This window comes from Blastococcus sp. SYSU D00695, from assembly GCF_054050555.1.
Genome location: NZ_JBJGZP010000004.1, coordinates 1 through 115343 on the forward strand (window position 1 = coordinate 1; position 115343 = coordinate 115343).

Genomic DNA, 115343 nt, shown 5'->3' on the forward strand with positions numbered 1-115343 from the left:
CGTGAACGCGCGCCGGCCCGGCCCGCCGCGCGGGCGCGCCCGCCGCCCCCCCGGCCCCCCCCCCCCGCCCCCGCCCCCCCCCCCCCCCGGGACCGGCGGGCCCCCGGTCAGACCAGCAGCTGGGCCGCCGCGAGCTCGCGGTAGAGCGGGCTGGCGTCCAGCAGCTCGTCGTGGGTGCCGGCGGCGACGACCCGCCCGCCGTCGAGGACGACGATCCGGTCGCTGTCGAGCACGGTCGACAGGCGGTGCGCGACGACCAGCAGCGCGCGGTCGGCGGCGGCCGCGGCGAGCGTGCCCCGCAGCAGCTCCTCGTTGCGGGCGTCGAGGCTGGCGGTGGGCTCGTCCAGCAGCAGCAGCGCCGGGCGGGCCAGCAGCGACCGGGCGATGGCCAGCCGCTGGCGTTCCCCGCCGGACAGCAGCACGCCGTCGTCGCCGACCGGCACGTCCAGGCCCCGGGGGGAGCGCTGCACCACGCCGGTGAGGCCGACGTCGGCGAGCACCGCCCACAGCTCCGGCTCGGTCGCGGCGGGCGCGGCCAGCAGCAGGTTCTCGCGCAGGGTGCCGGCCAGCACCGGCGCCTCCTGCTCGACGTAGCCCAGCCGGGCGCGCAGCGCGGCGCGCGGCAGGTCCCGGACGTCCGTGCCGGCCCACCGGATCGCCCCGCCGCTCAGCGGGTAGAAGCCCTCGACGAGCGCCAGCACCGTGGACTTGCCCGCCCCCGACGGACCGACCAGCGCCACCCGGGCGCCGGCCGGCACGCTGAGGGAGACCCGGTCGAGCACCGGCGTCCCGTCGGGATAGGCGAACGAGACCTCGTCCAGCTCCAGCAGCGGCGTCGTCGGCTCCGCCGGCGCCCGGGGGACCGCGACCACCGCGCCGCCCCGCTCGGCGCGGCCGTCGTCCTCCGGGTCGAGCGCCAGCACCTCCTGGATGCGGGCGAGGGCCCCGAGCCCGGTCTGCAGCTGCGTGTAGGCGGAGATGGCCTGCCCCAGCGGCATGACCAGCAGGAACAGGTAGAGCACGAACGCCACGAGGTCGCCGACGGCGATGGAGCCGGAGGCGACGCGGTACCCGCCGAGGCCCAGCACCGCGAGGAAGGCGCCCTGGACGGCGACCGAGGCGGCCGGCTCGACCATCGCCTGCAGCCGCGCGACCGCGACGCCGGCCCGGTAGGCGCGGGTGGCGCTGGCGTCGACCACCGCCACCTCGCGGGCGGTCGCGCCGCTGGCCCGGATGGTCCGCACCGCCGACAGCGCCCGCTCGACGGCGGCGCTCATGGCGCCGACCTCCTCCTGCGCCTGGCGGGAGAGCCGGCGGACCCGGCGGCTGGAGGCCACCACGACCGCGAGGCCGATCGACACCGCGACCACCGTGACCAGCAGCAGCCAGACGTCGACCACGGCCATGGCGACCAGCGCCCCGACGCCCACCACCGCCGAGCCGGCGACCTCGACGATGCCGGAGGTGACCGTGGCCCGCAGCAGCGTCGTGTCGGCGCCGACCCGCGACATGAGGTCGCCGGTGCGGCGCCGGTCGTACTCGGCGACCGGCAGCCGCAGCAGCCGGTCGGCCAGGGTCCGGCGGGTGGTGAGGACGACGCCCTCCGCGGCGCGCTGCAGCACGAAGGACTGCACCGCGCCGAGCACCGCCGCGCCCACCAGGACCAGCACGAGCGCGCCGACCACCGGCAGCAGCGCCTCGCCGGCGCCGACCGCCGAGATCACCCGGTTGACCAGCGCCGGCTGCGCCAGCGACGCGGCCGCGCCGAGCAGCGACAGCACCGCGGCCAGCGCGAGCGCGCGCCGGTGCGGCCCCAGCAGCGGCAGCAACTGGCGCAGCCCCACCCGCGGACCCGCACCGGGGAGACCGGTCGCGGTCTCCGCCGGACCGGCCCCCGACGCGGCCGCCCGCTCCGACGCCGCGGTCTCCCGACCCACGGGCGCCTAGCTCGCGACGGCGAGCGCGCCGACGACCGCGGCCAGCAGCCGGGCGTGGTGCTCGATCAGCTCGGGGCGGTGCCCGTCGGGCCGGATCGCGGCGACGTAGCCGCCGGACAGGCCGCCGGCGCCGGCCGACCAGAACTCGTCGCCGTCGTCGCTGTTCAGCAGCAGGCCCCGGACCGTCGCGTCCTCGACGAGCCGGCGCACGACCGGGGTGTCCTCGCTGCTCAGCAGCACCCAGCGGTCGTCGAACTCGGCGTCCCCGCTGGGGACCGGCTGCAGCCCGCCGGTGCGGTGCTTCCAGAACCGGGTCGGCGACAGCCGCAGCGGGGGCAGCGTGGCCAGCACCGGCGCGGCGGTGATCGCGTACTCGGGGACCAGGCGGCGCCGGTCGGCGTAGACGACGTCGAAGGCCACCAGGTCCAGCGGGCCGTAGCGGCCGCGCATCACGCCGGCCGGGCGGTGGTCGCGGGTGAGCCGCGTCGGCGCGGTGGACAGCAGCAGCGCCAGGGCGGCGTCGGCCGGGCCGGTGCCGTCGGAGATCTCCCAGCCGTGCTGCAGGGCCCAGCCCTGGGCGCCGACCGTGTCGCCCTGGTAGGCGAACACCTTCTCGACCTCGCCCGGCTGCCGCGGCCCGCGCGGGCCGAAGAGCCCGCCGCCGCGCGCCGGCTGCTGCTGCTGCTGCTGCTGCTGCTGCTGAGCCTGGCCGGCGGCGCCGTCCGACCACGGCTCGTAGCCGCCGTCCTGCCGGGCGGGGGCCGGGGCGGCCGGCGGCAGGTCCCAGCCCGGCGGGCGCCAGCCGGGGTCGGCGGCGGGGCGGTCGGTGGCGGGGCGGTCGGTGCCGCCGGGCGGGGTGTCCCCGGTCCCGCCCGGCGCCGGCCCGTCGTGGGGGGTCCCGTCCCGCGGGGCGCCACCCTGCGGGTCACCGCCCAGGTGGGCGGGCTCCTGCCAGCCGCTGCCGTCGCGCTCGTCGAAGCGGTCGCGGTCCTGCGGGCCGCTCACCGGGGGTCCCTCGTCGTCTCGCCCGTCATCTCGCCGTCCTCCCGCCCGCCCCCTCCGGGGGCCGGCCTATCCGTACGTGTCGCGCGGGCCCCGCCCGCGGACCGACCGCGGGCCCTTCTTCCAGCTGGGGGCCGTCGGTCCGACAACGCGCAAGCGGCTCACGACGTCCCCGCCCACCCCGGCGCGCAGCTTCCCGAGGATCGTCGGGGCCAGCAGGCGCAGCTGCGTGGCCCACGCGGTGGACTCCGCGACGACCAGCAGCTCGCCCTCGGTCAGCGACTGGGGCCGGCAGTGCGCGGCGATGTCGGCGCCGACCAGGGCGTCCCACCGGCCGAACACCGTGCCGACGCGGGTGTGCGCCGTCCAGTCCTGGTCGCTGACCAGCGAGTCGACCAGCCGGCCCAGCGGCTGCGGGTCGTCGGCGCTCGGCCCGGCCGCCGTCCAGCGGCGCCGCGGGCCGGCGATGCGCCGGCGGGTGGGCTGGGGCCGGGCGGCCGCCGCCGCGCGCGCGGCCTCCAGCGCCGCGCGGGCGACGTCGCTGGGCCGGCCGGGCCGCTCCTCGGTCACGGGACCCCCTCCGGGCTGACCTCGCTGTGGTCGACGACGAACGCCGCGCCCCCGGCGACCTGCACGCGCGTGCCCCGCAGCTCGGGGGGCACGTCGTCCAGCACGGCCGCGGTGATGAGCGTCTGCTCGGCCGAGCGCGCCACCGCCGCCAGCGCCGCCCGCCGGTCGGTGTCCAGGGTCGCGAAGACGTCGTCCAGCACCAGGATCGGCTCCTCGCCGTCGGCCCGGAAGAGGGCCAGGCAGCCCAGCTTCAGCGCCAGCGCCAGCGACCAGGACTCGCCGTGGCTGGCGAAGCCCTTGGCCGGGACCGGGCCCAGCGCGATGACCAGGTCGTCGCGGTGCGGGCCGACCAGCGTCATGCCGCGGTCGACCTCGTCCTGCCGGCGCTCGGCGACCCGCTCGCGCAGGGCGTTGGCCAGCTCGGCGACGTCGGGCAGCGGCCCCCCGGCGGTCATCGGGGTGCCGTCGCCGGCCAGCGGGACGGTGCTCGTGTAGCCGAGCCCGGCGACCGGGGCGTCGGGCCCGGCGACCCGCGCGTGCGCGGCGGCGACGTGCGGCACGAGGTCGGCGACCAGCCGCAGCCGCGCGGCCAGCAGCTGGCTGCCGAGGTCGACCAGGTGCCCGTCCCAGACGTCGAGCGTGGCCAGGGCCCCGCCGCGGGCCAGCCGCGCGGTCTTGAGCAGCGCGTTGCGCTGCTTGAGCACCCGCTCGTAGTCGCTGCGCACCCCGGCCAGCCGCGGGGTGCGGCTGACCAGCAGGTCGTCGAGGAACCGCCGGCGGTCCGAGGGGTCGCCGCGGACCAGCACGAGGTCCTCCGGGGCGAACAGGACGGTCTTCACCAGGCCCAGCAGCTCGCGCGGGCGCGGCAGCGGCGCCCGGTTGACCCGCACCCGGTTGGCGCGGCCGGGGTTCACCTCGATCTCTACGAGCAGCTCGCGGTCGTCGCGGCGCAGCGCCGCCCGGACCACGGCCTGCTCGGCGCCGTGCCGCACCAGCGGCGCGTCGGAGCTGACCCGGTGGCTGCTCATGCTCGCCAGGTAGCCCACCGCCTCGACGAGGTTGGTCTTGCCCTCCCCGTTGCGGCCGACGAACACGGTCGGCCCGGGACCGAGTGCGAGGTCGACCCGCTCCCAGTTGCGGAACGACCCGAGCTGCAGGTGCCGGACGTACATCAGGCCTCGGTGCGGGCGCTGGGACGGCCCCCCTGCAGGGCCCCGCCGCGAGCCTGCGAGTGGTGGGGGTGGTGACGCGCTGGAACGGCCTCGGTGTAGGGGCCCGCGCCGAGCGCCAGCGAGGCGTGGGGGGCACCGAGGTCCTTCTTCATGCGGGGCGCTCGGCCTCCTGCTCGCGCACCGCCTGCACCGCGTGGCCGCCGAACTGGTTGCGCAGCGCCGCGACGGCCTTCATCGTCGGCGAGTCCTCCTGGCGGGAGGAGAAGCGGGCGAACAGCGACGCGGCGATCGTCGGCATGGGGACGGCGTTCTCGATCGCCTGCTCGACGGTCCAGCGGCCCTCGCCGGAGTCCTCGGCGTAGCCACGGATGCGGTCCAGGCGCGGGTCCTCGTCGAGCGCGCGGACCAGCAGATCCAGCAGCCACGAGCGGATGACGGTGCCCTGGGTCCAGGACTTGATGACGCCGGGCACGTCCTCGACCAGGTCGACGGCCTCGAGCAGCTCGTAGCCCTCGCCGTAGGCCTGCATCAGCGCGTACTCGATGCCGTTGTGCACCATCTTCGAGAAGTGGCCCGCGCCCACCGGCCCGGCGTGCACGAACCCGGCGCCGGCCTCGCCCGCGGTCTCCTCCTCGGTGGTCCGCGGCGGCTTGAGCGCGTCGAAGACCGGCTGGACCTTGGCGACGTCCTCCTTCGTGCCACCGACCATCAGCGCGTAGCCGTTCTCCAGGCCCCACACCCCGCCCGAGACGCCGGCGTCGACGTAGCCGATGCCCTTCTCGCGGCACATGACGTCGTGCACCTGGTCGTCGGTGTACTTGGAGTTGCCGCCGTCGACGATCACGTCACCGGGCTCGAGCAGGCCGGCGAGCTCCTTCACCGTGGCGCGGGTCGGCTCCCCGGACGGCACCATGACCCAGACGACGCGGGGCGCCTGCAGCGCACCGACCAGCCCCTCGAGGCTGTCGACGTCGCGCTTGCCCGGCGAGTGGTCGTAGCCGACGACCTCGTGACCGGCCCGGCGGATGCGCTCCGCCATGTTGCCGCCCATCTTGCCCAGTCCCACCAGTCCCAGCTGCACGACCGCAGTCCTCTCTGTCGTCCATCGCCCGACGTCCCCCGGAGCTCCCGCGACGGTGCGGCGCCCGCACGTGCCGTGCCCGGGGAGAGGTCCCCGGACACCTCACCACACGGCCGGTCCACCGGCCGGCGTCCTGGTCCTCCGGGGCACCGGCCTGCGGGCGGACTCAGCCGGGGAGCCGCACCGGCATGATCAGGTACCGGTAGTCGGGCCCGTGCTCGACCGGCTTCCCCTGGCCCTCCTCGTCGGCGGCCGGCTCGGGGACCCCGGAGAGGACGGCCGGCTTGAGCGGGCTGGTGAAGTCCATGCGGGCGCGCGGGGTGTGCACCGCGGCCAGGCCGTCGAGCAGGAACGACGGGTTGAAGCCGATGGTGAGCGGGTCGCCGTCGAACTCGACGTCGCAGCGCTCCTCCGCCTGCCCCTCGTCGTCGGTGCCGCCGGCCCGCAGGGTGACCTGCCCGGACGTGAACTCGCAGCGCAGCGGCGTGCCGCGCTCGGCGACCAGGGCGACGCGCTTGGCGGCGTCGGTGAACAGCCCGACCGGCAGCGTCGCGTGCGCGAGGGACTCCGCCGGCATGATCGCGCGGTACTTGACGAACTCGGCGTCCAGCAGCCGGGTGGTGGTCTGCCGGTCCTTGCCCGACAGGCCGAGGATCCCCTCGCCGGCGCCGCTGGAGGACAGCGACAGCGTGATCTCCGGGCCGCTGGTCAGCGTCTTGGCGGCGTCGGCCAGCGTGCGCGCGGGCACCAGCACCGCGGCGGACAGGCCCGGGGTCTCCGGCCGCCAGGCGAACTCCCGCACGGCCAGGCGGTACCGGTCGGTCGCGGCGAGGGTCACGCGGTCGTCGTCGATCTCCAGCCGGACACCGGTCAGCATCGGCAGCGTGTCGTCCCGGCCGGCGGCCACGGCCACCTGCCCGACGGCCTCGGCGAAGACGTCGCTCTCCACGACGCCGGCGGCCGAGGGCATCGACGGCAGCGACGGGTAGTCCTCGACCGGCAGCGTCGGCAGGCTGAAGCGGGCGTTGCCGCAGGTGATCGCCAGCCGCGGGCCCTCGACGCGGATGTCCACCGGGTGCGGCGGCAGCGCGCGGGTGATCTCGGCCAGCAGCCGGCCGGGCACGAGCACGCGACCGCCCTCGCTGGCCTGCACGTCGACCTCGGCGCGGGCGGAGACCTCGTAGTCGAAGCCCGACACCGACAGCTGACTGCCGTCCACCTCCAGCAGGATCCCGGCGAGCACCGGCACCGACGGACGCGGCGGCAGGCTGCGCGCCGTCCACGCGACGGCATCGGAGAGGACCTCTCGCGCCACCCGGAACTCCATGACCCTGATCCACCCCTGCTCGTCGTCCACTGCGGTGCCACCGCGCGTGCTCGGCGGTGGCCGGACTGCGGTGCGGTCCCCCATCGTGCCGTGCGCACCGGGCTGGGGGGAAACCGCTGTCCCGCGAACGGGGTCCGACGGGGAACTGTCGGACCCTCCTGTTCTGCTGCTCGGTGCGGCCCGCGAGGCCCTGCCAGCGGGCCGTCCCCACCCAGAGTGTGGTTCGAGAACTCCTCGGAATAACTCCCTCATCCTCGTCATCACTGGTGTGGAAGCTGGGGATCGAGGTCGTCCGCGCAGGTCAGCGCCCGAGTCGACATGTGGGTGCGCTGTGCGTGGTGACCGCGTCTCCCGTGTCGACACGTGGACAACCGCCCGGTTGTCAACCGGTCCCCCCGTTCGTCCACGACCTGTCCCACCCCGTGCCCACGGTCCGTCCCCAGGCGGTCCCCACGACGGCCGGCGTGACGTGGCGGACACCCGTCGGACAGGTTGCGGGCGGATGACGAAGGCGCTGGTCAACAGGCTTATCCACCCCGGTGGACAGCGGGGACGACGGCGAGGGTCCGCGTCCCCCACCCGGGTGTACGCACACCGCCCCGGACCGGGATTCCCCAACCTGTGCACATCCCTGGGGACAACTGATCGACGTGTCGACCGAGGTCACCGCCTCGCGGGCGCCGATGACCGTCTTCCCGGCGGTCGATGACCACACAGGCCGGTCCCCATCCTGTGGACGGAGTCGTGCCGTCGGCGTCGTCGTGTTCTCGGCGTCCCGGGGCCAGCGGGGGCCGCCGTCCCGTCGCCGCCGTCCCGCCATCCCTGCCCCCCTGGGTGATGTGCACCTGGGGCGCGTTCCGGGGCGGGAACGCGCCACGACCGCACATCACCCGGCCAGCGGCGGGCGGAGGATCGGTGGGCAGCTCGTCGCCGGCGCTGCGGGCAGCGACGCGGCCCGCGCCCGAGGCCGCGCGGGGCGATGTGCACCTAGGGCGCGTTCTGGGGGCGGGAACGCGCCCCAACCGCACATCACCCGGTCAGAAAGCGCGCGCAGCGGGCACGGCAGGGAGCGCCCCCCGGGTCAGCGGGGCGCGTGGGCGGGCCGGCTCAGCTGCGGGCGCGGCTCTTGATGCGGGCGGTCAGCTCGGTGACCTGCGTGTACGTCGCCCGCCGCTCGCTCATCAGGTTGGTGATCTTCTTGACCGCGTGCATGACCGTGGTGTGGTCCTTGCCGCCGAAGGAGGCCCCGATCCGCGGCAGGGACAGCTCGGTCAGCTCGCGGCACAGGTACATCGCGATCTGGCGGGCGTTGACCAGGGTGCGGCTGCGGTTGGCGCCCTGCAGCTCCTCCATCGTCACGGAGAAGTACTCGGCGGTGGCGGCCATGATGATCGCCGCGGTGATCTGCGGGCCCTGCTCGTCGCTGATCAGGTCCTTAAGCACCAGCTCGGCCAGCGGGAGGTCGACCTGCTGCTTGTTGAGGCTGGCGAACGCGGTCACCCGGATCAGCGCGCCCTCGAGCTCGCGGATGTTGGTCTGCACCTTGCTGGCGATGAACTCCAGCACCTGGTCGGGCGCCTGCAGCCGCTCGCCGTGCGCCTTCTTCCGCAGGATCGCGATGCGGGTCTCCAGGTCCGGCGCCTGGACGTCGGTGATGAGACCCCACTCGAAGCGGGTCCGCAGCCGGTCCTCCAGCGTCGTCAGCTTCTTCGGCGCCCGGTCGGAGGTGATGACGATCTGCTTGCTGGCGTTGTGCAGCGTGTTGAAGGTGTGGAAGAACTCCTCCTGCGTCCGCTCGGCCCGCTCCAGGAACTGGATGTCGTCGATCAGCAGGAAGTCGATGTCGCGGAAGCGCCGGCGGAACTCCTCGGCCCGCCCGGAGTGCACCAGGTTGATGAACTCGTTGGTGAACTCCTCGGTGCTCACGTACCGGACCCGGACGTTGGGGAACATCCGCGCCGCGTAGTGGCCGATCGCGTGCAGCAGGTGGGTCTTGCCCAGGCCGGAGTCCCCGTAGATGAACAGCGGGTTGTAGGCGCGGGCCGGCGCCTCGGCCACCGCGACGGCCGCGGCGTGGGCGAACCGGTTGCTGTTGCCGATGACGAAACTGTCGAAGACGTACTTGGGGTTCAGCCCCGGGTCCGATCCCCCGCTGCGCCGGTCACCACCGAACAGCGCCACGGTCTCGCCGCCCCCGCGGGCCGCCCGGCGGCCACGGCCGCCCTCGTCCTCGCCCGCCTCGGCCGGGGCGTCGGCGGGCTCGTCGAACTCGAACGGGAGGACGCCGGCCTCGTCGCCGCCGCCCCAGTCACGCTCGGCCGCGCGGCGGCGGCGGGGAGGAGGCGGACCGGCCGGGACCTCGGGAGCCGGGGGCGCCGGGTCGCGTTCCCAGGCCGGGGCCGGTGCATCGTCGCGCTCCCAGGCCGGCGGCGCGTCGGCACGGACGCCGAACGCGCTGCGCCCGTCGTCGGCCCGGTCCCGGGTCTCGCGGTCCTCCTCCAGGCGGGAGGCCTCGGCGGCCGACCACGGACGGCGGACCGGCACCTCCTCGGTCTCCGGCTCCCGCGCCGGCTCGGCCGGGGCGTCCTCCAGCTGGACGGCGACGCGGATGTCGCGGCCGAGCTGCTCGGAGAGGGCCTCGGCGAGGACCCGGCGCATCCGGGACTCGAGCACCGCCTGCGTGAACCCGTTCGGCGCGGCCAGCACCATCGTGTCCTCGAACAGCCCCAGCGGGCGGGTGAGGTTCAGCATCGCGTTCTGCTGGGGGGAGAGGCTGGCGGCCAGCCGCTCGCGGATCTGGTCCCAGACCGTGGCCAGGTCCACCGTGGCATCGGCCATGGTCCGTGTCCTCCTCCAGCATCGTGTCCGGCAGTCGCCGCCGCGGGCCCGCGGTCGGGTCCTCCCCCACGCCCGGGCGAGGTCCCTCCGGGTGCGGGGGGACCCGCGCGTGTGGACATCCGGACACAACGGTTCCACACCGGTGTCCACAGGCTGTGCACGACCGGCAGCGGACGGCGACCGGACCCGCGGCTGCGGGGCGGACGACAGACGTTCTCGCTGGTCAGAGGCTGGACGAGGGTCGGGCGAACGGGTGCGGCGATCGGCGGGCCGGTCGATCGGCCCGCGCAGCCGGACCGGTGGGACCGGGCCGGAGCGACGGCGACGCTAACAGCCCCGTCCACAGGCGGGCAACGACGGGAGGGGAGGGAACCGGCGCGTCGCCTGGCGTGTCGTGCACCGTGCGGCGGCGCGTCGTCGCCCGGCACGACGAGCCGAGGGTCACCATGGTGAGTCGGGGTCCGACCGGCCCCCCGGCCGGTCGCCGTCCTCGGCTATGCTGGTCGGAGTCCGTGGCACGTCCGCGGCATCTCGTCGCGCGCTCGTGCGGCAGGTGCACCGTGGGCCACCGCGGTCGACCAGCTTCCGGGGTCATCCGGGGCGGCAGCCGCCGCACCGGGGCTGGCCCCGCGCGTGCCCGCCCGCCGGCGGGTGTGCACCGTCGATGTCGTGTAGTGGGAGTACTCCGTGAGCAAGCGCACCTTCCAGCCGAACAACCGCCGTCGGTCCAAGACCCACGGCTTCCGGCTGCGTATGCGCACCCGCGCGGGCCGGGCGATCATCGCCGGCCGTCGGCGCAAGGGTCGCGAGAAGCTCTCCGCCTGACGTGCTGCCCGCGCAGGCCCGCCTGCGCCGGCGTCCGGAGTTCACCGCGGTCGTCCGGTCCGGCCGGCGCGCCGGGAGGCCGACCATGGTGCTCCACCTCCTCCCCGAACGCCCGGGGCCCAGGTCCGAGGGGACCGGGCCGCGGGCGGGCTTCGTCGTGGGCAGGGCGGTCGGCAGCTCGGTGGTCCGCCACCGGGTGACGCGGCGGCTGCGCGCGGTGGTCCGCGCGGAGCTGTCCCGGTTGCCCGACGAGGCCGACCTCGTGGTGCGCGCGCGGCCGGAGGCGGCCGAGGCCACCTCCGAGCGGCTGCGCGCCGACCTGGTCGCGGGCCTGGACCGGGTCCTCGGCGCGCGGGTGCGCCCCCGGTGACCGCCCCCCGGCGCGGCGTCGTCGCCCGCGGCCTGCTGGCCGCGGTCGGCTTCTACTCCCGGGCGATCAGCCCGGCGTTGCCGCCGCGCTGCCGCTTCGCCCCGACGTGCAGCGCCTACGCCGCCGAGGCGATCGCCGTGCACGGCGCGGGGCGGGGGACCTGGCTGGCACTGCGGCGCCTGCTCAAGTGCGCGCCGTGGCACCCGGGCGGCCACGACCCGGTGCCCCCGCGACGCGGTGCGACCCCGCCCGGCGGCGCTGCCGCCGCGGCCGACGGGCCGGCACCGCACCACCCGGCGACCCGGGGCCCGGCGGTCCACGCGGCCCCGGACCCGGACCGGCACGAATCGACGTCCTCGCCGGCTCCCCGCCGGTCAGCGCAGCAGGAGGCTCGCGTTGCTTGACTGGCTGTACACCGCCATCGCGTGGGTGATGAAGCAGTGGCACGCACTGTTCTCCACCTTCCTGGACCCGGCCGCCGGCATCACGTGGGCGCTGTCGATCGTGATGCTCGTCGTCACGATCCGGCTGCTGCTGTTCCGCCTGTTCATCAAGCAGGTGAAGAGCCAGCGGGCGATGCAGGAGATCCAGCCGGAGATCCAGAAGCTGCGCAAGCAGTACGGCTCGGACCGGCAGGGCTTCAGCGAGGCCATGATGAAGCTCCAGAAGGAGCGCGGGGTCAACCCGCTGGCCGGCTGCCTGCCGATCCTCCCGCAGATCCCGGTCTTCATCGCGCTGCTGCACGTCCTGCGCCGCCTGAAGCCGGGCGCCGAAGGCCTCTACTCCTGGTCCAACGAGCTCACCGACCAGGCCGCCAAGGCCAAGCTGTTCGGGGCGCCGATCTCCGCCTCGTTCAACATGTCGGGGACCAAGGAGTCGGAGATCCTCGAGCTGGTCGGGGGCAGCTACACCCCGATCCGCATCGTCACGATGACGCTGATGGTGGTCATGTGCGCCACCACCTTCTTCACGCAGAAGCAGATCATGCGGCGCTCCGGCCCGGTCGAGGGCCAGGCCGCGATGGTCCAGAAGCTGATGCTCTACGGCATGCCGATCAGCCTGTTCATCACGGGCTTCTTCTTCCCGATCGGCGTCCTGCTGTACTGGCTCGTCAACAACCTGTGGACGCTGGGCCAGCAGTTCTACATCCTGCGCAAGCTGCCCCCGCCGAACTCGCCCGCCGCGCTGGCGAAGAAGGCCGCCGAGAAGCCGGCCGTCGACCCGAAGGCGCTGGCGCCCAGGCCCGGTGCCAAGCCGGTGCGCGGCAAGGGCGGCCGCCCCGTCCCGACCGCCGGACCGGCGGCCCCGGCCGGTCAGCCGGCAGCCGACGGGACGGCGCCGCCGGCGTCGGCGAACGGCGGAGGCAGCAGCACCGGCGGCACGACCGGCGGCGGGGCCTCCGGTCCCGCGGCCGCAAGCGGAGCCAGCCCGGCGAACCGCGGCAAGCGCAAGCGCCGCTGACGGCGGGCGCCACGCCGCCGCACCCAGCAGACCACCGGGCCCGCCCCGGCCGCCGCACCCACACGAGGAGACCCTCATGAGCGCTCCGCACCCCTCGGCCACGGACGCCGCCCGCTCCGACGCCGACCTGCCCGACACCGAGCTGCCCGACGGCGGCGACCAGGACGCCGACGCGGTGGTCGAGGACGCCGTCGTCGAGGACGCCCCCGCCGGTGGCAAGGCCACCACGGGCGCCACCTCCGGGGGCGGTGACGACCTGCTCGTCCGCGAGGGCGACGTCGCCGGCGACTACCTGGAGCGGCTGCTCGACATCCTCGACGTCGACGGGGACATCGACCTCGACGTCGAGGGGGACCGCGCGTCGGTGGCCATCGTCGGTGGCCAGCTCGACGACCTGATCGGCGCCGACGGGGCCGTCCTCGAGGCGCTGCAGGAGCTGACCCGCCTGGCCGTGGCCCAGTCGACGGGCGTGCGCAGCCGGCTGATGCTCGACGTCGGCGGGTACCGCGCGAAGCGCCGCGCCGACCTGACCAGCCTGGCCGCGGACACGGCCGCCCGCGTGGCGCAGAGCCGCCAGCCCGAGCGCATGTCGCCGATGAACCCCTTCGAGCGCAAGGTCGTGCACGACGTGGTGGCCGGCGTCGCGGGCGTGCACAGCGAGTCGGAGGGCGAGGAGCCCAACCGCCGGGTCGTGGTCCTGCCCGACCGGTGAGCGAGCTGCCGGAGGCCGCCGGGGCGGCCACTCCAGCCCCGGGCGACACACCCGCCCCGGACGGCACGCCCCCGCCGGCGCCGGCGCTGGCGGCCGAGGTCTTCGGGGACGCGCTGCCGCGGGCGAGGGCCTACGTGGCCCGGCTGGCCGGCGACGGCGTGACCCGCGGGCTGATCGGCCCGCGGGAGGTGCCGCGGCTGTGGGAGCGGCACGTGCTCAACAGCGCGGCGGTCGCCCAGGCCGTCCCGGTGGGTGCCCGCGTGGTCGACGTCGGCAGCGGGGCCGGCCTGCCGGGCATCCCGCTCGGGCTCGCCCGGCCGGACGTCGCGCTGACCCTCGTGGAGCCCATGGCACGGCGGGTGGACTTCCTGACCGAGGCCGTCGCCGAGCTCGAGGCCGGCTGGCGGGTGGTCCGGGGCCGGGCGGAGGAGCGGTCGGTCGTCGCCGCCGTCGGCCCGGTCGACGTGGTCACCGCGCGGGCGGTCGCCCCCCTGCCCCGCCTGGTCGGGTGGTGCCGCGGGCTGCTCCGCCCGGGGGCGATGCTCGTCGCCCTGGTGGGTGCGCGGGCGCTGGAGGAGCTGCCCGGGATGCTCCCCGAGCTCGAGGCCGCGGGGATGCGGGACATCCACCCTCGGGCCGTCGGTGCGGAGTGGGGGGACGCTGCCACTACCGTGGTGGTGATGACGCGTGGACGCCGGTGACGCGTCCGCACCGGACACACCGTTCCACGTGGAACGCGCAGGGTGAGGACCCGCGTGTTCCACGTGGAACGCCACGCAGGAAGGACCCGTGATGAGTGACCCGGGCCAGCGGCTGCGGAGCAGCCTCGCCGCGGACAAGGCGGCGATGGCCCAGTTCTCCGCATCGGGCGAGGAGTTCGACAGCCCGATCGCCATGGAGGCCCTACGGGCCACCCGCGTCCTCCACGCGGCGAACCAGGAGCCCTTCCCCCGGCCCGGACGGATCCGGGTCATCACCATCGCCAACCAGAAGGGCGGCGTCGGGAAGACCACGTCCACGGTCAACCTCGGCGTGGCCCTGGCGTTGTACGGCCTGCGGGTCCTCGTCATCGACCTCGACCCGCAGGGCAACGCGAGCACCGCGCTGGGTGTCGACCACAACGTCGGCACGCCGTCGATCTACGACGCCCTCGTCGGGGACCGGGACCTCGCCGAGGTCGTGCACCCGACGTCGGCCAGCCCGAAGCTGCGCTGCGTCCCCGCGACGATCGACCTCGCCGGTGCGGAGATCGAACTGGTCTCCGTCGTCGCCCGCGAGTACCGGCTGCGCCGGGCGATCGAGGGCTACCTGCAGGCCATGCCCGAGGACGAGCGGCCGGACTACGTCCTGGTCGACTGCCCGCCGTCCCTGGGTCTGCTCACCCTCAACGCGCTCGTCGCCGGCGACGAGGTGCTCATCCCCATCCAGTGCGAGTACTACGCGCTGGAGGGCCTCGGGCAGCTGCTCAACAACATCGAGCTCGTCCGCGCGCACCTCAACCCGGGCATCTCCGTCCGCACGATCCTCCTGACGATGTACGACGCGCGCACCAAGCTCGCCGACCAGGTCGCCGACGAGGTCCGCAACCACTTCGGGGACCTCGTCCTCACCACCGTCATCCCCCGCAACGTGCGTGTCAGCGAGGCGCCCGGCTACGGGCAGTCGGTGCTGACCTACGACCCCGGGTCCCGGGGGTCCACCAGCTACGTGGACGCCGCGCGGGAGCTGGCGCACCGGGGCGTCGCCATGACCCCGCAAGTCGACGGGCGTCCCACCGGATCGCGCGCGACCTACCCGCCACCGCTCCCCCCGCGCGCCTTCCCCGACAGCGATGCGGCCACCGTCGACGTCGGCACCGCGCCGGCCCCGTCCTCCGAGGAGTCCACCCGATGAACAAGCGTGGCGGTCTGGGCCGGGGGCTCGCGGCGCTCATCCCCACGAGCGCACCGCCGGTGGAGCCGTCGCCGGCGCCCGCCGCCGACCACGCGGCGGTCGGCCCGGCCGTCGAGGTGCCGCCGGTGCAGCTGCTCCCCCAGGCCGCGCAGGTCGCCGACCACGTCGCCGAGACCGTCGCCCGGCAGGTGGAGGAGACCGTCGGGGTGCCGGGTGCGCAGCTGCGCGAGGTCGCCGTCGCCGACGTCGTCCCCAACCCCAAGCAGCCCCGGCAGGTGTTCGACGACGAGGCGCTGGAGGAGCTCACCTACTCCGTGCGCGAGTTCGGCCTGCTCCAGCCGATCGTCGTCCGCGAGCGCACCCTCGACGACGGCCGGACCGGCTACGAGCTCATCATGGGCGAGAGGCGGCTGCGCGCCGCCCGCGCCGCCGAGCTGGAGGCCGTGCCGGCCATCGTCCGGGACACCGAGGACGACGCGCTGCTGCGCGACGCCCTGCTGGAGAACATCCACCGCGTCCAGCTCAACCCGCTGGAGGAGGCGGCCGCCTACCAGCAGCTGCTGGAGGAGTTCGGCGCGACCCACGAGGAGCTGGCGCAGCGGATCGGGCGCAGCCGCTCGCAGGTCACCAACACCATCAGGCTGCTCAAGCTGCCGGTGAAGGTGCAGACGCGCGTGGCCGCCGGCGTCATCTCGGCGGGGCACGCCCGGGCGCTGCTGGGGCTGGCCGACCCGGAGGCCCAGGAGGCGCTGGCGACCCGGATCGTCGCCGAGGGCATGTCGGTGCGGGCCACCGAGGAGGCGGTCGCGCTGGCCGCCGCCGAGCAGCCCGCGGCCACCCGCCGGCCGCGGCGGATCGTGGCCCCCGGCGTCGAGGACCTCGCCGGCCGGCTGTCGGACGCCTTCGAGACCAAGGTGAAGATCCAGATCGGTCGCGCCAAGGGCCGGATCGTCGTCGAGTTCGGCTCGGTCGACGATCTGCAGCGGATCATCGGCCAGATGGCGCCCGACATCACCGGCCGCCGGACCGACGGCTGACCGGACGCACTTCCGTCACAACGTAAAGGGCCCCCGCTCCGACCGGAGCGGGGGCCCTCTGCGTCGGGCGTCAGGAGGCGGCGTGCGCCCGGCGGCTCAGCAGGGCGGCGAGCAGCTCGCCGAGGTCGTGTCCGGCCGCCTCGGCGGCCATGGGGAACATCGAGGTCTCGGTGAGCCCCGGGGAGACGTTCACCTCGAGGAAGTGCACCGCGCCGTCGGCGTCGACGATCGCGTCGGTCCGGGACAGGTCGGCCAGGCCCAGCTCCCGGTGCACGGTGACGGCCAGCTCCGCAGCCCGCTGCGCGACGTCGTCCGGGATGCGGGCCGGGGTGTGGTACTCGGTGAGGCCGGGCGTGTAGCGGGCGGTGTAGTCGAAGACCCCCGAGGCCGGTGCCAGCTCGACCGCGGGCAGCGCCTGCGGGCCGTCGCCGAGGTCGACGACGGAGATCGCGAGCTCGGTGCCCTCGACGAAGCGCTCCACCATCACGGTGTCGCCGTAGGCGAAGCAGCTGACCATCGCCGCGGGCAGGTCCTCCACCCGGGTCACCTTCTGCACGCCGAGCGACGAGCCTCCCGACGCGGGCTTGACCATCAGCGGCAGGCCGAGGCGGGCCACGATGAGGTCGAGGACGGCGCCGGCGCCCAGCTCGCGGAAGGTGCTGTGGGGCAGCGCGACCCAGTCCGGCGTCGTCGCCCCCGCCCCGCGCACCACGGACTTGGCCGCCGGCTTGTCCCACGCCAGCCGGCAGGCGGCGGCCGGGGAGCCGACGTAGGGGACGCCGGCCAGGTCGAGGACCGCCCGCAGCGAGCCGTCCTCCCCCGTGGCGCCGTGCAGCGCGATGAACACCGCGTCGGCGGGCGCGGCGGCCAGGCCGGGCAGCAGCTCGGCGTCGGCGTCGCGCAGCTCGGCGTCCACCCCGGCGCGGGTCAGCTCCTCGGCGACCTGCGTGCCCGAGGAGAGGCTGACCTCCCGCTCGAACGTCAGCCCGCCGGCGAGCACGACGACCCGCAGCGGGTCGGGGCTCTCGGCGGTGCCGGCGGCGGGGGCTGCAGCGGACTCGGTCATGCGCGGCCGTCCTCGAAGCTGTTGCCGTTGGCGAGCCCGACGATGTTCTCGGCCTCGTGGGTGGGGACCGCGCGGCCCACGGCGCGGAAGGTGCCGGTGTCGACGGAGCCGAAGGTGGAGTGCAGGTCCATCTCGGCCTCGATGACGCGGGCCAGCCGACGGACGCCCTCCCGGATCTGGTCGGGCTCGGGGTAGCAGTAGGACAGCCGCATGTACTCGCGGCCGCTGCCGTCGGCGTAGAAGCCGATGCCCGGGACGTAGGCGACGTGCGCGTTGACCGCGCGCGGCTGCATGAGCTTGCTGTCCAGCCCGTGCGGCAGCTTGAGCCAGACGTAGAAGCCGCCGTCGGGCCGGGTCCACGTCGTCCCGGCCGGCATGAGCGCGTCCAGGGACTCCAGCGTGGCGTCGCGGCGCTCGCGGTAGAGCTCGGTGAACAGCTTGATCTGCTCCCGCCACGGCTGGGTGTCCAGGTAGCGGGCGACCGCGTACTGGGTGAGCGACGGCGGGCAGAGCACCTGCGCCTCGGTGGCCAGGACGAGCTTCTCGCGGACGGCGAGCGGCGCCAGGACCCAGCCGACGCGCAGGCCCGGGGAGAACGTCTTGGAGAACGAGCCGAGGTAGACCACCCGCTGCGCGTTGCGGGCCCGCAGCGCCCGCATCGGTTCGCGGTCGAAGCCGAGCAGCCCGTAGGGGTTGTCCTCGATGATCAGCAGGTCGTAGCGGTCGGCGATCGCCATGATCTGCTCGCGGCGCGGCTCGGAGAGCGTCACGCCGCCGGGGTTGTGGTAGTTCGGCACGGTGTAGAGGAACTTCACCCGGTCGCCGTTGGCGCGGCACTCGAGCAGCGCCTGCTCCAGCGCCTCGGGGATCAGCCCGTCGTCGTCCATCGGGACGTGCCGCACGCGCGCCTCGGCGGCCTGGAAGACGCCGAGCGCGCCCACGTACGACGGGCCCTCGGCGAGGACGACGTCGCCGGGGTCGCAGAAGACGCGGGTGACCAGGTCCAGGCCCTGCTGGGAGCCGACGGTCACCACGACCTCGCTGGGCGAGGCGTCGGTGATGCCCTCCAGCGCCATGACGTCGCAGATCCGCTCGCGCAGCCGCGGGTCACCCTGCCCGGAGCCGTACTGCAGGGTCTGCGCGCCCATGCCGCTGACGAGCTCGCCGATCATGGAGCCGACGGCGTCGAGCGGGAGGGCGGTCACCGCGGGCATGCCGCCGGCGAGGGAGACGACCTCCGGCCGGCTGACGACGGAGAAGAGTGCCCGGATCTCCGAGGTCTTCATGCCGTGGGTGCGTGCCGCGTACCGGTCGGCGAGGGGATCCAGCCGCGGGTGACGGGGGACGACCGGGTGCGGGTGCGCGTTCGCGCCGGGGCCCGGGGGCACACCGGGCGGGAGAGTGGCCACCCGTCGAGTGTAGGGACGCCGTCCCGCGGGTTTCCGCGACACGGCGGGGGTGTGACGGAAGGGTCCTCCGGCGACCCGGTTCCCCCGCGATCACGGGCCTGTTGCCGTCGACACGCCGGGACACGCCGCGACGGCCGGCCACTCGCCCGTGATCGCGGACGGCGGCGGGGCTCAGGCGCGGGCGGGCAGCACGAAGGTCCCGGTGGGTGGGTCGGCCTCCGCGGGCAGGAACAGCCGCTGGACGGCGGCCAGGACGGCGGAGGCGACGGTCCCGCGCAGCTTCGCGTCGAGCAGCAGCAGCCGGTCGACCGGGTGGGAGAGGTAGCCGCAGTCCAGCCGGACGGCGGGCATCCGCGACATCCGCAGCAGGTCCCACGTCTTGGGGTAGCCGCCGAGGTCGATGAGCCCGGTGCGGGCCACGACCTCCCGGCGGACCAGGTGCGCGAACTGCTCCCCCACCGTCGACGACGCCCCGGAGCCGGTGCCGTAGTAGTAGCTGGCCACGCCGCGGGCGTGCTCGGAGCCGTGCGCGTCCATGTGCAGGGAGAGGAACAGGTCGGCGCGGGCGTCGTTGGCGAACGCCGTCCGCTCGGCGGCGGTGGGGTTCTGCTCGCGCCCGCGGGTGAGGTACACCCGGGCGCCGGCGGCGGCCAGCCTCCCCTCGATGCGGGAGGCGAGGTCGAGCACGAGGTCGGCCTCGGTGGTCTCGCCGGCGGTGAAGCCCGTCTCGTCGCCGCCGTGGCCGGGGTCGACGACGATGACGCGACCGATCAGGTGCGGGCCGCTCTCCACCATCGAGGCGCTCTGCCGCAGCAGCTGGGGGCGGCCGCCGGTGACCTTGCGGCCCAGTTGGCGCAGCGCGCGCAGCGTGGCCGGCCCGCAGGTGCCGTCGGCGGTGAGGCCGTAGTCGCGCTGGAACGCGCGCAGGCCGGCCTCGGTCTCGGGGCCGAGGATGCCGTCGGCCCGCCCGGCGTCGTAGCCGAGCTCCAGCAGCCGCTCCTGCAGGTTGGTGACGTCGTCGCCGCGCATCGGCCGCACCGGGTCGTGGTGCAGCAGCCGGTCACCCAGCGACCAGCGGGCCTCCGACAGCGCCCGGTAGGTCTCCTCGCCCACCTGGCCGTCGACGGTCAGCCCGCGGACCTGCTGGAAGTGGCGGACGGCCAGCTCGGTGGCCTCGTCGTACACGGCGTCGGTGCCCGGCTCCGCGTCCTCCGGGTCGTCGGGCTGCAGCAGCGCGAGGCTGCGCAGCGCCGCCCGGACGTCGGCGACCGCGGCGCCGCGGTCCCCGGGGAGGAGGGGGTACATGCCGTCGTTCGTCGCCATCGTGGGTCCGATTGTCGCTCTGCCCGCTGCCGCGGGCCCGTCGGGGGGCGGTCCGGGAGCCGGGACGCGCCAGGGCCCACCCGGCCGGGTGGCCGGGTGGGCCCTGGATCACGCTGCGCCGAGGCTCCCCGGGGGGACCGGCTCAGATGTAGTCGGACAGGTCCGACAGGATTGCGCCCTTCGGCTTGGCGCCGATGATGCTCTTGACCGGCTTGCCGCCCTGGAACACGGTCATGGTCGGGATCGACATGACCTGGTAGTCCCGGGCGATCTGCGGGTTCTCGTCGATGTTGAGCTTGGCGATCGTGAGCTTGTCGCCGTGCTCGGCGGCGATCTCCTCCAGCACGGGGGCGACCATCTTGCACGGGCCGCACCACTCCGCCCAGAAGTCGACGAGCACGGGCTTGTCGCTGCCCAGGACCTCGTCGGCGAAGCTCGCGTCGGTGACCGTCACGGTGTTGCCTGCCATCTGGATCGCTCCCTTGGATCGTGGGGTGGTGGATGGAACGGCCTCGTCCAGAGGCCCGTCCCGAGATTGCGAGGGATGAGGAGGACGAGGTCCTTCTCAGCGCTCGTCGAAGGTCTCGGCGAGCCAGCGCTCGGCGTCGATGGCCGCCGCCGCGCCGGTGCCGGCCGAGGTGATGGCCTGGCGGTAGATGTGGTCGACGACGTCGCCGCAGGCGAAGACGCCGTCGATGTTGGTGCGGGTCGTCGGGTGCTCGACCTGCACGTAGCCCTCCTCGTCCAGCTTGAGCTGGCCGGCGAACAGCTCGCTGCGCGGGTCGTGCCCGATGGCGACGAACATGCCCGACACGGGCAGCTCCTCGGTGGCGCCGCTCTCCACGTCGGCCAGCCGCACGCCGGAGACCGTGTCCTCGCCCAGCACGTCGGCGACCTGCTTGCCCAGCGCCCAGCGGATCTTCTCGTTGTCCTGCGCGCGCTTGACCATGATCTTCGACGCGCGCAGCTCCTGCCGGCGGTGGACGACGGTCACGCTCTTGGCGAAGCGGGTGAGGAACGTGGCCTCCTCCATCGCGGAGTCACCGCCACCGACCACGACGATGTCCTGGTCGCGGAAGAAGAAGCCGTCGCAGGTGGCACACGCGGAGACGCCGCGGCCGAGCAGCCGGGTCTCGTTGTCCAGGCCGAGGTAGCGGTACTTGGAACCCGTGGCGACGATGACGGCGTGGGCGCGGTGCACCTCATCGCCGACCTCGACGATCTTCGGGCTGGCCGTCAGGTCGACCCGGGTGACGTCGCGGGCCACCAGCTCGGCGCCGAAGCGCTCGGCCTGAGTGCGCATGTCGTCCATCAGCTGCGGACCCTGGATCCCCTCGGCGAAGCCGGGGAAGTTCTCCACCTCGGTGGTCGTCATCAGCGCGCCGCCGAACTGCGAGCCCTCGAAGACGAGCGGGTGCAGGTTGGCCCGCGCGGCGTAGATCGCCGCGGTGTACCCGGCGGGACCGGAGCCGATGATGATCAGGTCGCGGACCCCGTCGTGCTCGGCCGGGGGGATCACCGGGTCGTGCACCTCGGTGGTCACCGCGGGACCGGGCGTGGGCTGGTGGTCGTTCGTCACGGGCGGCACAACCAGGATCGTAGGGTCCGCATTCCCCGCGTGAGCACCCCGAACGGGCGGGGGCGCCCCCCGGGGGGTCAGCCGGCGGGCTGGAGCGCGACCTCGGCCACGCTGCCGGCGAAGCCGTCCTCGACCGGGACGAGCGCGGTCAGCCACACCAGGAGGTGGGTGGTGGTGACCGGCTCCTCGAAGGTGAGCTCGGTCGTGCCGTCGACGGCGCCCTCGGCGACCACGCCGTAGGAGTCCAGCGGGCCCTCGGGGAGGTCACCGGCGCGCACCTGCACCCGGACGCCCGGGGTCGTCGTGGTGAGGGTGACGCCCGCGAGGGTCTGCTCGCCGCCGAGGTCGTAGACGACGCCCATGCCGTCCTTGAGCCCGCCGAAGCCGGCCGACCCGCGGTAGGTGACGGTCGACCACGCGGTGCCCGGGTCGCCGTCGAAGGTCAGCGGGACGTCGTCGGGGTTCTCCGGTTCCCCGTCGCCCTGCGGGTCGTACAGCGTCGCGGCGGCGATCGTGGCGGCCGGGGTCTCCGCGGGCGGCGGGGTCGCCTCGCCCGAGGGGTCCTGCGGCGCCGAGGAGGACGGCGTCGAGCCCTCGGGGGTGTCGACCGACCCGGCGACGGAGAGCACGTTCGCGCCGAACCACCAGGCGAGCAGGACGACGACGACCAGCGCGACGAGGGGCAGGCCCACCACCAGCAGCCGGCGCCGGCCGGGCCGCTCGTCGGCGGCGGGGTGGCCGTCGTCGTAGCCGTGGCCGTCGTCGTGCCCGTGGTCGTAGCCGTACCCGTGGTCGTCGCCGTCCTCGTGGCGGGCGGCCGCGTCGTCGGGGTCGTCGTCGTGGCCGAAGGCCGCGTCGAGGCGGAGGTCGTCCTCGCCGCGGTGGGCGGGCGCGGGGGGCAGCCCGCCGACGCCGAGGCGCTGCGGGCCGTCGTCGTCGACGTAGTCGTCCTGGGCGTGCCGCTCCCGCAGCCGGCGCAGCCAGCCGCTGTCGCTCTCGTCCGGGTCGCGGACGAGGTGCGCGGTCTGACTGGGGCGGGGCGGCTGGGCCAGCAGCGCGGCCATCGCGGCGGCGCTGGACAGGCCGGCGCCCGGCTCGGTGGAGCGGGCGCGGCGGACCAGCGCGGCGAGGTCGGGCTGCGGGATGACCGGGGGCCGCGCCGGGTCGCCGTCGGGCCGGCCGGTGGTGCCGGTCAGGCAGCACTCCAGCAGCGTGCCCAGGGCCGCGATGTCGCCCTGCACGGTGGCGGTGGCCGCCGGGACCGAGCGCAGCCCGACCAGGCCGTTGGGGCGGATGACGACGGTCTCGGGCGTGATGCCGCCGACGGCCAGGCCGACGCGGTGCGCCTCGGCGACGCCCTCGGCCAGCCGGCGCAGCACGGTGCGCGCCTCGCGCTCGGGAACCGGACCCTCGGTGAGCCGCTCGGCGAGCGTGCGGCCCTCGATCCACTCGTTGACGACGTAGGCGGCCCCGCCGGGTGCCGCCGGGTCGCCGCTGCCCTCGGCGGCGTCGTAGACCATCGCCAGGGCCGGGGTGGCCAGGCCGCCGGCGGTGAGGGACCGGGCGATCCAGGCGCGCGCCGCCGGGCCGCCGGGGGTGTGCACCCGGATGGCGACGTCGCGGTTGAGCACGCGGTCCTTGGCCCGCCAGCAGCGGATGACGCCGGTGGGCGTCGCCTCCTCGGGACCGATCTCGTCCAGCGGGCGGTACCGGTCGGGGAGACCGGTGACGGTGGACGTCATCGCCTCGGCCCCCCGTCGACTCGTCGCCCGCGGGGCGCTCGCCCCGCTGCGGGGTTCGCCGCCCGGACCGCCGGTCACCCGCGGCCCCGGCGGGCCAGGACCGCGGAGAGCGGTCCGGTCACCTCGGGCACCCGGGCGATCAGCATGCCGACGACGGCTGCGACCCCGATCGCCACGGTACCGATGAGGAGGGTGCCGAGCGAACCCGCTACGGAGGGTCCGAGCGTGCTCCGAGACACGATCGTGACCCCCCACCCCACGAGCGCTGCCCCGAGCGACGCGGCGGTCACGCGCAGTACCGGAACCAGGGTGGATCCGGTGTCGAGCGCCCCGAGCCGCCGGGTGAGCGCCACGTGCCCGAGGACCCAGCCCGCCACGTAGGTGACGCTGGTGACGAGCATCAGCCCGGCGACCACGTGCTCGGGGTCCACGACGGCCGGGACGGCGAGCAGCAGCGGCACGCGGACGGCGACCATCCCCACCTGGATGAGCGTCGGCGTGCGGGCGTCCTTCATGGCGTAGAACACCCGCAGCTGCAGCAGGGTCACCGCCATCGGCAGCAGCCCGAAGGCACCGATCGCCAGCGCGACGCCGATCGCGTGCGCGTCGTCGACGGTCGTCTTGCCGCGGGCGAAGGCGACCGTGGCGAGCGCCGGGCCGAGCACGGTCAGCGCCGCCGTCACCGGCAGCAGGCCCAGGGCCGACAGGCGGGTGCCCAGGGAGAGGTCGCGCACGACGCCCCCGACGTCGGAGCGGGCGGCGGCCCGGCTCATCCGCGGCAGCAGCGCCGTCAGCAGCGCGACGCCGATGATCCCGTAGGGCATCTGGAACAGCAGGCTCGCGATGGCGAACGCGCTGGAGCCGAGCCCGCCGTCGCGCTGGGCCTCGTTGGCGATGCGGGTCGCGACGGCGACGCCGATGGCGCTGACCGCCGAGTACCCGACCACCCACAGGCCGAGGGACCCCGCCTCGCGCAGGCCGGTCTGCCGCAGGTTCCACCGGGGGCGCAGCGGCACCCCCACCCGGCGCAGCAGCGGCAGCAGGACGAGGGCCTGGACCGCGATGCCCAGCGTCGTGCCGCCCCCGAGCAGCCAGACCATGCCGGCGGACAGGTCGCCGGGCTCGAGCTGCCCGGAGCCGCTCGCGGAGATGAACAGGACGCCGGTGGCAATGACCACCAGGTTGTTGAGCACCGGCGCCCAGGCCGGCGGCCCGAACACCCCGCGCGTGTTGAGGACCGCCTGCGCCAGCGCACCGACGCCGTAGAAGACGACCTCCAGCAGGAGGATCCGGGCCAGCCAGTTGGCGAGGCGGACCTGGTCGGGGTCGCCGGTGATCCCGTAGAGGGAGGTCAGCGCGGGGGCGGCCAGCACGGCCAGCAGCGTGACGACGGTCAGGCCCACCACCGCCACCGTCGACAGGCGCTGCACGTAGCCGACGCCGCCGTCCCGGTCGCGTTCCTGGGCGTGCACGAACAGGGGCACGATGACCGACGTCAGGACGCCGCCCAGCAGCAGCTCGTAGACGATGTTGGGCAGGGTGTTGGCCGTGTTGTAGGCGTCGTTGACCGCGCCGACGCCGAGGGCGGCCGCCAGCACCATCGTGCGCAGCAGCCCGGTGATCCGGGAGACCAGCGTGGCCACGGCCATCGTGCCGGCGGCGCGGAGGATGCCGCGGCTGGCGCCCGGGGCGCCCTCGCGGGCGGTCGCCTCCTCCTCGGTCTCGTCGGCCGGTGAGGGCACCGCCGGCAGGACCGGGATGAGCTGGGTCTCCTCGGGCCCCGGGACGAACCGCCGGCGCGGCGGCGGCACGGGGGGCAGCGGCCGGTCGAGGGGGACGGGCCGCTGCTCGCGGCTCACCGGCGGCGGCACCGGGCGCAGCGGCGCGGACGGCGGCCCGGGCAGCGGCGCCGGCCGCCCGCCGTCCCCGGCGGGGGGCTGCCCCGGGCCGGCGACGGGGTCGGGGACGACCGGGTAGGGCGGCGGCGGCAACGGGCGGGCCGCGGGCCGGGGACGGGCGCCCTCGCCGGACGGGCGGCGCGGGGCGGGCGGCGGCACCGGTGGCAGCGGGAGCCGGTCGCGCTCCCCGACCGGCTGGTCGCCGCTCACACCGGGCTCCGGGTGGGCGGCAGCGCGACGGCGGCGCCCTCCGGGGCCCCGCCCAGGTCGTCGTCACCCCGGTCGCCGCCGGCGCGGCGGCGGAGGAGGAACACGACCAGGCGGCGCAGGAACAGCAGGCCGAGCAGGACCGCGGCGCCGATGGTGATGGTCAGCGAGATGACCCCGTAGGCGGTGCTGGTGACCTGCAGCTCCACGGGGCTGCCCAGCGGCGCGCCGTCGGGGGTGGTGAGGCGCGCGGTCACGGTGAACCGGCCGGACTGGCCGACCTCGGTCGGCACCTGCAGCGTCGTGCGCTCCCCCGGGGCCAGCTGCTGGACGCCGACGTCGCCCACCGAGAGGCCGACGCCGCTGCGGGTGCGCACCTGCAGCCGCACCTGGACGGCGAACGGCAGGTCGTTCTGCACGGTCAGCACGAGCGGGGCGTTGCTGGAGGCGAGGCTGTAGGTGCCGTCGGCCGGGGAGAGCAGCGTGACGTCGTCCAGGACCTCGTCCAGGGCGTCGCGGAGCCCGGCGGCCTCCTGCCGGGCGCGGTCGGGGTCGTCGCGGTACCCCACCGCGGCCGTGCGGGCGGCCGCGGCGTCGTAGGGCGCCAGCGCGGCCGCCGGGTCACCGAGGACGGCGCCCGCGACGTCGTCGCGCACGGCGAGGGCGGTCTGCAGGTCGGCGAGGACGCCGGGGTCCAGCCCGCCGCCGGAGGGCGGCGTGAGCCCGCCGGCCTCGGCGCGCGGGCCGGTCACGAGCTCGTCCAGCCCCGCCGTGCGCGCGCCCGGCACCTGCCCGGTGGCGGCGATCATCGCGGCGAGCCCGTCGGGGTCGGGGTCGATCCCCCGGCCCGGCGCGACCAGCAGGCTGCGCGGGGCGGCCGGGTCCCCGCCGGCCTGGCGGGTCAGCAGCGCCAGCTCGGCCACGTAGCGCTGCGTCGCGACCGGCACGCCCCCCTCCACCTGGTCGGCGCCGGTGGCCAGGCCGCTGAGCTCGTCGTCGGCGACCAGCCCGGTGCTCCCGTCGGCGAGCGCGGTGGTCGCGGCCGCCCCGGCCCGGCCCAGCCCGACCGCCTCCGCGCCGTCGGCGAGGGCGCCGGAGGAGACGACGACGGTCGAGATCCCGCCCTCGCGCAGCAGCCCCAGCGTCTGCCCGTGCAGCGTGCCACCGGCGGCCCAGAGGAGGTCGGCGGTGGGGGTCGCGCCGAGCAGGTCGCCGACGATGCGGGCGCCGGCACCCTGCTGGTCGACGGGCGGGCCGGCGTCCTCCGCGAGGGCGGGGACGGCGGCGGCGGTCCCGCTGCCCGGGAGCGCGCGGGCGGCGACCGCGGGGAGCCCGGCCGTGGTCAGCGCGTCGACGTCGGCGTCGCCGTAGGGCAGTGCCACCACCGGGTGGACGGCGGCCGCGGCGCGCAGCCGGTCCAGGAAGGCGGCGGCCGCCTCGGTGCCGGTGCCGGGCGAGGCCGTGCCGGCGAGGTCGTAGGGCCCCTCGGCCATCACCGCCAGCGCCTCGACCAGCGCCGGGTCCACCGCCAGGGTCACCCCCGCGACGGGCCGGCCGCCCCCGGGGGAGGTCTCCGGGATCCGCTCGACCGCGGCGAGGGCCCGGTCCAGGCGCCCGCCGGTCGCGACGGCGGCCGCCAGGTCGTCGTCGAGGAAGCGCCCGGCGGCGTCCCGGTGGGTCGGCTCGACCAGCGGCCACAGCCAGCCCACGGCCGTCGTCCCGGCCGGCGGGCCGGACAGCTGCACGACGAAGCTGGTCACCTGACCGATCCGGCGCTGCTCGCCGTCGGGGTCGGCGCCGTTGAGGTTGAGCAGCACGGGGTACACGCCGTCCTCGCCGAGCTGCAGGTCGGCGGTCGTGGTCGTGTAGGTGAACTGCCGGGGGACGCCGGGGTCCAGCGTGCCGGCGATCGGCAGGAAGGCGGCGGCCACGGCGGTCGCCGGGTCCGGGTCGGCGTCGGCGTCGAGCAGGTCGGCGCGCGAGCGCAGCGCCTCGCCGCGCTGCAGGCGGACGGTCAGGCCCGACAGGCTCTCCTCGCCGGTGTTGGTCATGGTGAACGTCAGCGAGATCGTCCCGCCGGGGGCCACGGTGGCCGGGTCGATGCGGGCCACGTCGACGCGGACCGGGCGCCCGGCGTCGTCGTCCGCCGGGGCCGCGACGGCCGGGGACGCCGCGGGACCACCGGTGAGCACGAGCAGCGGCAGGGCCAGCAGCGCCGCGAGGACGACCCGGGCCAGCACCGAGCGGGAGCGGGGGCAGGTCCCCCGGCGTCCGGTGCCGTGCCCGTGCGCAGTGGTGGGGCCGCGGCTCACGCGCTGTCGGCGAGCAGCGCCGGCGCGCGCTCGACCAGGGCCCGCTCGTCGGCGTAGGCCAGTCGTTCGCTCAGCTCCCCGAGCGGGACCCAGGCCACCTCGGTGACCTCCACGTCGGCGTCGGAGAGGGCCCCGCCGATCGCGCGGAGCAGGAAGTGGTGCACGGTCTTGTGCACCCGGCGCCCGTCGGCGACGAACCAGAAGTCGATGATGCCCAGCGGGGCGAGCACCTCGCCGATGATGCCGGTCTCCTCGGCGACCTCCCGGACGGCGGTGTCCTCGGGCGTCTCGCCCTCCTCGATGTGTCCCTTGGGCAGCGACCAGAGCAGGCGGCCGCGGCGGTCGGTGCGGCCGATCAGGGCCGCGCGGGGACCGGTGACCCCGTCGTCGGCCACCACCAGGCCCCCGGCGGAGGTCTCGTCGACCCGGCGCAGCCGGCGGCCGGGGCGTCCACGTGCGCCCGTCCCAGCCATGCCAGGAGGGTAGCGCGGCGCGGGCGCCCACCCCCGGAGCAGCGCGGCGGGCGAGGGCCCACCACTACCCTGGCTCGTCGTGTCCAGCCAGCTCCCGAGCCCCCCGCCGGGTCCGCCCGCCGGCGGGCAGGTGCCCGCCGCCGTCCAGCAGACCGTGCGGGAGCTCGTCGACGTCTCCCCCGTGCTCGCCGAGCTGGGTGAGCGCTTCGCCGCGGCCGGGCACCAGGCGCACCTGGTCGGCGGGTCGGTGCGTGACGCGCTGCTGGCCGCCGGGTCGGCCGGCGGGCAGGCGGCCGGCGGGGTCCCCGGCGACCTCGACGTCACCACCGACGCGCGGCCGGAGCAGACGCTGCAGCTGCTGCGTGGGTGGGCGGGTTCCACGTGGAACCAGGGCATCGCCTTCGGGACGGTGGGCGCCGAGGTCCGCGGCGTCCGGCTGGAGATCACGACCTTCCGGGCCGACCGCTACGACCGCGAGTCCCGCAACCCGGAGGTCGCCTGGGGCAGCTCGCTGGTCGACGACCTTGCCCGCCGGGACTTCACGGTCAACGCGATGGCCGTCTCGCTCGCGGCGGACCGGACCGTCACCGACCCCTTCGGCGGGCTGGGGGACCTGCTGGCGCGCCGCCTGCGCACGCCCGGTGCCGCCGTCGACTCCTTCGCCGACGACCCGCTGCGGATGCTGCGGGCCGTGCGCTTCGTCGCGCAGCTGGGCCTGACCCCCGACGACGAGGTCGTGGCGGCGATGACCGCGATGGCCGGCGAGCTGGGGCGGATCACGCCGGAGCGGGTGAACGCGGAGCTGTCGAAGACGCTGCTGCAGGAGGCGCCCCGGGCCGCGCTCGAGCTCCTCGTCGGGACCGGCCTGGCCGACGTCGTCCTCCCCGAGCTCGGCGCGCTGCGGATGGAGATCGACGAGCACCACCAGCACAAGGACGTCTACACGCACTCGCTGACGGTGCTCGACCAGGCGATCGCGCGGGAGCGGGAGCTGGCCGCCGCCGGCGCGCCCGGCGTGGAGAGCCCCGACCTCGTGCTGCGCCTGGCGGCGCTGCTGCACGACATCGGCAAGCCCGCGACCCGCCGGCACGAGGCCCGCGGCCGCGTCTCCTTCCACCACCACGAGGTGGTCGGCGCGAAGCTGGTGCGCAAGCGGCTGACGGCGCTGCGCTACCCCAAGGACGTCGTCGAGGCCGTCGCCCGGCTGACCTTCCTGCACCTGCGCTTCCACGGCTACGGCCGCGGCGAGTGGACCGACTCCGCGGTGCGCCGCTACGTCACCGACGCCGGCGACCTGCTCCCCCGCCTGCACACGCTGGTGCGGTCGGACTGCACGACCCGCAACAAGCGGCGGGCGGCGGCCCTGGCGGCCACCTACGACTCCCTCGAACAGCGGATCGCCGAGCTGTCGGCGGCCGAGGACCTGGCGCGGGTGCGGCCGGACCTCGACGGCAACGCGATCATGGAGCTGCTCGGCATCGGTCCCGGCCGGGAGGTCGGCGAGGCCTGGCGGCACCTCAAGGAGCTGCGACTGGAGCGTGGCCCGCTGGACCGGGACGAGGCCGAGGCCGAGCTGCTGCGCTGGTGGGCCGCCCGGGACCGCTGAGCCAGGGGCCGCCCGGCCGGGCGACCCGGTAGGCCAGGGCGGTGAGCAGGTACAGCGCGCCGATCGTCAGGACGACGGCGACGGACACCCCCGAGGGCGGCAGCCAGAACGCGGCGGCCACCACCGCGGCGACGAAGCTGACGTTGAACAGCGTGTCGTAGACGGAGAACACCCGGCCGCGGTGCACGTCGTCGACGGTGGCCTGCAGGGTCGTGTCGACGCAGATCTTCACGCCCTGCCCGACCAGGCCGAGCACGAAGCCGGCCCCGACGGTCGCCGGCGGCACGAACGCCAGCCCGAGCGCGACCTGCCCGACCGCGCCGACGACGAGCAGCACGGTCACCCACCGGTGGGCGCCCCAGCGGCGCACCAGCCGCGGGGTGAGGGCGGCCGCCAGCAGCGCCCCGGCCGCGCCGGCCGCCAGCACCTGCCCCACCCCGGCCAGCCCGGTCGGCAGCAGCGGGCCCCACGCGTCGAAGGTGTTGCGGTACAGCAGCAGGGTCATCAGCGTGGCCAGGCCGAAGCAGACCCGGTGCGCGGCGATGACCGCCAGCGCGGCGGCCGCCGGCCGGATGGCCAGCACGTGGCGGGCGCCGGCGACCATGCCGCGGGCGACGTCGGCGGCCGACAGCCGGCCCCGGCCGGGGACGTCGCCGGGGACGTCGTCGGGCCCCAGGTGGGCCCGGGTGAACCCGGCCGCCACCACCGCGGCGGCGAGGTAGGGCAGCGCGGACGCCGCCGCCACCGCGGCGTAGGACGCGTCCCCCGACCCGGCCAGCGTGGCCACGCCCACGGCCGCCCCACCGCCGACGACGGACGCCGCCGTCCCCGCGGTCGTGGTGAAGGCGTTGGCCGTCACCAGCCAGCGGTCCTCGATGGTGTGCGGCAGCGCGGCCGACAGGGCCGCGAGCAGGAAGCGGTTGACGGCGAACACCAGCAGGCCGGCCACGTAGAAGGGCCCGCCGGCCACCCCGGCGCCGATGAGGACGGCGACGACGAGCACGAGCAGGCTGCGCACCGCGTTGGCCCGCACCAGCACCTGGCGGCGGCTCCACCGGTCCAGCCACACCCCGGCGAACGGCCCGACCAGCGAGTAGGGCAGCAGCAGGACGGCGAACCCGGCGGCGACGGCGGCGGGGTCGGCCGCCCGCTGCGGGTTGAAGAGCACGGTCCCGGCGAGCGCGGCCTGGAACACGCCGTCGCCGAACTGGGACAGCAGGCGGGTCGCCAGCAGCCGGCGGAAGTCGGCCCGGCCGAACAGCCGCCGGACCCGGCTGGGCGCCTGCTGCACGAGGTCACCCTAGGTCGGGTCCCGTACCCGTCAGTGACCGCCGGGCCGGGGTCGCCGCACCGCGTCCCTCGCCCGGTCGCGGCGCCTCCGGTTGGGGCACACTGGGCGGCGATGAGCTCCCTGCCCGACCCCGACTCCGGGCTGCCCGCGCGCCCGACCACCGGACGACGCCGTCCCGGTGCGGTGCCGCAGCTGTCCACCGGTTCGGTGGACGACGTCCGGCCGGGGTCGCTGCTGGTGGCGATGCCCTCGCTGACCGACCCGACGTTCGCCGGGACGGTGGTCTACGTGCTCGACCACAACGACACCGGCACGCTCGGCGTCGTCCTCGGCCGCCCCAGCCAGGTGGAGATCCGCGACGTGCTGCCCGGCTGGTGCGACCTCGCCGTCGACCCCGACGTCTTCCACGTCGGCGGGCCGTGCGAGACCGACACCGCGCTGTGCCTGGCCACCACGCCGCTGGGCCCCCTCGACGAGGAGTCCGGCCTGCGTCGCGTGGCCGGCGAGGTCTGCCTGGTCGACCTGGACGCCGACCCGGCCGGGCTCGAGGACGAGGTGACCGGGCTCCGGGTGTTCGCCGGGTACGCGGGGTGGTCGCCCGGGCAGCTGGCCGACGAGGTCGCCGAGGGGGCCTGGGCCTGCGTGGCCGGCACCGCGGAGGACGTGCTGAGCGAGCTCGCCGGGCCGCAGCTGTGGCGGCGCGTGATGGGCCGGCAGACCGGCCGCCTCGCCGTCCTGTCGACGGCGACGCCGGACCCCACCGCCAACTGACCGCGCTCCGGCCGGCGCGGGGCGTCGCGATCTGGTAGGAATGCACCCGGGAAGGGGCGGTCTGGGGAAGAGGCCGCCCCTTCCCGCACGTCCGGGCCCGGTCGCGGCTACAGCCCGACGCCCGTGAGCAGCTCCGGGTACGCCGCGCCGTCCGCGGTCTCCTCCGGCGCCGGCGGCGTCACCTCGCGCGGACCGTGGTCGTCGAGGGTCACCGTGACCGGCGAGTCCAGCCCCGGCAGCGGCGTGACGTACTGCAGCAGCAGGTCCGAGGAGCTGTCGACGGTCACCGTCCAGCCGGCCGCCGAGCCGAAGACGGTGCTCAGCCGCCCGTCGACCGACCGCTGCCCCTCCCACGTGTGCTCCCCGCCGCGGAACGCCGCGGGGTCGTCGGCGTCGGCGGTGGCCAGGCCCAGCACCAGCCGGACGAGGACGTCGGTGAGCGGCGCCTCGGCCGCGCCGTCGGCGAGGGCGGCGGCCGGCCGGTGCACGTACCCCGCGGCGGGCAGGCCGGCGGCGGCCAGCGACGCCTCGAGGCCGGGGACCTCGCCGAACCAGAGCTCGTCGGCGGTGAAGAAGACGGTGCGGGTCTGCTCGGGGCCGCCGTCCCCGGGACTGGTCACCGCCTGCGCCCGCCCCACCGCGCCGGCGTAGTCCACCTCGCCGGTGAGGGTCAGCAGCGCGTCCTCGCCGTAGGGGGCGGTGACGACGAAGTCCGCGCCGCCCTCCTCGGCGTTGCGGGCCAGCAGGCCGGCCAGGACCCCGGCCTCGGCCTGGGTGACGGGGTCGCCGGGCTGCCGCTCGTCGTCCCCGCTCGAGCAGCCGGCCAGCAGGGCCAGGACCGTGCCCACGGCGACGCCGGCGGACCGGCGCCGGACCGTCAGCGGACGGCGGGGGCTCGGCATGCGGGCCAGCGTAGGCAGGCCGGGCCGCCGGGACGGGCCCCCACGCGGGCGGGGACGAGACAGGCCCGCCCCCCGGGTGGGGGACGGGCCTGTCTCGTCAGCGGGAGCGGGGGGTCAGCGCTCGACCTCGCCGCGGATGAAGGCCTCCACGGCGTCGTGGGCCTCGCTGTCGCTGTACTGCACCGGCGGCGACTTCATGAAGTACGACGACGCGGACAGGATCGGGCCACCGATGCCGCGGTCCTTGGCGATCTTGGCGGCGCGGACGGCGTCGATGATGATGCCGGCCGAGTTCGGGGAGTCCCAGACCTCGAGCTTGTACTCCAGGTTCAGCGGGACGTCGCCGAACGCGCGGCCCTCGAGCCGCACGTAGGCCCACTTGCGGTCGGAGAGCCACGGCACGTGGTCCGACGGGCCGATGTGCACGTTGTCCTTGCCCATGTCCCGGTCGACCTGGCTGGTGACGGCCTGGGTCTTGGAGATCTTCTTGGACTCCAGGCGCTCGCGCTCGAGCATGTTCTTGAAGTCCATGTTGCCGCCGACGTTGAGCTGCATGGTGCGGTCCAGCTGCACGCCGCGGTCCTCGAAGAGCTTGGCGAGCACCCGGTGGGTGATGGTCGCGCCGACCTGGCTCTTGATGTCGTCGCCGACGATCGGGACACCGGCGGCGGTGAACTTGTCCGCCCACTCCTTGGTGCCGGCGATGAAGACCGGGAGGGCGTTCACGAAGGCGACGCCGGCGTCCAGGGCGGCCTGGGCGTAGAACTCGGCGGCCTGCTGCGAGCCGACCGGCAGGTAGCAGACGAGCACGTCGGCGCCGGACTCGCGCAGGGCGGCGACCACGTCGACCGGCTGCTCGTCGGACTCCTCGATGGTCTCCCGGTAGTACTTGCCGAGGCCGTCGAGGGTGGTGCCGCGCTGGACGGGGACGCCGAGCGGCGGCACGTCGCAGATCTTGATGGTGTTGTTCTCGCTGGCGACGATCGCCTCGGACAGGTCGCGACCGACCTTCTTGGCGTCGACGTCGAACGCGGCGACGAACTGCACGTCGGAGACGTGGTACTCGCCGAACCGGACGTGCATCAGGCCGGGGACCGAGCCGGTCTCGTCGGCGTCCCGGTAGTAGTGCACGCCCTGCACCAGCGACGCGGCGCAGTTGCCGACGCCGACGATGGCGACCTTGACGGCTCCCATGGGTTTCCTCTCTCCGTTGGACCCGCAGGTCCGTCGTTGTGCGGGGCGGCCGGGCCGCCCCCGAGCCCCGGTCAGGGCGTGCGACCGTCGTCTCCGGTCGCGGCCTCCCGGGGCTCTGTGTCTGTCAGCTCGCGGTCGATCAGCTCCGACAGCCAGCGGACCTCGCGGTCCACCGACTCGAGCCCGTGCCGCTGTAGTTCGAGCGTGTACCGGTCGACCCGTTCCCGGGTCCGCGCCAGCGAGGCCCGCAGCCCCTCGCGCTGCCGCTCGACCGTGCGCCTGCGTCCCTCGAGGATCCGCAGCCGCACGTCCCGGGCGGTGTGGCGGAAGAAGGCCAGGTGGACGCCGAAGTGGCCTCCGTCGTCGTACGCCTCGGGTCCGGCCTGGCTGACCAGCTCCCCGAAGCGCTCCTTGCCCTCCGCGGTGATCGTGTAGACCACCTTCCCGCGACGGCCGGTGAGCGGCGGTGCGTCCGCCGGCAGCAGCTCTCCGGGACCGGGTTCGGCGATGGCGACGAGCCCGGCCGCGTGGAGCCGCTTCAACGCGGGGTACAGCGAGCCGTAGGAGATGCTGCGCAGCCCGCCGAGCACCTGTGCGAGCTGCTTGCGCAGCTCGTACCCGTGCATCGGCGACTGTTGCAGCAGGCCGAGGATGGCGAACTCGAGCACTCCACCCCCAGGCCCTCCGCCGGTCGATGTATCGAGACGATACATCGACCCGTGAACTCCTGGGCAACGGCACGTCACCCCGCGGTGGCGGGCGGGTCGCCGTGCGCGCGGGCCGCGGCGGGGCCCCGGAACGCCTCCGCGGCCACCCCCCGGGAGGCGCCCGCGTGCGTACCCTGGCCCGGTGCCCGGACGACGGTCGGTCGTGGACTACTCGCTGAAGCGGCGAGCCGTCCTGGCGGCGGTGCAGGCCGGGCGCACGAGCCCGTACGAGGTCTGCGACGCCGGTCCCTACCTCACCCGGGCCGCCCGCTACCACGGCGACGCCACCGAGCAGCCCTGCCCGCTGTGCCGCGCGCACCGGCTGACGACGGTGAGCTACGTCTACGGCGACGGGCTCGGGCACGTCTCGGGCCAGGCCAAGACGCACGCCGAGCTCGCGCGGATGGACTCCATGCAGGAGGAGTTCTCCGTGTACGAGGTCGAGGTCTGCCGCGGCTGCGGGTGGAACCACCTGGACTGCTCGTACGTGCTCGGACAGGAGCCGGGGCAGCGCCGCCGCGGCCGCCGGCGCGCGGCCACCGAGTAGCCGCTCCCGGTCCTCCCAGCGCCGTCGCCGGGGCCGTTCCCGCACGTCGGCGTGCGGGGAGGCTGGTCACAGCACCCGCGGGTCCTGCACCGCACTCACAGCAGCATCCGTCACCCTGGGGAGCGGGACGTACCCGTCCCGTCCCACTCGATTGTCAGGAAGGGGCTCGCGCGTGCCCTCCCACGACGAGACGTCACCGGTCGGCCCGGGGGCCGGCTCGGTCCGCCGCCCACCCCCCGCCCGGTCCGGCGGGGGCGGGCGTGGCCGCACGACGGCGTCGCGCGGCGGCTCGTCGGGCGCCCGCCCGGCCGGCGGCGGGTCCGGCGGTGGCCGCCCGCCCGGCTCCGGTGGCCGTCCGCCCGGCTCCGGCAGCGGCGGCCGGAGCCGCGGCGGCAAGGGCAAGCCGGTCCGCACGAAGAAGCAGCGCCGCCGCCGCAGGCTGAAGATCGCCGCGGGCGTCCTGGCGGGCATGTTCGTGCTGCTGGCCGTCTTCGTCGGCGTCGTCTACGCGACGACGGAGGTGCCCGACCCCAGCAGCGTGCAGAACGCCCAGACGACGGTCGTGTACTACTCCGACGGCACCACGGAGATGGCCCGCCTCGGCGACGAGAACCGCACGAACGTCTCGCTGGACCAGGTGTCGGAGCCGGCCCGCAACGCGATCCTCGCCGCGGAGAACCGCGACTTCTACTCCGACCCGGGCATCTCGTTCACCGGCATCCTCCGGGCGGCGTGGAACAACGTCACCGGCGGCTCGACGCAGGGTGGGTCGACGATCACCCAGCAGTACGTGAAGAACGCGTTCCTGACGCACGAGCAGACGTTCAGCCGCAAGTTCCAGGAGCTCTTCCTGGCGATCAAGCTGGACAACAACTACTCGAAGGACGAGATCTTCGAGAACTACCTGAACACCATCTACTTCGGCCGCGGCGCCTACGGCATCGAGGCGGCGGCCAACACCTTCTTCGGCGTCCCGGCCAGCGACCTGACCGCCGAGCAGGGCGCGGTGCTCGCCGTCCTCATCCGCAACCCCTCCAACAACGACCCCGAGGCCGACCCCGAGGGCGCACAGACCCGCTGGGGCCGGGTGCTGGACGCGATGGTGGAGGAGGACTGGCTCACCGCCGAGCAGCGGGACGCGGCCGTCTACCCGCCCGTGCTGCCGCGCACCGGCTCCAGCCTGGGCATCCCCAGCGGCCCCGAGGGGCTGGTCGTGCAGCAGGCGCTCGCCGAGCTGCGCGCGAAGGGCTACACCGACCAGCAGATCTCCGCCGGCGGCCTGCGGATCACCACCACGGTCGACAAGCCCACGCAGGACGCGGCGCTGGCCGCGGTCACCGACGTCCTCCAGGGCGAGCCGGACAACCTGCGGCAGGCGCTCGTGGCGATCGACCCGCGCACGGGCGCGGTCCGCGCCTACTACGGCGGACCGAGCGGCACCGCGTTCGACTACGCGCAGGCGCTGCGCCAGCCCGGCTCCTCGATGAAGCCCTACGTGCTGGCCACGGCGCTGGAGCAGGGCATCGGCGTGGAGTCCCGACGGGACGGTTCCTCCCCGCAGACCTTCCCCGACCGCGACGCGCCGGTGCGCAACTCCGGCGGCGCCTCGTGCGGGAACTGCACGCTGGTCGAGGCGATGACCCGGTCGCTGAACACCACCTTCTACGGCCTCGCCCTCGAGGTCGGGCCGGAGAACGTGCGCGCCACCGCCCTGGCGGCCGCGGGCCTGCCCGAGAGCTGGGACAACGGCGCCACGACGCTGGCCAACGGGGACGGCGGGACCGGCGCCTCCATCGGCATCGGCGAGTACGAGATGCGCCCGATCGACCAGGCGCACGGCTTCGCGACCCTCGCCGCCGGTGGCGTCGAGCGCGCGCCGTACTTCGTCTCCCGCGTGACCGACAGCTCCGGCGCGGTGCTGCTGGAGTTCGGCGGCGACCCCGGCGAGCAGGTCATCCCGGCCGACGTCGCCGCCGACACGACGTTCGCCATGGAGGGCGTCGCGGACTACTCGCGGCGCTCGCTGGACGGGAACCGTCCGGTGGCCAGCAAGACCGGTACGCAGGGCCTCAACAGCGAGGACAACTCCGACGCCTGGATGGTCGGCTTCACGCCGTCGCTGTCGACGGCGGTGTGGATGGGCACCGACGGCCGTGACCCGATCGTGAACGCGCAGGGGCGGATCATCTACGGCTCCGGGCTGCCCGGCGCCATCTGGCAGCAGTTCATGGACGCCGTCCTCGCGGGGACGCCGGAGGAGCCGCTGCCCGACGAGCCGATCATCGACGCCGACCGCAACGGCCCGCCGGCGACCGAGACCGCGCCCCCGACGTCCGAGGCCCCCGCGCCGCCGACGACGCAGGCGCCGCCGGCGACGCCGACCGAGACGGCGACCGAGGTCCCCGACCCGAACGCGCCGGACCCGAACGCCCCGGACCCGAACGTCCCGGACCCCAACGCCCCCGACCCGAACGCACCGGGGCCCCAGAACCCGCAGAACCCGCAAGGGCCCCAGCCCGGGACCACGGCACCGCCCGCCGGTGGCGCTGGGGCCGGCGCGACCGCGACCGCCACTCCCGGCCGGGGCGGCTGAGCCCGGCAGACTGGGGGCGTGACCGGCGCCCCGCACCCCACGGACCCCTCGGACAGCACTGCTGCCGGGGGGTCCGTGCCGTCCCGGGGGTCCTCCCCGCGGCCGGTGCGGGTGCTCCCCGAGGGGCCCGACCGCGTCGTCCCCACCTGGACCGACCCGATCGTCGCGCAGGCCAGCGAGGCCGTCGGCGGCCCGTGGGGTCGGCACGCCGTCGTCGGGCGGGCGCTGTTCTGGACGCCGCTGCGGGTCTGCCTGCTCCTCGCCTCGGCGGTGCTCGCCCTGGCGTGGGTGAAGCAGGCTCCCTGCTCGTCCGGTGACTGGACGGGGCACGTCCAGTACACGCACTTCTGCTACAACGACGCGGTCCCGCTCTTCGGCGTCCACGGCCTGGACCACGGCGCGGTCCCCTACCTCGACTCGGCCGTCGAGTACCCGGTGCTGACCGGCGGGCTGATGGCGCTCGCGGCCACGGTGGCCCGCGCGTACGGCGACGTCTCCGGGCCCTCGAGCCTGCTGCCGACCATCCCCGACGTGCAGGCCTTCTACGTCGTCACCTGCCTGCTGCTGGCGCTGCTGGCGCTCGTCGTCGTCCGCACGGTGGTCGCGCTGTCGGGGCGCCGGCCGTGGGACACCGCGATGGTCGCCCTGTCGCCGCTGCTGCTGGTGCACGCCTTCACCAACTGGGACCTGCTGGCCGTCGCGCTGACCGGGCTGGGGCTGTGGGCGTGGGCCCGCGAGCGGCAGGCGCTGGCCGGGGTCCTGCTGGGGCTCGCGGTGGCGGCGAAGTTCTACCCGCTGCTGGTGCTCGGCGCGCTGCTGCTGCTGTGCCTGCGCGCCGGGCGGTGGCGGGCGTGGCTGCGCACCGCGGCGGCCGCCGCCGTCGCCTGGCTCGTCGTGAACGTGCCGGTCGCCCTGCTGGCGTTCGACAACTGGGCCACGTTCTTCACGTTCAGCCGCAGCCGCCCGGCCAACCCCGAGACGCTGTGGAACCTCGTGATCACGCTCTCGGACGGGAGGGCCTTCGACGGCCCGCTCGCCGAGGGGCAGACCCCGTCGGTCCTCAACGCGGTCGTCGCGGTCGTGCTCCTGGCCTACGGCCTCGGCGTCGCCTGGCTGACGCTCGCCGCCCCGGTGCGGCCCCGGGTCGCCCAGGTCGCGTTCCTGCTCGTCGCCGGGTTCCTGCTGCTGAACAAGGTGTGGAGCCCGCAGTTCTCGCTGTGGCTGCTGCCGCTGGCGCTGCTCGCCCGCCCGCGGTGGCGCTCGCTGCTGCTGTGGCAGGTGGTCGAGGCCCTGGTGTGGGTGGTGACGATGCTCTGGTACCTCGGCACGCCGAACCGGGGCATCGACGAGGAGTGGTTCTGGATGGTCGTCGTCGCCCGCGACGTGGCGGTGGTGCTGCTCATCGGCCTGGTCGTGTACGAGGTGCTGCGCCCGGACGCCGACGTCGTCCGCACCAGCTGGCCGGGCGTCGACGACCCGGCCGGCGGCGTCCTGGACCACGCCCCCGACCGGTTCACCCTGCCGGGGCCGGGGCGGCGCGAGCCGGTCAGCGCAGCGCCGACCGCACCAGGCTGACCTCCCCGGCGTGCGCCGCCGCGTCGCCGGGGGTCTCCAGCACGATCGGCGCGTCGGCGGCGCGGGCCACGCCCAGCAGCAGCTCGGTCGGGATCTCGCCGTCGGCCAGGGGCGCGTGCCGGTCCCGGCTGGAGCCGGCCGGGTCGCGGCTGTTGTTGAGGTGGACGACGTCGATGCGGCCGGTGATCGCCCGGACGTCGTCCACGGCCGTCTCCAGGTCCCACCCGGCGGCCCAGGCGTGGCAGGTGTCGAGCACGAAGCCGGCGCCGAACTCCCCGACGGCCTCCCACAGCCGGGCCAGCGCGTCGAGGTCGCGGGCCATGGCGTTGCCGCCGCCGGCGGTGTTCTCGATCAGCAGCGGCACGGGGAAGCCCCCGGCCTCCGCCTGGCGCGAGAAGGTCTTGCGCCAGTTGTCCACCCCGGCGGCCGGGTCGTCCTTCGCCAGCACGTGACCGCCGTGCACCACCAGCCCGAGCGCGCCGACGGCGGCCGCGGCCTGCGCGTGCTGGCCCAGCAGCTTGCGGCTGGGGATCCGGATGCGGTTGTTCGTGGTCGCCACGTTGAGCACGTAGGGGGCGTGCACGACCACCGCGATCCCGCGCAGGGCGTCGGCGTCGGGCCGCGGCTGCGGCGCCTTCCAGTCCTGCGGGTCGGCGAGGAAGACCTGGACGGCGTCGGCGTCCATCTCCGCGGCGCGCGCGGCGGGGCCGCCGTCCAGCAGCTCGCCCTCGTCGCTCAGGCCGGGGCCGACGTGTACGCCGATCGGGTGGGTCGCCACGGCCGCGACAGTAGTTCGCGGGTCCGACGGGACCCCGGCCGTGCGCTCGGCGGCGGTGCCCGGCTGTGGACGGCGGGGGGCGCCCGGTGCGGCGCTGGTAGCCTGTGCGGTGGCGCGTTCGCCTCCCGGTCTCCGGGCGGAGGGCGCGCGACGCATGTACGACCCTCCTGCTGCAGAAGCACTGCAGCCGCCGAGACCAGAGGAGGTGGGGTTTCTCCATGCGCAACTACGAACTGATGGTCATCCTCGACCCCGAGCTGGAGGAGCGCACGATCGCTCCCTCCCTCGACCGGTTCCTGACCGTCGTCACCAACTCCGGTGGCACGGTGGGCAAGGTCGACATCTGGGGTCGTCGTCGGCTCGCCTACGAGATCAAGAAGCAGATCGAGGGCATCTACGCCGTCATCGACATCAACGCCGAGCCCGCGGCCGTGGCCGAGCTCGACCGGCAGCTGAACCTCAACGAGTCGGTCCTGCGCACCAAGCTGATGCGGCCCGAGGTCCACTGACCATGGCCGGCGAGACCGTCATCACCGTCATCGGAAACCTGACCTCCGACCCGGAGCTGCGGTTCACGCCGTCGGGCGCGGCCGTCGCCAACTTCACCGTCGCCTCCACCCCGCGGACGTTCGACCGTCAGTCGCAGGAGTGGAAGGACGGCGAGGCGCTCTTCCTGCGCTGCAACGTGTGGCGGCAGGCGGCGGAGAACGTCGCCGAGTCCCTCACGCGCGGCTCGCGGGTGATCGTCTCCGGCCGCCTCAAGCAGCGCTCCTTCGAGACGAAGGAGGGCGAGAAGCGCACCGTCGTCGAGCTCGAGGTCGACGAGGTCGGCCCCTCGCTGCGCTACGCCACCGCGAAGGTCACCAAGGCCCAGCGCGGTGAGGGTGGCGGCGGCTTCGGCGGCGGCGGCGGTGGCGGCTTCGGTGGTGGCGGTGGCGGCGGCGCGAGCGACCCGTGGTCGACGCCCGCCGGTCCGTCGGACGAGCCCCCCTTCTGAGGAAGGACCCCTCGGAGGACCCCCTCGCCCCGCTCCGCGCGGCGCGGGTCCCTGCGAGGGGGCCGCGGTTCCCGGCCGGGAACCCTCATCTGCACTTTTCCTGAACCACGTCGTACCTGGAGAACCCAGTGCCCAAGCCCCCTGTGCGCAAGCCCAAGAAGAAGGTCTGCCAGTTCTGCAAGGACAAGGCGACCTACGTCGACTACAAGGACACGACCCTGCTGCGGAAGTTCATCTCCGACCGCGGCAAGATCCGTGCCCGCCGCGTCAGCGGCAACTGCAGCCAGCACCAGCGTGACGTCGCCACGGCCGTGAAGAACAGCCGTGAGATGGCGCTGCTGCCCTACACCTCCACGGCGCGCTGATCATGAGCACGATGAAGCTGATCCTGACGCAGGAGGTCACCGGTCTCGGGTCCTCCGGCGACACCGTCGAGGTCAAGGGCGGCTACGGCCGCAACTTCCTCCTGCCCCGCGGGCTGGCCATCGTCGCCACCCGGGGTGCCGAGAAGCAGGTCGCGTCGCTGCGCCGGGCGCGTGCCGCCCGCGACGTGCGCAGCCTCGAGGAGGCGCAGGCCGTGGCCGGCCGCCTCACGGGGATGACCGTCCGCGTGCCGGCTCGCGCCGGTGAGGGTGGCCGCCTGTTCGGTCGCGTCACCACCGCCGACGTCGTCGCCGCGGTGACCGCCGCCGGTGGCCCGGAGCTGGACCGCCGCCGGATCGAGCTGCCCAGCAGCATCAAGACGACCGGCCACCACAAGGTGACCGTGCGCATCCACCCCGAGGTGAGCAGCGAGCTGACGATCGACGTCGTCGCCGCCTGATCCACCTGCACCGCCCACGAGGGGCGTCGGACTCCGGTCCGGCGCCCCTCGTGGCGTCTGCGGCCCCTGACGGGCTCCCGCCCCCTGACGGTGCTCCGACGCCGGTCGATGTGCGCTCAGGCCGCCTCCTGGGCCCGGGAACGCGGCCTGGGCGCACACCGTCGTCGGGTGCCGCGTCCCCGGCGCGACGGCGGGTCAGGGGCGGCCGTGTGACGGCTGGGACACCTGCGGCGCGCGGGCGACACGCCGGGGGACGACACGGCGAGTTCCCCCGGATTTCTCCCGTCCACACCCCGTGCGTCGTCCCGGCGCTGGTCAGGAGCGGGATACGCCGGGATCCCCCGCGCCGTCCCCCGCCGTCTCCACATGTCGACACGCCTGTGTCCACCGACTTGTCCACAAGTTGTGCAGAACGCCGCCCACACCGGTGTTGGACGGACCGGTCCGCCGTTCCTAACGTCGTCCCCGCCTGCCCGCCCGACCAGGACTGTCGGTGCCCTCCGGTAGGAACGTCTCGAACGCACGTTCGAGACAGGTGACGAACGTCTGGTGCTCCCCCACCGGGCCGCGGCCGATGGCCGGGGTCTGTGGCGGGGTGCGCCGGGGAGTGGATGGAGGACCGACGTGGCGGTGGCCGACGACTTCAGCCGGCCGCAGGCGACGGCGCCGGAGTACGACCGGCAGCCGCCGCAGGACGTCCAGGCGGAGCAGTCGGTGCTCGGCGGGATGCTGCTGAGCAAGGACGCGATCGCCGACGTCGTCGAGCAGCTGCACAGCGCCGACTTCTACCGGCCGGCGCACGCCATCATCTTCGACTGCATCCTCGACCTCTACGGCCGCGGTGAGCCGGCCGACGCCATCACCGTGGCCGCCGAGCTCAACCGCACCGACCAGCTGTCGAAGATGGGCGGCGCGGTCTACCTGCACACGCTCATCGCCTCGACGCCGACGGCGGCCAACGCCGGCTACTACGCGGCCATCGTCGCCGAGCAGGCCGTGCTCCGGCGCCTGGTGGAGGCCGGCACCCGCGTGGTCCAGCTGGGCTACGGCGCGGCCGGCGGGAAGGGCGACGTCGACGACATCGTCGACCGCGCCCAGCAGGAGATCTACGACGTCACCGAGAAGCGGATGAGCGAGGACTACTCGCGGCTGGAGGACATCCTCCAGCCGACGATGGACGAGCTCGACGCCATCGCCAGCCGCGGCGGGGTCAGCCGCGGCGTGCCGACCGGGATCCGCGACCTCGACGAGCTCACCAACGGCCTGCAGGCCGGCCAGATGGTCGTCATCGCGGCCCGGCCCGGCGTGGGCAAGTCGACCCTCGGGCTCGACATCGCGCGGTCAGCGGCGATCAAGAACCACATGGCGACGGTCATCTTCTCGCTGGAGATGAGCAAGCACGAGATCACGATGCGTCTGTTGTCGGCCGAGGCGAAGGTGCCGCTGCACCACATGCGCGCCGGCACGCTGTCGGACGAGGACTGGTCGAAGCTCGCCCGGCGGATGGGCGAGGTCGCCGACGCCCCGCTCTACATCGACGACTCCCCGAACATGACGATGATGGAGATCCGGGCCAAGGCGCGGCGTCTCCGGCAGCGGAACGACCTCAAGCTCGTGGTCATCGACTACCTGCAGCTCATGACGTCGGGCAAGCGGGTCGAGAGCCGCCAGCAGGAGGTCTCGGAGTTCTCCCGAGCGCTCAAGCTCCTCGCCAAGGAGATCGAGTGCCCGGTGATCGCGATGTCGCAGCTCAACCGTGGCTCCGAGCAGCGTCAGGACAAGAAGCCGATGCTGTCGGACCTCCGCGAGTCCGGCTCGATCGAGCAGGACGCCGACATGGTCATGATGATCCACCGCGAGGACATGTACGAGAAGGAGTCCCCGCGGGCCGGCGAGGCCGACATCATGCTGGTCAAGCACCGCAACGGCCCGACCGCGAACGTCACGGTGGCCTTCCAGGGTCACTACAGCCGCTTCGTGGACATGGCCAACTGACCTGCGCCGTCGGGCAGCGAGCCCCCGGGCCCGTCCCCGGTCGCCCTCCAGGCGGCCGGGACGGGCCTGGGTGCGTCCCGGTCTCCCGGGTGGCGTAATCCGGTTGGCCGCCGCCCACCGCGTCACCTAGCGTCTCCTCGTGCTCACCCCGCAGTACCTCTGAGGTCCTCCCGAACGGCCCGCCCCTCGCGATCGCGAGCCCGCGGGTCGTCCTGACCTGCCATCGACCGCTCGGCGGTCGCATCAGCGCGAAGCGCACCCCGGCCGTGAGCGGCCGGAGGGTGCCTCCGTTCGGAGGATCCGAGATGAGCCCCCTGACCCTGCCCGCGCGTGCGCGGGCGCAACTGACCGTCGACCAGGTCGGCGTCCGGCGTGGCGGTCGCACCGTCCTCGACGGCGTCTCCCTCGCCGTGACCCCCGGCTCCCGGTGGGGCGTCGTCGGCGAGAACGGCCGCGGCAAGTCGACGCTGCTGCACGTCCTGGCCGGAACGCTCGTCCCCGACGCCGGGCAGGTGCAGCGCGTCGGCACGCTGGGCGTGGCCGAGCAGGAGATGGTTGGCGACGACGGCGCCACGGTGTCCGACGCGGTGGAGCTCGAGCTGGGGCCCGCCCGCGCGGCGCTGCGAGCCCTCGACGCGGGGGTCGCCGCCCTCGCCGAGGGCCGGCCGCACGCAGCGGAGGACTACGCCGCGGCGCTGGACGCCGTGGAGGCGCTCGACGCGTGGGATGCCGAGCGGCGGGTCGACGTCGCGCTGGCCGCCCTGGGCGCGGTGACCGACCGGTCGCGACGGCTGGCCACCCTGTCGGTCGGTCAGCGCTACCGCGTCCGGCTGGCCTGCCTGCTCGGCGCCGGGCACGACTTCCTGCTGCTCGACGAGCCGACCAACCACCTGGACGCCGCCGGCCTGGCCTTCCTGACCGACGCGCTGCGCGGCTCCCCCGGCGGCGTCGTCGTGGTCAGCCACGACCGGGCGTTGCTGACCGACGTGGCCACCGCGATCGTCGACCTCGATCCCAGCCGCGACGGCCGCCCGCGCGTGTACGGCGACGGCTACCAGGGATACCGGGCCGGCCGCCGCGTCGAGCTCGCCCGCTGGGCGGCGGAGCACGAGCAGCAGGTCGCCGAGGCCGCCCGGCTGCACCAGGACCTCTCCGCGGCGCAGAACCGGCTGGTCACCGGCTGGCGACCGGACAAGGGGACCGGCAAGCACCAGCGCGCCACCCGCGCCCCGGGGCTGGTCCGGGCGGTGCACCGCCGGCAGGAGGAGCTGCGCCGGCACGAGATCGACGCGCCGGAGCCGCCGCTGCGGTTCCGGGCGCCGGAGCTGCCGGGGCGTCCGGGGGCCACCCTCGTGGCGGCGCGCGAGGTCGCCGTCCCCGGCCGGCTGGACCGGCCGGTCTCCGTGGCCGTCGACTCCGGGACCCGGCTGGTCGTCCGCGGTCCCAACGGCGCCGGGAAGTCGACGCTGCTGGCGGTCCTCGCCGGGCAGCTGCCGCCCACCGGCGGCCGGGTGCACCGGGCGCCGGGCGTGCGCGTGCACCTGTTGCGCCAGCAGTCCCCGCGGGCCGAACGGCGGCCGGTGGCGGAGGTGTTCGACGCGGCGGTCCGGGGGCTCACGGCCGAGGGGGACGGCGCCGCGGAGGGCGCGGTCGCGCTGACCGCGCTCGGACTGTTCCGCTCCGCGGACCTGCGCCGGGCCGTGCGGGAGCTGTCCACGGGGCAGCAGCGGCGGCTGGACCTGGCCATCGCCCTGGCCGCCCGCCCCCACGCACTGCTGCTCGACGAGCCGACGAACCACCTCTCGATCGCGCTCGTGGACGAGCTGACCGCGGCGCTCCAGGTCACCGCCGCCGCCGTCGTCGTCGCCACGCACGACCGGCAGATGCAGCAGGACCTGGCGGGCTGGCCCCGGCTGGACCTGGACGGGGACGGCGCGGCATAGGCCGGTGGTCCCCGTGCGGCCGGCGGCCGCTCAGTTCTCCGCGCGGAGCAGCGGCGGGTGCAGGACGCTCGCCGGACCGCGCCGGTAGAGCTGCGCGGGCCGGCCGCCGTCCCGGGTGGTGGACTCCCCCGTCGGCTCCAGGAAGCCGGGCGCGCTGGTCACCTTGCGGTGGAAGTTCCGCGGGTCCAGCGGCCGCCCCCACACCGCCTCGTAGACCCGCCGCAGCTCGGCCACGGTGAACGCCGGCCCGCAGAAGGACGCGGCCAGCGCGGTGTACTCGAGCTTCGCCCGCGCCCGCGCCACGCCGTCGGCCAGCACCGCGTCGTGGTCGAACGCCAGGCCCGGGGACACCTCCGCCACCGGCGCCCAGCGGGCCCCGGCCGCGTCGCTGCCGGGTCGCGGCTCCGGCGGGTCGGCGACCAGGGCCAGGTGGGCCACCGTGACCACCCGCATCCGCGGGTCCCGGTCGGGCGCCCCGTAGGACGCCAGCTGCTCCAGGTGTGCCGCCCCGGGCGTCAGGCCGGTCTCCTCCGCCAGCTCGCGGGCCGCGGCGGCGAGCAGGTCCTCGTCGGGGCGCACGAACCCGCCGGGCAGCGCCTCCCGGCCGGCGAACGGCTCCGGTCCGCGCCGGACCACCAGCACGCACAGCCGGCCGCCCCGGACCGTGAGGACGACGAGGTCCACCGTCACGGCCACCGGCGGGAACGCCCGCGGGTCGTAGTCCGTCACGCGCCCACCATAGCGTCAGATTGACGACAAGGCCGTCAGTTGCTTATCGTCAGGACGACGACAAACCGAGCAGGAGGCACCTCGATGGCCGACATCACCCGCTACCCCTTCGTCCGCCACCTGCGGAGCACGGCGACCGCGCACGTCCTCCGCGTCCGCAACGGGCGCGTCGTCCAGGCGGCCACCGGCGCGAGCTTCTGGTTCCGCCCGCTCTCGGCGGTCCTCTCGGAGATCCCGGTCGACGACCGCGAGCTGCCGCTGCTCTTCCACGCCCGGACGGCGGACTTCCAGGACGTCACGGTGCAGATGACGCTCACGTTCCGCGTCACCGACCCGGCGCTGGCCGCGGCGCGGGTGGACTTCTCGATCGACCCGGCCACGGGCCGGTGGCTGGGCACCCCGCTGGAGCAGGTGGCCGGCCTGCTCACCGAGTCGGCGCAGCAGCACGCGCTGGACCTGCTGACCACGATCGACCTCGCCACGGCGCTGACCCGCGGCGTCGCCCCCGTCCGCGACACCGTCGAGCGCGGCCTGGCCGCCGACCCGCGGCTGGCCGAGACCGGCATCGCCGTCATCGGGGTGCGCGTGGTCGCCGTCCGCCCGGAGGCCGACGTCGAGCGCGCCCTGCAGACCCCGACGCGGGAGCGCGTCCAGCAGGAGGCCGATCGGGCCACCTACGAGCGGCGGGCGATGGCCGTCGAGCGGGAGCGGGCGATCAGCGAGAACGAGCTGGCCAACCAGATCGAGCTGGCCCGCCGCGAGGAGGAGCTCGTCGGTCAGCGCGGCGTGAACGCCCGCCGGGAGGCCGAGCAGGCGGCGGCCGCGGCCGAGGTCGCCAGCGAGGCGCAGGCCCGCCGGGACCAGCGCTCGGCCCAGGTCCGGGCCGACACCGAACGGCTGCTGGGCGCGGCGCGGGCCGAGGCCACCGCCGCCGAGCTCGCCGCGCACGCCCAGGTCCCCGCGGAGGTGCTGTTCGCCCTGGCCGCCAAGGAGCTCGCGGCGCACCTGCCGCAGATCGACAGCCTGGTGCTCACCCCCGACCTGCTCGCCCCGGTGCTGGCCAAGCTCGGCGGTGCCCGGTGACGCCGGCCCCGCGGGTGGTCGTCGTCTCCCGCGCCACCGAGCTGCGCGAGCTCGTCGCCCGGCACGGCACCGCGGCGCAGGCGACGTTCTTCCTCGCCACCCGCGGCCGCGACATCGCCGAGGTGGCCGAGCGGGACGCCGCGCAGGCCCGCGCCCTGGCGACGGCGACCGCGGCGATCCCGGTCGACTGGCGCCGCGGCAGCGTGGACCGCGCCGACCTCCCCCGGTTCCTGTTCGCCCCCGACGACGTCGTCCTGGTGGTGGGGCAGGACGGGCTGGTCGCCAACGTCGCCAAGTACCTCGACGGCCAGCCGGTGGTCGGCGTCGATCCCGAGCCGGGCCGCAACCCCGGCGTGCTGGTCCGGCACCGGCCGGCCGACGTCGGCGGCCTGCTGCGGGACCGGCCGGCGCCGACCCCGCGCACGATGGTGCAGGCGACGACGGACGACGGGCAGGTGCTGCGTGCGCTCAACGAGGTCTACGTCGGCCAGCCGACCCACCAGACCGCCCGCTACCGGCTGACCGCCCCCGGTGCCGGCGCCGAGCGGCAGGCCTCCTCCGGCGTCCTCGTGTCGACCGGCACGGGCGCCACCGGCTGGTGCCGGTCGGTCTCCCGGGAGCGGTCGGACCCGCTGCCGCTGCCCGCGCCGGGGGACCCGCGGCTGGCCTGGTTCGTGCGCGAGGCCTGGCCGTCGCCGGCGACGGGGACCGGCTGCACCGCGGGCCTGCTCGGGGCGGACGACGTCCTGACCGTCGACGCGGAGTCCGACGGGCTCGTCGTGTTCGGCGACGGGCTGGAGGCCGACCGGCTGACCCTCTCCTGGGGTCAGCGGGTCACCGTCGGCCGCGCCGACCGCAGCCTCCAGCTGGTCTGAGCCGCGGTGTTCCACGTGGATCCGGAGCGTGGATCCGTTCCACGTGGAGTCGGGGCGTGGAGCCGGACGGTCGGGTGGCGCCGTCCTCACAGCAGCGAGCGCACCCACGGCTCCAGGTGCGGGTTGCGCGGCTCGTACCGCGGCCGTCCGGTCCCCCACCGGCGCAGCACGCCGCCGTCCAGCGTCTCGGCGATCGCCTCGCGGACCGGGCGCAGCAGCGGGCGGTTGAACGGCAGCAGCCCGGTGAGGCGGCCCAGCAGGGTCCTCGACCAGTCGTCGATCCGCCCCTGCCACTCCTGGCCGGTGGGCGGCGGCTCCGGCGGGTCGACCACCAGCCCGGCCTCGACGGCCCGGTCGACGACCCACTCGCGGGTGAGGACCGACAGCGGGTTGCGCCGCTCCGGCTCCGCCGTCCCACCGCCGCCCACGTTGGTGTGCCCGCCGACGAACCAGCGCTGCTCGACCGCGGTGGGGTGCCCGGGGATCGGGATGGGCACGCTGGTCCACATCGTCGGCACGAACAGCCCGCGGTGCTCGTCGACCGCGACCGCGTGGCAGGCGACGTCGACCAGCCCGCTCAGGTTCGTGTCGTGGAACTCGTAGCGGCGGCGGTTCACCCAGCGCCCCAGCCCGCCGGGGATGCCCAGGGCGCCCACGGTGTCGAAGACGCCGACGAATCGGATCCGGACCAGCCGCGAGTGCGCCAGGACCAGCTCGTCCTCGGCGGTGCGCGGGCGCACCTCGCCCGCCTGCATCTCGCGCAGCCCCGGCCGGCTGCGGTCGCGGTAGCGGCGGAAGACGGCGTCCGCGGGCAGGTGCTGGGCGGCGATCAGCCCGCACCGGGCGATCATCCCCGCGAGGCTCCGGGCCGTGAACGCCCCGCGGCTGTACCCGATCAGGAAGATCCGGTCCTCGTCGGACGTCCACCGCCGGGCGAGGAACTCGTAGCCCCGGCAGATGTTGTCGTCGAGCCCGACGCCGAACGCGCCGCCGACCAGGCGGTCGGAGACGCCCGTGCCGACGCCGCGCACGTAGCACCGCTCCTGGTGCACGCCGGGCGCCGCCTCGGGCACCCGGTCGCAGATCTGCACGACGTTGGTGTGGGCGTTGCTGTCGCTCCAGGTGCCGTCGAGGAAGGCGGCCAGGTTCCGCGCCATCGGACGATGGAACACCCGAGGCCCGGGACGTGGGGCGTTCCGGGCCTCGGGTGTCCGGCGGTGCGCGGGCCGGTCAGGCGGCCGCGGCCTCGGCCCGCAGCAGGCGGCGGCGGGTGGCCTTCGGGCCGGTGGACATCTTCCACAGCTTCACCAGCTGCGAGGGGAGGTTGCGCGCGGTGGTGTTGTCCAGCCAGCCGTTGGGCAGCGACAGCCGGAAGATCTTGTGCCAGGCGGAGTAGACCTGCTGCGGCAGCGGCGCCGTGTGGTACTTGAGCCCGTACTCCTCGAACAGGGCCCGGACCTTCGGCGCGATCTCGGCGTACCGGTTGCTGGGCAGGTCGGGGAAGAGGTGGTGCTCGATCTGGTGCGACAGGTTGCCGGTCATGACGTGCATCGCCTTCGACCCGGAGATGTTGGCCGAGCCGAGCATCTGGCGCAGGTACCACTCGCCCTTGGTCTCGCCCTCGATCGACTTCTTCTCGAAGGTCTCGACGCCCTCGGGGAAGTGCCCGCAGAGGATGACCGAGTTCGACCACAGGTTGCGGACGACGTTGGCGACGAAGTTCGCCGTCAGCGTGGACACGAAGTTCGGGCCGGACAGCAGCGGGTGGATCACGTAGTCCTTGCGGACCTGCCGGCCGATCTTGCGCAGCACGGCCTTGGCGCGGCGGCGGAACTCCGGGTCCTTGGTCTGCCCGGTGGCCACGACCTTGCCCAGCTCCAGGTCGTAGGCGGCGATGCCGTACTCGAAGAAGCAGGCGTTGACGAAGCTCCACAGCGGCTGCAGCAGGTGACCGGGGGCCCACTTCTGGTCCTCGTCGACCCGCATGATGCCGTAGCCGAGGTCGTTGTCCTTGCCGATCACGTTCGTGTACGTGTGGTGCAGCTGGTTGTGCGAGTGCTTCCACTGCTCGGCCGGGCTGGCCATGTCCCACTCCCACGTCGTGGAGTGGATCTTCGGGTCGCGCATCCAGTCCCACTGGCCGTGCAGGATGTTGTGCCCGATCTCCATGTTCTCGAGGATCTTGGCGATCGACAGCCCGATCGTGCCGAGCACCCACGCGGGCGGGAAGCCCGAGGCGAGCAGGACGGCGCGGCTGCCCAGCTCCAGCTTGCGGTGCACGTCGATGACGGTGCGGATGTAGCGGGCGTCGGACTCGCCGCGGCTGTCGATCACGCCCTGGCGGATGGCGTCGAGCTTCTTGCCCAGGAGCTCGACGTCCTCGGCGGTGAGGTGCGCGATCGGGTTGTCGCTCTTCTTCTGGATGGCGGTCATGCGGGGTCGGCTCCTCGGCTCAGTGGTCGATGGCGCAGGCGCCGGCGGCGGCACTGACGCAGGTCTGGACGAGGACGCCGTCCCCGGGGACGGCCGTGGTCACCTCGCCGGTGCGCAGGTCGCGGACGGCGCCCTCGCGCAGGGGCAGGACGCAGCCGAAGCAGATGCCCATCCGGCAGCCGCTGGGCATCAGGACGCCGGCCTCCTCGGCGGCGTCGAGGATCGGGGTCGCCCCGTCGGCCTCGAGCGTCGTCCCGGTGGCGGTGAAGGAGACCGTGCCGCCCTCGCCGTCGCCGGCGACGACGGTCGGCCGGAAGCGCTCGGTGTACAGCAGGTCGGCGAGGCCCGCGGCGGCCCAGTGCTGCTCCAGCGCCTCGAGCATCCCGACCGGCCCGCAGGCCCAGGTGGCGCGCTCGGCGACGTCGGGCACCAGCGCGGCGACGTCCTCGGCCGTGAGCATCCCGGCGGTGTCGGTGTGCTGCTCGACCAGCCGGATCCGGCCGGCGGCGGCCAGCGCCCGCAGCTCGGCGCCGAAGACGACGTCGTCGGCGGTGGGCGCGGAGTGCACGAGGACGACGTCGGGGAGCCCGTCGACCCCGGCGGCGTCGGCGACCCAGTTGCGCAGGATGCCCATGACCGGGGTGATGCCCGAGCCGGCGGTGACGAACAGCGCCTTGGCCGGGGTCGGCCGCGGCAGCACGAACTCGCCGGTGGCCTGGTCGAGCTGGACGATCGTGCCCCGCCGGACGCGGTGCACGAGGTGGTTGCTGACCTTCCCGTCCGGGATGGCCTTGACCGTGATCGTGAAGCAGCCGTCGGCCCGGCCCAGCACCGAGGTGATCGAGTACGCGCGCCACAGCCGGACGCCGTCGACGTCCACGCCGAGGCGGACGTACTGCCCGGGGACGTGCGGCCGCCAGTCGCGGCCGGGGCGGATGACGACGGTGGCGGCGTCCCGGGTCTCCCGGTGGACCGCCTCGATGCGGCCGCGCAGCGCCGCGCCGGAGCGCAACGGGTCGACCAGGTCGAGGTAGTCCGACGGCAGCAGCGGCGTGGTCGCCAGCTCCGCGAGCTTGACGACCCGGTCGCGCAACGCCGTCAGCCGGGGCCGGGTCGGGGAAGGACTCGGCTGCGTAACGGTCATGTCTCGAGGTTTCCCCGTCTGGCGACCAAACACCTGTGTCCGCGACGTGAATCGACGGCGCTACTTTGTTCGCCGAGCACAAACGCTCCGGGAGGTGTCGTGACCGAGGTGCAGTCGCCGTTCCCGCCGCACGTGGCGGCGGCGCTCGTCGAGCAGCTGCCCGCCGTCGCCGAGACGACGATCGCGGCCATCGTCGTCGAGGTGCCCAGCTACGCCGACGCGTTCGGCGGCGCCATGGGCAAGACCATCGACCGCGCCGTCCAGCTGGCCCTGGGCGGTTTCCTCAGCCTGGCCACGGGCGGGGCGGACCCCAGCCGGCCCGTGGGGCCGGCGCTGGACGGCGCCTACGCCCTGGGCCGGGGCGAGGCCCGCAGCGGCCGGTCGATGGACGCCCTGCTGGCGGCCTACCGGGTGGGTGCCCGCGTCTCGTGGCGGCACATGAGCGGCGCCGCCGTCGCCGCGGGGATGTCCCCGGCGGACCTCGCGCGCTTCGCCGAGCTCGTCTTCGCCTACATCGACCAGCTCTCGGCCTCCAGCGTGGCCGGGCACGCCGACGAGCTGGCCTCCACCGGCCGGGCCCGGCGCCGGCACCTGGAGCGCCTGGTCGGCGTCCTGCTGGCCGGCCGGCCGCTGCACGACCTGACCGCCGCCGCGGAGCGGGCGGAGTGGCTGCCCCCGCGCACCCTCACGGCGGTGCTGATCCCCGAGACCGAGGCGCGCGCCGCCTTCTCGGCCCTGGACGTGCGGACCCTGGTCAGCTCCGAGGAGCTCGCCGACCTCGGCCCGGGGCCCGAGCGGGTGGTCATGCTCGTGCCCGACGCCGAGGGGCGCGGCCGCACCGCGCTGCTGACCGCGCTGCAGGGCCGGCAGGCCGTGGTCGGGCCGCCGCGGCCGTGGGCGCAGGCGCAGGCGTCCTACGCGCGGGCGCAGCGGGCGCTGCAGCTGGGCCTGCGCGCCGAGGGGCGGGCCCCGCTGGACACCGAGGAGCGGCTCGCCGAGCTGGTGCTGCGCGCCGACGCCACCGCGCTGGCCGACCTGCGCCGGCGGGTCCTCGCGCCGCTGGCCGGGGTGTCCGACAGCGCCCGCGAGAAGCTCACCGAGACGCTGCGCTCGTGGCTGCTGCACCACGGGCGGCGCGACCAGGTGGCCGCGGAGCTGTTCGTGCACCCGCAGACGGTGCGCTACCGGATGGGGCAGCTGCGGGACCTGTTCGGCGACCGCCTCGACGACCCGCGGACGGTGCTGGAGCTGACCCTGGCCCTCGCCGTCCCCACCTGAGCGCGCTCCCGCCTCGGGCGGACGCCTGCCTCAGGACGCGGTGAGCACCGCGACGAGGAAGTCCGAGTCCGGCGTGAACGGGTGCAGGTGCCACGTCGACAGCAGCACCGACGGCGCCAGCCCGGCGGTGGCGGCGTCGGCGAGGAAGGCGTCGAAGGCGTAGTCGCGGCCGGCGCCGAAGCCGACGACGGCGCGCCCGCCGGGCGCCAGGTGCGCGCGGAACCGGCGCAGCACCTCCACCCGCGTACTGGGCGCGAGGAAGGTGACGACGTTGCCCGCGCAGACGACCGCGTCGAACCGGTCGGGCAGGTCCAGCTCGGCGAGGTCACCGACCAGCCAGCGCGGGCCGGGGTGGTCCTCGGTGGCGGCGGCGATCAGCACCGGGTCGACGTCCACGCCCACCACCTGGTGCCCGGCGCGCGCCAGGTGCCCCCCGACCCGGCCCGGGCCGCAGCCGGCGTCCAGCACGCGCGAGCCCCGCGCGAGCATGGCGTCCACCAGCCGCGCCTCGCCGACGATGTCCTCGCCGCGCGCGGCCAGCCGGCGGAAGCGCTCCACGTAGGCCGGGGAGTGGCCGGGGTCGGCCTCGGTCATGCGGACCCAGGAGCTCGGCTCGGTCATGCGCCCATCCTCTCCGGCGCGGTCCGGGCGCGCCGGTCAGGTCCGGACGTGCTCCTCCAGACCCCGGCCGGGGTGCCAGGCCAGGATCCGCAGCGCCGTGCGGTCGTCGGTGTGACCGGTCCACACCACCTCGGCCAGGTCCAGCCGGAACACGTGCGCGCCGCCCTCGCCCGGCTCCTCCGCCACGGCCCGGCCGGCGACCTTCGCCTCCCCCGGCCAGCTCGCGCCGTCCTCGCCCGGGTCGACGGTGGGGCTGTGCACCGCCACGCGCGGGTCCCGCAGCAGGTCGCGGGCCTTCACCGCGCCGGGCATCGAGCCCAGCCGCAGCTCGCCGTCGCCGGTGAACTGGACCTCGGTGCCGCTGATCCGCGGCCCGCCGTCGGCCCGCAGCGTCGCCATCGTGGCGTGCGGGGACGTCGCGAAGGCCGCGCGCACGCGGGCGGCCAGGTCCGGGACCTCGGCCGCGACGTCCGCCCAGCGCGCCATCCGCTCAGTCTGCCGCCTGCTCCCGCCAGTCGGGCGGGTCGGCGGCGTGCAGCGCCGGGTCGTCGGCGGCGAAGGTGCGCACCGGGCCGGGCGGGGTGCGCGGCCCCTCGAACCGCACGGTGACCCGGCCGATGCCGCGGCCCCACACCCAGCCGGCGCCGAGCTCGTCGTGCCGCACGTCCTGCCCGGGCCACCAGCGCCGCTCGGCGGGCAGGTCCGGCTCGGGCTCCGCGGCGGCGGGGACGGCGGCGTCGGGTCCGTCCGGGGCGCCGGGCTCGTCCCCGTCCGGGGAGGGGTCGAGGGCGAACAGGTCGCCCTGGGCGTACAGGGACAGCCCGGACACGCCCACCCCGAGCAGCCGCAGGCCGCCCGCCGTGCCGGCCTCGTCGAGCAGCCGCCGGGCGATGCCGGCGATCTGGCGCGGGTCGTCGGTCGGCTGCGGCAGCGTCTGCGACCGGGTGAGCGTCGTGAAGTCGTAGCGGCGCAGCTTGAGCGTCACCGTCCGGCCCGAGTAGGCGGCGGCCCGCAGCCGGCCGCCCACCCGCGCGGCCATCGCGTCGATCTCCCGGCCGAGCACCGTCCGGTCGGTCAGGTCGCGCTCGAAGGTCTCCTCCGCCGACACCGACTTGGTCTCCCGGTCGGGGACGACGGCGCGGTCGTCCTCGGCGCGGGCCAGCTGGTGCAGCCCCGCCCCGTGCGCGCGGCCGACCAGCGCGACGAGGTCGGGCAGCGAGCGGGCGGCCAGGTCGCCGACGGTGCGGACGCCGGCCGCGTGCAGCCGCTCGGCGGTGGCCGGCCCCACCCCGCCCAGGTGCGTCACCGGCAGCGGGTGCAGCACCTCCAGCTCCGTCCCCGGCGCCACCACGACCAGGCCGTCGGGCTTGTCCATCTCCGAGCCCAGCTTGGCCATCAGCTTCGAGCTGCCGATGCCGACCGACCCGGTCACCCCGCCGGTCGCCGCGGCGATCCGGTCCTTGAGACCCCGGGCCAGTTCCGTCACACCGGAGAACGAGAGGTCGCGCGCCGGGCCGGCGGCCAGGTCCACGTACGCCTCGTCGATCGACACCGGCTCCACCAGCGGCGACAGCTCCCGCAGCAGGCCCATCACGACGTCGGAGGTGGCCCGGTAGGCGGCGAACCGGCCGCCGAGGAACGCCGTGCCCGCCGGGCAGCGCCGCCGCGCCTCCGCCGTCGACATCGCCGACCGGGCCCCGTAGGCCCGCGCCTCGTAGGACGCAGTGGCGACGACGCCGCGCCCGCCCACCCCGCCGACGACCACCGGGCGCCCGCGCAGCGACGGCTTGTCGCGCTGCTCGACGGCGGCGAAGAAGGCGTCGAGGTCCAGGTGCAGGACGCTGGCCTCTCGACGCACCCGCCCATCCTCCCCTCCCCCGGGGACACGCCCGGGTGAACCGGCACGGCGGCGTCCCCGAACCGGTTGCCCGGCGGTGTCCGGCCTGGGAGTCTGCGGCCTCCGACCGCACGACCGAGGGGAGCCCGTGGACGCCGCCGCGACCGCATTCCTCGTCGTCGGCGGCGTCGGTGTCGCTCTGCTGCTGGTCTCCCTGCTGGTCGGCGAGATCGGGCACCTGGCGTTCGACGCCGACGGTGGCCCCTTCTCGCTGGAGGCGGTCGCCGCGCTGCTCGGCGGTGTCGGCTTCGGCGGCGCGGCGGCCACCGCCCTGCTGCCGGACACGGTGGACGGCGCGGCCGCGGTGGCGATCGCGCTGGTCGCCGGACTGGTCCTCGCCGTGCCGCTGGCCTGGGGGGCGATCCGGCTGTCCCGGGCGTTCCGCGACATGCCGACCACCGAGACGCTCACCCGCCACCACCTGGCCGGCACGCAGGGCGTCGTCGTCTCGGCGGTGCCCGCCGGCGGCTACGGCGAGGTGCGCCTCACCGTGGCCGGGCAGGGCCTGAAGTACGCCGCGCGCAGCGACGACGCCCTGCCCGCCGGCACCCCCGTCTACGTGGTCGAGGCGCTCAGCGAGACCGCCGTCCACGTCGTCTCGACCGCCCCGGACCCCCTCCCAGAACCCGGAGAGATGTCATGACCCTGCTGATCGCGATCGGCGGCATCGCCGTCCTCGTCGTCGCCCTCGTGCTGTTCGTGCTCAGCCGGATCAAGGTGGCCGGGCCCAACCAGGCGTTCCTGGTGACCGGCCGGCAGGGCCGCCAGGTCACCGACGCCTCGGGCGTGGTGTCGCGGGACAGCTCCGGGCAGAAGGTCGTGATGGGCGCCAGCGTCTTCGTGCTGCCCGTCGTGCAGAAGCTGCACACGATGGACCTGTCCAGCCGCCGCATCCCGGTCGGCATCCGCGGCGCGGTGTCCAAGCAGGGCGTCAAGTGCGACCTCGAGGGCGTGGCGATCGTCAAGGTCGGCGGCAGCGAGGGCGCCATCCGCGCGGCCGCGCAGCGCTTCCTCAACCAGCAGCAGGGCATCGACACCTTCACCTCGGAGGTGCTGGCCGGTGCGCTGCGCTCCATCGTGGGCCGCCTGACGATCGAGGAGATCATCCGCGACCGGGCCGCGTTCGCCTCCGCCGTCGCCGAGGAGGCCGAGTCGTCGCTGACCGGTCAGGGCCTGGTGCTGGACACCTTCCAGCTGCAGGACATCCAGGCCGAGGGCAGCTACCTGGCCGACCTCGGCCGGCCCGAGGCCGCGCGGGTGCTCAAGGAGGCCAGCATCGCCGAGGCGCGGGCCCGCCAGGCCGCGCAGCAGGAGCAGCTGCTGGCCGACGAGGCCATCGCCGTCGCCCAGCGGCAGCTGGCGCTGCGGCAGGCCGAGATCAGCGCCGAGACCGACGCCGCCAAGGCCAAGGCCGCCGCGGCCGGACCGCTGGCGCAGGCGGCGCAGGACCAGGCGATCCTCAGCGAGCAGGAGAAGGTCGCCGTCCGCACCGCGGCGCTGACCGAGCGGCAGCTGGACACCGAGGTGCGCCGCCCGGCCGACGCCCAGCGGTACAAGGTCGAGCAGGAGGCCGAGGCGCGCAAGAACGCCGCGATCCTCAGTGCGGAGGCCGAGCGGGCGTCCACCATCGCCGCCGCGGAGGCCGCCGCCCGCCAGGCCGAGCTCTCCGGTGAGGGCGAGCGGGCCCGCCGGTCGGCGCTGGCCGAGGCCGAGGCCATCGAGGGTGCCAAGCGCGGTGAGGCCGAGAAGCTGCGCCGCCAGGCGATCGCCGACGCGGTCGAGCGGGAGGGCGCGGCCGAGGCCGCGGCGATCCTGGCCCGCGGTCAGGCCGAGGCCGAGGCCCTGGACGCCCGCTCCGAGGCGTTCGCCAAGTACGGCGAGGCGGCCATCCTGGAGATGCTGGTCAAGGTGCTGCCCGACGTCGTCGGCGCCGCGGCCGCCCCGCTGTCGAGCGTGGACAAGATGACGGTCATCTCCGCCGACGGCGCGAACTCCCTCGGCCGGTCGGTGGCCGCCAACGTCGCCCAGGGGCTGCAGCTGTCCGGTGACCTGACCGGCCTGGACGTCCCCGCCCTGCTGCGCCGGCTCTCGGGCGCCGGGGCGGCGACGGGCGAGGCCGCTCCCCGCGCCCCCGGCGCCGTCCCCCCTGCCGGCAGGGACGGCGTCACCCGCATCCCGGTCGACGGCGGCGCCCCGGAGGGGAACGGCGCCCCGCACTGACGCGGCGCCGCCGCCCGCGCTGACGCGAGGCGGCGGTGCCGCGGTGTGGGGGTGGGTGCCGCGCTGTGGGGCGGCGGTGGCCCCCGTACTGCGGCACTGCCGCGGTGCAGCAGGGGGACGGCGGCGCGGTGCGGGTGGGGGCGGCCGGTCGGTCAGCCCGCGTCGGTGAGGGCCGCGCTGGGCAGCCAGTCCGCGTCGAGGAGCTCGGCGATCTCCTGCAGGGACGACGTGTCCGCGCCGGCGGTGGAGCCGCTGACCGCCAGCCGCTCGACCATCACGCGGGCGACCTGCTCCTCGACGGTGTCCTCGGCGAAGGCCACCCGCCACGGGGAGGTCTGCCCGTCGCGGTGGGTGCGGCCGGTGACCTGGCGGGCCTGGATGCCGGAGAACCGCGGCTGGTGGAACAGCCCGACCCGGGGGGTGCCCGAGGCGGTGGCCCCGCCGGGCAGCAGCTCGGCGGCGTGCAAGCTGATGGACGCCGTCACGGTGAACACGCACACCGGCGCCGCGCCGGTCTGGAAGCGCAGCCGCTCGGCCTCGACGTCGAACCGGTCCCGCCCGTAGATCCCGGCGACGGCGATCCCGGCGTCCTGCAGCGCCTCGCGGATCGGGTCGGCCGCGGTCTCCACGAACTCCACGGAGACGGCGACCTGCCGCTCGGCCTCCACCTGCGCCCTGACCCAGTCGACGGTCGCCGGCACCCGGATGAGCCCGGCCTTCTGCCGGAACCGCAGCAGGGCGGCGCGGCCGCGGGCGGTCTGCCGGCCGCGCCTGGCCAGCTGCATCTCCGCGCGGAACTCGTTCCACTCCGCCTCGTAGCTCGCCCGCTCGGCCGGGCTCAGCGCCACGGGCGCCCCGCCGACCGACACCTCGCCCCACGGCGCCGAGCGGTGCAGCGCCGCGGGCGGGGACCCGCCGGTCAGCCACTCCTGCAGGCGGGCGAGGTCGGCCCGGCGCTCGTCGGCGTCCTCGGTCCACGTCCAGCCGTAGCGACCCCGTTCCACGTGGAACCCGTGCTCGGCGAGCTTCGCCGCCAGGTCCGCCCACGCGCGCAGCGGCTCGCCGGCCCGGGCGGCGAACTGCGGCGCCAGGTAGGGCAGCTCCAGCGGGGTGTGCGCCGGGGTGGCGGTCGCGGCGACGACGAACGGGGCGTCCTTCACCCGCGCGGCGCCGGAGACGGCCCGCCAGTGCTTCCACCGCTGGGTGGTCGTGTGCCGGACCATGTGCGCCTCGTCGCCGATGACGACGTCGAACTGCGGAGCGCTCTTCAGCAGCGCCGACACCTTGGCCAGCCGGTCCCACGTCGTGACGCACCAGCGCAGCCCGCCGTCCCCGAACCCGGCGATCGAGCGGGTCCAGTGCGGGATGGTGATCGCGGCGGGCCGGTCGGCGACGACGAGCACCCGGTCGCCGCCGCGCATCTCGCAGATCTCGCGGGCGGCCATGATCGCCGTCCCGGTCTTGCCGACGCCCGGGTCGTCGCCGAGCAGGAACACCCGGTGCCCGGCCGCGGCCGACGCGACGACGGCGTCCGCCCCGGTGCACTGCTCCTCGCGCGGCACCAGCGACCGGGCCGGCGGCAGCGGCCGCGGCTCCTCGTTGAGCTCGTCCTCCAGGAAGCGCTCGAGGGTGTACGGCGGCGGGTCGTAGGGCGCGAGCTCCGGCGGCAGCGCCCGGCCCACGAACACGTGGGCCTGCAGCCCGGCGTGCCAGGCGGCGCCGGGGGCCGGGGCGCGGAACGGGACGGCCAGCACCCAGATCCGCTCCCCGGGCCCCGCCACCGGCAGGTCCGGCGGTGCGGCACGGCGGGCCGGCGCCCGCCGCCTCGTCGCGGTGCGGGTCGTGCCGCTCGCGCGGGTGGTGCTCGTGCGGCGGCGCCGTCCGGGCATGGTGCTGCTCCCCCTCGGGTCCGCGGGCTGGGTCCGGCCGACGACGGTAGGCGGAGCGGACGACGGGATCTGGTGGAATCGCCGGGTGACCGCGAACCCCGAGGAACGGCTGCACGCCCGCACGCTGGGCGAGGCCGGTCCGCGGGTGGTGTTCGTGCACGGCCTGTTCGGGCAGGGGCGGAACTGGACGACGATCGCCAAGGGCCTGGCCGACCGCCACCGGGTCACCCTGCTGGACCTCCCCAACCACGGTCACTCCCCCTGGACCGAGCGGGTCGACTACCTCGACATGGCCGGGCTGGTGGCCGAGGAGCTGGCGTCCTACGGCGAGCCGGTGACCCTGGTGGGGCACTCGATGGGCGGCAAGGTGGCGATGCAGCTGGCGCTGCGCCGGCCGGAGCTGCTGCGGGCGCTGGTCGTCGTCGACATCGCCCCGGTCGAGTACCCGGTGTCCGGCGGGCGCACCGACGACCCGGACGAGGAGGCCTCGCCGTTCGCCGCGTTCATCGCCGCGATGCGCGCGGTGGACCTGGACCGGCTGCAGACCCGTGAGGACGCCGACGCCGCCCTGCGGACGGCGGTGCCCAGCCGGATGGTGCGCTCGTTCCTGCTGCAGTCGCTCGTGCGGGACGGGGTCGGCCCGGACGGCGGCTGGCGCTGGCGGCTCAACCTGGAGCTGCTCGGCCGCGACCTGGAGGAGCTGCGGGGCTTCCCCGAGCCCCCGCCGGGCGCGACCTACGACGGGCCGGTCCTCTGGGTCGCCGGCGCCACCAGCCACTACGTGCTGCCGGCCGACCGCGCGCGGATGGACGCGCTGTTCCCCCGCACCCGCCTGGTCCGGATCAAGGACGCCGGGCACTGGGTGCACTCCGAGCAGCCGGAGGTCTTCCTGGAGACCCTGCGCCGCTTCCTGGCGTCGGTCGAGGACTGACGCCGAGAGCGACGGCGAGGGCCGGTCCCCGAGGACCGGACCCGCTCAGGCGTACTGGCGCGGGGCCGCACCCGGGACCGGCCCGGGCAGCTCGAGCAGCGCGTCCAGGTCCTCGGCCGGCATGGGGCGGGCGAACAGGTAGCCCTGGGCGACGTCGCACCGCAGCGCCCGCAGCGCGGTGACGTGCCCGGGCTCCTCGACGCCCTCCGCGACGACGGTCAGGCCCAGGTTGTGCGCCAGGTCCACGGCGGTGCGGACCAGGACGGCGTCCTGCTCGCTGACGGTCATGCCCAGCACGAACGACCGGTCGATCTTCAGCTCGTCGACCGGCAGCCGCCGCAGCAGGGCCATCGAGCTGTAGCCGGTGCCGAAGTCGTCGATCGACAGGTGCACGCCCATCGCCCGCAGCCGCTGCAGCACCTGCAGGCCGCGCTCGGCGTCGGCCAGCACCGCGCTCTCGGTGACCTCCAGGCGCAGCAGGGAGGCGGGGACGCCGTGCTCGGCCAGCAGCCGCGCCACCAGGTCGGGCACGGACGCGTCGAGCAGGCACCGGGTGGAGAGGTTGACGGCCACCGGCAGCGGCCGGCCGGCGTCGGCCCAGCGGCGCATCTGCGCCAGCGACAGGTCCAGCACGCGCTCGGTGAGCGCGACGATGAGCCCGGTGCCCTCGGCGACCGGGACGAAGTCCGCCGGCGGGACCAGGCCGCGCTCGGGGTGGCGCCAGCGGACCAGCGCCTCGGCGCCCTCCAGCCGGCCGTCGGCGAGGGAGACCTTCGGCTGGTAGTGCACGGTCAGCTCGTCGGTGCGCTCCAGCGCCCGGCGCAGGTCGCCCAGCACGGTGAGCCGCGACGAGGGGGCCACGTGCCGGTCGGGGTCGAACACCACGACCCCGGAGGTGAGCTCCTTGGCCGCGTGGACGGCGATGTCGGCGGCGCGCTGCAGGCCCTCGGCGTCGCTGCCGTGGGCGGGGGAGACGGCGATCCCGATGCTGACCTCGATGTCCAGCCCGACGCCGTCGCCGAGGTCGAAGGGCCGGTGCAGCGCCGCGCGGACGCGCGCGGCCACGGCCTGCGCCTCGGGGACGCCGTCGACGGCGGGCAGCAGGACGGCGAACTCGTCACCGCCCAGCCGGGCGACGGTGTCGCCGTCGCGCAGCACCGAGGCGATGCGGGGCCCGACGGCCAGCAGCAGCCGGTCCCCCCAGGAGTGCCCGAGGGTGTCGTTGACCTCCTGGAAGCGGTCGAGGTCCACGTGCAGGACGGCGACCTCGCCACGGGTGCCGGCGGCGTCGGCGAGCGCGCGGGTGAGCCGGTCGCGCAGCAGCACGCGGTTGGGCAGGCCGGTCAGGGCGTCGTGCGTCGCGCGGTGCCGCTCGCGCTCGGCGGACTCCTGCAGGGCCGTCGTCTGCCGGCGCAGCCGCTTGGAGGCCGAGGCGATGACCCGGAACAGGGCGGCGTAGAAGACGGCGAGGCTCCCCACCAGCAGGACCGTCAGGGTGCGCAGGTCCTCGCTGATCGCCGTCGCGACCGGTGCGTAGGGCAGGTAGACCTCCACGGCGCCGTCGGGGGTGGCCGACCCGTCGAACTGCAGCGGCACGTAGACCTCGAGCAGCCGCCGGTCCCCGCCGTGGCTGGCGTCGTCGTCCGTCGTGTCGCTGGAGAACTCCGAGACCACCTCGCCGGCCAGCGCCTCCTGCAGCTCGTCGGACGTCGAGCGGGTGCCGACGAGCGCGCCGTCGTCGGCGAAGACGACCCGCCCCGTGCGGTCGTAGACCTTGAGCTCGACCGGGTCCAGGGCCGCCAGGCCGTCGCCGCCGCGGTCGCGCGCGGAGCTGCGCACCGTGTCGGCGACGTGCGCCAGCAGCTCCGGGTCGATCCCCTCGGTGAGGTCGACGGCCGTCATCAGCGGCTGCAGCCCCAGGCGGACGGTCACGACGACGGTGCGCTCGGCCTGCTCCCGCGCGCGCTCGCTGATCGCGGCGCTGTGCGCGCCGTAGAGCACGACCCCGAGGCCCACGGTGAGCACGGCGCCGAGGACGGCGAACCGTGCCAGCAGCGAGCGGGGCACGAGGCGGCGCAGCAGGGCCATGTCGCCCGGATCGGTGCGCGGGCCGCCGTCCTTGACCCCCCGCCGGGTGCGACTCACCCGCGCGGGGCCCCTCCCGGGTGTCGGCCCCGGCTGCCATCCTGGCCGCGTGTCCAGCGAGTTCGTCGTGCACCGGCCGTCCGGGCCGCTGCGCGGGCTGGTGACCGACGCGGTCGGCTACGGCCAGATCGGGCTGGAACCGGGGGTGCACCGCGGGCTCCCCTCCCCCGGGCTCACCCTGGTCGTCACCCTCGGCGACCCGCTGCAGGTGCTCGCCCACCCCGACCCGGCGCAGGCCCCGGGCCGGTACGACGCCCTGGTCGGCGGGCTGCACACCGCCCCCGCGCTGATCGCGCACCCGGGCCGCCAGGCCGGGCTGCAGCTGGGACTGGACCCGCTCGCGGCGCGCCGGCTGCTCGGCGCGCCCGCGGGCGAGCTGGCGTCGCTGGACTGCGCGCTCGGCGAGGTGCTGGGCCGGGCGGCGGACGAGCTGGTGGAGCGGGTGCGGGCGGCCGGTGGCTGGCCGGAGCGGTTCGCGGCGGTCGACGACGTCCTGTCCCGGGCCGCGCGGGTGCGGCCGGACCCGCCGGCCGAGGTCGCCGAGGCCTGGCGGCTCACGCTCGCCTCCGGCGGCCGGTTGCGGGTGGCCGAGCTGGCCCGGCGGGTCGGCTGGTCGGAGCGGCACCTCACGGCCCGGTTCCGCGCCGAGACGGGGCTCGGCCCGAAGGAGGCGGCGCGGGTGGTCCGGTTCGACCGGGCCCGGCGGGCGCTCACCGCGCGCGTCGCGGCCGGGGGCCCGCCCGACCTCGCCGCGCTGGCCGGCGCGGCCGGGTACGCCGACCAGTCGCACCTGACCCGCGACTGGCGGACGTTCACCGGGCTGTCCCCGCTGCGCTGGCTGGACGCGGAGTTCGGATTCGTCCAAGACGGTGGCCCCGTGACCGCGGCAGGCTCGGCGGCATGACGAACCCACAGAACGCCCAGGACACGCACAACGCCCAGAACACCCCGCCTCCGACCGTGTGGCCGGCCTTCCGGGCCGCCGACGCGCCCGCGCTCGTCCGCTGGCTGGTCGACGTCCTCGGCTTCACCGAGACCCTCGTCGTCCGCGACGGCGACCTGGTGACCCACGCCGAGCTGGCCTGGCCGCCCGGCGGCGGGGTCATGCTCGGCTCCGTCCGTGACGACGGCGGCTGGGACGTGAAGCCCGGCGTGACCGGGGCCTACCTGGTGACCGACGACGTCGAGGCGGTGTGGGCGCGGGTGCAGGCCGCCGGCGCCGACGTCCTGCGCCCGCTGGCGCCGCCGCACTACGGCGGGCAGGAGTTCTCCGTGCGCGACCCGGAGGGCAACAGCTGGAGCGTGGGCACCTACCCGGGGGCCGCCCGGCCGTGACCCCGGACGACGTGCGCGCGCTCGCCCTCGCCCTGCCCGAGGTGACCGAGGGCGACCACCACGGCCGGCGGGCCTACCGCCTGGGCACCCGCGTCCTGGCCACGCAGTGGACCGACGAGGCGCTCAACGTGATGGTCGACGAGTCCACGGCCCGGGCGGTCGAGGGCGGCGCGTGCACCCTGCTGTGGTGGGGACGCACGCTCTCGGGGGTGCGCGTCGACCTCCCGCGGGCGACGCCGGAGCTGGTGACCGACCTGCTGGAGGAGGCGTGGGCGCGCCGGGCGCCCGCCCGGCTGCGGTACACGCGGGGGTCGGCCGGCTGACGGAGCGCGGCCGCCCGGTCGGTGGCGGGCCCCGGCTCGCCACCGGCCCGGCCCGGACGCGAGGATCGCCCCCATGAGCGACGTCCGTGCCGGTCAGCCCGCCCAGCCCAGCGACCTCGTGGACGTGGCGTCGCTGGTCACCGCCTACTACACGCTGCAGCCCGACCCCGCCGAGCCGGCGCAGCAGGTCGCGTTCGGGACCTCCGGGCACCGCGGCTCGGCCCTCGACGTCGCCTTCAACGAGGCGCACATCCTCGCCACCACCCAGGCCATCTGCGAGTACCGCGCCGCGCAGGGCGTCGACGGGCCGCTGTTCCTCGGCCGCGACACCCACGCGCTCAGCGAGCCGGCCTGGGCCAGCGCGCTGGAGGTGCTCGCCGCCAACGACGTGACCGTCCTCGTCGACGCCGCCGACCGGTACACCCCGACGCCGGCGGTGAGCCACGCGATCCTGCGGGCCAACCGGGGGCGCGCCACGGGGCTCGCCGACGGCATCGTCGTCACCCCGTCGCACAACCCGCCCCGCGACGGCGGCTTCAAGTACAACCCGCCGCACGGCGGACCGGCCGACACCGACGCCACGACGGCGATCGCCGCCCGGGCCAACGAGCTGCTGCGGTCCGGGCTGGACGGCGTGCGGCGGATCCCGTTCGCCCGCGCCCGCGCCGCGGCCCGGGCGTACGACTTCGTGGGCACCTACGTCGACGACCTGCCCGCGGTGCTGGACCTGGACGCCGTCCGCGCGGCCGGGGTGCGGATCGGCGCCGACCCGCTCGGCGGCGCCTCGGTCGACTACTGGGCGGCGATCGCCGAGCGGCACCGGCTCGACCTGACCGTCGTCAACCCGCTGGTCGACCCCACCTGGCGGTTCATGACGCTGGACTGGGACGGGAAGATCCGGATGGACTGCTCGTCGCCCGCGGCCATGGCCTCCCTCATCGGCAAGCGCGGCGACTACGCGATCGCCACCGGCAACGACGCCGACGCCGACCGGCACGGCATCGTCACCCCCGACGGCGGGCTGATGAACCCCAACCACTTCCTCGCCGTCGCGATCTCCTACCTGTTCGCCCACCGCGAGGGCTGGGGCGCCGACGTCGCCGTGGGCAAGACGCTGGTGTCGTCGTCGCTGGTCGACCGGGTGGTCGCCGGCCTCGGCCGGCGCCTCGTCGAGGTGCCGGTCGGGTTCAAGTGGTTCGTGCCCGGCCTGCTCGACGGGACGGTCGGCTTCGGCGGCGAGGAGTCCGCCGGTGCCTCCTTCCTGCGCCGCGACGGCGGCGTGTGGACGACGGACAAGGACGGCATCCTGCTGGCGCTGCTCGCCTCCGAGATCCAGGCGGTCACCGGCCGGTCGCCGTCCCAGCTGCACGGCGAGCTGACCGGGCGGTACGGGGAGTCGTCCTACGCGCGCGTCGACGCCCCGGCGACCCGGGAGCAGAAGGCGGCGCTGGGCCGGCTCTCCCCCGATGCCGTGACCGCCACCGAGCTGGCCGGGGAGCCGATCGTGGCCAAGCTGACCCGGGCGCCCGGCAACGACGCGTCCATCGGCGGGCTGAAGGTCGTCACGGAGAACGCCTGGTTCGCGGCCCGCCCCTCGGGGACCGAGGACGTCTACAAGGTCTACGCGGAGTCCTTCGCCGGCCCCGAGCACCTGGCGCGGGTGCAGGAGGAGGCCCGCGAGGTGGTGACGGCGGCCCTCGGCGGCTGAGCGGCCAGCGGGCGTCGCGGGTGTGCAGACATCCACGTCATGGCGGTCGGATGAGGTGGATGCGCGCACACCCGCGCCGGCGAGGGACCGGGCACGGGTCGGCAGGCGCCGAGGGCCCCGTCAGCGGTCGCGGTGCTTGTCGGCGTACATCGCGTCGTCGGCGTCGCGCACCACCTGCTCGCAGGCGACGTCGGGGTCGGCGCCGGGCTCCACGGTGCCGATGCCCACGCTCATGCCCAGCCCGATGGTGGTGCCGTCGATGACCAGCGGCTCGACCACCACCGCGCGCAGCCGGCCGGCGAGCACCTCGGCCTCGGTGCGCTCGGTGTTCTCGCAGACGATGCTGAACTCGTCGCCGCCCAGCCGCGCCGCGGTGTCGCTGGCCCGCAGCACCGAGGTCAGCCGCTCGGCGAAGGCCACCAGGACGGCGTCGCCCATCGGGTGCCCGTAGCGGTCGTTGATGCCCTTGAAGCCGTCGAGGTCGACGACCAGCACGCAGGTCGGCGTCCCCTCCCGGTGGCCCCGCTCCAGCGCGTGCCGCAGCCGGTCGCCGAACAGGATGCGGTTGGGCAGCCCGGTCAGCGCGTCGTGCAGCGACCGGTGGACCAGCTGGGCCTCCAGCGCCTTGCGGTCGGTGATGTCCTCCACCACCAGGACCAGGTGCGTGGGCAGGCCCGGCTGGTCGGCCACGCGGGTGACCGTGACCTGCACCGGGACGCGGGACCCGTCGCCGTGCAGCAGGCCGCCCTCGACCCGCGAGACCCGCCCCGGCACGGCGTGCACCGCGCTGCAGGCGTCCTGGATGCCGGGGAGCTCGTCGGGGTCGGTGAGGTCGTACAGGGACCGGCCCGTCAGCTCCCCCGCCGTCCGGCCCAGCAGCCGCTCCAGCGCCGGGTTGACCCGGATCAGCACGCTGTCGACGCCGCTGATCGCCATGCCCAGCGGCGCGTGCGCGAAGGGGTCCCACCCGGCCGACGGCCGTTCCTCGGCCACGGTCGCGTTGCCGCTCCACTCGCCCACGTCCCACCTCCCGACGTCATCCTGGACGCCCCCAGCGACATCTCGGGCCGCAGTCCACCTGACGTAGTGCCCGAAGTCGTTCCACGTGGAACGTGATCTCCGCCGTTCCCCGGCGCGCGGGGGGAGGATGGCCGTGCCCGCGCGTGCGCCGGGAGGAGAGGAGGGCGACGTGGAGCTGCCCGAGCGGGACCCCTTCGACCTGGTGCTGCCGCGCCGCGTGGACGTCCGCGAGGTCGGCATGCGCGACGGTCTGCAGCTGGAGGCGCCGGTGCCGCTCGCCGGGAAGCTCGCGATGCTCGAGGCGCTCGTGGCGACCGGGGTGCGCCGCATCGAGGTGACGTCGTTCGTCTCCCCGCGTGCGGTGCCCGCGCTCGCCGACGCCGACCAGGTCGCCGCCGAGCTCGGCCGGTGGGACGGCGTCGCCTTCTCCGCGCTGGTGGCCAACGCCCGGGGCGCGGTGCGCGCCGTCGACGCCGGCGTGCCCGACCTGGAGTACGTCGTCTCGGCCGCCGACGGGCACAGCCGCGCCAACGCCGGCCGCAGCACCGCCGAGGCCGTCGCCGCGGTCGGGGACGTCGCCCGCCTGGCGCACGACGCCGGCGGCACTCTCGAGGTGGTCGTCGCGACCGCGTGGGACTGCCCCTTCGACGGCCGCACCCCCATCGCCCGCACCGTCGACGTCGCCCGCGCCGCCGTCACCGCCGGCGCCGACCGGCTCTGCCTCGGCGACACCATCGGCACGACCACGCCGATGCGCGTCGTCCGGCTGCTGGACGCCGTCCGCCGGGTCTGCCCGGGCGTGCCGGTGGGCGTCCACTTCCACGACACCCGCGGCACCGGCCAGGCCAACGCGCTGGCCGCCGTCCAGGCCGGGGTGACCCAGCTGGACTCCTCGGTCGGCGGGCTGGGCGGCTGCCCGTTCGCCCCTGGCGCCAGCGGCAACATCGCCACCGAGGAGCTCGTCTACATGCTGGAGGAGTCCGACGTGGACACCGGCATCGACCTGGACGCGGTGCTCGCCGCCGCCCGCGTCACCGAGCGGGCGGTCGGCCACGACCTGCCGAGCTCGCTGTACCGGGCGGGCGGCCGCTCCGTCCCGCGGGCCGCCGAGCAGGCCACCGCCGGGTCCTGAGCCGGCCGGCGCCCGAGCGGCGACGCGGCCGGCGGCTCAGCCCAGGCGGACGGCGAGCACCGCGACGTCGTCGCGCCCGTCGAGGGTGCCGGCGACGGCGGCGTCGCACAGCGCCCGCGGACCGGTGCCGGCCGGGGTGGCCGCGATCCGCTCGACGAGCTCGGCGATGCCCTCGTCGAGGTCCACGCCCGGGCGCTCGATCAGCCCATCGGTGTAGGCGAGCAGCGTCGAGCCGGGCGCGACGTCGAGGACGGTCGTCGGGCGGTGCGCGCCGTCGTCCACCCCGACCAGCAGCCCGGTGACCTCACCGAGCACGCGCACGGCGCCGTCGGGCGCGCGCAGCAGCAGCGGGGGGTGCCCGGCGTCGGCCAGGTGCACCCGCCACGGCTCCCCCGGCCCGGCCGGCGGCACGGCCCGGGCGTAGGCCATCGTCGCCATCGACGCGATCCGCAGGCCCTGCACCAGCCGGTCGACGCGGCCGAGCACCACGCCGGGGTCGGGGTCGGGCGCGTCCCAGACGCAGGCGCGGATCAGCCCGCGCAGGTGGCCCATGGCCGCGGCGGCGGCGAGGTCGTGGCCGACGACGTCGCCGATGACCAGGCCGACCGACCCGTCGGGCAGGTGCAGCAGGTCGTAGAAGTCGCCGCCGACGTCGGCCGCGGTCGAGGCGCTCACGTAGTGGGCGGCCGCCGTCGTCCCCGGGATCTCGGGCAGCTGCGGCAGCAGCGACCGCTGCAGGGTGTCGGCGACGGCGTGCTCCTGCTGGTACAGCCGCACGTTGTCCATCGCGAGGGCCGCCCGGCGGGCCAGGTCCTCGGCGAGGTCGACGTCCTCCTGGGTGAACGTCCGGTCCGGGTCCGACAGCACCAGCGCCAGCGCGCCGCGGGTGCGGCGACGGGCGACCATCGGCACGGTCACCACCGAGTGGCCGCCCAGGGCGTCGAAGGACGCGCGGGCGGCCTCGGTGGCGAAGGCCGCCTCCACCCGGGCCCGGTCGCGGTCGACCAGCACCGGCCGGTTGCTGCTCATGCTCTGCCGGCTGGGCGAGCCCGGCGGCAGGTGCAGCGCGTGCAGGGTGCTGAAGGCCTCGAGCTCCGCGGTCCGGCCGTCGCGGTGCCGGGAGGCCGTCTCCACCACCTCGCCGTGCTCGTCGACGAGCGTGAGGAACACCCAGTCGGCCAGCAGCGGCACGCACAGCCCGGCCAGCCGCTCGAGGAGGTCGGGCATGTCGAGCGTCGCGATCAGCGTGCTCGTCGCCTCGGCCATCAGCGCCAGCCGGCTGGTGGCCTGCTCGGCCTGGGCTCGGGCGCTCTCGGCGTCGGCGCGGGCCCGCTCGGCGGTCGCGCGGGCGAGCTCGGCCTCCTGCCGGGCGGCCTGCTCGGCGGCGAAGGCGGACTCCCGCTCCTGCTCGACGCGCACCCGCTCGGTGACGTCGGTCTGCACGCCCACGAAGCTGACCAGCTCGCCCTCGCCGTCGAGGACGGGGCTGATGGACAGCTGGTTCCAGAACGCGGTGCCGTCCTTGCGGTGGTTGAGCAGCGTCGTGGTGACCGCCCGGCGCTCGCGCAGCGCGGCGCGGATCCCGGCGACGGCCTCCGGGTCGGTCGCCGGGCCCTGCAGGAAGCGGCAGTTGCGGCCGACCGCCTCGCCGTACTCGTAGCCGGTGATCCGGGTGAACGAGGGGTTGACCCAGATGAGGGGGTCGTCGTCCTGGCGGGGGTCGCTGATCGTGAACGCGATGTCGGTGGCGATCACGGCCCGTTCGCGCAGCGCCTGCAGCTGCGCCTCGGGGTCGTCGGTCGCCTCCGGCGTCTGCACCTCGAGGAAGACGACGAGGGACAGGGCCTGCTCCTCGCCGCCCTCCGGCGACAGCGGGAAGCCCGTCACCCACAGCAGGCGGTCGCTCGTGCCGTCGTCCTCGCGCGCCCGGTCGGCCTCGGTGCTGCGGCCCGGGGACAGCCGGACCGCCTCGCCCGTCACCGGCAGGCCCTGGGCCACCAGCGACAGCGGCCCGCTGGTGGAGGCCAGCGGCGACCCGCCCAGGTCGGTGAGGCCCGCGGCCGCTCCCCAGGTGTCGACGGCGACCGGCAGGTGCACGTTGCCCGCGAGCTGCACGGCGGCGGAGTTCGCGAAGGTGACCGTCCCCTGCCGGCGGTCGATCACCAGGACGGCGACCGGGGCGTCGGCCAGGACCCCGGGCAGGGCCGCGCCACCGGTGTGCGGCCCGGAGACGACCGCGCTCGCCGTGGCCACCAGCCCCGCCTGGGAGCCCGCCTGCCCGTCGACCGTCACCGGCAGACCGGGCCCGGCGGTCGGTTCCTGGGCGGGCGGCACCGCCGGAGTTTATCGGTCGTGCACGACCGACACCACGACACCCGCCCGGACCTGCACGTTCCGGCGACGGGGCACCCCCAGGTGTGGGCGGGCGACGGGCGGGCACGAACGGGGAGGCGCCGGACGTTGCCCTGGTGGCGCCACCGGGGCGGACGGCGCCCGCGCCACCAGGGAGGGACCACCATGGGACTGCTCGACCGCCTCTTCGGTCGCTCGCGCCGTCACGACGACCGATACGACGACCGCTACGACGACCGCTACGAGGCCCCGTACGACGACGGGTACGGCCGGCCGCAGGGCGGTGGGTACGACCGGCCGGCCCCCGCGCAGGGCCAGCAGCTGACCGACCGGCAGGCGCTCGAGCGCTACCGCTACCTGCTGCGGACCGCGCCGCCGGACCAGATCGAGGAGGCCCACGCCGAGGCCTTCGCGCAGCTGACCCCCGACCAGCGGCAGCAGGTGCTGGTGCAGCTGGCCGCCGCCGTCCCCGCCGGGGAACGGCCGCGCACGGACGACCCGCACACGCTGGCCCGCGCGGCCACCCGCGCGGAGGTCCGCCGGCCCGGGACCCTGGAGCGGCTCTTCGGCCCGGGCGCCGGCCACGGCGGTCCGGGCTACGGCGGGCCGGCGTACGGCGGCGGCTACGGGCCGGGCTACGGCGGCGGCTACGGGCCAGGGTATGGCGGCGGGTACGGCGGCGGGTACGGCCGGGGCGGCGGGTTCGGGATGGGCGGCTTCGGCGCCAGCATGCTGGGCACGATCGGTGGCCTCGTGGTGGGCACCGCGGTGGCCGATGCCCTGTTCGACACCGGCCTCGGCGACGGCGGCCTGTTCGGCGGCGGCGACGAGGAGGCCTACGCCGAGGGCTTCCAGGACGGCGCCCAGGCCGACGGCGGGGACTACGGCGACGGCGGCGGGGACTTCGGCGGCGGGTTCGACGGCGGCTACGACGGCGGGGACTTCGGGGGCGGGGACTTCGGGGGTGACTTCGGCGGCGGCGACTTCTGAGCCCGCCCCTGCGCACGCAGGTACAGCAGCCCCAGCACCGGCAGCACCAGCGGCACGTAGCCGTAGCCCTGCCCGAAGCCCGACCACACCGTCTCGTCCGGGAAGGCCGCGGGATCGGCCAGCGACAGCGCGCCGACCACCAGGACCCCGGCCAGCTCGATCGCGCAGGCGACCAGGGCCGTCCGCCGCCCACCCCGGCCGCCGCGCGCCAGCCCGACGGTGGCCAGGACGTAGACCAGCGCGGCGACGGCGGACAGCAGGTACGCCAGCGGGGCCTCGTCGTAGCGGGTGGCCAGCTGCACCGCGGCCCGGGAGCCGGCCGCCAGCGCGAAGACGGCGTACAGCGCCACCAGCACCCGGCCCAGCCCCTCGGCCGGGCCCGGGATGCCGTCCGCGGCGGGGCCCTCGGCCGCCCCGGGGCCGGCCCGCTCAGGCACTGCCGGCCTCCCACAGCTGCAGCAGCCGCCACACCATGACGGCGACGGCGGCGGCCGGCACCGCCAGCACCGTGCCCGCCCAGCGGCTGGTCTCCGTGCGGGAGAACAGCACCCCGGCCGCCGGCAGGAGCAGGGCGCCGGCGAGGTAGCCCAGGAAGGTCGCCGTCTCCGGCAGCTCCGTCGGGCCGGCCAGCCGGACCCCGGCGATCACCGCCTGGACCACCAGCAGCGCCTCCAGGACGCCGGCCAGCCCGAGGTGCAGCAGGCCGATGCGGCGCCGGGCGGCGGTCGAGGCCAGGCCGGCGAGGGCGAGGAGCGCGGCGACCACGGTGGTGACCACGACGAGCGGCGTCGTCACCGGGCCGCTCCGTTCCGCACGTCCCCATCCTCCCCGCCGCTCACGGCGGCCCCGCGCAGGGGCCCGCCGCGGGTCAGGGCGGGGCCGGCAGGAGGCTCAGCGGTGGACGCTCGACATGTCCGGGTAGCGGTCGCCGGCCGTGGCGCCCCGGGGGGCCGCCTCGTCGAGCCGGCGCAGGTCGTCGGCGGTGAGCTCGACGTCGGCCGCCGCGGCGTTCTCCTCCAGGTAGGCCACCCGCTTGGTGCCGGGGATCGGCACGATCGTCGGTCCGTCCTCGCGGCCGCCCTGCGCCATCACCCAGGCCAGGGCCAGCTGCGAGGCCGTCACCCCCTTCTCCTCGGCGATCTCGCGCACCCGGTCGACCAGCTCCAGGTTGCGGGCGAAGTTCGCGCCCTGGAACCGCGGGTTGTGCCGGCGGAAGTCGTCGGGGGCGAGGTCGTCGAGGCTGCGGATCTGCCCGGACAGGAAGCCGCGGCCGATCGGCGAGTAGGCGACGAAGCCGATGCCGAGCTCCGCGCAGGTGGCGAGGACGCCGTCGTCCTCCGGGTCGCGGGTCCACAGCGAGTACTCGGTCTGCACCGCGGTGACCGGCTGCACCGCGTGCGCCCGGCGGATCGTCTCCGGCGCCGCCTCGGAGATGCCGGTGGACCGGACCTTGCCGGCGTCCACCAGCTCGCGCAGGGCGCCCCAGGTGTCCTCGATCGGCACGGTCGTGTCGACCCGGTGCTGGTAGTAGAGGTCGATGACGTCGACGCCCAGCCGTTGCAGCGAGGCGTCGCAGGCCCGGTGGACGTACTCGGGCCGGCCGTTGATGCCGATCCGCGAGCCGTCCTCGCCGCGCTCGTTGCCGAACTTTGTCGCGAGGACCACCTCGTCGCGGCGGCCGGCGATCGCCCGGCCCACCAGCCGCTCGTTGGTGAACGGCCCGTACATGTCCGCGGTGTCGAGGAACGTGACGCCGAGCTCGAGGGCGCGGTGGATCGTCCGCTCGGCCTCCGCCTCGTCCGCCGTCCCGTAGAACTCGCTCATCCCCATGCAGCCCAGGCCCATGGCCGGGACGGTGAGCTGACCCAGAGTGCGTGTCCGCATGGGTGCGCTCCTGCCCGCCGACCGGACCGGGCAACCGCCCGGCCCGCGTCGGGACGGCGGCGCCGGTTCCACGTGGAACCGCCGTGAGTCCGCTCACGACGCGCCGGGCTCACGTCGCCAGGGGCCGCCCGCTCGGGTTGGATCAACCTGCATGTGCGGCCTCTCCGGTGAGCTCAGGTTCGACGGCACCCTCGCCGACACGGACGCCGTGGGGCGGATGGTCGGCCAGCTGGTGCCCCGCGGCCCCGACGGCCAGGGCATGTGGAGCGCGGGCCGGGTGGCCTTCGGGCACCGCCGGCTCTCGGTCATCGACCTGTCCGCGGCCGGGGGCCAGCCGATGGTCGACAACGAGCTGGGCCTGACCGCCGTCTTCAACGGCTGCATCTACGACTACCAGGAGCTGCGCGCCGAGCTCGAGGGCCACGGCTACCGCTTCTTCTCCACCTCCGACACCGAGGTGATCCTCAAGGGCTACCACCACTGGGGTCCCGACGTCGTCGACCACCTGCACGGCATGTTCGCGTTCGCGATCCACGAGCGCGACAGCGGCCGGGTGGTGCTGGCCCGCGACCGGCTGGGCATCAAGCCGCTCTATCTCGCCGAGACGCCGGGCCGGCTGCGGTTCGCCTCCACCCTCCCGGCGCTGCTGCGCGCCGGCGGTGTGGACACCTCCATCGACCCGGTCGCGCTGCACCACTACCTCACCTGGCACGCCGTCGTCCCGGCGCCGCGGACGATCCTCACCGGCGTCCGCAAGCTCCCCCCGGCCACCGTCCGGGTCATCGAGGCCGACGGGACCAGCCGCGAGCACCGCTACTGGGCGCCGCGGTACGAGCGCCGCGCCGAGCACGCGAGCTGGTCGGCCCGCGACTGGGAGGACGCGATCGAGGAGGCGCTGCGGGTCGCCGTCCGCCGCCGGCTGGTGGCCGACATCCCGGTCGGGGTGCTGCTGTCGGGCGGGCTGGACTCCAGCCTCATCGTCGGCCTGCTGGCCGAGGAGGGGCAGACGGGGCTGTCCACCTACTCCATCGGCTTCGAGTCCGTCGGCGGCCGGGAGGGGGACGAGTTCCAGTACTCCGATGTGATCGCCGAGCGGTTCGCCACCGACCACCACCGCATCCGGGTGGGCTCCGACGAGCTGGCCGGCGCGCTCGGCCACGCCGTCGGCGCCATGGCCGAGCCGATGGTCAGCCACGACGTCGTCGCCTTCGACCTGCTGTCGGAGCGGGTCAGCCAGTCGATCCGGGTGGTGCAGTCCGGGCAGGGCGCCGACGAGGTCTTCGCCGGCTACCACTGGTACCCGCCGCTGGCCGGCGTCCCGCGCGGCGAGGCCGTCGACCGCTACTCCGCCGCGTTCTCCGACCGCACCCACGCCGACCTGCTGCGCGTGGTCACCGACCGGTACGGCCTCGACGCGGACGTCAGCCGCGCCTTCGTCGCCGACCACATGGGGGCCGACGGCGCGGAGACCGCCGTGGACGCCGCGCTGCGGCTGGACACCGAGGTGATGCTCGTCGACGACCCGGTCAAGCGGGTGGACAACATGAGCATGGCCTGGGGCCTGGAGGCCCGGGTGCCCTTCCTCGACCACGACCTCGTCGAGCTCGCGGCCGCCTGCCCGCCGGAGCTCAAGCTGGCCGACGGCGGCAAGGGCGTGCTCAAGGCCATCGGCCGCCGGATCATCCCGTCGGAGGTCATCGACCGGCCCAAGGGCTACTTCCCGGTGCCGGCGATCACCCACCTCGAGGGCAAGGTCCTGGGCCTGGTCCGCGACGCGCTGACCAGCGACGCCGCCCGGGACCGGGGCCTGTTCCGGCCCGACTACGTGGCCGGCCTGCTCCGCGACCCCAACGGCGACCTCACGCCGCTGCGGGGCAACAAGCTGTGGCAGCTCGGGCTGCTCGAGCTCTGGCTGCAGGACCACGGGGTCTGACGAAGGGATCCCCACCGTGACTCCCCGGCTGGCCGGCCACCGGCGCCGCACCGTCCCCTCCACCCCCGAGCTGACCAGCCGGTCCTGGCACGAGCCCTCCGCCCGCGACCTGGCGGGCATGGCCGAGGACGTCGTCCTCGACCTCGGCTGGGGCCGGCTCGTCTTCGGGCAGACCTTCCGCGAGCTCGACGGCCTCGTGCACGTGCTGCGCGCCGAGGAGTCCGGCCGGCGCGACATCTGCGTCTACCCGCGCGACCCGCAGGTCCTGGTCGGGATGGCGCCTGACGAGCTGTTCATCGACCCGTCGCTGACCTACCGCCTGGACCTGCACCGCTACCGCCCGCGGCCCGACGTCATCCGCGGCGTCTTCGTGCGGACGGTGACCTCCTCGGCGGAGATGGAGGTCATCGACGACCTGTACGCCCGCAACGGGATGGTCGTCGCCGACCCCGCGCTGATGTGGGCCAACCACCGCACCCGCACCTTCACCTACCTGGTCGCCGAGGACACCCGCACGGGCAAGGTCGTCGGCACGGTCACCGGCGTCGACCACGTGCTGGCCTTCGGCGACCCGGAGGGCGGCACGAGCCTGTGGTGCCTGGTGGCCGACAAGCAGGACGCCCCGCCCGGCACCGGTGAGGCGCTGGTGCGGGTGCTGGCCGAGCGCTACGCCGCCCGCGGCCGGGCCTACCTGGACCTGTCGGTCATGCACGACAACACGCCGGCGATCACGCTCTACCGCAAGCTGGGGTTCACCCGCGTCCCCGCCGTCTGCGTGAAGAGCAAGAACCCGATCAACACGCCGCTGTTCGCGTCCCGGCCGCCGGGCCTGGACCGGCTGAACCCCTACGCCACGATCATCGCCGAGGAGGCGCTGCGCCGCGGCATCCGCGTCGAGGTGACCGACGCCGACTGGGGCGAGATGCGCCTGACGCTCGGCGGCCGCTCGGTGCTCACCCGCGAGTCGCTGTCGGAGTTCACCAGTGCGGTGGCCATGAGCCGCTGCGACGACAAGCGGGTCACCCGGCGGATCATGCGCCGCGCCGGGGTGCGGGTGGCCCGGGGCGCGCTGGCCACCGACGGGGACCTCGACGAGGCCCGCGCGCTGCTGCGCGACGTCGCCGAGGTCGTCGTCAAACCCGCCCGGGGCGAGCAGGGCCGGGGCATCACCGTCGGGGTCCGCGACGACGCCGGCCTGGAGCGCGCCGTGGGGCTGGCGCTGCAGTTCTGCCCCGACGTGCTCGTCGAGGAGCTCGCACCCGGGGACGACCTGCGGGTCGTCGTCATCGACCGGCAGGTGGTCGCCGCCGCGGTGCGGCGCCCCGCCGAGGTGATCGGCGACGGCCGGCACGACGTCACCGCGCTGGTGCGCAGCACCAGCCGGCGCCGGGAGCGCGCCACCGGCGGGGAGTCCAGCATCCCGCTGGACGACACGACGGCCGAGGTGGTGGCCGAGTCCGGCTACGCCATGGACGACGTCCCCCCGCGCGGGGAGCGCGTCCAGGTCCGGCGGACGGCGAACCTGCACACCGGCGGCACGATCGAGGACGTCACCGACCGGCTGCACCCCGACATCGCGGAGGCGGCGGTGCGCGCGGCCGAGGCGCTGGGCATCCCGGTGACCGGCATCGACTTCCTGGTGCCCGCCGTCGACGGTCCCGACTACGTGTTCATCGAGGCCAACGAGCGCCCGGGCCTGGCCAACCACGAGCCGCAACCGACCGCCGAGCGCTTCGTCGACCTGCTGTTCCCCGAGACCCGCCGCCGCTGAGCCGGCGCCCCGCCGCCGCGCTCGGGCCGGGTCGCTGCGAGGGCGCCGGGCGCCGCGCGGGCAGACTCTGCCCGTGCTGTACGTCTGGGCCGCGGTGGGCGGGGCGCTGGGCGCGCTGGCCCGCTGGGGCCTCTCGGTCGCCGTGCCCTCCTCCCCCACCGGCTGGCCGTGGGCGACGCTGCTGGCCAACCTCACCGGCTGCCTGCTGCTCGGCGTCCTGCTCGGCGCCGTGTTCGCCCGGTTCCCCGACCGCGCCTGGCCGCGGCCGCTGCTCGGCACCGGGGTGTGCGGCGGGTACACGACGTACTCGACCTTCGCCGTGGACGTCGTCCGGCTGGTCGACGACGGCGCGGCCGCGGTCGCCGCCGGCTACGTCGTCGCCTCCGTGGTCGGCGGGGTGCTCGCGTCGGCGGCCGGGGTGTGGCTCGGCCGTCGCGGCGGCGTGCCGGTCGCCGCGGTGGCGGCCGCGGAGCGGGAGATCGCGTGACCGGGCTGCTCGTCGTGCTGGGCGCCGTCGCGGGGGCGCCGCTGCGGCTGCTCGCCGACCGGGTCGCCACCGCCCGGCGCGGCCCCGGCAGCGTGGCCGGCACCCTCTCCGTCAACGTCGCCGGGGCGCTGGTGCTGGGCGTGCTGCTCGGCGTCCAGGGCGCGCCGGCCTGGCTGGTGGCGCTGGTCGGCACCGGCTTCTGCGGCACCCTGACGACCTTCTCGACCCTCGGTGCGGACGTCGTCCGGCTGGTCGAGGAGCGGGCCGTCGGCCGGGCGGCGGCCTACCTGGCGGCGACGCTGGTCCTCGGGCTCGGCGCCGCCGCGGCCGGGTTCGTGGTGGCCGCCGCCGTCTGACCGGCTGCGGATCGGTAGGGTCTCGTCCGGTATGGCCGACACCCCGGAGCACCAGACGCGGCAGCACCCGGCGCGGGCGGAGAGCCCGGTGGTCGTCGTGGCCAACCGCCTCCCTGTCGACCAGGTCACCGACCCCGACGGCAGCACCCGCTGGCAGCGCAGCCCCGGTGGCCTGGTGACCGCGCTGGAGCCGTTCGTCGCCGGGCGGGGCGGGGCGTGGGTCGGCTGGTCGGGCTCCGCCGGGCCGGCCCCGGAGCCCTTCGAGTCGGGCGGGATGTCGCTCATCCCCGTCGAGCTCTCCGAGGACGAGGTCGACCGCTACTACGAGGGCATGTCCAACGCCTCGCTGTGGCCGCTGTACCACGACGTGGTGGCCAAGCCCGAGTACCACCGCACCTGGTGGGACACCTACGTGCAGGTCAACAAGCGGTTCGCCGACCGTGCCGCCGAGGTGGCCGGCGAGGGCGCGATCGTCTGGGTGCACGACTACCAGCTGCAGCTGGTGCCGGCGATGCTCCGGCAGCGCCGCCCGGACCTGACCATCGGCTTCTTCCTGCACATCCCCTTCCCGCCCTTCGAGCTGTTCACCCAGCTCCCCTGGCGGTCGGCGATCGTCGAGGGCCTGCTCGGCGCCGACCTGGTCGGCTTCCAGCTGCCCAGCGCGGCCAGCAACTTCGTGCAGCTCGCCCGCCGCCTGCACGACCTGCCGACCCGCCGGCACGAGATCGAGTACGACGGCCGCACGGTGACGGCGCGGGCGTTCCCGATCTCCATCGACGTCGAGTCGTTCGACCGGCTGGCCAGCTCTCCCGAGGTCGTCGCCCGGGCCGCGGAGATCCGCTCCGAGCTGGGGAAGCCGGACAAGATCATCCTGGGCGTCGACCGGCTGGACTACACCAAGGGCATCGCCGTCCGGCTCAACGCCTTCCAGGAGCTGCTGGAGGACGGCGCCGTCGAGGCCCCCTCCACGGTGTTCGTGCAGGTGGCCACGCCCAGCCGCGAGCGGGTCGAGCACTACGTGCACATGCGCGAGACCATCGAGCAGCAGGTCGGCCACATCAACGGCATCTTCGGCACGCTGGGCGGGCCGGCGGTGCACTACATCAACCAGTCGGTGCCCCGCGAGGAGCTGGTCGCGCTGTACCGCGCCGCCGACGTCATGCTCGTGACGCCCTACCGCGACGGCATGAACCTGGTGGCCAAGGAGTACGTCGCCGCCCGCGGGGACCTCGGCGGCGCGCTGGTGCTGTCGGAGTTCGCCGGGGCCGCGGCCGAGCTCAAGCAGGCGTTCCACGTGAACCCGCACGACATCGCCGGCGTGAAGAACCAGCTGCTGCGCGCGCTGCGGATCGAGCGCGACGACAGCGCCAAGCGGATGCGGGCCATGCGCCGCCACCTGTTCCGCAACGACCTGGAGCACTGGGCCTCGTCGTTCTTCGAGGCCCTGAAGGCGCAGGTCTGACGATGCCCTCCCCGTCCCGGTCCTCGCCGTCCCAGCCCTCCCCCGACCTCGGCCTGGGCGCCGTCCTCCCCCGGCTCGCCGCGAGCCGGCCGCTGCTGGTGGCCAGTGACTACGACGGCGTGCTGGCGCGGCTGCGCGACGACCCGTCGGCCGCCGTCCCCGAGCCCGGCGCCGCCGAGGTGCTGGCCCGCCTGGCCGCCCACGACGGCGTCACCGTCGCCCTGGTCAGCGGCCGCGGCCTCGACGACCTGCAGCGGACCAGCGGGTTCACCGGCGACCTGCGCCTGGTGGGCAGCCACGGGGCGGAGTTCGACGGGCCGGTCGCGGCCGAGCTGGCCGGCCACCGCGACGCCCTCGCCGGCCGGCTGGCGCCGCTGGTCGAGGCCACCCCCGGGGCCCGCCTGGAGGTCAAGCCGGCCAGCGTGGCGGTGCACGTGCGGCAGGTCCGCGACCGGGAGGCCGCGGCGGCGTTGCTGGCGCGCGCGGACGAGCTCACCGGCGCCGAGGTGACCCGCAAGCCGGGCAAGGACGTGCTGGAGCTGGCGCTCACCGACGCGGACAAGGGCAGCGCGGTGCGCCGGCTGCGCGCCGAGACCGGAGCGGCCGCGGTGGTCTACCTCGGCGACGACGTGACCGACGAGGACGTCTTCGCCGTCCTCGGCGACGGCGACCTCGGCGTGAAGGTCGGGGACGGGCCGACCCGGGCGACCACCCGCGTGGCCGACCCGGAGGGCGCGCTGGCGTTCCTGGCGGCGCTCGACGCCGCGCTGGCGGGCCACGCCGGCTGACAGGGCCGGGCTCCGGGGACGTGACCACCCCGCCGGGTCGACCCGGCGGTCGCTCCCCCGCTCCCCCGCCGCTGCGCTGACCTGCGCGGAGCCGTGCGCCCCCCTCCCCTGACGTCCGGTGCCGCATCGACACGTCGACCACCCCGGGGGCGGTGACCCTCGGGTCGCGCGGCAGTTCCGTCACTGACGGCGTGGGACGCCTGTGACGGGTGTCGTCACCACCCACCCTGGCGCCGCACCTCAGTCCGTCCGCCATCCCGGGAGCGCCCGTGTCCACTGCCGCCCACCGCCCGTCGCCGGGCCGCTCGGCCGGCTGGTTCGCCGACCGGCCCCTGGTGGTCAAGTTCGGCGTCCTGGTAGCCGCCGTCGTCCTCGCCCTGGGCGGCCTCCTGACCGTGGTGCTCGCAGGGAACGGCACGGTGCGCGAGGCGACCGACCGCCTGCAGGACCTGGCCGACGCCGAGACGCTGGTCCTCCAGCTCGACACCCGCGCCAGCGAGCTCAAGGTCGACGGGTTCAAGGCGCTCGTCCGGGACGTGCCGGCCGAGCAGCTGCCCGAGCTGGCCGACGACATCGCCACCCCCGAGGAGCTGCTCGAGCGCCTCGGCGGCATCCCGCTCACCGGCGAGCCGGCCACGGCGGTCGGCGCCCTGGAGTCCGGCTTCGCCGCCTACACCGACGCCATCCGGGCCTTCGTCGAGGGGGCGGTCGCCGACCAGGCGGGCAGCCGCGCCCGCTGGGAGGACATCCAGGCGGCCAACGACCTGACCGACAGCGCCGTGGGCACCGCCAAGGACAGCCTCGCCGCCGCGCGCGCCTCGGCGGAGGAGACGCTGCAGGCGGCGGTGTCGCGCGCAGAGGGGCTGAGCATCGCCGTGGCCGCCGGCGCGCTGGCCGTCGTCCTCGTCCTCAGCTGGCTGATCCTGCGGTCGGTCACCCGGCCCGTGCAGCGGGTGCAGGCCGCCCTGCAGGCCCTGGCCGGGGGTGACCTCACGGTCTCCTCGGGGGTCTCCTCGCGCGACGAGGTCGGCCAGATGGCCGCCGCGCTGGAGGCCGCGCAGGCGAGCCTGCGCGAGGTGCTGGCGGGGGTCGCGGCGTCGGCCGACGCCGTGGCCGCCTCGTCGGAGGAGCTGTCGGCGTCCTCGGCGCAGATCTCGGCGTCGGCCGAGGAGACCTCGGCACAGTCCGGCGTGGTGTCGGCGGCGGCGGAGGAGGTGTCGCGCAGCGTCGCGACCGTGGCCGCCGGCGCCGACGAGATGGGCGCCTCCATCCGCGAGATCTCCCAGAACGCGGCCGAGGCGTCGGAGGTCGCGATGCGGGCGGTGACCGCGGCGGAGACGACGACGGCGACGGTGGCCCGGCTGGGCGAGTCGTCGGTGGAGATCGGCAACGTGGTGAAGGTGATCACCTCGATCGCCGAGCAGACGAACCTGCTGGCGCTCAACGCCACGATCGAGGCGGCGCGCGCGGGTGAGGCGGGCAAGGGCTTCGCGGTCGTCGCCAACGAGGTGAAGGAGCTCGCGCAGGAGACCGCGAAGGCGACCGAGGACATCGCCCGCCGGGTGCAGGCCATCCAGGGCGACACCACCGCCGCGGTCAGCGCCATCGAGGAGATCAGCACCATCGTCGCCCAGATCAGCGACCGGCAGACGACCATCGCCTCGGCGGTGGAGGAGCAGACCGCGACGACCAGCGAGATGTCGCGGTCGGTGGCCGAGGCCGCCGGGGGCTCGGGTCAGATCGCCGAGAACATCACCAGCGTGTCCACCGCGGCCGAGACGACGACGCAGGCGCTGACCCAGACCCGGGTGGCGGTCGACGAGCTGTCCCGGATGGCCGCCGACCTGCGCGGGTCGGTGCAGCGCTTCACCTACTGAGCGGGCGGCCCGGACCACGCCCCTCCGCCCGGTGCACGAGCGCGCTCCGGCACCGGGCGGGGAGCGTGCGGTCGTCCCCGTGCAGAAGCGCGGTCGTGCCCGCGCAGGAGTGCCGTTCCGGCCGGTCCTCGTCCATTCGGCGTCGAATGGTCCGGAGCGGACGGTCCGGATCGACGGGGCGCACGCCGGCGCGCTGTCGCCGAGCCATTTCCGGAACTCCCGTGGACACGCGGTCGCAATTCTCGTGCACGTCCCGTTCTCGCGCCGCGTCATCTCTCTCGCGCATCGCATCCGCAGCACGCTCGGCAGAGCCCGGAGACGGATGGGCGCCTCCGCCGAGGTGGCTGTGCACCGCCGAGCACCGCCCCTCCCCCGGCGTTCCCGCTCCCTCGCTCCCCCTGTGTCGCCGGGCCGAACGGCCCGCTGCGCCGGTCATCGCATCACCGGCGACGCCTTGTCGACAACGCAGAGAATGGTCGTCGGAATCGCGCCGACAGATTGTCGACTTCGTGTCCGAACCGTTGTGGAGAGAGGTTCCGCGACACGCCGGGACTACCGAATACACGACCATTTCCGGGGCCTATGTTCGGCGCCGTGCCGACTTCCCCGGCACGCGGCCCGGACGAACTGGGGGCCGTTCTCCACGAACGTGAACGGAAGTGTGCGGTGGCAACGAGCGGTGGCGGCGGCCTACGGGTCCTGAGGAACATGTCGGTCTCGCGCAAGATCCTGGCGTCGGTCTCGGTGGCCGTCGTCGCCGGCGTCTCGGCGGGCGTCGTCGGCGTCGTCTCCCTGGACTCGGCGGCCGACGCGGCCCAGCAGAGCTTCGAGCGCAGCACCCGCGCGCTGGTCGAGGTGGAGGAGATGCGGGCGCAGTTCCTGCAGATGCAGCTCAGCCAGATGCGCTCCTACGTCGCAGAGCTCACGAGCGGTGTCGACGTCGAGAAGCACGCCGCCGCGTCCACCGCTGCGGGCGTGGCCGTGAGCGACGCGGCCGAGCGCTACCTCGGCACCGACCCGACCGCCGGCCAGCGGGAGACCGCCGGACACCTCAACGAGACGTACGCGGCGTGGAGCGACCTGAACGACCAGGTCGAGGCCGCCTCCCGGGCCGGCGACACCGCGACGATGAACGCCACCTACGAGCAGGCCCAGGAGCTCCTGCCCACCATCGGCGCCGACATCGACGCGCTGCTCACCTCCGAGACCGACGAGGCCGCCGTGGCCGCCGACGACGTCGCCGACACCGCCTTCCGCGCGCGCACCACCCTCATCGCGGTGATGGTCGGCGGTGCCCTCGTGGCCCTGGCGCTGGGCTGGGCCGTGGCCCGCGGGATCCGGCGCTCCCTGCTGTCGGTGCAGTCCGTGGCCGAGGGCATCGCCGCCGGTGACCTGACCCGCACCACCGGCATCGACCAGCAGGACGAGCTGGGCCGGACCGCTGCCGCGCTGGACGCCGCGCAGGTCGAGCTGCGCTCGGTCATGGCCTCGGTGGTCACCTCCGCCGACGCCGTCGCCGCCTCGTCGCAGGAGCTGGCGACGTCGTCGGCGCAGATCTCGGCGTCGGCGAACGAGACGTCGGCGCAGTCGGGCATCGTCGCCGGCGCGGCCGAGGAGGTCAGCCGCAACGTGCAGACCGTCGCCGCGGGCGCCGAGCAGATGGGCGCCTCCATCCGGGAGATCGCCACGAACGCCGCCGAGGCCAGCGAGGTCGCCGCCCGTGCCGTGACCGCGGCGGAGACGACGACGGCGACCGTGGCGAAGCTGGGCGAGTCGTCGGCGGAGATCGGCAACGTCGTCAAGGTGATCACCTCGATCGCGGAGCAGACGAACCTGCTGGCGCTCAACGCCACGATCGAGGCCGCCCGGGCCGGGGAGGCGGGCAAGGGCTTCGCCGTCGTCGCCAACGAGGTGAAGGAGCTGGCCCAGGAGACGGCCAAGGCGACGGAGGACATCGCCCGCCGGGTGCAGGCCATCCAGGGCGACACCACCGCCGCGGTGACCGCCATCGGGGAGATCTCGCAGATCGTCGCCCAGATCTCCGACCGGCAGACCACCATCGCCTCGGCGGTGGAGGAGCAGACCGCGACCACCAACGAGATGAGCCGCTCGGTGGCCGAGGCGGCGCAGGGGTCGGGGCAGATCGCCGACAACATCACCGGCGTCTCCACCGCCGCGGTCTCCACGACGCAGGCGCTGACCCAGACGCAGGCCGCCGTCGACGAGCTCTCCGCCATGGCCGCCGGCCTCCGCTCGACCGTCGCCCGGTTCACCTACTGACCGGCGTCCCGCTCCCCCCGCCCGTGTGCGGGGGGAGCGGGACGGCACCCCTCGCACCACCTCCCGCACCACCCCCCTCGCACCGCCGGCTCGCGCACCGCCTCCTCCCCTCCCCCAGACCCCGGAGACCGCGATGACCCTCCCGACGTCCCCCGCTCCCGGCCGGCGGCACTGGTGGGGTGACCGCAGCGTGCGGACCAAGGTGCTCGGCACCGTCGCCGTCGGTGCGGTCGTCACCGGCACCGTCGGCCTGATGGGACTGCAGGCGCTCGGCTCCGCGTCGGACGCGGCCGACCGGCTCCACGAGCGCAACCTGCGCAGCGTGTCCGCGGCCGGCGAGATGGACGTCCTCATCGGCGACATGCGCACGAACCTCCGCGACACGATCCTCGGTGCCGACCCGCAGGCCAGCATGGCCGCGATCGGCACCCTCGCCGACGACTTCCGGGCCGCCGCCGACCGCTACCTGGCGACCACGGACGGCGGCGCCGACAAGGAGGCGGCGGTCGCGGACCTGCTGACGGGCCTCGACGCCTACGAGACGTTCCAGCGCGACGTCCTGGTGCCGCTGGCCCAGGTGGAGGACTACACCAACTGGATCCAGCTCAACGCCGAGCAGGGCGCCCCTCTCGGCCAGGTCCTGCAGGACGGCGTCCGCGAGCTGCGCGAGCACGAGTCCGCCGAGGCCGAGACCGTGGCCGCCGACATCCGGGCCGACTACGAGTCCCAGCGCACGGCGTCGCTGCTGCTCATGGTCGCCGGCATCGCGGTCACCCTCGGCCTGGGCGCCTGGATCGCCCGGGGCATCGCGCGCCAGGCGGCGCGGGTGGGCGAGGTGACGGCGGCGCTGTCGCGGGGCGACCTGACCGTCCGCAGCGGGCTGGACACCCGTGACGAGCTCGGGAGCATGGGGCAGGCGCTGGACGCCGCCGTCGTGGACCTGCAGGCCGTGATGGCCGGCGTGGTGTCCGCGGCGGACGCGGTGGCGGCGTCGACGGAGGAGCTCTCGGCGTCCTCGGCGCAGATCTCGGCCGCGGCCGAGGAGACGTTCGCGCAGTCCGGTGTCGTCTCGGGCGCGGCGGAGGAGGTCAGCCGCAGCGTGCAGACGGTGGCGGCGGGTGCGGAGCAGATGGGCGCGTCGATCCGGGAGATCGCGACGAACGCGACCGAGGCCAGCGACGTGGCCGCGCGTGCGGTGACCGCGGCGGAGACGACGACGGCGACGGTGGCGAAGCTGGGGGAGTCGTCGGTGGAGATCGGCAACGTGGTGAAGGTGATCACGAGCATCGCGGAGCAGACGAACCTGCTGGCGCTGAACGCCACCATCGAGGCCGCCCGCGCCGGGGAGGCGGGCAAGGGCTTCGCGGTCGTCGCCAACGAGGTCAAGGAGCTCGCGCAGGAGACCGCGAAGGCGACCGAGGACATCGCGCGGCGGGTGCAGGCGATCCAGGGGGACACGACGGCGGCGGTGGCGGCGATCGGGGAGATCAGCTCGATCGTCGCGCAGATCTCCGACCGGCAGACCACGATCGCCTCGGCGGTGGAGGAGCAGACGGCGACCACCAACGAGATGGCGCGTTCGGTGCAGGAGGCGGCCGGCGGCACCGGTCAGATCGCCACCAACATCACCAGCGTCTCGGCGGCGGCGGACTCCACCACCCAGGCGCTGACGCAGACGCGGACCGCCGTCGACGAGCTGTCCCGGATGGCCGCGGACCTGCGCACCACGGTGGGCCGCTTCACCTACTGACCGGACGACGGGGCAGGACCCCACTCCGGCCCGGCGCAGAACCGCACTCCTGCACCGGGCGAGAGCGAGGACGAGGGCGCGGGACCGGCATCCGGTCCCGCGCCCTCCGTGCGTCGACGGGGTGATCGCTACCGGTGGGCACTGTCGTGTCGACCTCGCAGCGAATGGTCGTCGACGCCATTGTCGCTCGTGTCGACATGGCGTCCCGAAATGTGTTCCCCCGTTCCGGACGATTTCGTTCCGACGCGCCGCGGAAATGCGGGCCGACGCCTTCTCGTCGGCGATCCTGTTCCGCGCACGCGGACTGCTCCGCGCGTTCTTCCCGACACTGCTCCACCGCTCGGAGGCCGCACATGAACGACCCGACCACTCCCCGGCAGCCGGCCGGACCCCACTGGTGGGGAGACCGCAGCGTGAAGACGAAGGTGCTCGGCACGGTCGCCGTCGGTGCCGTCGTCACGGCCACGGTCGGGGTGATGGGGCTGCAGTCCCTCAGCGCGGCGGCCGACTCGGCCAACGCGCTCTACCGGGACAACTTCGTGGGCTCCGTCCAGGCGGGTGTCATGGACGGCGTCCTCGGCGACATGCGCGTGGAGGCGCGGGACGCGATCATCGCGCCCACGTCGGCCCAGGCGCAGGAGGTGCTGGACGAGGCCATGGGGCTGCGCGAGGACTTCGCCGCGGCCGTGGACGCCTACGTCGCCAGCGGCGTGAGCCCCGAGGGCCGAGCCCTGCTCGACGAGATCGAGACCGGTTTCGCGAGCTACGTCGACGTCCAGGACCGCGTGCTGGCCCCGCTGGCCGTGGCCACCGACACCGCGGGCTGGTACGTGGCCAACGAGGAACAGAGCGGACCCATCGCCCGGGCGCTCAACCAGGACCTCGCCGCCCTCGTCCAGCTCGAGGCGGAGCGCGGCGAGGCGGCCGCTGCCCACATCCGCGCCCAGTACGACTCCCAGCGCACCCTCGTCATCGTCCTGATGCTCGCCGGCATGGCCCTCGCCGCGGGCCTGGGCTTCTGGATCGCCCGGGGGATCGCGCGCCAGGCGGCGCGGGTGGGCGAGGTGACGGCGGCGCTGTCGCGGGGTGACCTGACCGTCCGCAGCGGGCTGGACACCCGTGACGAGCTCGGGACGATGGGGCAGGCGCTGGACGCCGCCGTGGTGGACCTGCAGGCCGTGATGGCCGGCGTGGTGGGCGCGGCGGATGCGGTGGCGGCGTCGTCGGAGGAGCTGTCGGCGTCGTCGGCGCAGATCTCGGCGTCGGCGGAGGAGACCTCCGCCCAGTCCGGCGTGGTCGCCGGCGCGGCCGAGGAGGTCAGCCGCAGCGTGCAGACGGTGGCGGCGGGTGCGGAGCAGATGGGCGCGTCGATCCGGGAGATCGCCACGAACGCGGCCGAGGCCTCCGATGTGGCCTCCCGTGCGGTCGCGGCCGCGGAGACGACCACCGCGACGGTGGCCAAGCTCGGGGACTCCTCGGCGGAGATCGGCAACGTGGTGAAGGTGATCACGAGCATCGCGGAGCAGACGAACCTGCTGGCGCTGAACGCCACCATCGAGGCCGCCCGCGCCGGGGAGGCGGGCAAGGGCTTCGCGGTCGTCGCCAACGAGGTCAAGGAGCTCGCGCAGGAGACGGCGAAGGCGACCGAGGACATCGCGCGGCGGGTGCAGGCGATCCAGGGCGACACGACGGCGGCGGTGGCGGCGATCGGGGAGATCAGCTCGATCGTCGCGCAGATCTCCGACCGGCAGACCACGATCGCCTCGGCGGTGGAGGAGCAGACCGCGACCACCAACGAGATGGCCCGGTCGGTGGCCGAGGCGGCGCAGGGGTCGGGTCAGATCGCCGACAACATCACCGGGGTCTCCACCGCCGCGGACTCCACGACCCAGGCGCTGACCCAGACGCGGACCGCCGTCGACGAGCTGTCCCGGATGGCCGCCGACCTGCGCACCACGGTCGGCCGCTTCACCTACTGACCGGACGCCGGGGCGCAACCGCGCCCCGGCGCCGGTCGAGATCGAGGACGAGGGCGCGGGGCCGACCACGGTCCCGCGCCCTCGCCGTTCTCGGAGATCTCCTCGAGAAGTGTCCGCGGAGTCGCTCGGTCGACGGTCACCGACCATTCCGTGTCGACTTGCCGATCGCGTCGACCCGGTCGTGCGGAATGGCGTTCTAGAACGGTCTCCCAGTCGGGAGAAAAGCCGCGCGGCGCGCCCGTTGCTGCGCAGTCCGGGCAATTCCCCTGACTTATCGTCTGCGCCGTCAGTGGCCCGGGGTGGGAGATTCCGGGAGCTGCTCGCCGAGGAGTAGGAATGTCCAACCGCATCACCCGCCCGGGTCGCTGGCTGCGCGACACCGGGGTCACCACCAAGGTCCTGGCGAGCGTCGGGCTCGCCGTCGCCGTCGGCGTCGGCGTCGGTGTCACCGGCCTCACGAGCCTCGGCGCTGCGGCGGACCGGACCACGCACCTCTACGAGCAGAACACCGTCGGCGCGGAGCTCGCCCAGGAGGCGCGCTACCAGTACGCCGCGTTCCGGCTGGGCGCCGACGCGGTGCAGAGCGCCACGACCGACGCGGCCCGCGAGCAGGCGATCGCCGACCGCGACGCCGCCCGCGACGCGCTGGCGGAGACCACGGGCTACGCCGCGGACCTGGCCGACGACGGCAGCGCGTACGCGACCCTGGCCGACCAGGCGGCCGCCGACGTCCAGCAGTACTCGGACGTGACCGAGCAGCTGGACGCCCTGGCGGCCGCCGGCGACTTCGCCCAGCTCGGCCAGGTGGTGCAGACGCAGGCCTCGCCGCTGGCGGAGAAGCTGCTGGAGGACCTCGAGGCGCTGGCCGCCCGCGCGAACGACGACGCCGCGCAGAGCGCCCGCGCGGCCCAGGACGCCTACACCGACACCCGGACCATGCTCATCGCCCTCCTGGTGGCCGGCGCGCTGCTGGCGACGGGCGTCGGCGTCGTCGTCGCCTTCGCCATCCGCCGCGGCCTGGTGGCCGTCCAGCGCGTGGCGGAGGGCCTCGCGGCCGGCGACCTCACCCAGCGGTCGGGTGTCGACCAGGCCGACGAGGTCGGCCGCATGGCGCGCGCCATCGACGAGGCGCAGGACAGCCTGCGCGAGGTGATGGCCGCGGTGGTCGCCTCCGCGGACGCGGTGGCGGCGTCGTCGGAGGAGCTGTCGGCGTCGTCGGCGCAGATCTCGGCGTCGGCGGGGGAGACCTCGGCGCAGTCGGGTGTCGTGGCCGGTGCCGCGGAGGAGGTGTCGCGCAGCGTGCAGACGGTCGCCGCGGGCGCGGAGCAGATGGGCGCCTCGATCCGGGAGATCGCGACGAACGCGGCCGAGGCCAGCGACGTCGCCTCGCGCGCCGTGACCGCGGCGGAGCGGACCACCGCGACGGTGGCCAAGCTCGGCGACTCCTCGGCGGAGATCGGCAACGTCGTCAAGGTCATCACCTCGATCGCGGAGCAGACGAACCTGCTGGCGCTCAACGCCACCATCGAGGCTGCCCGGGCCGGTGAGGCGGGCAAGGGCTTCGCCGTCGTGGCCAACGAGGTCAAGGAGCTGGCCCAGGAGACGGCGAAGGCGACGGAGGACATCGCCCGCCGGGTCGAGGCCATCCAGGCCGACACCGGCTCCGCCGTGACCGCGATCAGCGAGATCTCGGAGATCGTCGCCCAGATCTCCGACCGGCAGACCACCATCGCCTCGGCGGTGGAGGAGCAGACCGCGACGACGAACGAGATGGCGCGCTCGGTGCAGGAGGCGGCCGGCGGTACCGGGCAGATCGCCACCAACATCACCAGCGTCTCGGCGGCGGCGGACTCGACGACGCAGGCGCTGACGCAGACGCGGACCGCCGTCGACGAGCTGTCCCGGATGGCCGCCGACCTGCGCACCTCGGTGAGCCGGTTCACGTACTGACCGACGCCCGGGGCAGGACCGCCGTCCTGCCCCGGGCGGGAGTGCGGTTCTGCACGGGAGTGCAGTCCTGCGCGGACGTCGGACCGCGCCCCCGCACGGACACGACGGGACGAGGGCGCTGCACCGCTGTGCCGGTCCCGTGCCCTCGCCATTCCCGACGAGCGCCGGGCGAACTGCCCGCACCATTCGTGACCGCCTCCGGAATGGGGACGAGTCGACTCGGCAGGGACGGTCACCGACCTTTCTCGACGAGGTCCTCCGACACGCCCGGCAATGAAGGACGAGATCGTCCGGAACAACTCAGGCTCATTCCGCACCACCCACCGGACACCGAACGAGGAAAAGCCAGCCATGACAGAGCGCAGCACCGGCCGCACGAGGCGTAGCCCGGGCGTCCGCGGATCGATCCTGGGAGTCGGGGCCGCCGGGGTCACCGCGGCCGTCGTCGTCGGCGGTTTCGCCCTCTCCGGGCTGGGCGCCACCGGCGACGCCCGCGACCGGGTGGCGGAGCTCAACGACGCGCTGGACCACGTGCAGCGGATCGAGTACTACAACGCCGACGTCAGCGGTTGGCAGACGGCCTACGCCTGGGACGCCCGGCGGGTCGGGCCGCTGGCCGCGGTCGACCCGGCCAGCGAGAACCGCAAGGGCTTCCTGGAGATCAGCGACGGCCTCCGCCAGGAGCTCGACGCCATGCCGGTCGAGGTGCTCGACCGGCAGGAGGCGGCCACCTACGGCCAGATCCTGGACGCCTGGGACGAGTTCTTCTCCGTCGACGAGCGGGCGGCGGCGCAGTACCAGCTGGGGACGGCCGCCGGGACCGACGCCGGCGACGCGGTCATCCTGGACGAGGGCTTCGCCATCTACCACGAGATCATCGCGCTCACCCACGACCTGGAGAGCGGGCTCTCCGACCGCGTCGACGCCGCGATGGAGGCGGCCGAGACCGACGAGGCCGACACCCGGTGGGTGATGGTCATCGCGATCGTCCTGGGCGCGCTCGTGGCCGCCGCGGCGGCACTGGCGGTCGCTCGACGCATCGTCCGGCCGCTCAACGAGGTGGTCTCGGTGGCCGGCGCCCTCGCCGCCGGCGACCTCACCCGGCAGACGGGCATCGACCGGTCGGACGAGGTCGGCCGGGCGGCGGCCGCCATCGACAGCGCGGTGGTCGAGCTGCGCGGCGTGATGGCCAGCGTGGTCGGCGCGGCGGACGCGGTGGCGGCGTCGTCGGAGGAGCTGTCGGCGTCGTCGGCGCAGATCTCGGCGTCGGCGGAGGAGACCTCGGCGCAGTCGGGTGTCGTGTCCGGCGCGGCCGACGAGGTGTCGCGCAGCGTGCAGACCGTCGCCGCGGGTGCGGAGCAGATGGGTGCCTCGATCCGGGAGATCGCCACGAACGCCGCGGAGGCGTCGGAGGTGGCGCACCGGGCGGTGACCGCGGCGGAGACGACGACGGCGACGGTGGCCAAGTTGGGTGAGTCGTCGGTGGAGATCGGCAACGTGGTGAAGGTGATCACGAGCATCGCGGAGCAGACGAACCTGTTGGCGCTGAACGCCACGATCGAGGCGGCCCGCGCGGGTGAGGCGGGGAAGGGCTTCGCGGTGGTCGCGAACGAGGTGAAGGAGCTGGCGCAGGAGACGGCGAAGGCCACGGAGGACATCGCCCGCCGGGTGCAGGCCATCCAGGGCGACACGACGGCGGCGGTGGCGGCGATCGGGGAGATCAGCTCGATCGTCGCGCAGATCTCCGACCGGCAGACCACGATCGCCTCGGCGGTGGAGGAGCAGACCGCGACCACCAACGAGATGGCGCGCTCGGTGCAGGAGGCGGCCGGCGGCACGGGTCAGATCGCCACCAACATCACCAGTGTCTCGGCGGCGGCGGACTCGACGACGCAGGCGCTGACGCAGACGCGGACCGCCGTCGACGAGCTGTCGCGGATGGCCGCCGACCTGCGCACCACGGTCGGCCGCTTCACGTACTGACCGACGCCCGGGGCAGGACCGCACTCCTGCCCGGTGCAGAACGCGCCCCGCGCGGGGCGAGAGCGAGGACGAGGGCGCGGGACCGGCATCCGGTCCCGCGCCCTCCGCCATTCCCGGAACCGGGTGCCGGCAGGGCGTCCGCGCCATTCGCGGTGGCGAGGGGAATGGCGACGAGTCGACACGGGAGAAACGGTCGTCGGACTATTCCTGATCGGAGCGCGACACGACCGCCATTCGAGTTCCGAACCGTCCGCAATGGCCGAATCTGTCCCTGCGCAGCCGATCGGCCCCCGCGCACCGGCCTCCGGGTCTCCCCCCTTCTCGTGCAGGAGTACGCACATGTCCGTTCCCCCGAGCTCCGCCCCGCTCCGGCGGAGGGGAGGCTGGCTCCTCGACCGGCCGATCGGCGCCAAGATCGGGATGGTGGTGGCCCTGCTGGCCGCCGTCGTCCTGGGCACGAACGCGCTGGCGATCAACCAGCTCAGTGAGCTGCGCGACGGCCAGGAGGCCATCTACGCCGAGAACCTCAAGCCGCTGAACGACCTCGCGGCCGTGCAGCGTGCGCAGGCCGCCTACCGCGCCCGGATGCTGCAGTACGGCGTCGCGGACCCGGCCACCCGTCAGCAGCTGCGGGCGGAGATGGACGAGAAGATGGCCGACGTCGACCAGGCCCTGGCCGACTACGAGCCCTACATCGTCGACCAGGAGGCCGTGCAGGCCTATCTCGACAACCGGGACGCCGTCGTCAGCACCAACGCCGCGCAGCTGTTCCCCGCGGCCGACGCCGGCGACCTGGCCGCCTTCCACGACGTCTACGTGAACGTCTCCAGCCAGCCGCTCAGCGACCTCGCCGACGCGCTGGAGGCCGAGGGGGAGGCGCAGTCCGCCCAGGCCGAGAGCCGCAACTCCGAGGCCGCGGCCGCGGTGAGCCGCTCCATCACGCTGCTCGCCGTCACGGCCCTGGTGTCGATCGCGGTGGCCGCGGGCCTGGCGTTCCTGCTCATCCGCCGGCTGCTGGCCACGGTCCGCTCCGTGCAGGCCGCGGTGGGTGGGCTCGCCGCCGGTGACCTGACCGTCGTCCCGGTGGCCCGGGACCGCGACGAGCTCGGCCAGATGGCCGCGTCGCTGGCCTCGGCCCAGGAGAGCCTGCGCGGTGTGATGGCCGGCGTGGTGGGCGCGGCGGATGCGGTGGCGGCGTCGTCGGAGGAGCTGTCGGCGTCGTCGGCGCAGATCTCGGCGTCGGCGGAGGAGACCTCCGCCCAGTCCGGCGTGGTCGCCGGCGCCGCCGACGAGGTGTCGCGCAGCGTGCAGACGGTCGCTGCGGGTGCGGAGCAGATGGGTGCCTCGATCCGGGAGATCGCCACGAACGCCGCTGAGGCGTCGGAGGTGGCGCACCGGGCGGTGACCGCGGCGGAGACGACGACGGCGACGGTGGCGAAGCTGGGGGAGTCGTCGGTGGAGATCGGCAACGTGGTGAAGGTGATCACCTCCATCGCGGAGCAGACGAACCTGCTGGCGCTCAACGCCACGATCGAGGCCGCGCGGGCCGGGGAGGCCGGGAAGGGCTTCGCGGTGGTCGCGAACGAGGTCAAGGAGCTCGCGCAGGAGACCGCGAAGGCGACCGAGGACATCGCGCGCCGGGTGCAGGCGATCCAGGGCGACACGACGGCGGCGGTGGCGGCGATCGGGGAGATCAGCTCGATCGTCGCGCAGATCTCCGACCGGCAGACCACGATCGCCTCGGCGGTGGAGGAGCAGACGGCGACGACGAACGAGATGGCCCGGTCGGTGGCCGAGGCGGCGCAGGGGTCGGGGCAGATCGCGGACAACATCACCGGCGTCTCCACCGCCGCGGACTCCACGACGCAGGCGCTGACCCAGACGCGGACCGCCGTCGACGAGCTGTCCCGGATGGCCGCCGACCTGCGCACCACGGTGGGCCGCTTCACCTACTGAGCAGGACCGCCGCGTCCCCCACCGCTGATGTCGAGCGGTGGGGGACGCCGCGGTTCAGCGCGCGAGGCGGGCGCCCAGCGCGGCGAGGCGCTCGGCGGCCTCGGCGAGGACGGCGTCCTGCTTGCAGAACGCGAAGCGCACCAGCGACGGGGCGGCGGTGGGGTCGTCGTGGAAGACCCGCACCGGGACGCCGACCACCCCGGCGAGCTCCGGCAGGTCCCAGCACAGCGCCATCGCGTCGGTGTAGCCCAGCGGGGCGGCGTCGGCGGTGACGAAGTAGGTGCCGTCGGGCCGGTTGGTCGCGAACCCCGCCGCCTCCAGGCCGGCGACCAGCAGGTCGCGCTTGCGCAGCAGGTCCGCGCGCAGCCCCTGGAAGTACTCGTCAGGCAGGGCCAGCGCGCGGGCCACGGCCGGCTGGAAGGGGCCGCTGCCGACGAACGTGAGGAACTGCTTGACCGCCCTGACGGCGGCGACCAGCTCGGTCGGGCCGTGCACCCAGCCGACCTTCCAGCCGGTCACCGAGAAGGTCTTGCCGGCGGAGGAGATGGTCAGCGTCCGCTCGGCCATCCCGGGCAGCGTGGCGATCGACAGGTGCGGGACGCCGTACGTCATGTGCTCGTACACCTCGTCGGCGACGACCACCGCGTCGTGCTCGGCGGCCAGCCGCGCGACCAGCTCCAGCTCGGCGCGGTCGAAGACCTTGCCGGTGGGGTTGTGCGGGGTGTTCAGCAGCACCAGCCGGGTGCGCGGGGAGAACGCCGCCCGCAGCGCGTCCTCGTCGACGGCGAAGTCGGGGGAGCGCAGCGCCACCGTCCGCCGCTGCGCCCCGGCCAGCGCGATCGTCGCGGCGTAGCCGTCGTAGTAGGGCTCGAAGGTCACCACCTCGTCGCCGGGCTCGGTCAGCGCGAGGACGGTGGCGGCGATGGCCTCCGTGGCGCCCACGGTCACCAGCACGTCGTCCGGGTCGACCCGCAGGCCGCGGAAGCGCTCCTGGTGCGCGGCGACGGCCTCCCGCAGGACGGGCATCCCGGCCGCCGGGGGGTACTGGTTGACCCCGCCGCGGACGGCGGCGACGGCGTCCTCCAGCAGCGACCGCGGCCCGTCGGTGTCGGGGAAGCCCTGGCCGAGGTTGATCGCCCCGGTCCGCGCGGCCAGCGCCGACATCTCGGCGAACACGGTCGTGGTGAAGGGCAGCATCCGCTCGGTCAGCGCGGCGCGCGGCAGGCTCACGCGTCCGAGTCTCCCACCGCGGCGGCCGTCCCAGCACGTGGACGGCCGTCCCGGTCTGCGGGACGGCGTCGCCGGGCCGGCCGCTCGTGGCACCCGGTGCCCCGTGTACCTTCTGCCCCGGTCCTGAGTGCCAGCGTCAAGCCCCGGCTCGCTGGCCGGCAACCCTCTCCGTCGCGGGGTGCTCCGGGTGACGACCAGACCTGGACGCGGTGTTCCGGGTAAGGCGCAGGAGGGAACCGACGTGGTGCTCGCCTCGGGCCGGACCGGCCGCGGCGTCCCCCACCCCCGCGCCGCCGCCGGCGGCGCCCTCCGCAGGGAGCACCCGATGACCGACCTGTCCCGTCGACGCCGCGGCCCGCTGGCCGCCGCCGCCCTCGTGGCGGTGGTGGGTCTCTCCGGCTGCGCCGACAGCGACTCGGGAGGTGGGGACGGCGGTGACGGCGGCGACTCCGCCGGCTCGATCATCGTCATCACCCCCAACCCGGTCGGCGGCAACAACTTCCTCGAGCTCGCCGTCGAGGGTGCGCAGCGCGTCGCGGACGAGGAGGGGCTGGAGCTCGACGTCTACGAGAGCACCGACCCGACCTCGATCCAGCAGAACGTCGAGGCCGCGGTGCGGGAGCGGCCCGACGTCGTCATCGGCCTGAGCTTCTCCCTGCAGGACGCGTTCGCCACCGTGCCGGTCGACAACCCCGACCAGCAGTTCCTGCTGGTGGACGGCTGCCCCGACCCGCAGCCGGAGAACGTCACGTGCGCCGCGTTCCGCGAGCACGAGGCCACCTACCTGGCCGGCGTCGAGGCCGGGCTGCTGACGCAGACCGGGAAGATCGGTGTCGTCGCGGCCCTGGACACGCCCTTCATCCGCCGCTGGGTCGACCCGTTCCAGGCCGGCGCGCAGAGCGTGAACCCGCAGGCCACCTCCACCCCGCTGTTCGTCGGTGGCGACAACCCCTTCGGTGACCCCGCTCGCGGCGGCGCCCAGGCCCAGGTGCTGGCCGACGGCGGTGCGGACCAGGTGCTGCTCGCCGCCTCCGGCAGCAACGTGGGCGCCTTCGAGGTCGCCGCGGCCGGCGGGTTCTCCGCCTACGGCGTCGACGTCAACGAGTGCGGTTCGGCCCCCGGCCACGTCGTCGACAACGTCATCAAGAACGTCGACGTCGCGCTGGCCGAGTCGGTGACCGCGATCCTCGGCGGCGACACCGGCGGCGCGCAGGTGTACGGGCTCGCCGAGGGTGGCGTGGGCCTGACCGCCTTCGCCGACGACCTCGCCGACTCCGGCTGCCTGATCGCCGACCACCCCGACGTCGTCGCGCAGCTGGAGCAGGTCCGCGACCAGATCATCGACGGCACGATCACCGTGGACGACCCGGCCGCTGGATGACCAGCACGGCACCGGGCACCACAGGAGGCTCGGCCGCGGGGGCCCACCCCGCGGCCGAGCTCCGTGGCGTCACCAAGCGCTTCGGCGCCGTCGTCGCCGTGGACGGCGTGGACCTGGTCCTCGAGCGGGGGACCGTGCACGCCGTCGTCGGGGAGAACGGGGCCGGCAAGTCCACCCTGATGTCGGTCCTCTACGGGCTGCACCGCCCCGACGCCGGGCAGGTGCTGCGCGACGGCCGCGAGGTCCGGCTGGGCTCGCCGCTGGACGCCATCGCCGCCGGGCTGGGCATGGTCCACCAGCACTTCCGGCTGTTCGGCTCGATGAGCGTGGCCGAGAACGTCGTCTACCGCGCCGAGCCCGCCCGCCGCGGCCTGCTGGACCGCCGCGCCGCCGAGCGCCGGGTCGAGGAGCTGTCCGCCCGCATCGGGCTCGACGTCGACCCCACCGCCCGCGTCGACACCCTCCCCCTCGGCGTCCGCCAGCGGGTGGAGATCCTCAAGGCGCTGCACCGGCAGGCCGAGGTGCTCATCCTCGACGAGCCGACCGCCGTGCTGACGCCGGGCGAGGTCGACTCGCTGTTCGCGGTCGTCCGCCGGATGGCCGAGCAGGGGACGACGGTCGCCCTGGTCACGCACAAGGTCCGCGAGGTGCTCGAGGCCACCGACCGGGTCACGGTGCTGCGCGACGGCGCCGTGACCGCCCGGCTGACCACCGCGGACACCACCGCCGGCGAGATCGTCGAGGCGATGATCGGCCGCGGGCTGGTGCCCGCGGTCAACCCGCGCGGCGCCGTCTCCGGCGACCCGGTGCTGGAGGTGTCGGGCCTGCGGCTGCCGGCCGCGGCGGGGGCCGCCCGGGTCCGGGACGTCTCGCTGCGGGTCCGCCCCGGGGAGGTCGTCGGCATCGCGGGGGTCTCCGGCAACGGGCAGCGCGAGCTGGTGGAGACCGTCGTCGGGATGCGCACCCCCGAGGCCGGCACGGTGCGCCTGCACGGCCGGGACCTCGCCGGCCTGGGCATCCGGGAGCGCCGCGGGCTGGGCATCGCCTACGTCCCCGAGGACCGCCCCGGCGTCGGCACCGCCGCGGCGCTGTCGGTCGCCGACAACCTCGCGCTCGGCCACCACCGGACGCCGCCGATCGGCCGCCGCGGGCGCCTGTCCACCCGGGCGCTGCGCGCCCAGGCCGTCGAGCTGGTCCGCCGCCTGGGCGTGAAGACCGCCGGCGTCGCGGTGCCGCTGGGCTCGCTGTCGGGCGGCAACGCGCAGAAGGTGGTGCTGGCCCGCGAGCTGCACCACGAGGCGGACCTGCTGGTGGTCGAGCAGCCGACCCAGGGCGTCGACGTCGGCGCCGGGGAGGAGATCCACCGGCTGCTGCTGGACTACCGCGCCCGCGGCGGCGCGGTGCTGCTCGTCTCCTACGAGATCAGCGAGCTGCGGGCGCTCGCGGACCGGGTGCTGGTGATGCTGGACGGCGAGGTGACCGCCGAGCTCGACGCCGCCGACGCGACCGACGAGGTGCTCGGGGCGGCGATGGTCCACGGCGGCAGGGTCCACGGCGGCGGGGTCCACGGCGGCGGGGTCCACGGCGGCGTGCCCGGCGCGGTCCCCGGCGCCGGCGGGGGAGGGGAGCGGTGAGCGCCCTGCTGGAGCGTGCCCGGCTGTCCGCGCCCGCCGCGCTGGTGCCGCTGGGGGCCGTCGCCGTGGCGCTGCTCGTCGGCGCCGTGGTCATGCTCGCCGCCGGCGTGGACCCGCTGCGCGGCTACGACGCGATGGTCCGCGGGGCGCTGAGCGTCAGCAACATCGACTTCGCCGTCGCCGGGTTCACCGCCATCCTCGCCATGTCGCTGGCGTTCGCCGTCCCGGCGCGGATGGGGGAGTTCAACCTCGGCGGGGACGGGCAGCTGGTCGCCGGCGGGATCACCGCGGCCGCCGTCGCGCTGTACGTGCCGGCGCCCGCGCCGCTGCTGCTGCCGCTGTGCGTGGTCGCGGGCATGCTCGCCGGCGGGACGCTCGCCTCGGTCTCCGCGCCGCTGTCCACCCGCGCCGGCGTCCCGGTGATCATCTCCACGCTGCTGCTCAGCACCCCGATGGTGGCGCTGGCCTCCTACCTGGTCCGCTTCCCGATGGCGGAGGAGGGCTCGCCGGTGCCGCAGACGCCGCGGCTGCCCGACGCCGCGCACCTGCCCGCCCTGCCCGGGATGAGCTACACCAACGTCGGGCTGCTGCTGGTGGTCGCCGTCCTGCTGGTCGCCGTGTACGTCGACGCCCGCACCCCTGCCGGCTACGAGATCCGGGTCGCCGGCGCCAACCGCGGGTTCGCCGCCTACGGCGGCCTCTCCGTGCCGCGGCTGACCCTGGGCACGCTCGCCTCGGCCGGCGCGGTCGCGGGCCTGGCCGGTGCGGTGATCGTGCTGAGCCAGCCGTTCCGCTTCATCGACGACGCCCTGACCGCCCCCGGCTACACGTTCGCCGGTGTCGCGGCCGCGCTGCTGGCCGGCGGGCGCCCGGCGCTGCTGCCGCTCACCGCGGCGCTGTTCACGATCCTCTCGGTGGGGGCCGCCGGGATGGAGCGGGACGTCGACGTGCCTCGCCAGCTCGGCCAGGTCGTCCAGGCCGTCGTCATCCTGGTGCTGGCCGCGCGGGTCCTGGCCGGCCGCTGGCTGGCCGACCGCGCCCGGCGCGCGGCCGGGGGGAGGGGCTGACGTGGACGTGTTCACCCTGGCCTTCGTCGCCGCCGTCCTGACCGCGGCCGCGCCGGTGCTCTACGCGGCGCTCGGCGGCGCCCTGTGCGGCCGGGCCGGCGTGTTCGACATCGCGCTGGAGGGCCAGCTGCTGTGGGGCGCGTTCACCGCGGTCGCGGTCAGCTGGTGGTCGGGCAACGCCTGGGTCGGCGTGCTCGCCGCCGTCGTGTCCAGCGCCGTGTTCAGCCTGGTGCTGGCCGTCGGCGCGGTGTCGTGGCGGGCCGACCCGATCATCGTGGCCGTCGGCATGAACCTGCTGGCGCTGGGCGCCACCGGCTTCGTCCTGCGCGAGGCGCTGGGCGCCACCGGCACGTTCGCGCCGGCCGGCCTGCAGGGCCTGCCCGACCTCGACGTCCTCGACGGCGTGCCGGTGCTCGGTGCCGTGCTGGGCCGGGCGACCGTGCTCGTGCCGCTGGCGCTGGTGCTGGCCGTGGTGATGTCGCTGTGGCTGTCGCGGACGTCGGTGGGGCTGCGGCTGCGCGGGGTGGGGGAGCACCCGGAGGCGGCGACCAGCCTCGGCGTCCCGGTCACCCGCTACCAGGCGGCGACCGTCGTCCTCGCGGGTGCGCTGTGCGGCCTGGGCGGTGCGCAGCTGTCGCTGGGCACCGTCACCGCCTTCACCGAGAACATGACCGCCGGCCGCGGCTGGGTCGCCGTCGCCGCGGTGATGCTCGCCGTCAACCGCCCGCTGTGGGTGCTCGGCGCCTGCCTGCTGTTCGGCGCCGCGGAGGCCTGGGGCTTCCGGCTGCAGGGCATCGGCCTGCCCCAGCAGCTCACCGACGCCGCCCCGTACCTGGTCACGCTGGTGGTGCTGGTGCTCTCGCGGGTCCGGGTGCGCCGGCGGTTGCGCGCCGCCGACCCGCTCGCCGCGGAGAGCGCCGCCCACCCCGAGGCCGTCCCGCACCCCGAGGAGACCCGGTGACCCCGTCCCGCCGGAAGGTCGTCGTCGACACCGACACCGGGATCGACGACGCGCTGGCCCTGCTGTGGCTGGCCGGCCGCCCCGACGTCGAGATCAGCGCGATCACGTCCGTCTACGGCAACTGCTCGGTCGAGGACGCCCTGCTCAACATCGGGTACGTGCTGGCGCTGGCGGGCCTGGCGGACGTGCCGGTGGCCGCCGGTGCCGCCGGCCCGGTCGACGGTCGTCCCGCGTCGCTGGCGCCCTACGTGCACGGTGACGACGGCATGGGCGACCTCGGCCTGCACCGGGAGGCGCCGGACGTCGTCGCGCAGAGCTCCGCGGAGTACCTGGTGGAGCTCGCGAACGCGGCGCCGGGGGAGTACGACCTGCTGCCGCTGGGCCCGCTGAGCAACGTGGCGCTGGCCCTGGAGCTCGACCCGCTGGTGCTCACGAAGTTCCGGTCGACGGTGCTCATGGGCGGCTCGGGCCCGTTCCCGCCGCTGGGCGTCACCCAGACCGTCGACGCCAACGTCAGCAACGACCCGGCCGCGGCCCGCGCGGTGTTCGCCGCCCCGCGCAGCGAGCTGGTGATGGTCGGGGTGAACGTCGGCGGGCGGACGGTCGTCGACGAGGCCGCCGTGCAGGTGCTGCACCGCAGCGGGACCGCGGTGGGGGAGTTCTGCGCCGCGGCGCTGGAGTCCTACATGGACTTCTACCAGTACGCCTGGGGCCGCCGGGTCTCCCCGGCCTGGGACGGCCTGGCCGCGGGGCTGCTCGTCGAGCCCCGCTGGATCACCGCCTCGGTGGCCGGCCCGGTCGCCGTCGTCCCCGACGGGCGGCTCTCCCGCGCCCACCTGCTGCAGACCGCCGACGGGCTGCCGGTGCCCTTCGCCCAGGAGGAGGCGCGCACGGCGCCGCCCACCACGGTCGTCACCGGCGTCGACGTCGCGGGCTTCCTCGCCGACTTCGTCGGGGTGCTGGCCGGCACCCGGGGGAGCGCCGCCCGGTGAGCACCGTGCTGGAGCCCGGCGACGTCTGGGCGTACCTGACCGGCCGCGACCTGGTGCCCGCGGGCAGCACCGGCGCCGTCCGGGAGGTCGGCGACGGCAACATGAACCGCGTCTTCGTCGCGGTGCCCGACGGCGGGGGAGCGGGGCTGGCCGTCAAGCAGGCGCCCCCGTGGATCCGCGCGCTCGGCCCCTCGGTGCCGATGAGCCCCGAGCGCGCCCTGGTCGAGGCGCGGGCGCTGGCCACCTTCGCCCGCTTCGCGCCGGAGCAGACCCCGCGCGTCCTCGACGTCGACCCCGAGCGGTTCGCGTTCACCATGGAGGACCTCTCCGACCTGCGGATCCTGCGCACCGCGCTCACCGACGGCGCCTCCTTCGGCGAGACCTCCCGGCAGGTCGGCGACCTGGTCGGGCGGGTCACCTTCGCCACCAGCGTCGCCGGCGCCCCGGCCGCCGACCGGGCCGCGCTGCTGGCCGCCTCGGTCAACCCGGTGCTCGCCGAGGTCACCGAGCGCTACCTGCTGTCGGAGCCGCTGACGGTGCACGAGAACAACAGCCACCACCCGCTGCTGGACGCCGAGGTGGCCGCGCTGCGGGCCGACCCGGCGGTGCGCACCGAGGTGTCGGTGCTGCGCGCGGCGTTCGGCAGCCGCGCCGAGGGGCTGGTCCACGGGGACCTGCACTCGGGCAGCGTCATGGTGGGGGAGCGGGACGGCGCCCCGGTGGTGCGGGTCATCGACCCGGAGTTCGCCGTCGTCGGGCCGATCGGGCTGGACCTCGGGCTCTACCTGGCCAACGCGCTGGTCGCCGCGGCCCGCAGCGCGGCGCTGGGCGACCGCGCCGAGGCCGCCGACCGGGCCGGGCAGGCGGGGGTGCTGTGGGCGGCGTTCACCGCGGCCTGGCACGCCGGGTGGCCGGGCCGGGCCGATCCCTTCCTCGACGAGGGCTGGCTGGCCCGGCACCTGGCCTCGGTCTGGGCCGACACCCTCGGCTTCGCCGCGGTCGAGATGGTGCGGCGGGTGGCCGGCTACTCGCACGCCGCCGACCTGGAGACGCTGCCCGACCCCGGTCCCGCGTCCCTGGGCGTGCTCCGCGCGGCGCGGGCGCTGCTGCTCGACCGCCCGGCGTTCCGCGACGCCGCCGGCGACCCCGACCCGGCCGCGGTGGCCGCGCTCGTCGCCTGAGCGGGCGGCGCGCGGCGCGCGGCGCTCTGCGGGGAGCGGTGCCCGGTGGGGGGAGCGGCCTCGCGGGGGAGACTGGGCCGGTGACCGCCTCCTCCTCCCTGCCGCGGCCGGTGCTCGACGACAGCGTCCGGCTGACCGACGAGGGCGTCCGGATCCTCGACCGCCGGGTGTTCCCGGCGCGCGAGGAGTGGGTGCTGGCCCGCGACGCCGCCGAGGTGGCCGAGGCGATCCGGGCGATGGTCACCCAGAGCTCGGGGCCCTTCTACGCCGCGCTGGCCGGGCTGGCGCTGGACGCGCGCCAGCACGCCGACCGGCCGGTCGACCAGGCCCGGGCGGCGCTGCTGGCCGCGGGGTCGGCGCTCACCGGCGCCCGGCCCACGAACAACGCGGTGCGCGACGCGGTCGCCGCGCTGCTGGTCCGCCCCGACGTCGCCGGCGCCCGGACCGGCGGCGAGCTCGCCGACGCCGTGGCGGCGGGGGCGCGGGAGCTCGACGCCGGGTACCGCGCGCGCAGCGCCGCCCTGGCCGCGCACACCGCCGCGCTGGTGCCCGACGGGGCGCGGGTGCTGACCCACTGCTGGGCCGACGCCTACCTCATCGAGCTGGTCCGGGCCGCCGACGCCGCCGGCCGCCGCTACACCTGGGTGGCGACCGAGACCCGCCCCTACCTGCAGGGCGCCCGGCTGACGGCGCACACCCTGGTCGAGATGGGCCAGGAGGTCGCGCTCATCACCGACGGGATGGCCGCCGCCGTCCTCGCCCCCACCTCGACCCTCGGCCAGGTCGACGCCCTGGTGACCGCCGCCGACCGCGTGACGATGGACGGGCACGTCGTCAACAAGGTGGGGACGCTCGGGCACGCGGTCGCCGCGCACGCCTTCGGCGTCCCCTTCCACGCGATGGTGCAGGCCCCCGACCCGCAGGCCCCGACCGGCGCCGACGTCGAGATCGAGGAGCGTGACGGCGACGAGGTGCTGTCGGTGCTCGGGGTCCGGTCGGCCTCCCCGCTGGTGCAGCGCGGCCACTACCCGGCCTTCGACGTCACCCCGCCCCGGTTCGTCACCCGCATCGTCACCGACCGCGGGGCCTTCGAGCCCGACCGCGTGGCGGCCTACCACGCCTCCCCCGAGCCGGCCGGGGCCGCGGCGGCCGCTCGGTAGGCTGGGCGCCCGTGACCCTGAGCCTGAGCGCGCGCACCGTCGTCCTGGACATCGAGGGGACGACCGGAGCCGCCGGCTACGTCCACGGCACGCTCTACGACCACGCCCGGCCGCGGCTGGGCCCGTGGATCGACGCGCACGCCGACGACCCCGCCGTGGCCGAGGCCGTCGCGCAGACGCGGGCCGACGGGGGGCTGCCCGCCGACGCGGGCACCGACGAGGTGGTCCGGGTGCTGCACGGCTGGATGGACGACGACGTCAAGGCGACCCCGCTCAAGACGCTGCAGGGCCAGATCTGGGCCGCCGGGTACACCGCCGGCGAGCTGTCGTCGCACTTCTTCGACGACGTCGTCCCGCGGCTGGAGGCCTGGCACGGCCGCGGCGTGCGGCTGGCGGTGTTCTCCTCGGGCTCGGTCGCCAGCCAGGTGCCCTGGTTCCGGCACGCCCCCGCCGGCGACCTCACCCCGCTGGTCACCGACTACTTCGACACGGTGAAGGCCGGTCCGAAGCGCGAGGCGGCCTCCTACGCGGCGATCGCGGCGGCGCTGGGCGACCAGCCGGGGGAGCTGCTGTTCCTGTCCGACCTGCCCGCCGAGCTGTTCGCCGCCCGGGAGGCCGGCTGGCAGGTCGTCGGCGTCCGGCGGGAGGGCGAGCCGAACGCGGGCGCCGACTTCGGCGACGTGCCGGTCATCGCCTCCTTCACCGAGCTCGACGTCGTGGCCCCGCGGTGAGCGGGCTGGTGCAGGCCGGCGGGGTCCCGCGCGCCGCGCTGGAGGCCGCGGGCCGGGCGCTGGCCGCCGAGGCGGCCCGCTTCGCCGGCATGGGCTGGATGCGCGGCACCTCGGGCAACCTGTCCGTGGTGCTCACCCGCGACCCGCTGCGCCTGGCGGTCACCGTCAGCGGGCTGGACAAGGGGGAGCTGACCAGCGGCGACGTCGTCGTGGTCGACGCGCAGGGGGCCGCCGTGCCCGACCAGCCGCACCCGGAGCTGCCGCCGTCGGCGGAGGCCGCGCTGCATGCGCGGATCGCCGCCCACGCCGGGGCCGACGCGATCGTGCACGTGCACTGCATGTCCGCGGTGCTGGCCGGCCACTGGTACCCCGACGGGCTGCCGCTGCGGGACCTGGAGATGCTCAAGGGCATCGGCCGCAGCGCGCACGACGAGACGGTGACCGTCCCGGTCGTCCCCAACAGCCAGGACATGGCCGAGATCGCCGCCGCGTGGGAGCCGCGCTGGGACGGTCAGGTGCCGGCGTTCATCGTCGCCCGGCACGGCATGTACGCCTGGGGCCGGGACCTGGCGCAGGCCCGCCACCACACGGAGATCGTCGAGTTCCTCATGCAGTTCGCGGTCGAGACCCGGCCGGGCGGGTCGGTCGCCGCCCGCTGAGCGGCGGTTCCACGTGGAACCGGGGACGGGCGGGGCCGGGGGCGGGTGGGGCCCGGGGAATACTGGACGGACCCGGCCCGCTGCCCCAGGGCGACGGCCGACCCCAGGAAGAGGTGCGCGATGACCCTGCTGACCGTGTGGCGCGACGACGCCCCGCAGACCCCCGAGCTGCGCACCGAGGACGCCGCCGAGGTCACCGCCGTCCTCAAGGGCATCGGCGTCCGCTTCGAGCAGTGGCCGGTGCAGCAGCTGCCGGAGCGGCCGACCCAGGACGACGTCCTGGCCGCCTACCGCGACCGCATCGACGGCGTGACCCGCGACGAGGGCTACGTGCTCGTCGACGTCGTGCAGATGCACCCCAGCGACGACCCGTCGTGGCCGGAGACGGTGGCCGCCAGCCGGGCGAAGTTCCTCGACGAGCACACCCACGACGACGACGAGGACCGCTTCTTCGCCACCGGCTCGGGCGTCTTCTACCTGCACGTCGACGGCAAGGTGCACGCCGTCCTCTGCGAGGCCGGCGACCTGCTGTCGGTGCCCGGCGGGACCACGCACTGGTTCGACATGGGGACCGCCCCCGACTACGTGTCCGTGCGGTTCTTCCACGACGACGACGGCTGGGTCGGCACCTTCACCGGCAGCGACGTCTCCCGCTCGTTCCCCACCTACGACGAGATCGTCGCCGCCCGCTGAGCCGGCCCGAGCTGGTCGCGGGCGATCCGGACGGGCCCCGCCCCCTGAGCCCGGCGATCGTCCCCACCCGCTGAGCCGGCCCGGCCCGCCACCGGACGGGTGTGGGCGCCGCCGGTCAGCTGTAGGCGCTGGGGACCGGGTCGGCCCCGGTGAGCAGCCGGTCGCCCACCTCGACGGCCTTGTGCGCCACCGGGTCGTGCAGGGTCAGCGTGCGCGCGTCGCGCCAGAAGCGGTCCAGCCCCGTGCCGGTGGCGGTCGCCCGCGCGCCGGTCAGCTCGAAGACGGTGCTGGCCACCTCCAGGACGGTCCGGGTGGTCACCACCTTGGCCGCGGCGAGGCCGACGGCGACGTCCGCCCGCTCGGCGGCGGTGAGCTCCCAGCCGCGGCCGGCGGCCTCGGTGAGCGCGGCGCACGTCCGGTCGGTCAGCGCCGCGGCGGCCTGCACCTGCGCGGCCAGCTCGCCGTAGCGGGCGCGCACCAGCGGGTCCTGCACGGCCTCGGCGACCCCGGCGGTCGGCCACGCCCGTGACCGGCTGCGGGTGTAGGCGGCGCCGGCGGCCAGCGCGCCCTCGGCGATCCCGACGTGCAGTTGGCTGAGCATCGCCTGGAACGCCAGCACGTGCAGGGTCGCGTAGGCGGGGGCGCCGGGCGTCCCCTGCTCGTTGGGCCCGAGGACGTCGGCGGCGGGGACGAACACGTCGGCGAACGCGACCGACCCCGAGGCCGACCGCCGCTGGCCGAGCGCGTCCCAGTCGCGGCCGTGCCGGACGCCGTCGGCGTGCCCGTCGACGACGACGGAGAGCTTCTCGCCGGTGTCGGTGCGGGTGCCGCTGGCGGTGATCCGGTCGGCCACCTCCGCGCCGGTGGCGAAGTGCTTGGTGCCGCTGAGCAGGTAGCCGCCCTCGACGGGGCGCAGGTCCAGCCCGGCGTCGCGGGGGTTGCCGGCGCCGCCCCAGAACCAGCCGGCCGCGGCCCCCTGGGTGTCCAGGCGGGCGACGGCGGCGGCGTCCCGGTTGAGCCGGATCCGCCACGAGTGCAGGTAGTGGTAGCCCAGCAGCTGGCCGATCGAGGGGTCGACGGCGGTCACCGTGCGGACGACGGCGTGGGCGGTCGCCCACCCGGCACCGGTGCCCCCGCACGCGGCCGGCACCAGCAGCGGCAGCAGGCCGGAGTCGCGCAGCAGGCGGGTCTCGGGCTCCGGCGTGCCGCCCGCGGCGTCGCGCGCGACCACGTCGGCGGCCAGGGTGTCGGCCACCGACCGCGCGATGGCCAGCGGGTCCGCCGCCGGTGCCGGGGTGGTCTCCGCGCCGTCCCTGCTCATGGCCGCGAGTCTCGCACCGGGCCGCGGGCGGGCCGCCGGCGGCGGGACCATCGCCTTGTCGACCGCCGTGAGCCGCTCACGTGGGAATTCGTCCCGGAGTCGTCCGACACGCCTGCGGAATGGTCGGTGCGCCCCTGTCGCGTCCCTACCTTTTCCTGCGACCGGGGACGGCGCTCGCCTTCATTCGCGGGCCGGTCCGCCGAGAGAACTCCGGGGCCCCGCACGGGCGACGCAGAAGAGAGAGAAGGCACCGTGGACGGTCTGGACGACATCGTCGAGGAGTTCCTCGTCGAGAGCCACGAGAACCTCGACCAGCTGGACACCGACCTGGTCGCGCTCGAGCAGGAGCCGAACTCGCGGGAGCGGCTGTCGAGCATCTTCCGCACGATCCACACGATCAAGGGGACCAGCGGCTTCCTGGCGTTCAACCGCCTGGAGGAGGTCACCCACATCGGGGAGAACATGCTCTCCCGGCTGCGGGACGGCGCCCTGGAGCTGACCCCGACCCGCACCAGCGTGCTGCTGCGCATGGTCGACACCGTCCGCTCGCTGCTCGCCTCGATCGAGGCGACCGGCGGCGAGGGCTCGGTCGACGTGTCCGGCGTCGTCGCCGACATCAGCGCCGCGATGGAGGACCAGCCGGCCGAGGCGGCCCCGGTCGAGGCTGCGGCGCCCGCCGCGCCGGCGACCGACGAGGCCCCGGTCGAGGCCGCGGACGAGGTCCTGGACGAGGTCCTGGTCGAGGTCACGGGCGAGGTCATGGGCGAGGCCCCGGCGCTCGACGAGGACGCCGACGACAGCGACGACGCCGAGGAGCCCGCGGCCCCGGCCCCCACGGCCGCCGCCGTCCCGGCCGCCGCAGCGACCCCGGCCCCCACCGCCCCCGCCGCCGTGCCGGCCCCGCGACCCGCCCCGGCCGCCGAGGCCGCCGAGCCCGACCCCGCGCCCGCCGCGGGCGAGGGCGGCACCCGCCGCGCGGTCGCCGACAGCACCATCCGCGTGGACGTCGACCTGCTCGACGAGCTGATGCTGCTGGTCGGGGAGCTGGTGCTCACCCGCAACCAGATCGTCCAGTACGTGGGGCGGTCCAACGACACGGACCTGGTCCGCGCCTCGCAGCGGCTCAACCTCATCGCCAGCGAGCTGCAGGAGGGCGTCATGAAGACGCGCATGCAGCCGATCGACCACATCTGGTCGAAGCTGCCGCGCGTCGTCCGTGACCTGGGCCTGCAGCTGAAGAAGAGCATCCGGCTGGAGATGGAGGGCCGGGACACCGAGCTCGACAAGACCCTGCTCGAGGCCGTCAAGGACCCGCTGACCCACCTGGTCCGCAACTCGGTGGACCACGGCATCGAGTCGCCGGACAAGCGCGTCGCCGTCGGCAAGCCGGCCGAGGGTGTCCTCACCCTGCGCGCCAAGCACGAGAGCGGCCAGGTCGTGGTCGAGGTCGCCGACGACGGCGCCGGCATCGACCCGGCGAAGATCGGTGGCAAGGCCGTCGAGCGCGGGCTGATCACCGAGGCGCAGCTGGCCCGGATGAGCCCGACCGACGTGCTGCAGATGATCTTCCTGCCGGGGTTCTCGACGGCGGCCGCGGTCACCAACGTCTCCGGCCGCGGCGTCGGCATGGACGTCGTCAAGACCAACATCGAGTCCATCGGCGGCACCATCGAGGTCGAGTCGGTCGCCGGCACCGGCACCGTCTGCCGCCTGCGGATCCCGCTGACCCTGGCCATCGTCCCGGCGCTGACCGTCGAGTGCGCCGGTGACCGCTACGCCATCCCGCAGATCAGCCTGCAGGAGCTGGTCAGCCTCGACGCGGAGAAGGCCGTCAACGCCGTCGAGGAGGTCGGCGGGGCGCAGGTCTACCGGCTGCGCGGCGAGCTGCTGCCGCTGGTCCGGCTCACCGACGTCCTGGGGCTGACCTCCGACCGGCACGACGGGCACGTCGTCATCGCGGTGCTCCGCTCGGAGGGCCGCCGCTTCGGCCTCGTCGTCGACCGGGTGATCAACACCGAGGAGATCGTCGTCAAGGCGGTCGGCGGCCAGCTCAAGGCGATCGGCCTCTACTCCGGCGCCACGGTGCTCGGCGACGGCACGGTCGCGCTCATCCTCGACGTGCAGGCGCTGGCCCGCCGGGCGCTGCGCACGGAGAGCGCCGAGCGGCAGGAGGCCCGCGTGGCCGCCGCCGTCGCGGCCGCCGACACCGAGGGCCAGCGGCAGCGGATGCTGCTGGCCGCCATCGGCGGGGGCCGCCGGGTGGCCATCCCGCTGGACACGGTCACCCGCCTGGAGCAGGTGCGCGCGGAGAACGTCGAGCGCGTCGGCAACCGCGAGGTGGTGCAGTACCGCGGCGCGATCCTGCCGATCGTCCGGCTGGACCGGCACCTGGGCGCCTACGGCGAGAGCGACCGCGAGGTGCTCGAGGTGATCGTCTACAGCGACCACGGCCGCAGCGTGGCCATCGTGGTCGAGGAGATCCTCGACATCGTCGACGGCGAGGCCGCGATCCGCAGCGACATCGAGGACATGGGGCTGCTGGGCTCCGCCGTCCTCGGCGACAAGGTGACCGAGCTGCTCGACGTCCGCGCCGCGATCCTCGCCGCCGACCCGGCGTTCTACAGCGCCACCCCCGAGGCGTCCTACGACGTCCCCGCGTCCCTGCTGGAGGTCTGACGTGAGTGCCCCGACCGACATCCGTACCGAGGGCGAGGCGATCGCCCTGGGCGGGCAGCTGGCCACCTTCTGGCTGGACGGCGACCTGTACGGCGTCGAGGTGGCGCACGTGCAGGAGGTGCTGCGCAGCCAGAGCCTGACCCGGGTGCCGCTCGCCCCGGCCGCGGTGGCCGGCCTGATCAACCTGCGGGGACAGGTCGTCACGGCGATCGAGCTGCGCGAGCGCCTCGGCCGCCCGGCGCGACCGGCGGACACCGACGCCGTGGTCATCGTCGTGCGGCTGCACGGGGAGGCCGTCAGCCTCCTGGTGGACGCGATCGCCGACGTCGTCGACGTCGACCCGGCCGACTTCGAGGCGCCGCCGGACACGCTCGACGGCACCGCCCGCGAGCTCATCCGGGGCGCGTTCAAGCTCGACGGGCAGCTCCTGCTCGCCCTGGACGTGCACAAGGCCGTCTCCGCCTGAGCGAGGCCCCACCGCCCCTCACCCCGGCCCCCGTACCGATCCCGGTACGGGGGCCGGGGTGCGTCCGGGGGCCGGCTTGATGACAGGCTGTGAGGGACCGATGACGGATGCCGAGTGGACACGCAAGGGACTGCGCCCGGGCCTCCGGCGAACGAGTGACGTGCACATGGCGCCACCTCGCGATCACGGTCAGCATGGACGGGTCCCGTTCCCTCGACTGCCGGAGGCGCTGCCGTGCCGTACTCGCTGGTCAGTGCCGCCACCCTCGGCTTCGACCTGGTCCGCCTGCCCCTGGGCCGCCAGGTCGCCGACGTCCTGCTCACGGGGCTGACCGCGGACGCCGCCACGCTCGAGGCCATCGCCGGCGCCCACCCGGCCGCCGGCCGCGACCGCGAGGAGCGGGCCGTGCTCGCCGTCCGCGCGCGCCGGGCCCGCGAGCTGGCCGCCGCCGTGCCGCACCTGCGCTCGGCCGGGTCCGAGCGGGCCGCCGTCCTCGTCGACCAGCTCGAGCGCGGCATGATCGGCGACGCCGCCGCCGTGGAGCGGGTGCTGCGCGACGACGTGCTCGGGCCCGAGCACCCGGCCGCCGGCGTCCTGGAGGAGGACGTCGCCGCGGCCGCCGCCGACGTGCTGGGCGACGCCGTCGTCGGCGCCTTCGCCTCCGACGTCCTGCCGCCGCTGGTCCGCCGCCAGCTCACCGGCCCGCTCGCGCTCGCGACCGCCGCGGGGATCGTCCCGCCGGCGGAGCCGGACCTGGGGCCGGCCGGACCGGAGGTCACCGCCTTCCTCGCCGGCATCGCCGCCAGCGACGACGCCGCCCGCGCCCGCTGGCGTCGCGCCGTCGACCAGGGCCGGCTGGAGCGCCGCCCGTGGGCGACGGCCATGCACGAGGCCTCGTGGGCCGCGCACGTCTCCGGCCGGCTGCGGGTCCTCGCCGCCGCCCAGCTGCTCGCCGTCCGCGCCTTCGGCGACGGGGGCTTCGACGGCCGCGACGGCGCGCAGGGCGCCTGGAACGCCGTCGCCGGGGTGGTGCAGGCCCTGACCATGCGCGACCTGCTCGACACCACCGCGCTCTCGGTGCTGCTCGCCCCCTGGGAGCGCGTCACCACCGTCTGAGCCGACCGTTACGGTCAGCGCCGTGGACGTCGAGGGGCCCGGGGACGCTGTCGCGCCGGGCGAGGTGCGGTTCGTCGGGGTGTCGCTGGACTGCGCCGACCCCGGTGAGCTGGCGGACTTCTACCTGCGGCTGCTCGGCGGCCGGGTGCTGTGGCGGCGCGAGACCAGCGTCGGTGTCCGCGTGCCCGGGGTGCTGCTCGTCCCGCAGCGGGTGGAGGGCTACCGCCCGCCGGTGTGGCCCGGCGCCTCCGTCGTCCACCTGGACCTGACCGCCGGCGACGCGCTCGACGAGCCGGTGGCGCGGGCGCTGTCCCTGGGCGCCCGGCTGGCCGACCCGCAGCCCGACCCCCGCTGGCGGGTGCTGCTCGACCCCGCCGGCCACCCGTTCTGCATCACCACGCTGGCGCCCCCGCCGGAGCTCCTCGCCGACTGAGGTCCCGCCGCCGACAGCGTGCGCGGGAGTGCAGCCGCCCGCTCCCTCGCTGCACCTCTGCGCACGGTGTCGGTCAACGGGGACGGCGGGCGGCGAGCAGCACCTGGGGGAGCCCGATCGCCTCCGTCGGCAGCCGCAGCTCGGCCACCGGCTCCAGCCCCGCCGCCACCAGCAGCCCGGTGAGCTGCGCGGGGCGCCACAGGTGCGTCGTCCACGTCACGGGCACGCCCCCGTAGGCCTCCGTCCGGACGACCTCGCCGTCGCCCACGTGCGTGCCCACGAGCAACTGGCCGCCGGGCACGAGCGCGCGTGCCAGCGAGGCGAGGACGCCGGGGAGCACCGGGCGGGGGAGGTGGAACAGCGACCACCAGCAGAGCACGCCGCCCAGTGATGCCTCGGCCGGACGCAGGTCCGGGAGAGACCCGACCGCGAAGCTCAGGCCCGGGTGCAGCCGCCGGGCGTGCTGGACCATCCGGGGGGACAGGTCCACCCCCGAGGCGTCCAGGCCGAGGCCGGCGAGGGTGGCCGTCACGTGCCCGGGCCCGCAACCGACGTCCAGCACCGGCCCGAGGCCCCCGACCTCCTCGGCGAAGGCGGCCAGCGCCGCGCGCAGCCACGGGCGGTCACCGAGCTCGCCGGCGCCCATCGCGACGTAGGCGTCGGCCACGCGGTCGTAGGAGGCGCGCACCTCGGCCAGGTCGGCGGGGGCGGGGACGTCGTGCGGCACGCGGCCGACCGTAGCCGGGGACCGCCGCCGGGATGACCGGCCGCGACCGGCGGGACCTTTCCGGCGACTGCTCGGGAAAGGGCAGGTCAGCGGCGCGGGAATGGTCAGCGGTCACCGTCCCGGGGTGTCGACACGTGGCCGTGGCGCCATTTCCGACCGGGGTCACCGCGGATCGCGTAACGAGTTCGCGGATGGGTTTCAGGAAACGCGTGGGGCGGCCGACAACTCCTGTGACGCCCGGGGCGCCCGAGACATCCGTACCGACCGTTTTCCGTCGTGCACGGCCGAACTCAAGGCCTCCTCGCTGGTGCCGATACACCCTGAGCAGCCCCTGTCGGCTGTCCCGACAGGAGCAGGAGGACGGATGAACCCGATCAGGGTGCTCGTGGTCGACGACTCGATCGTCGTCCGCAAGATCGTGACGGACGTGCTCTCCCAGGACCCCGGGATCGAGGTCGTCGGCACCGCGGTCAACGGCAAGCTCGCCGTGAGCAAGGTCGAGCAGCTCAAGCCCGACCTGGTCACGATGGACATCGAGATGCCGGAGATGAACGGCATCCAGGCGGTGCGCGCCATCCGCGCGACGCGCAACCGGCTGCCGATCATCATGTTCAGCACGCTCACCGAGCGCGGCGCCTCCGCGACCCTGGACGCGCTGTCGGCCGGGGCCAACGACTACGTCACCAAGCCGGCCAACGTCGGCAGCGTCGCGCAGTCGATGGAGAGCGTCCGCGAGCAGCTGATCCCCAAGATCAAGGCGCTGCTCGGCCGGCCGGTGGGCCTCGGGGCCGCCCGCGCCGCCGCGCCCCTGCCGCCGCCGCGCCCGGCCGCGCCGCGCACTGCGCCGGTCGAGCGGCCGCAGATCCTCGTGATCGGCTCGTCCACCGGTGGTCCCGAGGCCCTGGCCAAGGTCCTCCCCGCGCTCCCGGCGTCGCTGCCGGTGCCGGTGCTGCTCGTGCAGCACATGCCGCCGGTCTTCACCCGGCAGTTCGCCCAGCGCCTGGACCGGCTGTGCGCGCTGCGGGTCGTCGAGGCCGTCGACGGCACCCCGCTGGCGCCCGGCACCGTCCACCTGTCCCCCGGCGACCACCACCTGACGATCCGCACGAGCGCCCGCGGCAACGCCACGATGCTCAGCCAGGGCCCGCCCGAGAACTTCTGCCGGCCGGCGGTGGACCCGCTGTTCCGCTCCGCCGTCGACGCCCACCGCGGCGCCGTGCTCGGCGTCGTGCTGACCGGCATGGGCTCCGACGGCCGGGCCGGCGCGAGCCGCATCCGCGAGGCCGGTGGCTCCGTCGTCGTCCAGGACCAGGCCACCTCGGTGGTCTGGGGCATGCCCGGCGCCGTGGCGTCGGCCGGCCTGGCCGACGAGATCCTGCCCCTGGACCGCATCGCCGAGACGATCGTCCGCCGACTGAACGGCCCTGCCTCGGGCCCCGTTCCCAGCCGCGTCGCGCTGGCCACTGGAGGAGTCCGATGACCCTGACCGCCACCAGCTTCGACTGGGTGCGCCAGGTGGTGCACCGCGAGAGCGCGATCGTGCTCCAGCCCGGCAAGGAGTACCTCGTCGAGGCGCGCCTGCTGCCGATCGCCCGCCAGATGGGCCTGGCCGACGTCGGGCAGCTCGTCGACAACGTCCGCACCCGCCCCAGCCCGGAGAACACCCGGCGCATCGTCGAGGCGCTCACCACCAACGAGACCTCGTGGTTCCGTGACGGCGACCCCTTCACGGCGCTGACCAGCACCGTCCTGCCCGCGCTGCAGGCCGCCCGCGGGCCGGCCGAGCGGCTGCAGATCTGGTCCGCGGCCTGCTCCAGCGGCCAGGAGCCGTACACGATCGCGATGCTGCTCGAGGACGCCATGCCCAACGCGGGCAGCCGGGTGTCGATCACGGCCACCGACCTGTCCCGCGAGATGGTCGAGCGGACCCGCGCCGGCCGGTTCAGCCAGCTCGAGGTCAACCGCGGCCTGCCCGCGCCGATGCTGGTCCGCCACTTCTCCCGGGCCGGCAACGAGTGGGAGGTCAACGCCAACCTCCGCCGGATGGTGACCGCGACCGAGTGCAACCTGGCCGCGCCGCTGCCGCGGATGGGCCCGTTCGACGTGGTCTACCTCCGCAACGTCCTCATCTACTTCGACCTGTCGACCAAGCAGGCCATCCTGCGCCGCGTCCGCTCGCTGATGAAGCCGGACGGGTGGCTGTTCCTCGGCGCCGCCGAGACCACCCTCGGCGTCGACGACTCCTGGGAGCGGGTCGTCCTCGGCCGCAGCTCCGCCTACCGCCCGCTGAAGGGGGCCTGACATGCGCGCTCTGGTGATCGACGACTCACGCGCCATGCGCCGGATCGTCACCAGCATCCTCACCGGCTTCGGCTACGAGGTCCGGGACGCCGGTCAC

At 75.4% G+C, this 115343-nt stretch carries 99 protein-coding genes and 1 riboswitch (1 of these 100 running past the window's edge); of the genes, 61 read left to right on the forward strand and 38 right to left on the reverse strand.

The genetic code is table 11. From position 1 onward, the window contains the following. Positions 1 to 107: 107 nt before the first annotated feature. From ACI781_RS03815 to dnaA, 7 genes are all read right to left on the reverse strand, one after another. A complete protein-coding gene (locus tag ACI781_RS03815; RefSeq protein ID WP_456564741.1) occupies positions 108 to 1937 on the reverse strand; it encodes an ABC transporter ATP-binding protein in 1830 nt (609 codons plus the stop codon). Between the two features lie 6 nt (positions 1938 to 1943). Next, positions 1944 to 2942 carry a hypothetical protein gene (locus tag ACI781_RS03820; protein ID WP_456564742.1) on the reverse strand — a complete coding sequence of 333 codons (999 nt, stop codon included), beginning with the start codon at positions 2940 to 2942 and terminating at the stop codon, positions 1944 to 1946. A gap of 66 nt (positions 2943 to 3008) precedes the next feature. After that, positions 3009 to 3509 (reverse strand): DUF721 domain-containing protein, encoded by a 501-nt coding sequence (locus ACI781_RS03825; RefSeq protein ID WP_456564743.1) that lies wholly within the window; start codon positions 3507 to 3509, stop codon positions 3009 to 3011. Beyond that, positions 3506 to 4681, reverse strand: coding sequence for a DNA replication/repair protein RecF (gene recF / locus ACI781_RS03830; RefSeq protein WP_456564744.1), 1176 nt, complete (start codon positions 4679 to 4681; stop codon positions 3506 to 3508). Before recF ends, ACI781_RS03825 begins: the two co-directional genes overlap by 4 nt. Positions 4682 to 4829: 148 nt before the next feature. Beyond that, complete coding sequence (gnd, locus tag ACI781_RS03835; protein WP_456564745.1) at positions 4830 to 5762, reverse strand: phosphogluconate dehydrogenase (NAD(+)-dependent, decarboxylating); 933 nt, start codon at positions 5760 to 5762, stop codon at positions 4830 to 4832. A gap of 166 nt (positions 5763 to 5928) precedes the next feature. Then, on the reverse strand, positions 5929 to 7089 hold the full coding sequence (gene dnaN / locus ACI781_RS03840) for a DNA polymerase III subunit beta (RefSeq protein ID WP_456564746.1): 1161 nt from the start codon (positions 7087 to 7089) through the stop codon (positions 5929 to 5931). A 1107-nt stretch (positions 7090 to 8196) separates the two neighbouring features. Beyond that, on the reverse strand, positions 8197 to 9927 hold the full coding sequence (dnaA, locus tag ACI781_RS03845; protein ID WP_456564747.1) for a chromosomal replication initiator protein DnaA: 1731 nt from the start codon (positions 9925 to 9927) through the stop codon (positions 8197 to 8199). A gap of 687 nt (positions 9928 to 10614) precedes the next feature. Between dnaA and rpmH the strand changes: the two genes are divergently transcribed. From rpmH to ACI781_RS03885, 8 genes are all read left to right on the forward strand, one after another. Further along, positions 10615 to 10752 carry a 50S ribosomal protein L34 gene (gene rpmH / locus ACI781_RS03850; protein ID WP_089305879.1) on the forward strand — a complete coding sequence of 46 codons (138 nt, stop codon included), beginning with the start codon at positions 10615 to 10617 and terminating at the stop codon, positions 10750 to 10752. A 1-nt stretch (position 10753) separates the two neighbouring features. Beyond that, the gene (gene rnpA, locus ACI781_RS03855; RefSeq protein ID WP_456564748.1) at positions 10754 to 11122 is read left to right on the forward strand and encodes a ribonuclease P protein component; all 369 of its coding nucleotides are present in this window, start codon (positions 10754 to 10756) and stop codon (positions 11120 to 11122) included. After that, positions 11119 to 11526 carry a membrane protein insertion efficiency factor YidD gene (yidD, locus tag ACI781_RS03860; protein WP_456564749.1) on the forward strand — a complete coding sequence of 136 codons (408 nt, stop codon included), beginning with the start codon at positions 11119 to 11121 and terminating at the stop codon, positions 11524 to 11526. Before rnpA ends, yidD begins: the two co-directional genes overlap by 4 nt. Next, on the forward strand, positions 11519 to 12583 hold the full coding sequence (yidC, locus tag ACI781_RS03865) for a membrane protein insertase YidC (protein ID WP_456564750.1): 1065 nt from the start codon (positions 11519 to 11521) through the stop codon (positions 12581 to 12583). Before yidD ends, yidC begins: the two co-directional genes overlap by 8 nt. A gap of 76 nt (positions 12584 to 12659) precedes the next feature. Beyond that, positions 12660 to 13295 carry a Jag family protein gene (locus tag ACI781_RS03870; protein ID WP_456564751.1) on the forward strand — a complete coding sequence of 212 codons (636 nt, stop codon included), beginning with the start codon at positions 12660 to 12662 and terminating at the stop codon, positions 13293 to 13295. Then, positions 13292 to 13996, forward strand: a complete 705-nt coding sequence (gene rsmG / locus ACI781_RS03875) for a 16S rRNA (guanine(527)-N(7))-methyltransferase RsmG (protein ID WP_456564752.1) — start codon at positions 13292 to 13294, stop codon at positions 13994 to 13996. The genes ACI781_RS03870 and rsmG overlap by 4 nt, the downstream gene beginning before the upstream one ends. 91 nt (positions 13997 to 14087) lie before the next feature. Further along, positions 14088 to 15188 carry a ParA family protein gene (locus ACI781_RS03880; RefSeq protein ID WP_456564753.1) on the forward strand — a complete coding sequence of 367 codons (1101 nt, stop codon included), beginning with the start codon at positions 14088 to 14090 and terminating at the stop codon, positions 15186 to 15188. After that, positions 15185 to 16225: a ParB/RepB/Spo0J family partition protein gene (locus ACI781_RS03885; protein WP_456564754.1), complete on the forward strand. Its 1041-nt coding sequence runs from the start codon at positions 15185 to 15187 to the stop codon at positions 16223 to 16225. The genes ACI781_RS03880 and ACI781_RS03885 overlap by 4 nt, the downstream gene beginning before the upstream one ends. 70 nt (positions 16226 to 16295) lie before the next feature. On the opposite strand, the gene ACI781_RS03890 is transcribed toward ACI781_RS03885, so the two are convergent. The 9 genes from ACI781_RS03890 to ACI781_RS03930 all read right to left on the reverse strand — a co-directional run bounded on the left by ACI781_RS03890 (position 16296) and on the right by ACI781_RS03930 (position 28234). Next, the gene (locus ACI781_RS03890) at positions 16296 to 17291 is read right to left on the reverse strand and encodes a D-alanine--D-alanine ligase family protein (protein ID WP_456564755.1); all 996 of its coding nucleotides are present in this window, start codon (positions 17289 to 17291) and stop codon (positions 16296 to 16298) included. Beyond that, positions 17288 to 18700, reverse strand: coding sequence for an aminotransferase-like domain-containing protein (locus tag ACI781_RS03895; RefSeq protein ID WP_456564756.1), 1413 nt, complete (start codon positions 18698 to 18700; stop codon positions 17288 to 17290). The genes ACI781_RS03890 and ACI781_RS03895 overlap by 4 nt, the downstream gene beginning before the upstream one ends. A 171-nt stretch (positions 18701 to 18871) precedes the next feature. Then, positions 18872 to 20023: an N-acetylmuramoyl-L-alanine amidase gene (locus ACI781_RS03900; RefSeq protein WP_456564757.1), complete on the reverse strand. Its 1152-nt coding sequence runs from the start codon at positions 20021 to 20023 to the stop codon at positions 18872 to 18874. A gap of 142 nt (positions 20024 to 20165) precedes the next feature. Then, the gene (trxA, locus tag ACI781_RS03905) at positions 20166 to 20543 is read right to left on the reverse strand and encodes a thioredoxin (RefSeq protein ID WP_456564915.1); all 378 of its coding nucleotides are present in this window, start codon (positions 20541 to 20543) and stop codon (positions 20166 to 20168) included. A 45-nt stretch (positions 20544 to 20588) separates the two neighbouring features. Then, positions 20589 to 21611 carry a thioredoxin-disulfide reductase gene (gene trxB / locus ACI781_RS03910; RefSeq protein ID WP_456564758.1) on the reverse strand — a complete coding sequence of 341 codons (1023 nt, stop codon included), beginning with the start codon at positions 21609 to 21611 and terminating at the stop codon, positions 20589 to 20591. Between the two features lie 68 nt (positions 21612 to 21679). Next, entirely contained in the window at positions 21680 to 23344 is a 1665-nt protein-coding gene (locus ACI781_RS03915) for a hypothetical protein (protein WP_456564759.1), read from the reverse strand. A gap of 74 nt (positions 23345 to 23418) precedes the next feature. Then, positions 23419 to 25452, reverse strand: a complete 2034-nt coding sequence (murJ, locus tag ACI781_RS03920; protein WP_456564760.1) for a murein biosynthesis integral membrane protein MurJ — start codon at positions 25450 to 25452, stop codon at positions 23419 to 23421. Continuing rightward, positions 25449 to 27689 (reverse strand): DUF6049 family protein, encoded by a 2241-nt coding sequence (locus ACI781_RS03925; protein WP_456564761.1) that lies wholly within the window; start codon positions 27687 to 27689, stop codon positions 25449 to 25451. The genes murJ and ACI781_RS03925 overlap by 4 nt, the downstream gene beginning before the upstream one ends. Before the next feature lie 68 nt (positions 27690 to 27757). Next, the gene (locus ACI781_RS03930) at positions 27758 to 28234 is read right to left on the reverse strand and encodes an NUDIX hydrolase (protein ID WP_456564762.1); all 477 of its coding nucleotides are present in this window, start codon (positions 28232 to 28234) and stop codon (positions 27758 to 27760) included. A 79-nt stretch (positions 28235 to 28313) separates the two neighbouring features. Between ACI781_RS03930 and ACI781_RS03935 the strand changes: the two genes are divergently transcribed. After that, a complete protein-coding gene (locus tag ACI781_RS03935) occupies positions 28314 to 29840 on the forward strand; it encodes a CCA tRNA nucleotidyltransferase (RefSeq protein ID WP_456564763.1) in 1527 nt (508 codons plus the stop codon). On the opposite strand, the gene ACI781_RS03940 is transcribed toward ACI781_RS03935, so the two are convergent. Continuing rightward, a complete protein-coding gene (locus ACI781_RS03940; RefSeq protein ID WP_456564764.1) occupies positions 29752 to 31131 on the reverse strand; it encodes an MFS transporter in 1380 nt (459 codons plus the stop codon). The genes ACI781_RS03935 and ACI781_RS03940 overlap by 89 nt on opposite strands. A 111-nt stretch (positions 31132 to 31242) precedes the next feature. Here ACI781_RS03940 and ACI781_RS03945 point away from each other — a divergent pair, with 111 nt between their 5' ends. Continuing rightward, positions 31243 to 31902 (forward strand): YqgE/AlgH family protein, encoded by a 660-nt coding sequence (locus ACI781_RS03945; protein ID WP_456564765.1) that lies wholly within the window; start codon positions 31243 to 31245, stop codon positions 31900 to 31902. A gap of 107 nt (positions 31903 to 32009) precedes the next feature. Here the strand turns inward: ACI781_RS03945 and ACI781_RS03950 are convergent, their stop codons facing one another. The 3 genes from ACI781_RS03950 to ACI781_RS03960 all read right to left on the reverse strand — a co-directional run bounded on the left by ACI781_RS03950 (position 32010) and on the right by ACI781_RS03960 (position 34666). After that, entirely contained in the window at positions 32010 to 32804 is a 795-nt protein-coding gene (locus ACI781_RS03950) for a hypothetical protein (RefSeq protein WP_456564766.1), read from the reverse strand. 114 nt (positions 32805 to 32918) lie between these two features. Then, a complete protein-coding gene (locus ACI781_RS03955) occupies positions 32919 to 33998 on the reverse strand; it encodes an inositol-3-phosphate synthase (protein WP_456564767.1) in 1080 nt (359 codons plus the stop codon). A 71-nt stretch (positions 33999 to 34069) separates the two neighbouring features. Beyond that, positions 34070 to 34666 carry a PadR family transcriptional regulator gene (locus ACI781_RS03960; protein WP_456564768.1) on the reverse strand — a complete coding sequence of 199 codons (597 nt, stop codon included), beginning with the start codon at positions 34664 to 34666 and terminating at the stop codon, positions 34070 to 34072. 181 nt (positions 34667 to 34847) lie between these two features. On the opposite strand from ACI781_RS03960, the gene ACI781_RS03965 reads away from it, so the two are divergent. The 3 genes from ACI781_RS03965 (at position 34848) to ACI781_RS03975 (ending at position 39420) form a co-directional block, all read left to right on the forward strand. Next, the gene (locus ACI781_RS03965) at positions 34848 to 35252 is read left to right on the forward strand and encodes a DUF5318 family protein (protein WP_456564769.1); all 405 of its coding nucleotides are present in this window, start codon (positions 34848 to 34850) and stop codon (positions 35250 to 35252) included. Positions 35253 to 35424: 172 nt separating this feature from the next. Continuing rightward, a complete protein-coding gene (locus tag ACI781_RS03970) occupies positions 35425 to 37845 on the forward strand; it encodes a transglycosylase domain-containing protein (RefSeq protein ID WP_456564770.1) in 2421 nt (806 codons plus the stop codon). Positions 37846 to 37950: 105 nt separating this feature from the next. Then, the gene (locus ACI781_RS03975; RefSeq protein WP_456564771.1) at positions 37951 to 39420 is read left to right on the forward strand and encodes a glycosyltransferase family 87 protein; all 1470 of its coding nucleotides are present in this window, start codon (positions 37951 to 37953) and stop codon (positions 39418 to 39420) included. On the opposite strand, the gene ACI781_RS03980 is transcribed toward ACI781_RS03975, so the two are convergent. Further along, positions 39392 to 40198: a deoxyribonuclease IV gene (locus ACI781_RS03980; RefSeq protein ID WP_456564772.1), complete on the reverse strand. Its 807-nt coding sequence runs from the start codon at positions 40196 to 40198 to the stop codon at positions 39392 to 39394. The genes ACI781_RS03975 and ACI781_RS03980 overlap by 29 nt on opposite strands. A 218-nt stretch (positions 40199 to 40416) precedes the next feature. On the opposite strand from ACI781_RS03980, the gene rpsF reads away from it, so the two are divergent. From rpsF to ACI781_RS04010, 6 genes are all read left to right on the forward strand, one after another. After that, the gene (gene rpsF, locus ACI781_RS03985) at positions 40417 to 40707 is read left to right on the forward strand and encodes a 30S ribosomal protein S6 (RefSeq protein WP_456544339.1); all 291 of its coding nucleotides are present in this window, start codon (positions 40417 to 40419) and stop codon (positions 40705 to 40707) included. A gap of 2 nt (positions 40708 to 40709) precedes the next feature. After that, on the forward strand, positions 40710 to 41195 hold the full coding sequence (locus ACI781_RS03990; RefSeq protein ID WP_456548356.1) for a single-stranded DNA-binding protein: 486 nt from the start codon (positions 40710 to 40712) through the stop codon (positions 41193 to 41195). 128 nt (positions 41196 to 41323) lie between these two features. Further along, positions 41324 to 41560 carry a 30S ribosomal protein S18 gene (rpsR, locus tag ACI781_RS03995; protein ID WP_014378671.1) on the forward strand — a complete coding sequence of 79 codons (237 nt, stop codon included), beginning with the start codon at positions 41324 to 41326 and terminating at the stop codon, positions 41558 to 41560. An 11-nt stretch (positions 41561 to 41571) separates the two neighbouring features. Further along, positions 41572 to 42018 (forward strand): 50S ribosomal protein L9, encoded by a 447-nt coding sequence (gene rplI / locus ACI781_RS04000; protein WP_456564773.1) that lies wholly within the window; start codon positions 41572 to 41574, stop codon positions 42016 to 42018. 624 nt (positions 42019 to 42642) lie between these two features. After that, positions 42643 to 44013: a replicative DNA helicase gene (gene dnaB, locus ACI781_RS04005; RefSeq protein WP_456564774.1), complete on the forward strand. Its 1371-nt coding sequence runs from the start codon at positions 42643 to 42645 to the stop codon at positions 44011 to 44013. Between the two features lie 305 nt (positions 44014 to 44318). Continuing rightward, a complete protein-coding gene (locus ACI781_RS04010) occupies positions 44319 to 45956 on the forward strand; it encodes an ABC-F family ATP-binding cassette domain-containing protein (RefSeq protein ID WP_456564775.1) in 1638 nt (545 codons plus the stop codon). A 30-nt stretch (positions 45957 to 45986) separates the two neighbouring features. On the opposite strand, the gene ACI781_RS04015 is transcribed toward ACI781_RS04010, so the two are convergent. After that, entirely contained in the window at positions 45987 to 46685 is a 699-nt protein-coding gene (locus ACI781_RS04015; RefSeq protein ID WP_456564776.1) for an NUDIX hydrolase, read from the reverse strand. Positions 46686 to 46769: 84 nt separating this feature from the next. On the opposite strand from ACI781_RS04015, the gene ACI781_RS04020 reads away from it, so the two are divergent. Then, on the forward strand, positions 46770 to 47768 hold the full coding sequence (locus tag ACI781_RS04020; protein WP_456564777.1) for an SPFH domain-containing protein: 999 nt from the start codon (positions 46770 to 46772) through the stop codon (positions 47766 to 47768). Then, positions 47765 to 48643 (forward strand): hypothetical protein, encoded by an 879-nt coding sequence (locus ACI781_RS04025; protein ID WP_456564778.1) that lies wholly within the window; start codon positions 47765 to 47767, stop codon positions 48641 to 48643. The genes ACI781_RS04020 and ACI781_RS04025 overlap by 4 nt, the downstream gene beginning before the upstream one ends. An 86-nt stretch (positions 48644 to 48729) precedes the next feature. Here ACI781_RS04025 and ACI781_RS04030 read toward each other — a convergent pair whose 3' ends face one another. From ACI781_RS04030 to ACI781_RS04040, 3 genes are all read right to left on the reverse strand, one after another. Further along, a complete protein-coding gene (locus ACI781_RS04030; protein ID WP_456564779.1) occupies positions 48730 to 49800 on the reverse strand; it encodes a DUF2235 domain-containing protein in 1071 nt (356 codons plus the stop codon). Between the two features lie 73 nt (positions 49801 to 49873). After that, positions 49874 to 51076: a fatty acid desaturase family protein gene (locus ACI781_RS04035; protein WP_456564780.1), complete on the reverse strand. Its 1203-nt coding sequence runs from the start codon at positions 51074 to 51076 to the stop codon at positions 49874 to 49876. Positions 51077 to 51095: 19 nt separating this feature from the next. Then, on the reverse strand, positions 51096 to 52220 hold the full coding sequence (locus ACI781_RS04040) for a ferredoxin reductase (RefSeq protein ID WP_456564781.1): 1125 nt from the start codon (positions 52218 to 52220) through the stop codon (positions 51096 to 51098). A gap of 99 nt (positions 52221 to 52319) precedes the next feature. On the opposite strand from ACI781_RS04040, the gene ACI781_RS04045 reads away from it, so the two are divergent. Next, a complete protein-coding gene (locus ACI781_RS04045; RefSeq protein ID WP_456564782.1) occupies positions 52320 to 53498 on the forward strand; it encodes a PucR family transcriptional regulator in 1179 nt (392 codons plus the stop codon). Positions 53499 to 53528: 30 nt separating this feature from the next. On the opposite strand, the gene ACI781_RS04050 is transcribed toward ACI781_RS04045, so the two are convergent. Genes ACI781_RS04050 through ACI781_RS04060 form a run of 3 tightly spaced genes read right to left on the reverse strand, consistent with a single transcriptional unit; the run spans position 53529 to position 55977 of the window. After that, positions 53529 to 54119 carry a class I SAM-dependent methyltransferase gene (locus ACI781_RS04050; RefSeq protein WP_456564783.1) on the reverse strand — a complete coding sequence of 197 codons (591 nt, stop codon included), beginning with the start codon at positions 54117 to 54119 and terminating at the stop codon, positions 53529 to 53531. 36 nt (positions 54120 to 54155) lie between these two features. Next, positions 54156 to 54605 carry a pyridoxamine 5'-phosphate oxidase family protein gene (locus tag ACI781_RS04055; protein WP_456564784.1) on the reverse strand — a complete coding sequence of 150 codons (450 nt, stop codon included), beginning with the start codon at positions 54603 to 54605 and terminating at the stop codon, positions 54156 to 54158. 4 nt (positions 54606 to 54609) lie between these two features. Beyond that, a complete protein-coding gene (locus tag ACI781_RS04060; protein WP_456564785.1) occupies positions 54610 to 55977 on the reverse strand; it encodes a DNA polymerase IV in 1368 nt (455 codons plus the stop codon). Between the two features lie 127 nt (positions 55978 to 56104). On the opposite strand from ACI781_RS04060, the gene ACI781_RS04065 reads away from it, so the two are divergent. Together ACI781_RS04065 and ACI781_RS04070 are read left to right on the forward strand one after the other, a co-directional pair. Continuing rightward, positions 56105 to 56659, forward strand: coding sequence for an NfeD family protein (locus ACI781_RS04065; RefSeq protein ID WP_456564786.1), 555 nt, complete (start codon positions 56105 to 56107; stop codon positions 56657 to 56659). Then, the gene (locus ACI781_RS04070; protein WP_456564787.1) at positions 56656 to 58236 is read left to right on the forward strand and encodes a flotillin family protein; all 1581 of its coding nucleotides are present in this window, start codon (positions 56656 to 56658) and stop codon (positions 58234 to 58236) included. The genes ACI781_RS04065 and ACI781_RS04070 overlap by 4 nt, the downstream gene beginning before the upstream one ends. A gap of 152 nt (positions 58237 to 58388) precedes the next feature. Here ACI781_RS04070 and ACI781_RS04075 read toward each other — a convergent pair whose 3' ends face one another. Then, positions 58389 to 60125, reverse strand: coding sequence for a helicase (locus ACI781_RS04075; protein WP_456564788.1), 1737 nt, complete (start codon positions 60123 to 60125; stop codon positions 58389 to 58391). 85 nt (positions 60126 to 60210) lie between these two features. Between ACI781_RS04075 and ACI781_RS04080 the strand changes: the two genes are divergently transcribed. Then, on the forward strand, positions 60211 to 61056 hold the full coding sequence (locus ACI781_RS04080) for an alpha/beta fold hydrolase (RefSeq protein WP_456564789.1): 846 nt from the start codon (positions 60211 to 60213) through the stop codon (positions 61054 to 61056). Positions 61057 to 61101: 45 nt separating this feature from the next. Here ACI781_RS04080 and ACI781_RS04085 read toward each other — a convergent pair whose 3' ends face one another. After that, on the reverse strand, positions 61102 to 63201 hold the full coding sequence (locus tag ACI781_RS04085; RefSeq protein ID WP_456564790.1) for a putative bifunctional diguanylate cyclase/phosphodiesterase: 2100 nt from the start codon (positions 63199 to 63201) through the stop codon (positions 61102 to 61104). Between the two features lie 49 nt (positions 63202 to 63250). Here ACI781_RS04085 and ACI781_RS04090 point away from each other — a divergent pair, with 49 nt between their 5' ends. The 4 genes from ACI781_RS04090 (at position 63251) to pgm (ending at position 66567) form a co-directional block, all read left to right on the forward strand. Next, positions 63251 to 64105 carry a helix-turn-helix domain-containing protein gene (locus ACI781_RS04090; RefSeq protein WP_456564791.1) on the forward strand — a complete coding sequence of 285 codons (855 nt, stop codon included), beginning with the start codon at positions 63251 to 63253 and terminating at the stop codon, positions 64103 to 64105. Beyond that, positions 64102 to 64536 carry a VOC family protein gene (locus ACI781_RS04095; RefSeq protein WP_456564792.1) on the forward strand — a complete coding sequence of 145 codons (435 nt, stop codon included), beginning with the start codon at positions 64102 to 64104 and terminating at the stop codon, positions 64534 to 64536. The genes ACI781_RS04090 and ACI781_RS04095 overlap by 4 nt, the downstream gene beginning before the upstream one ends. Continuing rightward, entirely contained in the window at positions 64533 to 64859 is a 327-nt protein-coding gene (locus tag ACI781_RS04100; protein ID WP_456564793.1) for a hypothetical protein, read from the forward strand. The genes ACI781_RS04095 and ACI781_RS04100 overlap by 4 nt, the downstream gene beginning before the upstream one ends. A 73-nt stretch (positions 64860 to 64932) precedes the next feature. After that, positions 64933 to 66567: a phosphoglucomutase (alpha-D-glucose-1,6-bisphosphate-dependent) gene (pgm, locus tag ACI781_RS04105; RefSeq protein ID WP_456564794.1), complete on the forward strand. Its 1635-nt coding sequence runs from the start codon at positions 64933 to 64935 to the stop codon at positions 66565 to 66567. Positions 66568 to 66687: 120 nt separating this feature from the next. Here pgm and ACI781_RS04110 read toward each other — a convergent pair whose 3' ends face one another. Further along, entirely contained in the window at positions 66688 to 67587 is a 900-nt protein-coding gene (locus ACI781_RS04110; RefSeq protein WP_456564795.1) for a diguanylate cyclase domain-containing protein, read from the reverse strand. Positions 67588 to 67756: 169 nt separating this feature from the next. On the opposite strand from ACI781_RS04110, the gene ACI781_RS04115 reads away from it, so the two are divergent. Further along, a complete protein-coding gene (locus tag ACI781_RS04115) occupies positions 67757 to 68719 on the forward strand; it encodes a hydroxymethylglutaryl-CoA lyase (RefSeq protein ID WP_456564796.1) in 963 nt (320 codons plus the stop codon). Between the two features lie 36 nt (positions 68720 to 68755). Here the strand turns inward: ACI781_RS04115 and ACI781_RS04120 are convergent, their stop codons facing one another. Next, the gene (locus ACI781_RS04120) at positions 68756 to 71053 is read right to left on the reverse strand and encodes a SpoIIE family protein phosphatase (RefSeq protein ID WP_456564797.1); all 2298 of its coding nucleotides are present in this window, start codon (positions 71051 to 71053) and stop codon (positions 68756 to 68758) included. Positions 71054 to 71236: 183 nt separating this feature from the next. Between ACI781_RS04120 and ACI781_RS04125 the strand changes: the two genes are divergently transcribed. After that, on the forward strand, positions 71237 to 72061 hold the full coding sequence (locus ACI781_RS04125; protein WP_456564798.1) for a hypothetical protein: 825 nt from the start codon (positions 71237 to 71239) through the stop codon (positions 72059 to 72061). On the opposite strand, the gene ACI781_RS04130 is transcribed toward ACI781_RS04125, so the two are convergent. The 3 genes from ACI781_RS04130 to ACI781_RS04140 all read right to left on the reverse strand — a co-directional run bounded on the left by ACI781_RS04130 (position 71998) and on the right by ACI781_RS04140 (position 73945). Then, the gene (locus ACI781_RS04130; protein WP_456564799.1) at positions 71998 to 72498 is read right to left on the reverse strand and encodes a hypothetical protein; all 501 of its coding nucleotides are present in this window, start codon (positions 72496 to 72498) and stop codon (positions 71998 to 72000) included. The two genes, ACI781_RS04125 and ACI781_RS04130, sit on opposite strands and share 64 nt — an antisense overlap. After that, positions 72491 to 72856: a hypothetical protein gene (locus ACI781_RS04135; RefSeq protein ID WP_456564800.1), complete on the reverse strand. Its 366-nt coding sequence runs from the start codon at positions 72854 to 72856 to the stop codon at positions 72491 to 72493. The genes ACI781_RS04130 and ACI781_RS04135 overlap by 8 nt, the downstream gene beginning before the upstream one ends. Before the next feature lie 96 nt (positions 72857 to 72952). Continuing rightward, positions 72953 to 73945, reverse strand: coding sequence for an aldo/keto reductase (locus tag ACI781_RS04140; protein WP_456564801.1), 993 nt, complete (start codon positions 73943 to 73945; stop codon positions 72953 to 72955). A 151-nt stretch (positions 73946 to 74096) separates the two neighbouring features. Between ACI781_RS04140 and ACI781_RS04145 the strand changes: the two genes are divergently transcribed. The 13 genes from ACI781_RS04145 to ACI781_RS04205 all read left to right on the forward strand — a co-directional run bounded on the left by ACI781_RS04145 (position 74097) and on the right by ACI781_RS04205 (position 94517). Further along, positions 74097 to 75878: an N-acetylglutaminylglutamine amidotransferase gene (locus tag ACI781_RS04145; RefSeq protein WP_456564802.1), complete on the forward strand. Its 1782-nt coding sequence runs from the start codon at positions 74097 to 74099 to the stop codon at positions 75876 to 75878. Between the two features lie 16 nt (positions 75879 to 75894). Continuing rightward, positions 75895 to 77649, forward strand: a complete 1755-nt coding sequence (gene ngg, locus ACI781_RS04150; protein ID WP_456564803.1) for an N-acetylglutaminylglutamine synthetase — start codon at positions 75895 to 75897, stop codon at positions 77647 to 77649. Positions 77650 to 77722: 73 nt separating this feature from the next. Next, on the forward strand, positions 77723 to 78136 hold the full coding sequence (crcB, locus tag ACI781_RS04155) for a fluoride efflux transporter CrcB (protein ID WP_456564804.1): 414 nt from the start codon (positions 77723 to 77725) through the stop codon (positions 78134 to 78136). Further along, complete coding sequence (locus tag ACI781_RS04160; protein WP_456564805.1) at positions 78133 to 78492, forward strand: fluoride efflux transporter FluC; 360 nt, start codon at positions 78133 to 78135, stop codon at positions 78490 to 78492. Before crcB ends, ACI781_RS04160 begins: the two co-directional genes overlap by 4 nt. A gap of 31 nt (positions 78493 to 78523) precedes the next feature. Further along, the gene (locus ACI781_RS04165) at positions 78524 to 79954 is read left to right on the forward strand and encodes an alpha,alpha-trehalose-phosphate synthase (UDP-forming) (RefSeq protein ID WP_456564806.1); all 1431 of its coding nucleotides are present in this window, start codon (positions 78524 to 78526) and stop codon (positions 79952 to 79954) included. A gap of 2 nt (positions 79955 to 79956) precedes the next feature. After that, complete coding sequence (otsB, locus tag ACI781_RS04170; RefSeq protein ID WP_456564807.1) at positions 79957 to 80742, forward strand: trehalose-phosphatase; 786 nt, start codon at positions 79957 to 79959, stop codon at positions 80740 to 80742. 269 nt (positions 80743 to 81011) lie between these two features. After that, positions 81012 to 82619 carry a methyl-accepting chemotaxis protein gene (locus tag ACI781_RS04175; protein WP_456564808.1) on the forward strand — a complete coding sequence of 536 codons (1608 nt, stop codon included), beginning with the start codon at positions 81012 to 81014 and terminating at the stop codon, positions 82617 to 82619. A gap of 708 nt (positions 82620 to 83327) precedes the next feature. Continuing rightward, on the forward strand, positions 83328 to 84899 hold the full coding sequence (locus ACI781_RS04180) for a methyl-accepting chemotaxis protein (RefSeq protein WP_456564809.1): 1572 nt from the start codon (positions 83328 to 83330) through the stop codon (positions 84897 to 84899). A gap of 133 nt (positions 84900 to 85032) precedes the next feature. Beyond that, a complete protein-coding gene (locus ACI781_RS04185) occupies positions 85033 to 86649 on the forward strand; it encodes a methyl-accepting chemotaxis protein (RefSeq protein WP_456564810.1) in 1617 nt (538 codons plus the stop codon). A 353-nt stretch (positions 86650 to 87002) separates the two neighbouring features. Next, entirely contained in the window at positions 87003 to 88628 is a 1626-nt protein-coding gene (locus ACI781_RS04190; RefSeq protein ID WP_456564811.1) for a methyl-accepting chemotaxis protein, read from the forward strand. A 336-nt stretch (positions 88629 to 88964) separates the two neighbouring features. Further along, positions 88965 to 90578, forward strand: a complete 1614-nt coding sequence (locus ACI781_RS04195) for a methyl-accepting chemotaxis protein (RefSeq protein ID WP_456564812.1) — start codon at positions 88965 to 88967, stop codon at positions 90576 to 90578. A gap of 351 nt (positions 90579 to 90929) precedes the next feature. After that, complete coding sequence (locus ACI781_RS04200) at positions 90930 to 92561, forward strand: methyl-accepting chemotaxis protein (RefSeq protein ID WP_456564813.1); 1632 nt, start codon at positions 90930 to 90932, stop codon at positions 92559 to 92561. Positions 92562 to 92900: 339 nt separating this feature from the next. Continuing rightward, positions 92901 to 94517, forward strand: coding sequence for a methyl-accepting chemotaxis protein (locus ACI781_RS04205; protein WP_456564814.1), 1617 nt, complete (start codon positions 92901 to 92903; stop codon positions 94515 to 94517). 54 nt (positions 94518 to 94571) lie between these two features. On the opposite strand, the gene ACI781_RS04210 is transcribed toward ACI781_RS04205, so the two are convergent. Continuing rightward, positions 94572 to 95747: a pyridoxal phosphate-dependent aminotransferase gene (locus ACI781_RS04210; protein WP_456564815.1), complete on the reverse strand. Its 1176-nt coding sequence runs from the start codon at positions 95745 to 95747 to the stop codon at positions 94572 to 94574. Between the two features lie 119 nt (positions 95748 to 95866). Continuing rightward, positions 95867 to 95979, forward strand: a riboswitch (SAM riboswitch). A 93-nt stretch (positions 95980 to 96072) separates the two neighbouring features. On the opposite strand from ACI781_RS04210, the gene ACI781_RS04215 reads away from it, so the two are divergent. The 10 genes from ACI781_RS04215 to ACI781_RS04260 all read left to right on the forward strand — a co-directional run bounded on the left by ACI781_RS04215 (position 96073) and on the right by ACI781_RS04260 (position 106206). Beyond that, entirely contained in the window at positions 96073 to 97128 is a 1056-nt protein-coding gene (locus tag ACI781_RS04215; protein WP_456564816.1) for a BMP family ABC transporter substrate-binding protein, read from the forward strand. Continuing rightward, positions 97125 to 98762 (forward strand): ABC transporter ATP-binding protein, encoded by a 1638-nt coding sequence (locus ACI781_RS04220; protein WP_456564817.1) that lies wholly within the window; start codon positions 97125 to 97127, stop codon positions 98760 to 98762. The genes ACI781_RS04215 and ACI781_RS04220 overlap by 4 nt, the downstream gene beginning before the upstream one ends. Beyond that, positions 98759 to 99829 (forward strand): ABC transporter permease, encoded by a 1071-nt coding sequence (locus ACI781_RS04225; protein ID WP_456564818.1) that lies wholly within the window; start codon positions 98759 to 98761, stop codon positions 99827 to 99829. The genes ACI781_RS04220 and ACI781_RS04225 overlap by 4 nt, the downstream gene beginning before the upstream one ends. A gap of 1 nt (position 99830) precedes the next feature. Beyond that, positions 99831 to 100790 (forward strand): ABC transporter permease, encoded by a 960-nt coding sequence (locus tag ACI781_RS04230; RefSeq protein ID WP_456564819.1) that lies wholly within the window; start codon positions 99831 to 99833, stop codon positions 100788 to 100790. After that, positions 100787 to 101782 (forward strand): nucleoside hydrolase, encoded by a 996-nt coding sequence (locus ACI781_RS04235; RefSeq protein WP_456564820.1) that lies wholly within the window; start codon positions 100787 to 100789, stop codon positions 101780 to 101782. The genes ACI781_RS04230 and ACI781_RS04235 overlap by 4 nt, the downstream gene beginning before the upstream one ends. Further along, the gene (gene mtnK, locus ACI781_RS04240; protein WP_456564821.1) at positions 101779 to 102963 is read left to right on the forward strand and encodes an S-methyl-5-thioribose kinase; all 1185 of its coding nucleotides are present in this window, start codon (positions 101779 to 101781) and stop codon (positions 102961 to 102963) included. Before ACI781_RS04235 ends, mtnK begins: the two co-directional genes overlap by 4 nt. 80 nt (positions 102964 to 103043) lie before the next feature. After that, positions 103044 to 104123 carry a methylthioribose-1-phosphate isomerase gene (locus ACI781_RS04245; RefSeq protein ID WP_456564822.1) on the forward strand — a complete coding sequence of 360 codons (1080 nt, stop codon included), beginning with the start codon at positions 103044 to 103046 and terminating at the stop codon, positions 104121 to 104123. Between the two features lie 11 nt (positions 104124 to 104134). Beyond that, positions 104135 to 104854 (forward strand): acireductone synthase, encoded by a 720-nt coding sequence (mtnC, locus tag ACI781_RS04250; protein ID WP_456564823.1) that lies wholly within the window; start codon positions 104135 to 104137, stop codon positions 104852 to 104854. Beyond that, positions 104851 to 105513 (forward strand): methylthioribulose 1-phosphate dehydratase, encoded by a 663-nt coding sequence (gene mtnB, locus ACI781_RS04255; RefSeq protein ID WP_456564824.1) that lies wholly within the window; start codon positions 104851 to 104853, stop codon positions 105511 to 105513. Before mtnC ends, mtnB begins: the two co-directional genes overlap by 4 nt. 120 nt (positions 105514 to 105633) lie before the next feature. After that, positions 105634 to 106206, forward strand: a complete 573-nt coding sequence (locus ACI781_RS04260; protein ID WP_456564825.1) for a 1,2-dihydroxy-3-keto-5-methylthiopentene dioxygenase — start codon at positions 105634 to 105636, stop codon at positions 106204 to 106206. Between the two features lie 115 nt (positions 106207 to 106321). Here the strand turns inward: ACI781_RS04260 and ACI781_RS04265 are convergent, their stop codons facing one another. Beyond that, positions 106322 to 107527: an acyl-CoA dehydrogenase family protein gene (locus ACI781_RS04265; protein ID WP_456564826.1), complete on the reverse strand. Its 1206-nt coding sequence runs from the start codon at positions 107525 to 107527 to the stop codon at positions 106322 to 106324. Between the two features lie 252 nt (positions 107528 to 107779). On the opposite strand from ACI781_RS04265, the gene ACI781_RS04270 reads away from it, so the two are divergent. The 4 genes from ACI781_RS04270 to ACI781_RS04285 all read left to right on the forward strand — a co-directional run bounded on the left by ACI781_RS04270 (position 107780) and on the right by ACI781_RS04285 (position 112218). Beyond that, positions 107780 to 110203, forward strand: coding sequence for a chemotaxis protein CheA (locus ACI781_RS04270; protein WP_456564827.1), 2424 nt, complete (start codon positions 107780 to 107782; stop codon positions 110201 to 110203). A gap of 1 nt (position 110204) precedes the next feature. After that, positions 110205 to 110669, forward strand: coding sequence for a chemotaxis protein CheW (locus ACI781_RS04275; protein ID WP_456564828.1), 465 nt, complete (start codon positions 110205 to 110207; stop codon positions 110667 to 110669). A 234-nt stretch (positions 110670 to 110903) separates the two neighbouring features. After that, the gene (locus ACI781_RS04280) at positions 110904 to 111785 is read left to right on the forward strand and encodes a hypothetical protein (RefSeq protein ID WP_456564829.1); all 882 of its coding nucleotides are present in this window, start codon (positions 110904 to 110906) and stop codon (positions 111783 to 111785) included. A 22-nt stretch (positions 111786 to 111807) separates the two neighbouring features. Next, positions 111808 to 112218: a VOC family protein gene (locus ACI781_RS04285; RefSeq protein WP_456564830.1), complete on the forward strand. Its 411-nt coding sequence runs from the start codon at positions 111808 to 111810 to the stop codon at positions 112216 to 112218. Between the two features lie 73 nt (positions 112219 to 112291). On the opposite strand, the gene ACI781_RS04290 is transcribed toward ACI781_RS04285, so the two are convergent. Further along, positions 112292 to 112945 (reverse strand): class I SAM-dependent methyltransferase, encoded by a 654-nt coding sequence (locus ACI781_RS04290; RefSeq protein WP_456564831.1) that lies wholly within the window; start codon positions 112943 to 112945, stop codon positions 112292 to 112294. A gap of 364 nt (positions 112946 to 113309) precedes the next feature. On the opposite strand from ACI781_RS04290, the gene ACI781_RS04295 reads away from it, so the two are divergent. The 3 genes in view from ACI781_RS04295 to ACI781_RS04305 are tightly spaced (at most 1 nt apart) and all read left to right on the forward strand, a layout consistent with a single transcriptional unit that may run on beyond the window. Further along, positions 113310 to 114425: a protein-glutamate methylesterase/protein-glutamine glutaminase gene (locus tag ACI781_RS04295; protein WP_456564832.1), complete on the forward strand. Its 1116-nt coding sequence runs from the start codon at positions 113310 to 113312 to the stop codon at positions 114423 to 114425. Continuing rightward, positions 114422 to 115246, forward strand: coding sequence for a CheR family methyltransferase (locus ACI781_RS04300; RefSeq protein ID WP_456564833.1), 825 nt, complete (start codon positions 114422 to 114424; stop codon positions 115244 to 115246). Before ACI781_RS04295 ends, ACI781_RS04300 begins: the two co-directional genes overlap by 4 nt. Position 115247: 1 nt before the next feature. Then, positions 115248 to 115343 carry the beginning of a response regulator gene (locus tag ACI781_RS04305; protein WP_456564834.1) on the forward strand. The gene runs 288 nt beyond the window's last position, so the window shows 96 of its 384 coding nt (coding positions 1-96); the start codon lies at positions 115248 to 115250; the stop codon falls past the right edge of the window.

Coding starts and splice junctions, on each gene's coding strand:
- recF (WP_456564744.1), bottom strand. CDS start 4,681: ATGTACGTCCGGCACCTGCAGCTCGGGTCGTTCCGCAACTGGGAGCGG.
- dnaN (WP_456564746.1), bottom strand. CDS start 7,089: ATGGAGTTCCGGGTGGCGCGAGAGGTCCTCTCCGATGCCGTCGCGTGG.
- dnaA (WP_456564747.1), bottom strand. CDS start 9,927: ATGGCCGATGCCACGGTGGACCTGGCCACGGTCTGGGACCAGATCCGC.
- ACI781_RS03870 (WP_456564751.1), top strand. CDS start 12,660: ATGAGCGCTCCGCACCCCTCGGCCACGGACGCCGCCCGCTCCGACGCC.
- ACI781_RS03880 (WP_456564753.1), top strand. CDS start 14,088: ATGAGTGACCCGGGCCAGCGGCTGCGGAGCAGCCTCGCCGCGGACAAG.
- ACI781_RS03885 (WP_456564754.1), top strand. CDS start 15,185: ATGAACAAGCGTGGCGGTCTGGGCCGGGGGCTCGCGGCGCTCATCCCC.
- ACI781_RS03890 (WP_456564755.1), bottom strand. CDS start 17,291: ATGACCGAGTCCGCTGCAGCCCCCGCCGCCGGCACCGCCGAGAGCCCC.
- ACI781_RS03900 (WP_456564757.1), bottom strand. CDS start 20,023: ATGGCGACGAACGACGGCATGTACCCCCTCCTCCCCGGGGACCGCGGC.
- ACI781_RS03915 (WP_456564759.1), bottom strand. CDS start 23,344: ATGACGTCCACCGTCACCGGTCTCCCCGACCGGTACCGCCCGCTGGAC.
- ACI781_RS03930 (WP_456564762.1), bottom strand. CDS start 28,234: ATGGCTGGGACGGGCGCACGTGGACGCCCCGGCCGCCGGCTGCGCCGG.
- ACI781_RS03945 (WP_456564765.1), top strand. CDS start 31,243: ATGAGCTCCCTGCCCGACCCCGACTCCGGGCTGCCCGCGCGCCCGACC.
- ACI781_RS03950 (WP_456564766.1), bottom strand. CDS start 32,804: ATGCCGAGCCCCCGCCGTCCGCTGACGGTCCGGCGCCGGTCCGCCGGC.
- ACI781_RS03955 (WP_456564767.1), bottom strand. CDS start 33,998: ATGGGAGCCGTCAAGGTCGCCATCGTCGGCGTCGGCAACTGCGCCGCG.
- rpsF (WP_456544339.1), top strand. CDS start 40,417: ATGCGCAACTACGAACTGATGGTCATCCTCGACCCCGAGCTGGAGGAG.
- ACI781_RS03990 (WP_456548356.1), top strand. CDS start 40,710: ATGGCCGGCGAGACCGTCATCACCGTCATCGGAAACCTGACCTCCGAC.
- rplI (WP_456564773.1), top strand. CDS start 41,572: ATGAAGCTGATCCTGACGCAGGAGGTCACCGGTCTCGGGTCCTCCGGC.
- ACI781_RS04010 (WP_456564775.1), top strand. CDS start 44,319: ATGAGCCCCCTGACCCTGCCCGCGCGTGCGCGGGCGCAACTGACCGTC.
- ACI781_RS04020 (WP_456564777.1), top strand. CDS start 46,770: ATGGCCGACATCACCCGCTACCCCTTCGTCCGCCACCTGCGGAGCACG.
- ACI781_RS04030 (WP_456564779.1), bottom strand. CDS start 49,800: ATGGCGCGGAACCTGGCCGCCTTCCTCGACGGCACCTGGAGCGACAGC.
- ACI781_RS04035 (WP_456564780.1), bottom strand. CDS start 51,076: ATGACCGCCATCCAGAAGAAGAGCGACAACCCGATCGCGCACCTCACC.
- ACI781_RS04040 (WP_456564781.1), bottom strand. CDS start 52,220: ATGACCGTTACGCAGCCGAGTCCTTCCCCGACCCGGCCCCGGCTGACG.
- ACI781_RS04050 (WP_456564783.1), bottom strand. CDS start 54,119: ATGACCGAGCCGAGCTCCTGGGTCCGCATGACCGAGGCCGACCCCGGC.
- ACI781_RS04055 (WP_456564784.1), bottom strand. CDS start 54,605: ATGGCGCGCTGGGCGGACGTCGCGGCCGAGGTCCCGGACCTGGCCGCC.
- ACI781_RS04070 (WP_456564787.1), top strand. CDS start 56,656: ATGACCCTGCTGATCGCGATCGGCGGCATCGCCGTCCTCGTCGTCGCC.
- ACI781_RS04075 (WP_456564788.1), bottom strand. CDS start 60,125: ATGCCCGGACGGCGCCGCCGCACGAGCACCACCCGCGCGAGCGGCACG.
- ACI781_RS04095 (WP_456564792.1), top strand. CDS start 64,102: ATGACGAACCCACAGAACGCCCAGGACACGCACAACGCCCAGAACACC.
- pgm (WP_456564794.1), top strand. CDS start 64,933: ATGAGCGACGTCCGTGCCGGTCAGCCCGCCCAGCCCAGCGACCTCGTG.
- ACI781_RS04125 (WP_456564798.1), top strand. CDS start 71,237: ATGGGACTGCTCGACCGCCTCTTCGGTCGCTCGCGCCGTCACGACGAC.
- ACI781_RS04140 (WP_456564801.1), bottom strand. CDS start 73,945: ATGCGGACACGCACTCTGGGTCAGCTCACCGTCCCGGCCATGGGCCTG.
- ACI781_RS04145 (WP_456564802.1), top strand. CDS start 74,097: ATGTGCGGCCTCTCCGGTGAGCTCAGGTTCGACGGCACCCTCGCCGAC.
- ACI781_RS04165 (WP_456564806.1), top strand. CDS start 78,524: ATGGCCGACACCCCGGAGCACCAGACGCGGCAGCACCCGGCGCGGGCG.
- otsB (WP_456564807.1), top strand. CDS start 79,957: ATGCCCTCCCCGTCCCGGTCCTCGCCGTCCCAGCCCTCCCCCGACCTC.
- ACI781_RS04180 (WP_456564809.1), top strand. CDS start 83,328: ATGTCGGTCTCGCGCAAGATCCTGGCGTCGGTCTCGGTGGCCGTCGTC.
- ACI781_RS04185 (WP_456564810.1), top strand. CDS start 85,033: ATGACCCTCCCGACGTCCCCCGCTCCCGGCCGGCGGCACTGGTGGGGT.
- ACI781_RS04190 (WP_456564811.1), top strand. CDS start 87,003: ATGAACGACCCGACCACTCCCCGGCAGCCGGCCGGACCCCACTGGTGG.
- ACI781_RS04195 (WP_456564812.1), top strand. CDS start 88,965: ATGTCCAACCGCATCACCCGCCCGGGTCGCTGGCTGCGCGACACCGGG.
- ACI781_RS04200 (WP_456564813.1), top strand. CDS start 90,930: ATGACAGAGCGCAGCACCGGCCGCACGAGGCGTAGCCCGGGCGTCCGC.
- ACI781_RS04205 (WP_456564814.1), top strand. CDS start 92,901: ATGTCCGTTCCCCCGAGCTCCGCCCCGCTCCGGCGGAGGGGAGGCTGG.
- ACI781_RS04215 (WP_456564816.1), top strand. CDS start 96,073: ATGACCGACCTGTCCCGTCGACGCCGCGGCCCGCTGGCCGCCGCCGCC.
- ACI781_RS04220 (WP_456564817.1), top strand. CDS start 97,125: ATGACCAGCACGGCACCGGGCACCACAGGAGGCTCGGCCGCGGGGGCC.
- ACI781_RS04260 (WP_456564825.1), top strand. CDS start 105,634: ATGACCCTGCTGACCGTGTGGCGCGACGACGCCCCGCAGACCCCCGAG.
- ACI781_RS04265 (WP_456564826.1), bottom strand. CDS start 107,527: ATGAGCAGGGACGGCGCGGAGACCACCCCGGCACCGGCGGCGGACCCG.
- ACI781_RS04295 (WP_456564832.1), top strand. CDS start 113,310: ATGAACCCGATCAGGGTGCTCGTGGTCGACGACTCGATCGTCGTCCGC.
- ACI781_RS04300 (WP_456564833.1), top strand. CDS start 114,422: ATGACCCTGACCGCCACCAGCTTCGACTGGGTGCGCCAGGTGGTGCAC.